Below are 111,610 nucleotides of genomic sequence, written 5' to 3'. Positions count from 1 at the left end.
ACGCCGCAGCGCGCCGACCCCGAAGCGGCGGGCGACACGACGCGGGCCGCCCCGCCCACCCCGGGCACGCCCGCGGAGATCGCGGCGCGCAGCACCGTGCCGGTGCTCTGCTACCACCAGGTCCGGGAGTACACCGCCGCCGACGGTGCCGGTGCCCGCCCACTGATCTGCCCGCCTGCGGTGCTTCAACGCCAGCTCGAGGGGATGCTGGCCGCGGGGATGCAGCCGGTGACGGGCGAGGCGCTCGTCGACCACCTGCAACTCGGCACACCGCTCGCCGACAAGGCCGTGCTCGTCTCCTTCGACGACGCCTCCGGCGGCCAGTACACGAACGCTCTGCCGATCCTGCAGCGGCTGGGGATCCCGGCCACGTTCTTCGTCATGACCGTCGTCCTGGACAGGCCGAACTGGCTCTCCCGCGACGACGTCCGCGCGCTCGACGCCGCCGGCATGACCATCGCCAGCCACACCTGGGACCACCATCCCGTCACCCGCTACGGGGAGAAGGACTGGTCGACCCAGCTGGCGAAGCCGCGTGAGCAGCTCGGGCAGGTCGTGGGGCACGACGTCGAGCTGTTCGCCTACCCCTACGGCCTGTGGAACCAGGCGGCGTTGCCGCACGTGCAGGCGGCCGGCTACCGCGCGGCGTTCCAGCTGACCGAGCAGCCTCAGGACGCCCGGCTGCCCCTGCTCACCGTTCGACGCGTGCTCACCCTGCCCACATGGGACGTCCCGACGCTGCTCGCGCGCATCTCGCCCGATCACCCCGCCGGGTGACGGCCGCCGGACGCGACAGCGTTACCGCTGGGCGTGCCGTCACGCACAGTGGGCAACCGCTCGCCGTCATCACCTGTTGGTGACCGTTCCCTGCCGTCCGGTCGGCGACGGGGATGGCGGAGTTGCTCGGCAAGGCATCACGGTCCGGTTACGGTCATCTCGCTGGTCGACGGCTGAGTCGACCGGCGCGCTCGAGCCGGCACCCCGCTCCCCGCCCGTCGGCAACTCCCCACGAGCGCCCCGACAGCAGCAGGGCGGAAGCATGCCCACCGCAGGTCGCGGTGCCGGCACGCCGGGGTCGTAAGGACCCGTTCATGCACCGAGCGAAGCATCGGGCCGCCGGCCGTGCCGGCGCCGACGTCCTCGTCACCACCCTCATCGAGCGGCTCGCGGTCGACGCAGGCGCCGCGGCGCCGCGTGGCGGCGTGGCCGTTCTCGATGCGGGGATGCCCGAGGACCGCGACCTCGGCGACGCCGGCCTCTACGGTGTGGCCCTGTTCGGAGCGACGACCCCGACCGACCCGTTCCTCGCGGTGCCCGACGACGAGCCCCCCGCTCGTGCTGCGGCTCCGCTGTTCCACGACGACGACGAGGCGGCCCGCTCGCCCTTCGGTGCGTGCCGGCACGCCGCTCCCCGGCCCGTGCGCCGGACGGCGCCGTCGGTGCCGGCCCAGAGGGTGCGTTCCCAGCCGGTCGGTACCGCGCTGACGGTGACGATCCTCGGCGCCGCGGCCGTCACCGCGGTGGTCAGCCCGCCCGTCCCGGTCGAGTCCACCGGCGAGCTGCCCCCCGTGCAGGGCGCCGCCCCCGCGCCCGCCCCCGAGGCGCTGGCCGCCCCCGCCGTGGCCGCCCCCGTGGCGCCGGAGCAGCCGACGATGCAGGTCGCCGAGCTCGTCGGTGGGGTCACCGCCGAGATGCAGAAGCTCACCCCGGCCGTCGAGAAGCAGTTCACGACCGTCGCCAACAAGACCGAGATGTCGGCCGCCGCGGCCCGTAAGGCCGCTGTGAGCAAGGCCCTGTCGAAGCTGGGCACGCCGTACCGCTGGGGTGCGATGGGCCCGAACGCGTTCGACTGCTCCGGCCTGGTCAAGTGGTCGTTCGGGCAGGCCGGCAAGTCGCTGCCGCGCACCTCCCGTGCACAGGCGTCGGCGGGAACCCCGGTCTCGAAGGCGAACCTGCAGCCCGGCGACCTCGTGTTCTTCTACAAGCCGATCAGCCACGTCGGGATCTACATCGGCAACGGCAAGATCGTCCACGCCTCGCGCAAGGGGCAGCCGGTCAAGGTCTCCGACATGGGCCGGATGAAGTTCACCAAGGCCGTCCGTCTCTGACAGCTCAGACGACAGGGTGCTTGCGCTCCTGCGTGGGCGGGTAGCTCACGCGGTGCCCCGGTGAACGCCGGGGGATCGACGGGAGGGCCGATGAACGGGCGACCGGTTGTCGTGGTTTCGGGCGCGAGCGCCGGCGTCGGACGCGCCGTCGCGCGGGCGTACGGCGAGCGCGGAGCGTCGGTGGCGCTGCTCGCGCGCGGCACCAAAGGGCTCGCCGGAGCCGCCGCGGACGTCCGCGCAGCCGGCGGCCGGGCCCTGGAACTGCCGACGGACGTCGCGGACCACGAGCAGGTCTACGCCGCGGCGGACCGCACCGAGGCCGAGTTCGGGCCGATCGACATCTGGGTGAACGTGGCCTTCAGCTCCGTGTTCGCCCGCGCCGTCGACGTCACCGCCGAGGAGTTCAAGCGGACCACCGACGTGACCTACCTCGGGTTCGTCTACGGCACCAAGGCCGCTCTGGAGCGGATGCTGTCGCGGAACCGGGGCACGATCGTCCAGGTCGGCTCGGCGCTGGCCTACCGCGGCATCCCGCTGCAGAGCGCGTACTGCGGGGCGAAGCACGCGATCCAGGGTTTCACCGAGTCCGTCCGCACGGAGTTGCTGCACGACAAGAGCGACGTGCACATCACGATGGTGCAGCTGCCTGCGGTGAACACCCCGCAGTTCGACTGGGTGCTGTCCAAGCTGCCGAGGCGGCCGCAGCCGGTGCCGCCGATCTACCAGCCCGAGGTCGTGGCGCGGGCGATCCTGCATGCGGGCGACCACCCGGAGCGCCGCGAGTACTGGGTGGGGGGCTCGACGGTCGGGACGCTGATCGGCGACAAGTTCGCGGGCGGCCTGCTCGACCGCTACCTGGGGCGTACCGGCATCGACTCCCAGCAGACCGACGAGCCGCAGCGCGCGGACGCGCCGACGAACCTCTGGGAGCCCGCCGACGGCCCGGATGGCCGCGACCACGGTGCCCACGGCCGGTTCGACGACCAGGCGACGTCGCGCAGCCCGCAACTCTGGGCCTCCCGCCACCACGGCCTGCTCGGTGCCGCGGCAGCAGGGCTGGTCGCGGTCGGCGCCGCGGCCGGAGGCGCAGCGGCCCTCCTCCGCCGCCGCTGACCCGCGAGTCGGCACGTTCGTCAGCGCGAGTCCGCCGGATCGTCAGCGCGAGTCGACACGTTCGTCAGCGCGAGTCGGCACGTTCTGCACTGCGAATGTGGTTTCTGGGTAGTGCTCCGAATCGCACATTCGCTCGCCCAAACGTGCCGACTCGCGCGTACGTCAGCGGTAGACCAGGTCGAGGGCGGCCGAGACGGCGCGGCGGCGTGCGAAGCCCAGCTTGCCGTGGTCGCCCAGCGCGGCGCGGGCGGCGAGGGCTCCGCAGATCCCGTGCACCCCGCCTCCGGGGTGGGCTGAGGAGCCGCCGAGGTAGAGGTTGCCGACCGGGGTCTCGGCACGCCCCAGTCCCGGCACCGGCCGGAACACCAGTTGCTGGAACAGCTGCGCCGTGCCGCCGTTCACCGCCCCGCCGACGAGGTTGGGGTCCGTCGCCGAGATGTCGCCGGGCCGTTGGACGTGGCGGTGCACGACCCGCCCGGCGAACCCCGGCGCGAACTCCTCGAGAACCGCGTCGACGCGACGGGCCACCTCGTCCGCCGACGCGTCGTCGTCGATCCCGCGCGGCAGGTGGGTATAGGCCCACGCGCTCTGCGTGCCAGCCGGCGAGCGGCTCGCGTCGGCGGTCGTCATCTGGCCGAACAACATGAACGGCGACGCGGGCAGCGTCCGCGACTCCAGGTCCGCCGACCACCGGACGAGCCCGAGCTCGTCCGCACCGAGGTGAACCGTCCCCGCGTCGGCGACGCCGTCCGCGCGCCAGGGGATCGGGCCGTCGAGCGCCCAGTTGACCTTGACGACGGGGGTGTCCCACTCGAACTTGTCCAGGTCGCGCAACAGGCGGGCCGGCACGGCGTCGGCAGGCAGCAGTTCCCGGTACAGCAGCGGCGCGTTGACGTCGGCGATCACGGCGCGGCGCGCCCGCACGGTCAGCCCACTCGAGGTGTGCACGGCGACGGCCCGGCCGCCGCGCACGTCGATCCGCTCCACGGGCTGTCCGCAGTGCACCGTCGCTCCGGCTGTCCGGGCGCGCCGCTCCAGTGCCGCGGACAGCTCGCCCGCGCCCCCCACTGGCACAGGGAACCCGTGCTTCTGGCCGAGCATCGCCAGCAGCCAGCCGAAGGCCCCGCTGACCGGTGCGTCGACCGGTGCGTCCGCGTGCGCGGCGTTGCCCGCGAGCAGCAAGCGGGCACCTTCGCCTGCGAACAGTTCCTCGCCCATCCGCTTCGCCGGCAGCAGGAGGAACCGGGCGAGGCGCAGCGCTTCGGCCGTGCCGATCGCCCGCAGCAGCGCCATCGGGCCACGAACCGGCGGGAACGTCGTGAAGAGCGTGCGCAACACCGCGTCGCCGACCGTGTCCCACTGCCGGCACAGCTCGAGCCACGCGTCGCCGTCGCGCGCGTGCTCCTCGGCCAGGCGCGCTGCCGTCGCCTCCCGGTCGCGGAACAGCAGGGCAGCGCGATCCCCGTCGGGTCGCGGGGGATGGGCGAGCACCACCGGGGCGTGCGACACGCGCAGCCCGTGCGCCCCCAGATCGAGCGCCTGCAGGACCGGCGACGCCGCGTAGAGGGGGTAGAACGCCGAGAAGAGATCCGCGGTGAAGCCCGGGTGCAGCTCCGCCGAGCGCACGGCGCCGCCGACCCCGTCCGTGGCCTCGAGCAGGCAGACGTCCCAACCGGCATCGGCGAGCAGGGCGGCGGCGACCAACCCGTGATGCCCGCCCCCGACGACGACGGCATCAGCGGTGACTACGGGCATGGCATGGTCTGTCCGCGCCGTCGTGCCGCGAAACCTCAGTCCGGCAGCATCGGCACCTCCATCCCCTGCCCGTGCCGCAGCAACACCCCGCGGGTGACCGCCGCCGAGCCGAACCGGTCGCGGACGCCGTCCAGTGCGGTGTCGAGCGCAGACTCCCGCGCCGGGTCGGGCTCGGGCCGGTGCGTGACCGCCCGCCGCTCGGCGAACGGAAGGATCAACTGCACACCGACCTCGTCGTCCAGCCCACCGACCGCGATCCCGACCAGCGTGATCCCCCGCTCGGCGATCAGGGGTGCCGTCGTCGCGAGCAGGCCCCGCGCAGCCTCGAGCACGACGTCCGTCCGGGCCGTGGACCGGGCCAGGGTGTGCGACCGGGTGGCCCGCGAGAAGTCGGCGAACCGCAGCCGGAGCACGACCGTCCGGCCGACACGGTGCGCCGCCCGCATTCGCCGCATGACGCGGTCGACCAGCCCGGCCAGCATCGCGTCGACCTCCGCGGGAGGACGGGGCCGGCTGCCCAGCGCGCGCTGCGCCCCCATGGACCGGCGCCGCTGTCCGCCCTGTACCGGCCGCGGGTCGCGGCCGACGGAGAGAGCGAAGAGATGGCGTCCGGCGGCCGGGCCGAGCAGCGACACCAGCGCCGGCTCGCCCAGCTCGGCGACCTCGGCGACGGTGCGCACCCCCAGCCTGTGCAGCTTCTCCGTGGTCACCTTCCCGACGCCCCACAGCATCCCGACGGGCAGCGGGTGCAGGAAGGCCTGCTCACCGTCGATCGGGACGACAAGCAGCCCGTCCGGCTTCGCGACGCGGCTGGCCACCTTCGCGAGGAACTTGGTGCGGGCGACGCCGACCGTGATCGGCAGTCCGACCCGTTCGGCCACGTCACGCCGCAACCGCGCGGCGATCTCCGGCGCGGAGCCCGCGATCCGTCGCAGGCCGGCCACGTCGAGGAACGCCTCGTCGATCGAGATGCCCTCGACGAGCGGCGAGGTGTCGCGGAACACCTCGAAGACGGCGCGGCTCGCCGCGGTGTACGCCGCGAACCGCGGCGGCACGACCACGGCGCGCGGACACATCCGGCGCGCCAGCCCCCCACCCATCGCCGTCCGCACCCCGTAGGCCTTCGCCTCGTAGCTGGCGGCGAGCACGACCCCGCCGCCGACGATGACCGGCCGCCCGCGCAGCCGCGCGTCGTCGCGCTGCTCGACCGACGCGTAGAACGAGTCGAGATCGGCGTGCAGGATGGCCGGCTCGGACACGAACATATGTTCGAACAGTCGAGCCTCGCCGTCAACTCCGTGTCGGGGCGGCGAAGTCGGGTAGACCGCGGTGGACCGGCACGCGGGGGTCGGCGCGAAAGGGTGTGCGATGTCCGAGACGGTGGGCGACCAGGTACTGGCGCGGCTGCGCGAGTGGGGGGTCGAGCAGGTCTTCGCCTACCCCGGCGACGGGATCAACGGGATCGTCGCGGCGTTCGGGAAGGCCGACGACTCGCCCGCGTTCATCCAGAGCCGGCACGAGGAGATGTCGGCGTTGCAGGCGGTCGGCTACGCCAAGTTCTCCGGGAAGGTCGGCGTCTGCATGGCGACGAGCGGGCCCGGCGCGATCCACCTCCTCAACGGTCTCTACGACGCCAAGCTGGACCACGTGCCCGTCGTCGCGATCGTCGGCCAGACCGAGCGCAGCGCGATGGGCGGCTCCTACCAGCAGGAGGTCGACCTGCAGGCGTTGTTCTCGAACGTCGCGAGCGAGTACCTCGTCGAGGTCAACGTCCCCGAACAGCTCCCGCTGGCGATCGACCGCGCCTTCCGCACGGCCATGACCCGGCGCGCACCCACCGCGATCATCATTCCGAGCGACCTGCAGGCCGAGGCGTACAGCCCGCCACAGCACGCGTTCAAGCAGGTGCCGTCGAGCCCGCCGCCGCTGCACGCGCCCACAGTGGTCCCGCACTCCGCCGAGATCGCCCGCGCTGCCGAGGTGCTCAACGCCGGGCAGCGGGTCGCGATCCTGGTCGGCCAGGGCGCGCGGGGCGCTGCGGACGAGGTGGCCCAGGTCGCCGACGTGCTCGGCGCGGGCGTCGCGAAGGCCCTGCTGGGCAAGGACGTGCTCAGCGACGAGCTGCCGTTCGTCACCGGCTCGATCGGCATCCTCGGCACCCGCCCGACCTACGAGATGATGCGCGACTGCGACACCCTGCTGATCGTCGGTTCGAACATGCCCTACAGCCAGTTCCTGCCCGAGTTCGGGAAGGCCCGGGCCGTCCAGATCGACCTCGACGGCACGTTGATCGGGATGCGCTACCCGATCGAGGTCAACCTCGTCGGCGACGCCGCCGCGACGCTCCGGGCGCTCCTGCCGCAACTGTCCGGCCCGGCGGACCGGGCGTGGCGCGAGAAGATCGAGGACGACGTCGTCGCCTGGTGGGGGACGATGGAGCGCCAGGCGATGCTGGACGCGAAGCCGGTCAACCCGATGCGGATCGTGTGGGAGCTCTCGGAGCGGCTGCCGCACAACGCGATCGTCGCGGCCGACTCGGGCTCCGTCGCCAACTGGTACGCCCGCTTCCTCAAGATGCGCGGCGACGTCCGGGGCTCGCTCTCCGGGACCCTCGCCACGATGGGTGCGGCCGTGCCGTACGCGATCGGTGCCAAGTTCGCCCACCCCGACCGCCCGGCGATCGCGCTCATCGGCGACGGCGCCATGCAGATGAACGGCATGGCCGAGCTGCTGACGATGAAGCGGTACGCCGACCGCTGGTCCGACCCGCGGCTGATCACCGCGATCCTGCACAACAACGACCTCAACCAGGTCACGTGGGAGCTGCGCGCCATGGGCGGCGCGCCGAAGTTCGAGGAGAGCCAGGTGCTCCCCGACGTCTCGTACGCCGACTTCGCGCGTGGCATCGGCCTGTTGGCGATCACGGTGAAATCGCCGGACGAGCTCGGGCCGGCCTGGGACGCGGCGCTGGCCGCCGACCGGCCGGCGGTGCTCGACGTGTACTGCGACCCCGAGGTGCCGCCGATCCCACCGCACGCCGAGTTCGCCGAGGTCAAGTCGATGATGCAGGCGATGGCGAAGGGCGACCCGGGCGGGCTGCACCTCGTGGCCCAGGGGATCAAGACCAAGATCCAGGAGGCGCTGCCGAACCGGGACTGAGCGGGTCCCGCCGCTACTCGTCGATGGCGGGACCCGCTCGCCTCAGGTGACGGGCAGCGTGATGCAGGCTGCGCGATCGCCCGCACTGCCCGCATGTCCCGCGTCGGTCGCGGTCGCCTCGGCCGCGTGGACGACGACCGATCGTGGCGACCGGTTGCCGGCGAACGTGAACGGGAGCTCGGCCTCGGCACGCCCGTCGCCGTTGGCGTCGGTCTGCTGGTCGAGCCAGACCTCGTTGTCCGCGTTCGCGTACGCGGGGTCGACGGACGGGCGATCCGGACCGGCCGCGGGGTCGACGGCGTGCTGGAAGTGCGGGCCGGCGTCGGCGCCCGTCGCGCCACACGGGTTCACGTGGGCGTGGGCGGCGTAGCCCCGGTTCGGGAGCAGGCCGTCGACCTCGAGGGCGACGACCGTCCCGTCCGCCGCCTGGCTGATGTTCACCGACATCTGCGCACCCGTGGGCACGACGGCGGGGTCGTAGGTCACAGCCTTCGACCCGCTGTCGGCGCCGAACACGGTGGCGCTGACGTTGTGGGAGCTGGCCGCGGCGGCGGGGACGGCAACCGCGAGGGCGAGCGCACAGGCACCGACGCCGGCGCTCGCGAGAAGAGGGATCCGCACGAGAAGAAGCTACTCTGTGTGCACACAGTAGCTACGTTGGGTAGCAGTAGCCCGATCGAGACCGGTCGAAGAAGTCCGTCGTGTCAGAGGGGTGTGGCGGCGCCCTTCAGCTGCGGATCGGGCGCCGGTTCGGGAACCGGCTGCGGCGGGCCGGGCGGAACCGGGACGGGTCCCGGCGCCGGGGGCAGCGGATCCGGCGGTGTGGGCAGCGGGCCCGGCGTGGGCTCGGGCATGGGCGACGGGCCGGGTGGACCGGGCGTGGGCAGTGGGCCCGGGTCGGGCGGACCCGGTGGGGGCAGGGGGCCCGGCGGTACCGGCTGCACAGCGTGGGGAACGAGTGTCGCGGTGCGCATGGTGATCCTCCTCGATGCGGGCGGAGTCGTACCCGGGGTTCGCGCTGACGAACGTGCCGACTCGCGAGGATCGGCAGCGGGGCGGATCAGGCGCGCGCCTTGGCCGTCGCCCGGTCGTTGGCCTTCTGGATCGCGTCCACGAGCTCCGACTTGTCCATCTTCGAGCGGCCCTTGACGTCGAGCTTGCGCGCGACCTCCTGCAGGTGCTTCTTGCTCGCGTTCGCGTCGACGCCGCCTGCGGTCGGTTTGTCCGAGTCGCGGTTGCCCGTGGCCGCCTGCTCGTCCGACGGGCCCTTCTTGCCCTTCTCCTTCGGCTCCCAGTGGTCGCCGACCTTCTCGTGGGTGTGCTTGAGCGCGGAGAACGCGGTGCGGTGCGCCCGCTCGCCCTCGCCGTAGCTGTCGACCGCGGAGTCGTGCGTCTTCGACCACGTCTCCTGCGCCTTCCTGCCCGAGCGCTGGATCGTGCTCGGGATGTCGCTGCCCTTGTCCGTCTTTTTCGGGGAAGAGGCCATGTGACCGGGATACCCGTTGCAGGAAACTGCTATCGGGGCATCCCGCCGCAAGACCTGCACCTACGGAGGACGACATGACCGATCGACCCCGGGTGGTGGTGGTCGGGGGCGGGTTCGCCGGCTTCCACGCCGCCCGCAACCTGACGAAGCGGCTGGGCGGCAACGCCGAGATCGTGCTGGTGAACAGCACCGACTACTTCCTGTACCTGCCCCTGCTCCCGGAGGTGGCCGCCGGCGTCCTCGAACCGCGGCGGATCGCGGTGCCGCTCGCGGCGAGCCTGCCGGGGGTGCGGGTCGTGCTCGGCGAGGTCGACGACATCGACCTGGCGCAGAAGCGCGTCGGCTGGTCGGACCCCGAGGGCGGGCGTGACGCCATCACCTACGACCGCCTGCTGCTGGCCGTCGGCAGCGTGAACAAGCTGCTGCCGATCCCCGGCGTCGCCGAACACGCCCACGGCTTCCGCGGGCTGCCCGAGGCGCTGTACCTGCGCGATCACATCGTCCGCCAGTTCGAGCTCGCCGCCGACACGGACGACGCCGACGAGCGGGCGGCGCGCCTCACGTTCGTCGTGGTCGGCGCGGGCTACACCGGCACGGAGGTGGCCGCCCAGGGGGTGCTGCTCACCGACAACCTGCGCAGAGCACACGCCGAGCTGCGCGACCAGCCGGTGCGCTGGATGCTCCTCGACACCGCGAAGCGGGTGCTGCCCGAGCTCGACGAGCGCCTGTCAGGCACGGCGGACCGGGTGCTGCGGGAGCGCGGCGTCGAGGTCCGGATGGGCGTGTCCGTCGAGGAGGCGGGGCACGACGCCGTCCGGCTCACCACCGGCGAGAACGTCGCGACCCGCAGCCTGATCTGGTGTGTCGGCGTCCGGGCCGACCCGCTCCTCGAGAGCCTGGGGTTGAAGACGGAGAAGGGTCGCGTCGTCGTCGACGAGTTCATGCGTGTGCCCGGCCACCCGGAGGTGTTCGCCAGTGGCGACGCGGCGGCCGTCCCCGACGTGACCCGCCCCGGCCAGTCGACGGCGATGACCGCCCAGCACGCCGAGCGGCAGGGCAGGCTCGTGGCCCGCAACGTCGCCGCCTCGTTGGGGCACGGCACCGCGCGCCGGTACAAGCACCACGACCTGGGGTTCGTCGTCGAACTGGGCGGCCGTGACGCCGCGGCGAACCCGCTGCACGTGCCGTTGGCGGGCCTGCCGGCGAAGGCGGTGACCCGCGGCTACCACCTGACGGCGATGCCGGGGAACCGGATCCGCACGCTGGCCGACTGGGCACTGGACGCGGTGTTGCCGCGCCAGACGGTGCAGCTGGGGCTGGTGCGGGCCGTCGACGTGCCGCTGGAGACCGCCACGCCGGAGCGCCCGCACCACTCCTGATCCCGCGCCGGCCAAGGATCACGTCGACGTCACATGGTGTCACGCGGAGGTAACCCGGTGGCCGTTTCCTCCGGGGAAGCTGCGTTTCATGGCGATCGACGGTGATCCGGCTGTCCGTCGGGTGTCGGGCACATGACCGCGAACGAGGACCGGGGCGTCGAGGGCCTGCTCGAGCGGGCCATCGCCGTGCAGGTGCGCCGGCACCGGCGGGCGCGCGGGATGACCGTCGGCGAGCTCGCGGTGCGTGCCGGTATCTCCAAGGCGATGCTCTCGAAGATCGAGAACAGCTTGACGTCGTCCAGCCTGACGACGCTCGCCCGGCTCGCCGCCGCGCTGGACGTGCCCGTGACCGCGCTGTTCCTGGGCGCGGACGTCGACGACCGCGAGGCGGTGTTCACCCCGGCCGACGGCGGGGCGCAGATCGTCGCGCGGGGCAGCCGGGTCGGCCACGAGTACACGCTGCTCGGCCAGCTGCGCGGCCCGCACAAGAGGATGGAGGCCCACCTCGTCACGCTCACCGAGCGCGCCGAGGTCTTCCCGCTGTTCCAGCACCCCGGCACGGAACTGCTGTTCATGCTCGAGGGCGAGATGGTCTACGGACACGGCGACGCCACGTACACCCTCGGCCCGGGTGACGCCCTGCAGCTCGACGGCGAGGGCCTGCACGGACCGCAGGAGCTGCTCGCGCTGCCGATCCGCTTCCTGTCGGTCGTGGCCTACGGCGAGGCGCAGGAGTAGCCGGCCTCTCGTCCTCATTCGTGCACGCAATGAACGAAACCCCGGTGCACGGTGCGGCGGCCCGCACTCTTCTCCTCGTAGGTCGTCGCCACCACCGGCGACAACCGCCGGAGTCGTCGGTCGTCGGGAGGACGTCTTGTCCCAGTCATCAGCGGTAGCCCCAGAGGGCGCAGCACAGCCACCTGTCAAGAAGAAGGACCGCACCCACTACCTCTACATCGCGGTCATCGTGGCCGTGTTCGCCGGGATCGTCGTGGGCCTCGTCGCCCCGGGTCTCGGCAAGGCGCTCAAGCCGCTGGGCACGGGCTTCGTCGACCTGATCAAGATGATGATCTCGCCGGTCATCTTCTGCACGATCGTGCTCGGCATCGGCTCGATCCGCCAGGCCGCGAAGGTCGGCAAGGTCGGCGGGCTCGCGCTGCTCTACTTCATCGCGATGTCGACCGTCGCGCTGATCATCGGCCTGGTCGTCGGCAACATCCTGCACCCGGGTCAGGGCCTCGTGATCAGCGAGGCGGGCCGGGCCGCCGCCGAGAAGGCCGCGAGCGGCGAGGCGCAGACCACCGCCGAGTTCCTGCTGGGGATCATCCCGACCACGCTCGTGTCGCCGCTGATCGGTGAGTCCGTGCTGTCGACGCTGTTCGTCGCGCTCTTCGTCGGGTTCGCCGTCCAGAGCCTCGGCAGCTCCGGGCAGGCCGTCCTGCGCGGGATCAAGCACTTCGAGCGCGTCGTCTTCCGGGTCCTTTCGATGATCATGTGGGCGGCCCCGATCGGCGCGTTCGGCGCGATCGCCGCGGTCGTCGGTGAGACCGGCTGGTCCGCCCTGGCGGCTCTCGGTCAGATCATGCTGGGCTTCTACATCACCTGCTTCCTGTTCGTGGTGCTCGTGCTCGGAACGCTGCTCCGCGTCGTGACCGGTCTGTCGATCTTCAAGTTGATGAAGTACCTGGGCCGGGAGTACCTGCTCATCGTCTCGACCTCCTCGTCCGAGTCGGCCCTGCCGCGGCTGATCGCCAAGCTCGAGCACATGGGTGTCTCGCGGCCCGTCGTCGGCATCACCGTGCCCACCGGCTACTCGTTCAACCTCGACGGCACCGCCATCTACCTGACGATGGCGTCGCTCTTCATCGCCTCCGCCATGGGCAGCCCGCTGTCGGTGGCCCAGCAGATCTCGCTGCTGCTGTTCATGATGATCGCCTCGAAGGGGGCCGCCGGCGTCACCGGCGCCGGCCTGGCGACCCTCGCAGGCGGACTGCAGGCGCACCGCCCCGACCTGGTCGACGGCGTCGGCCTGATCGTCGGGATCGACCGGTTCATGTCCGAGGCCCGCGCCCTGACCAACTTCTCGGGCAACGCCGTGGCCACGCTCCTGATCGGTCGGTGGGTCGGCGAGTTCGACCGCGACCGGGCCAAGCTGGTGCTCGACGGCGGCGACCCCTTCGACGAGGCCACCATGATCGACGACACCGAGGCGCCGACGCTGGCCGAGCGCCCCGTGGTGGGTCACGAGGGCACGGCGGAGCGGGTGGCCGAGCCGACACCGGTCGGCGCAGCGCGCTAGTCACGAACCCCGGGGCGGGGGGACCATCCGGCGGTGGTCCCCCCGCCCCGGCACCATTTCCGACAAGCCCCGGAACACACGCCCGAGAAGACGACTCGATGACGGAGAGCCCGCAGATGCCCGAGGGAAGCTACGAACTGGTCCGGACCGACGACGGCCGCTACACCGCGCGTATCTCGGCGCGCGGGGTGTCGGTGCTCGGGTCGCCGATGATCAACCGAGGGACGGCGTTCACCGAAGCCGAGCGCCGGGAGCTGGGGCTGACGGGGCTGCTGCCGTCGGGGGTGTCGACGCTCGACGGGCAGCTGCGGCGCACGTACGCCCAGTTCCGCCGCGCCGCGGACGATCTGGCGAAGTGGGTGTATCTGACCAACCTGCGCAACCGCAACGAGGTGCTGTTCTACAAGCTGCTCTCCGAGCACATCGAGGAGATGCTGCCGATCGTCTACACCCCGACGGTCGGCCTCGCGATCGAGCAGTTCTCCAACGAGTTCCGCCGTCCCCGTGGGGTGTACCTGTCGGTCGACCACCCGGAGGAGGTCGAGACCGCGCTGCGCAACACCGGGCTGGGCGCCGAGGACGTCGACCTGCTGGTGGCGACGGACTCCGAAGGCATCCTCGGGATCGGTGACCAGGGCGTGGGCGGGATCGAGATCTCCGTCGGCAAGCTCGCGGTGTACACGGCGGCGGCCGGCATCCATCCCAACCGGGTGCTGCCGGTGGTGCTCGACGTGGGCACCGACAACCTCAATCTGCTCAACGACGAGATGTACCTGGGGGAGCGGCACGCCCGGATCCGCGACGAGCGCTACGACCAGCTCATCGACGCCTACGTCACCGCGTGCCAGAAGCTGTTCCCGAACGCGATGCTGCACTGGGAGGACTTCGGCGCCTCGAACGCGCGGCGGATCCTCGATCGCTACGCGACGCAGGTCTGCACGTTCAACGACGACATGCAGGGCACCGCCGCCGTCGTGCTGGCTGCGGCGTTCTCCGCCGTGCGGGCGGCCGGGTCGCGGATGCGCGACCAGCGGGTCGTCATCCACGGCGCCGGTACGGCCGGGCTGGGGATCGCGGACATGATGCGCGACCAGATGGTCCGCGAGGGTCTCTCGCACGAGGAGGCGACGCGGCGGTTCTGGCCGCTGGGCCGGCACGGCATCCTCGGCGACGACCGGCGCGAGCACCTGCTGGACTTCCAGGTCCCGTACGCCCGCCCGTGGGACGAGATCAAGAGCTGGGGTTCTGCGGGGTCGCGGCCGGGCCTGGCCGACGTCGTGCGGCACGTGCAGCCCACGATGCTCATCGGGACGTCGACCCAGTCCGGGGCGTTCACCGAACAGATCGTCCGCGACATGGCCGCCCACACCGACCGGCCGATCATCATGCCGCTGTCCAACCCCACGTCGAAGGCCGAGGCGATGCCCGCCGACGTCCTCGCGTGGACCGGAGGCCGCGCACTGGTCGCCACCGGCAGCCCGTTCGCACCCGTCGAGCTCGACGGGGTCACCTACCGGATCGCCCAGGCCAACAACGCTCTCGTCTTCCCGGGCCTCGGGCTCGGCGTCACGGTCGCTCGCGCGTCACGGATCAGCGACGGCATGATCGCTGCCGCGGCCGACGCGGTCGCCCGGCTCTCGGACGCCGGTCGGCCGGGCGCACCGCTGCTCCCGCCGGTCTCCGACCTGCGCCCGGTGTCGGCCGCGGTCGCGATCGCCGTCGCCGAAGCCGCTGTGACCGAAGGCCTGGCCCAGGCCGAGCTCGGAAACGCGATCCAGCAGGTGCACGAGGCGATGTGGCGCCCGGACTACCCGCGCGTGGAGGCCAAGCCGCTGTGATCGGGCGGACCCGGGCGGGCCGGAACTGAGCGACCGCGGCGTTGGGTAGATCTGGCTTACCCGACGCCGCGTTCGCTCGGTACGGGGTCCGCGGCTTCACGCCACGACGTTGCGTTCCGACGTCCCGCCAGGCAGGGTCTGTGTCGGTGTCGACGCAGAACCAGCGCATTCGCGTCCTGATCGTGGAGGACGAACCCGCCGCAGCCGAGGCGCTGGCGCTGCACGTCGGCAGGGTGCCCGGGTTCGGCGTGGCGGGCCACGTCCGCACCGGCGGCGAGGCACTCAAGCGCACCGTCGCGGGCGGCGTGGACCTCGTGCTGCTCGACATCTACCTGCCCGACATGTCCGGGCTCGAGGTGCTCCGCCGGCTGCGGGCCGCCGGGCTGACCGTCGACGTCATCGCCACCACCCGGGCCCGCGACCTGTCCGTGGTGCAGGCCGCGGTGTCGTTCGGGGTCACGCAGTACCTGGTCAAACCCTTCACCTCGGCGGTGGTGCGACAGAAGCTCGACCGGTACGCCGCCTACCGCGCCTCGCTGGCCGAGCAGGACCTACCCGTCGCCCAGGGCGAGATCGACAACCTGTTCGGTGCGCTCCGGCAGACCACCGAGAACGCGGGCCTGCCGAAGGGGATCGGCCGCGAGTCGTTGCAGACGGTCGTCGCCTCCCTGCGCACGGCCCTGGAGCGGGACGCCCGGGGGGCTCACCCGGAGGCCGAGGAGGAGGTCGGCGCGCGGTCCGCCGCGGAGATCGCCCGGGAGCTGGGCATGTCGCGGGTGACGACGCGCCGCTACCTCGAGTACCTGGTCGACGCCGGCCTCGCCCGCCGGCAGGCGCGCTACGGCGGCGGCACCGGCCGTCCCGAGTTCGAGTACCGGTACCTGCCCGACCCGCATCACAACCGCCCGCCTGATCTGCGCTGATCCCGGGTGGTTCACCCAAAGTGGTGGTCGGTGCGGTAGATGTAGCCACAGCCACTTTTCGGTGCACCGAGGCCCGGGCAGGAGGCGAACGTGGACGACGACCTGCGAGGGCGTCCGGGAGCCGCCCGGCGCGACGCCCCCGCCGCGGTGGGCCGACGCCCCGGACACGCGCGTCTCCGGAGGCCCCGCACCTGGAGTCTCGCCACCCAGTTGTTCGCGTTCCAGGCCGCGGTGATCCTCGTCGTGCTGGTCGGCGCCGGGCTCGCCGCCTACTCCAACGCCTCCACCGCGAACTCCGACGCCGCGCAGGACGAGGTCCTCGGCGTCGCCCGCACCCTGGCCGCCGCGCCGGTCGTGGCGTGGGCGCTGTCGGCGCCCGACCCCACGTCCGTGCTGCAGCCGCTGGCCGAGCAGGTCCGCCGCGACACCGGTACCGATTTCGTCGTCGTCATGACGACGGAGGGCATCCGCTACAGCCACCCCGACGTCACGCAGATCGGCGGGCAGTTCCGGGGGACGATCGCGCCCGCCGCAGCCGGCGGGACCGTCGTCGAGACCTTCACCGGCACCCTCGGGCCGTCGGTCCGCGCCGTGGTCCCGATCGTCGTCGCGGGACGGATCGCCGGCCTCGTCGCGGTCGGCCGGACGATCAACCACGTCAGCGCCGAGATGACCCGCCAGCTGCCGGTGCTGGCGGGCACCACGGTGATTGCGCTGCTGACGGCCGGTACCGGTTCCTGGCTGGCCAGCCGTTGGCTACGGCGCACGACGCACGACCTGGGGCCGGCCGAGCTGAGCCGGATGTACGAGTACTACGACGCCGTGCTGCACGCGGTCCGCGAGGGCCTGCTGCTCCTCGACCGTGCGGGTCGGCTGCAGCTGTTCAACGAGGAGGCCCGCCGGCTGCTCGCGCTGCCCGACGACGCGATCGGCCGCCGCATCGACGAGCTCGGGTTCCCGTCGGCGCTGGGGACGGCGCTCGCGGCCGGGGGCGAGCGCGGCGACGAGATCTTCCTGACCGACCACCGCGTCGTCGTGGTCAACCAGGCGGCCGCCCGCTGGGCCGGGCAGGACCTGGGCACGGTGGTCACCCTGCGCGACCACACGGAGCTGCGCTCGCTGGTCAGCGAGTTGAAGACGATCCGCGGGTTCGCCGAGGCGCTCTCGGCCCAGGCGCACGAGGCGGCCAACCAGCTGCAGACGGTGATCTCGCTGATCGAGTTGGGCCGCGCCGACGAGGCGCTGCGGTTCGCCGCGACGGAGCTGGCCGTCGCGCAGCACCTCACGGACGTCGTCGTCGGTGCGATCGGGGAGCCCGAGCTGGCGGCGCTCGTGCTCGGCAAGGCCGCGGAGGCGAGCGAGCGCGGGGTCGAGCTGTGCGTCGACGACGACCTGGACATCCCGGCCGGCGTGGCCGATCCGCGCGACCTCGTGACGATCGTCGGCAACCTGATCGACAACGCCGTCGACGCCACCGCGGCCACGCCGGAGCCGCGCTGGGTCCGGCTGGAAGCCGGGACGCTGACCGTCGACGGGGTCGAGGAGCTGGAGATCGTCGTCGCGGACAGCGGCCCCGGGCTGGGCCCCGACGCCGCGGCGCACGCCTTCGAACGCGGTTGGACCACCAAACCGACGGACCGCCCGATGGGCCGCGGCGTCGGCCTGGCCCTGGTGGCACAGGCCGTCCACCGGCTCGGGGGTGCGATCTCGGTCGTGAACGAGGTGGGCGCGGTGTTCACCGTGCGCCTGCCCCGGCGCCGGGCGGCGCCTCCGCAGGATGCCCGCAGTGCCGCCGAGTCGGACGGTCACACGCGGGTGGCGGTCGACATCCCGGCCTGAGCCGATCGGGGGCGACCCTCACGTGGGCCTGAGGCGTCGCCCGGTCGGGGCCGGCCGGTTTGCCGCCCTGTGCATCGGGAAGATGGCCGGGTGCGCATCGCCATGGTGCAGGGCCGGGCCGACCCCGAACGGGACGGCGTCGCCGACTACGTCCGCCACCTCACCGCAGCCCTGCGCGACGCCGGCGAGAACGTCCTCCCGGTGCCGGTCCTCGGTCCGCGGGAGGCGGCCGAGCGGCTGAAGTCGCTCCGGCCCGACATCGTGCACGTCCAGTTCGCGCCGTCGGCGTTCGGCTTCTCGGCACGTCCCGGCCTGTTGCCCGACATGGCGCGGGGCCTGCCGTTCGTCACCACCCTCCACGAGTACGGCTGGTGGTCGTCGCCGCGCTGGCTGCCCGGTGCGATGTGGCGGCCGCTGGAGCGCGCCCGGCTGTGGGACCGCGAGACCTGGCGGTTCGTCCCGCGCAGCAGCGCCGTGCTCACCACGAACGCCGGCCACTCACGCGTGCTGCAGGAGCGGTTCGGTCGCACGGCTGTGCAGGTACCGCTGGCACCGAACGTCCCCGATCTGGGCCCCGCGGACCGCGACGAGACCCGCCGCCGCCTCGGTCTCCCCCTCGACGCCCAGGTCGTCGCCTTCTTCGGGTTCGTGCACCCGGTCAAGGGCCTGCGCTACCTCATCGAGGCGCTGGCCCGGCTGCGCGGCGCCGGCCGGAACCTGCACCTGCTGATCCTCGGCGGCTTCACCTCCCTCGCACTGCCCGAGCAGGAGGCCCGGGTCTTCCGCGAGGAGCTGACGGAGTGGACGCAGACGTGCGGTGTGGCCCGCCACGTCACGATCACCGGGCACCTGCCGGCCGCGGAGGTCTCGGCCGCGCTGCACGCGGCCGACATCGGCGCCTTCCCGTTCACCGCAGGCGCCACCACGAAGAGCGGGGCGCTGCTCTCCTCCTTCGCGCACGGCCTGCCGACCCTCGTCACCGCGGCGGACACGCCCGATCCCGACCTCGTCGACGGAACCTCCGTCGTGGTCGCTCCCCGCGTCCGTGACGCGCTGGTCCTGGTCGACGGCCTGGCCCGCCTGCTCGACGACGAGCCGCTGCGTCGTAAAGTGGCCGCGGGCGGAGCGGCCCTGATGGCCGGCCGCTCGTGGGAGGAGATCGCCGTCACCCACCGCGCGGTGTACTCCGAGGTGCTGCGTGGCCAGGAGCAACATGCCCGATAGAGACCGGATCCTCGTCGTCGACCTGCTGGGCGGGCTCGGCGACCTCGTCATGGTCCTGCCCGTCATCCACGCGCTGCATCGGCGGCACCCCGATGCCCAGCTGCGCGTGCTCACCCACCAGCCCGGCGACGCGCTGCTGCGCCACGACCCCGCAGTCACCGTGGTCGCCCACGCCGAGCGCGGCCGGGAGCGGGCTGCGGTGCTCGCCGAGCTGGACCGGTGGCGCCCGGATCTCGTCGTCACCACCACCCGCTACGACGGGATCGCCGACGCCATCGAGGAGCTCGCCCCGCAGTCGGTCACCAATCTCTGGCGCAGCCCCCCGCCCGACGAGCCGGTGAGCGCCCGCTACCTGCGGATCCTCGCGAGCGAGCACGTGATCCATCCGCACGACGTCGGCCTGCAGCCCCACATCGTGCTCACGGACGCGGAGTGCGTCGAGGGCGACCGCGTGCTCGACGACGAGGCCCGACCGGTCGTGCTGGTGCCGTCGGCCGGGATGGCGGTCAAGCAGTGGCCGCACTGGCGGGAGCTGGCTACGGCGCTGGCCGGGCGCGCGCTCGTCACCGGTGAGCCGGCGGTACTCGAGGCGTGGCGCGGCGGCCCCGCCCGGCTGCTGCCTCCGCTGTCGTTGCGCGAGCTGGCGTCGGTGTTCGCCGCGGTGGGCAGGCGCGGCGGGGTCGTCGTCGGCGGCGACACGGGCCCGATGCGGATGGCCGCGGCCGTCGGCGCGCGCACCGTCGGGATCTTCGGTCCGACCGCGGCCTCCCGGTACGGCCTGGGCCCGCTCGGCGTCGACCTGCAGGGCCTGCCCGACTGCCCGCACCGCCGGCCCACCTCGATCACCGAGCAGGTCTGCTGGTGGGAGGCGCAGTGTCCGCTCTCGCCGGTCGGCCCCGCCTGCATGGCCGACGTGACGCCGGGCCGGGTGCTGGACCTGGTCCCGGTTCCGGCGCTGAGGTAGCCCGCCGCCGCGTCGCGACCGCACGCAGATCGACGTCGCGGAGGTGCGCCGTCTTCGGCACGCTGACCCCTGACGGCGCCGAGGCACGCGCCGGTCTGCGGCGGAGGTGGCGCGGGATGAGGGTCGAGGACCTGCGGGCGCACGAAGACGTTCTGGGCTTCCGGCCGGAGGACTCCGTGCGCTGGCTGTCGCCGGGCGAACTGTGGCGGACCGCCATCAAGGTGGTGCTGTCGTCGGTCTTCGCCAGCTACGCCGACAAACGCGAGGTGCAGGAGGCGCTCCAGGCCACGCCCCTCGCGGTGCGGTCGCCGAACGGTGAGCTCTGGCTCGACTTCGTCGCCGACCTGGGCGACGGGTTCGACGCCACCCGCACCGTCGCCGGGCTGCTCGCGGCCGAGCAGCTCGAGCCCGAGCCGCCACCAGGCGGGGAGCAGGTCGGGGCGCTGCCCCGCGCCTCCGTGCTCGTCCTGGGCGGCGACGAGGTCTACCCCACGGCGTCGGCGCGCGAGTACGACAACCGCATGAAGGGCCCCTACCGGAGCGCCCTGCCGGACGCCGCAGTGGCGCCGTCGATGTTCGTGCTGCCGGGGAACCACGACTGGTACGACGGGCTCACGTCGTTCCTCCGGGTGTTCGCGCAGGGGCGCTCGATCGGCGGCTGGCGGACGCGGCAGACCCGCAGCTACTTCGCGGTCCAGCTGCCGCACCGGTGGTGGCTCGTCGGCCTCGACACCCAGTTCGGCAGCGAGGTCGACGCCCCGCAGCTGCGGTACTTCACGCGCTACCTGACCGCGGAGCTGCAGCCGGGTGACAGCGTGATCCTCTGCTGCGCGACCCCGACGTGGGTGGAGACGGCGGACGAGAAGCATCGCGACGCCTTCAACTCGCTGCACTGGTTCGACCGCAACTACATCCGCACCCGCCACGACGCCGAGGGGCTGATCGAGCAGACCGGCGCGTCCGTCCGGCTGTGGATCACCGGCGACAGCCACCACTACGCGCGCTTCGCCGAGCGCTGGCCGGGCGAGGACGCCACGCCGGTGAACGCCGCGCAGGAGACCGGAACCGAGCCCGTGCTGCCTCCCGACGCGCAGCGGCGGCAGATGGTCACCTGCGGCCTCGGCGGCGCCTACCTGTCGGCCACGCACGACCTGCCCGACCTGCTGCCGCTGCCGCCCGCGAGGTCACGGGTGCTGCAGAAGGGCGAGGAATCGTCGCGGTTCGCCCGGGCGGACGTGTGCTACCCGGACCGCGACACCTCCGCCCGCTGGTCGCGCCGGCTCGCCGCGCCGTGGTCGCGGTTCTGGCTGCCCCGGCGCAACCCCGGGTTCGGCATGATGGCCGCCGGAGTGCACGTCGTCGCGCTCCTGGCGCTGAGCAGCATGCTCGGCCTGGTCGTCGACCTGACACCGGTCGCCGCGGTCAAGAGCGCCACGGTCGGCCCGACGGTCGTCCTGGGCCTGCGCGTCACGATCATCGCCACCGCGGTGCTGCTCCTGCCGTGGGCGATCGGGCTGATCCGCACCCGCGGGCGGGGACCGCGCAAGCCGTCGACCGCCGTCGCCGCCATGCTCCTGCAGCTGCTGGTCGCCGAGGGTGCGCTGCTCGCGCTGGTGGCCGCCGACCTGTCCGGACTGGGGTCGGGCTGGATCGTGACCGTCGGGGCGATCTGGGCGGCGGCTGTCGGCTGGGTGTTCGGCAGCGAGGCGTTCGCGCTGTACGTGCTGCTCGCCCGGCACGGTCAGGCGTTCGGGTGGCAGATGTCGGGCCAAGCCGTCGAGGACTGCAAGGGTTTCGTCCGGATGCACCTCGCGCCCGACGGCACCTTGACCCTGCATCCCCTGGTCGTCGACGAGGTGTGCCACGACTGGGAGTTGGCGGACGACCCGACCCTCGGGACGCGGCCGGTCCCGGCAGCAGGGCTGCCCGTACCGCGGCTGCTGGAGGCGCCCGTCGTGATCGCCCCGACCCCACGGCCTGCGGTGTCCGCGCCGATCGTCGCCGAACCCGCCGGCGTGCAGGTGGGCGTCGTCGAGCAGGGCTCCGTCGAGCCGGTCGTCGTGGAGCCCATCGCGGCTGACCAGGCCGAGGTTCAGCCGACCGGCCAGAAGTAGGGCAGCTCCGGGTCCGCGTCGGGGAACAGGGAGCCGTAGAAGTCGGGATCCTTGCGGACGAGCGCCGACCGGTGGCTGGCGTGCACCCGCTCGTCGCCGATCCACTCGGGCAGTGCGCACACCCGTGTCAGCTCGTGCTGGGTGCGGGGGACGGACGGCAACCCCGCCGCGGCGAGGTCGACACCGATCGTGCCCGCCACGGTGTCGGCGCCACCCCGCGAGATCCACTCCCTGCACACGGCCACGCCGTAGGCGCCGACGCCCTCGGCGCACCCCGCCCACATCCGCACCGCCGGGTGCCGCTTCCAGCCGTAGGTCGGCCGGGTGAGTGCGCGCAGCACCTGCAGCGCCTCGACGCGCTGCTTGCCGAGCCGCTTCGAGTCGAGCGCGGCGGCGCTCTCGGCGAAGTCGGGGTAGGGCAGGAAGGTCTGCACGCGCTCAGCCTTCGCGGACGAGCGTCACGACCCGGACCAGCGACGGCGTCCGCGGCGTGGAGCCGAACCCGAACCGCACCGGCGGGTCCACCGGCGCGAGCCCACCCTGGTCGACGCCCTGCCAGACGATCCGGGCCCCGGTCAGGGCGTGCATGTCCAGCGCGGCGTAGTACTCGCGCCGACCCTGCCCGGCGCTGCCCCGGGTGCGGACGCCCGGCAGCACGCGGCGGGCGACGACGTCGACGGCGGTGATCCACGCCGGCGCGGTGGCCAGCGGTCGCGGGACGGTCCGCAGCAGGAGGCCCAGCGCGGTGCGGCGGCCGGTTGTGAACTCCAGCTCGAGCGGGTCGGCGTGGACCTGCCAGCGGTTCCCGGCGACGGTGGTGGTCACGGGGGTGCAGCGCACCTCGTCGAAGCTGTAGGTCTGGGCGACGAAGGCCGCGACCTGCTCGTCGGGCGCCAGCAGGATCCGGTGCCCGTCGGGCCGCTCGACCATGACGTCGGTGAAGGCCCCGAGCGGCGACCACGGCCAGTGGCCGACGACGACCCGCAGCCCGGCGGGGCTCCCGAGACCGGCGATGCACCCGTCGAAGCGATCGATCACGCAGGGGGGATGACCCCGGCGGCCGACCGGTCAAACTCCCGCGCTCTACTCCCAGCTGGCCCGCGTCTGACCCGCGAGTCGGCACGTTCGTCAGCGCGAGTCGGCACGAATTGGCGAGCGGATGTACGACTTGGGGCACTGGGCCAGTGCCTCAACCGCTACATTCGCGCGCCCTTCAGTGCCGACTCGCGGTTCGGACGGGTGCTGGCACCCCGGCGGCGCCGTCGCGCGCCTGCGTATCGTGCAAATCGAGACGAAGGACTCGATCGGACGGACGCAGGGTGGTGCGCGACATGGGCGGTGACGACCGCGGTGGTCCTCGGGGGCCGGCCGGGCCGTGTCGCCGTCCCGGGGGCCCCGCCCCGCAGCAGCGGCCGGCCGCGCCGCCGCTGCCGCCGTCCTGGCCGCCGGGCCCGACCCGGCCGGTGCGCCGCGGTACCGCCGCGCCCCCACCCCGGGCGAACCCGCCCCGGCCGACCGCGCTGATGCCGGCGGCCGAGCCGCCTCGTCAGCGCGTTGCCGACCGTCCGCCCGTCCAGCCGCCGCGCCGCCCACCCGCCGTCCGGGCTCCGCGGCGCCGCGGAGGTTGGGGCCGCAAGCTCCGTGTGCTGCTGCTCGTGCTGCTGCTGGCGATCGCTGGCTTCGGCGTGTGGGTCGACACCTCGCTCAACCGCGTCGACGCCCTGCCCGCGGAGAGCGCGGGCACCGGATCCGGCACGAACTGGCTCATCGTCGGTTCCGACAGCCGCGCCGGCCTGACCGCCGAACAGGAGAAGGACCTGGCCACCGGCGGCGACGTCGGCCAGCGCACCGACACGATCATGCTGCTGCACAGCGGGAGCAGCGGTCCCGTGCTGGTGAGCATCCCGCGCGACTCCTACGTCAGCATCGCCGGCCACAGCCGCAACAAGCTCAACTCCGCATACGCGTTCGGGGGCGCACCACTGCTCGTCAGCACCGTCGAGCAGGCCACCGGGCTGCGGATCGACCACTACGCCGAGATCGGGTTCGGCGGCTTCGTCGGCGCCGTGGACGCGGTCGGCGGCGTCGACATGTGCGTGCCCCAGGCGATCAAGGACCCCAAGGCGGCGCTGAACATCAAGGCCGGCTGCCAGGAGCTCGACGGCGCCACCGCGCTCGGCTACGTACGCACCCGGGCCACCGCCGGTTCGGACTTCGACCGGGTGGAGCGGCAGCGCGCGTTCCTGTCTGCCCTCGTCAAGAAGGCGACGTCGCCCGCGACGCTGGTGAACCCGTTCCGGGTCGTCCCGCTGACGTCCGCGGTGACCGCCGCGATCACGGTCGACGAGAGCGACCACGTCTGGAACCTGGCCGGTCTCGGCTTCGCGATGCGCGGGATCTCGTCAGGCGAGGGCGTCACGACGACCGTGCCCATCGGCGGCACGCCGACGATCGGCGGCCAGTCGGTGGTCCAGTGGGACAAGACCCGTGCCGCGGCGCTGTTCACCGCGCTCGAGAACGACCAGAAGCCGACCGGCCGGGCGCTCGGCCCCTGATCGCCCGGGATCAGGCCGGCTTGCGGGTCCGCTTGCGTGCCGCCGGCTTCTCGTCCTCGTCCGCCGCCTTCTTCTTCGTCGACGCCCGCCGCGCCGGTTTCGCCGGCGCCGGCTCCTCGGCGGCCGCCCCTCCCGGTTCAGCGCGGCCGGACGCCGCCTTCGCCGCCTCGACGCTGCGCTGCAGGACCGTGAGCAGGTCCGTCATGCTGTCGCCCGCGTCGTCCACGGGTGCGGGAGCCACCGGCGCCGGCCGGGCGTCGCCCGTGGTCTTCTTCCGCTCGATCAGGGCCACGACGGCGTCGCGGTACTCGTCGTGGAAGTCGCTGGCGTCGAAGTCGGCACCCAGGCTCTCCACCAGCGACGCGGCCATCTTCTGCTCCTGCGGCCGCAGGTCGACGTCGGCGTCGAGGATCTCGAAGTCGGGTTCGCGCACCTCGTCCGGCCACAGCATCGTCTGCAGCACGATCGCCTTGTCGCGCACCCGCAGCAGCGCCATCGTCTCGCGCTGGCGCAGCGCCACCTTGACCACGGCCATCCGGTCGGTCTGCACCAGCGCCTCGCGCAGCAGCGCGTACGGCTTCGCCGCCTTGGCGTCCGGCTCGAGGTAGTAGCTCTTGTCGAACAGCAGCGGGTCGATCTGGTCCGCCGGGACGAACTCCACGACGTCGATCTCGTGGCCGGTCGCGGTGGGCAGCGAGTCGAGGTCCTCCTCGGTGAGCGTGATCAGCTCACCCTCCTCGGTCTCGTAGCCCTTGACGATGTCGGCGTACTCGACCTCCTGCCCGTCGAGCGAACAGGTCCGCTTGTACTTGATCCGGCCGCCGTCGGACGAGTGCACCTGATGGAACCGGATGTCGTGGTTCGTCGTCGCTGCATACGCCTTGACGGGGACGCTCACCAGCCCGAACGACACCGCGCCGCTCCACATCGCGCGCATCCGGCTCGACCTCCCCAGTCGGGTGTTGTACGAAAAATGCTGTTCAGTGCCAGCATGACGGCGTGCAGCCCATGCTCGCCACCCCTGGGGACCTCCCGGTCGGCCCGGATTGGGTCTACGAGGTGGAGTGGGACGGGCTGCGCGTGCTCGCGGAGGTCGTCGACGGCGGGTTGCGGCTGGTCACGGCGGAGGATCAGGACGTCACCCCGTGCTTCCCCGAGCTGGCCGGCCTGACCCACCTGGTGCCGGACGTCGTGCTCGACGGCACGATCGTCATGCTGACCCGCGGGCTGCCCGACGCCGAGGCGCTCGCCGCCCGGTTGCGCGGCGCGCCGGCCGGGTCGCACGCGACGCTGATGCTGTCCGACATCCTCCGGCTCTACGGCGTCGAGCTCCGCGACCGGCCGCAGGACGAGCGGCGCGGGACTCTGGAGCGGCTCGATCTGGAGCGAACTCCGGGAGTGGCGCTCTCGCCGGTCTACAGCGACGGCCCGGCGCTGCAGGCGGCGACCGCGCAGCGCGGCCTGCCGTACGTGTTGGCCAAGCGCCGCGACGCCCCGTACCGGGCGGGACCGGCGACCGCGTGGGTGCGCGTCGGCAACGGGCGACCGAAGCGGGGTCGCTGACCGGACGGAGGTGTGCCGCGCGGTGTCCGGCGGGCAGGATTCGACCATGCAGATGCGACGGGGCGGGGTGCCGGCGTGACGAGGCTGATCACGTGGCAGGCCGACAACGGCCACGGCGTCGAGGGCACCCGCCTGCTGCTGAACGGCGGCGGGTGGCGGGCACTGGGCCGGATGGTGCGCGCAGGCACCGGGCCAGCGGATCCGCCGTTCACCGCCTCGTACCGGCTCGTCGCCGGCGACGACGGGCGCGTGCACCGGCTCGCCGTCACGAGCGCGACGGCCGGCCGCGAGCGGCATCTCACCCTGAACCGGACCGACGACGGGTTCTGGCTGCTCGACACCGGCTCCGGCGGCCGCCGTTCGGACTTCGACGGGGCCGTCGACATCGACCTGGCCTTCTCCCCGATGTTCAACACCCTGCCGATCCGCCGGCTGGGGCTGCACCGCGGCCCGGGCGACCACCTGCTGACCATGGTCTTCGTCGCGCTGCCGGAGCTGACGGTGGAGGTCGTCCAGCAGCGGTACCGCGCGCTGTCGCCCCTGGGCGAGGGGGAGCGGCCGGCGGAGGCGTCGGTGGCGTTCGCCTGGGACGCGTTCACGGCGGAACTGGTGGTGGACGCCGAGGCGGTCGTCGTGAGCTATCCGGGAGTGGCGTCGCGGATCCCGGACGTCGCTTCCGCCACCCCTGACGCGCCGAAGGTCAGGCCCAGCCGGTGACGACCTCGCCCCGTCGGCCGATGTCGCGCAGCTCCGCCAGCACTGCAGGGCCCGTCAGCGACACGTGGTGCTCCAGCGGTTCGCGCGTCGCCGACCACCGCATCCGGCCTGCGTACCCGGCCTTCACCGTCGCTGCCAGTCCGCCGGTCGACGCCAGCGCGCCGCGCATCACGCCCAACCGACCGAGCGCGTCGTCGACGGCGGCGAGCAGCGCGTCGCGGTTGCCCTCGCACATCGCGAGCACCAGCTCCGGGCGGGTGCCGGCGACCCGGGTGCCGTCCGCGAACGACGACGCGGCCAGGGCGAGCGGCAGGTCACCACCACCGAGAGCAGGGTCCACTTCGCCAGCCCCCACCGCCGCGAGGATGGCGGCAAGCAGGTGCGGCAGGTGCGAGACGCGGGCGACGGCCAGGTCGTGCTCGTCCGTCGCAGCCGGGACGACGCGCGCGCCGCACGCCCAGGCGAGGTCGGCGACGTCGCGCCAGACGTCGAGGTCGAGGCCGTCGTCCGCGGCGACCACCCACGCCGCTCCGGTGAACAGCTCCGCGTCGCCCGCCGCCCATCCCGACTCGGCCGTGCCGGCCATGGGGTGCGCGCCCACGTAGCGGGCCCGCGGGGCGTACCGGTCGACGGCGTCCGCGACCGCGACCTTGACGCTCACCGCGTCGGTCAGCCGGCAGGCCGGCGCGATGGCGTCGACCCGGCGCAGCACGTCCGGCACGGCCGGCAGCGGCACGGCCAGCACGACCAGCGCATCCGCCTCGGCGGCGCGGCGCAGCGCGGCGTCGGTGTTGATCGTGACGTCGAACCCGTCGGCGCAGGCCTGGGCGGCCGTGGCCTCCGAGGCGCTGGCGCCCCAGACCGTCCGTCCGGCCTTCTCCGCGGCCCGCAGCAGCGACCCGCCGATCAGCCCGGCCCCGACCACGCAGACCGCACGCTCCGCCACGAGCAGTGAGGCTACGCGCCGGTCGTCTGCTCGATCGCCGCGGCCACCCGGAGGATCCCGCGCTCCTCCAGCCCGACGCCGACGACCTGCACCCCGACCGGCAGCCCGCCGTCCGACGGGGGCATCGGCACCGATACCGCGGGCCAGCCCGTCATGTTGAACGGCGAGGTCAGCTCCAGCAGCGACGGCCGGACCGGTACCCCGTCGACCTCGGCCGCCCCGATGGGCGTGGCCCGCAACCGCGTGGTCGGCGTGAGCAGCACGTCCACCCCGGCCAGCGCGGCGCTCAGCTCCCGCGCCAGGAGGCGGCGGCCGCGCTGCGCCGCGACGTAATGGTGGGCGGGCCGGTCGGCGACGGCGAGCAGCCGCTCGCGCACGATCGGCTGGTACGCCTCCGGGCTTTCGGCGAGGAAGTGCCGGTGCGTCGTGTAGGCCTCGGCACCGACGATCTCCGGGTAGGACAGTGCCAGCTCCATGCACTGCGGCAGCCGCATGTCGACGATCTTCGCCCCGGCCCGCTCCAACGCCCGGACCGCGGCGTCCCACGCCTCGTCGATCACCGGGTCGGCGGTCTCCCAGTGCTCGTCGCTCGGCACGCACACCGTCAGCCCCTGCACGCCCGGTGCCTGGATGCCGCCGCCGGTGCCCTCGGCGCCCCGGTCGAGCACGTCCCAGGCCACCGCGGCCCCGTGCACGTCCGCGGTGAGCAGTCCGACGTGGTCCAGCGACTCGGCCAGCGGGAACACCCCGTCGACGGGGACGTGCCCGTACGCCGGCTTGAGCCCGACGACCCCGCAGTGCGCCGCGGGGGTACGCACGCTGCAGCCGGTGTCGGTGCCCAGCGCCAACGGCACGTACCCGGCCGCGACCGCGCCGGCGGATCCCGAGGACGACCCTCCGGTGATCCGGGTCGGGTCGTGTGGGTTGTGGGCGGGGCCCGACGCCGAGGCGTCGCCGGTCGGGCCGTGTGCGAACTCCTGGGTGTGCAGCTTGGCCACGACCACGGCCCCCGCGGCCCGCAGCCGGGCCACCGCTGCGGCGTCCTCGACGGCCGGGGCGGCGTCGGCGAACAGCGCCGAGCCGCAACGGGTGGGCAGCCCGGCGACGTCGAACAAGTCCTTCACGCCGAGCGCGACACCGTGCAGCGGCCCCCGCCACCGCCCCTGCGCGAGCTCCTCGGTGAGCGCGGCCGCCTGCGCGAGGGCCCGCTCGGCGTCGAGGGTGACGACGAGGTTGTAGGGGTCGGCGGCGAGCCGGTCGAGGACGTCCCTGACGTGCTGGGTGGGGGAGAGCTCGCCGGACCGGATGGCCATGCCGAGAGAGCGGAGGTCGTTCACGGGAGGTGTCTACCTGCGGAGGGCGTCGAGTGCCAGCGCGGCGTACAGCGCTGCGCCCGCTGCCATCGCGGACTCGTCGAACGCCACGCGGTTGCTGTGGTTCGGCGGCGCCGTTGCCGGGTCCACGTTCGGCGGGCACGCGCCCAGGAACGCCAGCGCCCCGGGCACCTTCTGCAGCACGTAGGAGAAGTCTTCGGCCCCCATGATCGGGCTCGACATCGTCACGACGCGGCTGCGGCCCAGCACCTCGCCCGCGACCCCGACCATGCGGCGGACGGCGGTCTCGTCGTTCACCGTGACCGGGTAGCCCGGCTCGATCTCGACGGCGGCGCTGCACCCGTGTGCGAGGGCGATGTGCCGGCACACCCGCCGGATCTCCTCGTGCAGCAGCGCGCGGACCGGCTCGGACAGCGTCCGCAGCGTCCCCTCCATGAGCGCCGACTCCGGGATCACGTTGTTCGTCGTCCCCGCGACGATCCGCGCGATCGTCAGCACGGCCGGGTGGTGGGCGTCGACGCGCCGGGTGAGCGCCGTCTGCAGCGCTCCGACCATGGCTGCGGCCGCCGGCACCGGATCCAGCGCGTCGTGGGGTGCGGATGCGTGCCCGCCGCGGCCGGTGACCCGCACCCGGATCGTGTCGGCCGCCGCCATCAACGAGCCGGCGCGGGTGTGCAGCTCACCGGCCGGGAGGGTCGCACTGACGTGCAGCGCGTACGCGGCCACCGGTCGCCCACCCGGACCGTGCCGGTCCAGCAGCCCTTCGTCGATCATCACGCGGGCGCCGTGACACCCCTCTTCGCCCGGCTGGAACATCAACAGCACCCGTCCGGTGAGCTGCTCGCGACGGCCGGCGAGCAGGCGGGCGGCGGTCGCGAGCATCGCGACGTGCGTGTCGTGACCGCAGGCGTGCATCGCGCCGTCGATCTGCGACCGGAACGGCAGGCCGGTGTCCTCCTGCAGGGGCAGGGCGTCCATGTCGGCGCGTAGCAGCACCGTCGAGCCGGGCCGCTTGCCCTCGAGGACCCCGACGACCGACGTCGTGGCCAGGCCATGGTGCAGCTGGAGCGGGAGATCCGCGAGCTCGGCGACGACCGCGTCGCGCGTGCGGGGCAGGGTCAGGCCCACCTCGGGATGGCGGTGCAGCGCCCTCCGGAGGGCCACGGTGCGCGGCTGCAACCGCCGCGCCTGCTCGCCGAGTCCGGCGAGCAGGGGGTCGGCCGAGCGCATTCCGCGATCCTGGCACCTCGCTCATTGCGGTGAACGAGCGACATCCTTCTGTGGCTTTGAGCACAGCCCCGCAGAGGCATACCGTATGCATATGGCCGTGCAGAGCGCGAAGGCGCCGCCCGGGGTGCGCGAAGACGCCCTGCCCGGCTTCGCCGTGGCCGCGATCCGCGAAGACGGCCAGTGGCGCTGCGCCCGCATGGACCCCGACTCGCTGGTCGACCTCGACGCCGCCATCACCGAGCTGCGCGGCCTGCGCTCCACCGGCGCCGTGCTCGGCCTGCTCGACGTCGACGACGAGTTCTTCGTGCTGCTGCGCCCGACCCCGGGCGGGGTGGCGCTCATGGTGTCCGACGCCGCCGCGGCGCTCGACTACGACGTCGCCGCGGACGTGCTGGACCTGCTGAGGATCGACCTGCCCCCGGACGACGACGCGCTGGACGACGTCTGGCCCGAGGGCGACCTGAACATCATCGCCGACCTCGGCCTGCCCGCCGACGAGCTCGAGGTGCTCGCGTCGCAGGTCGAGCTCTACCCGGACGAGCAGCTGGCCGCGATCGGCCGCCGCTGTGGATTCGCCGATGCGCTGGCCGAGGTCGTCGACGCTCCGTGATCGTGTGACCTACCGCGATGTGCAGGCCGCCGACGAGGCGCTCGTCCGGCGCGCGCTCGAACTGGCGGTGGTGGCTCCGCGGACCGGCGACGTCCCGGTCGGCGCCGTCGTCGTGGACGACACGGGGCGCGAGCTGGCCGCCGGCTGCAACGCCCGCGAGGCGCTCGGCGACCCGACGGCGCACGCCGAGGTGCTCGCGTTGCGCGCCGCGGCCGCTGCCCGCGGCGAGTGGCGGCTCGACGGCTGCACACTGGCCGTGACGGTCGAGCCGTGCACGATGTGCGCAGGGGCGATCGGGCTCGCCCGGGTGTCTCGGGTCGTGTTCGGAGCCTGGGAGCCGCGGACCGGCGCGGTCGGCTCGCTGTGGGACGTGCTGCGCGACCGGCGGCTCAATCACCGGCCCGAGGTGGTCGGCGGCGTGCTGGAGGCCGAGTGCGCCTCGCTGATGGAGTCGTTCTTCCTGCTGCACCGGGAGACGCCGTGAGTTCGCCGACCCCGACGCTGCGGGTCGGGGCGTACGCGGTGTGCGTGCGCGACGGCGCCGTTCTGCTCGCCCGGTGGATCGGCTCGGACCCGCCGCGCTGGACCCTTCCCGGCGGCGGCCTCGACCACGGCGAGGACCCGCGCGACGGTGCGGTCCGCGAGGTCGAGGAGGAGACCGGCTATCGGGTGGAGCTGCGGCAGTTGCTCACCGTCGAGTCCTTCCGGTGGCTGCTCGACCGGCCCGGTGGCCCGGTCGACCACCAGGCGATCTGCGTGATCTACACGGCGGAGGTCGTCGGCGGCGAGCTGCGCGACGAGATCGGGGGCAGCACGGACACCGCTGCCTGGATCCCGCTCGGCGAGGTGGCGGACCTGGAGCGCGGTGGCCTGGTGGACGTCGGGCTCGCGGTGGCGGGGCACCTCCCGGGACGGGGCGACGGGGCGGTCGGCTAAGCTTCTCGGCGGTAGCGTGTCCGAGCGGCCGAAGGAGCACGCCTCGAAAGCGTGTGAGGTGCAAGCCTCCGTGGGTTCAAATCCCACCGCTACCGCCAGCCTCACCAGGCAAAACGCCGGGACGGTCCTTCAGGATCGGCCCGGCGTTCGGCGTCTGGTCTCAGTTCTAGTCTCATTTGTCGTCCGTGGGCTCTCCGCTGGCCTGCCAGATCAGGTCGACTCATCGGGTCAGGCGTGGTCCTCCTCGCCGAGGCGGTGGACCCGGATGAGGTTCGTCGAGCCCGAGGTCCCGGGCGGCGAGCCTGCGACGATGACCACGACGTCGCCCGGCTTGAACCGGCCGATCGACAGGATCGCGTTGTCGACCTGCCGGACCATGGCGTCGGTGGAGGTCACGTAGTCGACGAGGAAGGTCTCCACACCCCAGCTCATCGCCAGCTGGCTACGCACCTCGGGCTTGGGCGTGAACGCCAGCAGCGGCAGCCGGGCGAGCCGGCGGACCGTGTCGCCGGAGACCGAGAACGCGACCAGCGCGCGGGCGGAGAGCCGCTCGCCGATGTCGCGGGCGGCGAACGACAGCACGCCGCGCTGGGTGCGCGGGACGTGGTTGAGCGGCGGCACCCCGGTCGGACCCGCCTCCACGGCCTCGATGATCTGCGCCATCGTCTGCACCGACTTGATCGGGTAGCGCCCGACGCTGGTCTCGCCCGACAGCATCACCGCGTCCGCCCCGTCGAGCACCGCGTTGGCGACGTCGCTGGCCTCCGCGCGGGTCGGCCGCGAGTTGGTGATCATCGAATCGAGCATCTGGGTGGCGACGATGACCGGCTTGGCGTTCTCCCGGGCGATCTGCACCGCCCGCTTCTGCACCAGCGGCACGTGCTCCAGGGGCAGCTCGACACCCAGGTCGCCACGGGCGACCATGATCCCGTCGAAGGCCAGCACGATCGCCTCGAGGTTGTCGACGGCCTCGGGCTTCTCCAGCTTCGCCACCACCGGCAGCCGCCCACCCGACTCGTCCATGATCTTGTGGACCGCGTCGATGTCGGCGGGGCTGCGCACGAACGACAGCGCCACGATGTCGACGCGCAGGCCCAGCGCGAACGCCAGGTCCGCGCAGTCCTTCTCCGACATCGCCGGCACGGACACGTTCATACCGGGCAGCGAGAGACCCTTGTTGTCGCTGACCGGGCCGCCCTCGGTGACCTCGCAGACCACGTCGTTGCCCTCGACGGTGACGACCCGCAGGCCGACCTTGCCGTCGTCGACCAGCAGCCGGTCGTCGGGCCGGGCGTCGGCGGCGAGGCCCTTGTACGTCGTCGACACCCGGTCGTGGGTGCCGGCCACGTCATCGACGGTGATCCGCACCTGCTCACCGGTGCGCCACTCCAGCGAGCCCGGCCCGGTCGCGAACCGGCCCAGCCGGATCTTCGGCCCCTGCAGGTCCGCCAGAATCCCAACGGCGTGGCCCTCGGCGTCCGCGGCATCGCGGATCATGTCGTAGACCCGCTTGTGGTCGTCCCGGTCGCCGTGGCTGAAGTTCAAGCGTGCCACGTCCATGCCCGCCTGGATCAGCTCCCGGATGCGCTCGGGCGTCGCCGTGGCCGGGCCAAGGGTACAGACGATCTTAGTGCGTCGACTCACGTTCAATCTCCACGTTGAAGAAGTGTCGGAAGACATCGTTGAACCATGACGTGCCATGCAGGCGAGCATGTGGCGCCGCCGCTTCTGTTCGTCCGGCCGCTGCGCGTGATGTTCGAGCTGGGCCGTGTTGGCCGCTCGGCTGACGGCGATGTCCGCATCTGTTCGGCTGGATGCCGGATCGACCGCTCGCGTATCTCATTTGACCGCGTGCAAGGGCCTCATGTTGCGAGCTGGTCACAGGTCACTGGCGGTGTTGTGCCGATGCGGGGCCGACCCGAGGGACGGCCCCGCATCAGCTTGTGCGGATCAGCGCTGGCCGGGCACCAACAGCACCTTCCCGGCGTCTCCGGTGAGAAGTTCGACTGCTTCGTCGACCCGGTCGAGTGGCATGCGGTGAGTGATCAGCCACTCGAGGTCGAGCCGCCCGGAGTCCAGCAGCAGCATGGTCTGCTCCCAGGTGTCCCAGAGGCGCCGGCCGAAGATGCCGCGCAGCGTGATGCCCTTCTTGTTGATGTAAGCGGCAATGTTGATCTCGGCAGGTTGGCTCGGGTGCCCGACGGTCACGAGCGTCGCCTCGCGACGGAGGGCCTCGAACAGTGACGGCAGAGCGGCTGGGGCGCCCGAGCATTCGAAGGCGACGTCGAATCCGCCGCGACGGCCGGTGAGTTCCCGGCATCGCTCGACGACCTCGTCGCCGGGGGGCATCGCGAGTGCACCGATGTGCTGGGCCTGCCCGCGGCGGTAGGGGTTCGGCTCGACGACGATGACGTGGGCGGCGCCCATCAGCTTGGCGAGATAGGCAACGACGAGACCGACCGGCCCTCCGCCGCTCACCAGCACCGCGCGCCCCGCCACCGCGTAGTCGGCCCGCTGGATCGCGTGGACGGCAACGCCGGCCGCCTCGAGGAGGGCGCCGACCTCCAGGGAAGCGTGATCGGGCAGCTTGACGCAGATGTCCTGTGGTGCGGCCATGTACTCGGCGAACACCCCGTCGATGTGCATGCCGATGATGCGGGTGCGTTCGCAGGTGTGCGCGTCGCCGGTCCGGCAGGGGAAGCACTGTCCGCAGATCAGGTGGCTCTCCAGCGCGACGCGGTCGCCGACCCGGAGCCCGGTCACGCCGGGTCCAACGTCGACGACGGTGCCGGCGCCTTCGTGCCCGAGGGCCACGGGGAGGTTCAGGTTGAACGCCTGGGCCGAGGGCGTCCACTCGTAGAGCTCCCGGTCGGTTCCGCAGAGCGACGCCGCAGCCACCTCGATGACGACCTGCCCGTCGGCGGGCTTGGGGTCCGGGTGGTCGGTCACGTACTCGACGCCGCGCTCGGCGGGCCGCTTGACTACTGCCTTCATGATTGTCTCTCTTCGTCGTTGAAGGTCGTCGATTTCAGCTGGGCTTGGTCAGTGGTGCGTTGCTTGGCCGGCGAAGCGGCGCAGGATGTCCGGCGGGCCGACCTGGCCGCCCTTGAGCAGCAGCCGGCAGCCGGCGACGGCGGCGCGGTCGTCGGTGCGGCAGATCGGTCCGGCGGTGACGAACTGGTTGGACACGCGCAGTTCCCGTACGCCCATCGCGATCAGGGCGTGGCTGGAGGTATCGCCGCCGAACACGGCCACGTCGCGGGTAAGCCCGGCCCTGGCCATCCGTCCGGCGAGAGCGCCGATCAGCGATCCGAGGTAGGCCGGGTCGACCGGGCCGGCCGCGGTGTAGCGGGGGTCGGACGTTCCGCGGGTGGCGTGGACGACCACGTCGTGCCCGGCGGACAGCGCCGCGGAGACCTGCTCGTCGAGCGCGGTCACCAGCGCGTCGTCGTGTGCGCGGAGGAGGTCGGTGGCGACCGGGACGTCGACCCAGCCGTGTTTGATCGCGTCCTCCAGCTGGTCCGCGGTGACGCTGGAGGCCGACGCACTGACGGCGAGGACCGGCCCCGATGCCCGCTGCGGTCCGGGGGTGCGGGACGGCTCGCCGGACGCGGTCCGAGCGAGGGCCGCCATGATGCCGCCTGATCCCACGACCAGCGCGGGCCGGGCATCGTTGCCGGGGTGGTGCAGGGCGCGGGCGATCGCGTCCATGTGCTGCTCGCCGACCGCGTCGACGACGAACGCGGCGAGATCCGGGTCGCTACGGCGGTCGGTCCACAGGTCGGTGAACGTGCCGGTGTCGTAGGCGGGCAGGTGGATGGAACCGACGGCCGCACCGCTAGTGAGCTGCGCCGTGAGCACGCGGCGCAGGTCGGCCTCGTGCATCGGGGTCGACGGGTGCTGCGACATCACGGGGTGGCGGTCCAGCCGGTGGATCTCACCGCCGAAGGTGGCGTAGTGGTCGCTGAACGCGGTGAAGCGGCCGAACCCGGGCTGGGCTGGTGCGACCGGGATGGGGCCGTGGTCGCCGAACTGCTCGTGCAGCAACTCGATCCCCCGGCCGATGCTGCCGAGCGTGGGTGAGCTGTCGAAGGTCGAGCAGACCTTGTACAGCAGCACGTCGAGATCGATCTCTGCGATGCGGGCCAGGTCCCGGCGCACCACGTCGTCGAACGCGGCGCCGCCGAGCGAGCGTGCGGGCCCTGCGATGCCGACGACGTCGACGTCAGTGGGCAGGGGCGCGTCGCCGATGACGAGGGCGGCCTCCAGCCCGTAGCGGTGGGCTTGGGCGAGGACGTCGCTCGCGCCGGTCAGGTCGTCGGCGACGAAACCGAAGGTGGCCATCACGCGCCGCCGAACTTCTGCACGGCGTGCAGGAGCGCACGGTTGCCGGCATCTGCCCGGCTGCGGGCGGCCTCGGCCAGTGGCACGCCCGCGACGGCCACGGCCCAGGCGTCGCGCAGGCTCTGCACGCCCGCGGTCGGCCCGTCCGGATGTCCGGCCACACCGCCGCCGGCCAACATGAGCAGGTCGGTCGACTGCACCGCGGCGTAGGTCGGGCCGGGTGTGGTGACGTTCTGTCCGGACGACAGGGTGGGCACCGGGGTGGTGGTCGAGCCGAGCGGTTCGAGCAGGCTCCGGACGTTCGCCGCGACCTCGTCGTCGGTTTCGTAGAACTTGCTGCCCAGGCCGCTGGCGTGCAGGTGGTCGGCACCGGCGAGTCGGGCGAGCTGCTGCCAGACGCGGTAGTCGACCCCCAGTCCCTTGGCCCGCATGGAGGCGGCGAGCCCGGCGCGGTGCCCGTGGATCGGAACAGCGGTGAACGAGCGCAGCCAGGCGACCGCCGGGATGCCCATCACCGGCACGTTGAGCATCACGCACCGCCCGCCGGCCTCGACGACCAGGTCGTGGCGTCGCCGCAGGCCCGCGAGATCGCCGGTGATGTTGAACGCGTACATCGTCGGGTGCCCGGTGATCTGCTCGGCTGCGCGGATCTCCTCGGTCGCGATCGCGACCCGCCGCTGTAGCGGCAGGTAGCCCGGGTCGGTCATGAGCTCGTCGTCCTTGATGAGGTCGATCGAGGCGCGGGCGAGTTCACGCACCACGTGGCGGAACTGGTCCTCGTGTAGGCCCACGTTGGGCTTGACGATCGTGCCGATCATGACGCCCTCGACGTCGTTGATCAGCCGTCGGGTGCCCGGGATCCCGAATGCGGGGCCGGGGTGTGCGGCCACGAACTCCTCGGGCAACCCGATGTCCTGCAGCCGGCAGGCGTAGAGCTGACCGAGCTCGAACAGGTTCCCGGCGACGGCGGTCTGCAGGGTCGCGAGGTCGGTACCGACGTTCTCCATCGGGAACTCGACCGTCACGAGCGCGGCCTGAACCTTCTCCGGGGTCGTCCGCGACGGCAGGGACGGCCGGCAGTCACCGAGCGGTTCGACACCCACCACCTGGGCGCCGTGGCGCTTGTGCAGCTCGGGTGACTCGCCGGGCACCGCGACGAAGGTGCCGCTGGACTGCTCGCCGGCCATGGCTGCGGCGGCCCGCTCGGGCTCGATCTCGGACTCGAGGTAGTAGGTGGCGCGGATGGTTCGCTGATCGCGCATGGTGTGTCGTCTCCTGCTTGTGGGTGATGGTCCGGGTGCGGCTCAGGCCGTGGCCTCGGTCTCGGCCACGGGGTCGTGGACGGTGAGCCCGCCGGAGCGCTTGAGCACCCAGGACGCGACGATCGGCGCCAGGATGGCGGTGACCAGGACCGCCGACGCGGTCTGGGCCGCGGCCGACGGGACGAACGGCAGGAACCGGGGGTCGGCAGCGGCGACCGCCGTGGGGACGGCCACGGCGTTGCCGGCGGTGGTGCCCGCAGCGAAGCCGATCCCGCTCTTCGGGCCGCGCCGCAGCACGAACCGGTAGCCCAGGTAGGTCAGGCCGCCGGTGAACACGACGACGCCGATGCCGAGGAACAGGCCCTGCACGCCGCCGGTCAGCACGGTGCCCAGGCTGATGCCGGCACCCACGGCGAAGGACATGAAGGGGATCGTGATGTTCGGCACGTGGTCGAGGACGTGGGTCCACTCGCGGTCGACGGCACCGACGATGAGGCCGAGGATGAACGGGACGACCGCGGCGACCAGGGCGAGGATCGGGATGTCGCCGAGGCCGGAGGCGCCCAGGAAGATCAGGGCGAGGAACGGGCCGTCGTCGAAGGCACTGGCGACGTAGGCGCCGGTGTCGCGTTCGTCGCCGTACTCGCCGGCGAAGGCCAGCCACAGCGCACCGTTGCTGTTCCCCATGATCGCGAGCAGGGCGAGGATCGAGACCCCGAGGAAGCCGTCGATCCCGACCAGCAGGCCCAGCGCGATGGCGACCGAGGCGGGGATCAGGGTCTTGCAGACCAGCACCACGCCCGTGGTGGCCGCGGCCGCCTTGCCGCTGTGGCTCCCGGTGATCTGCGCACCCGTGGCGAAGATCAGAAGGGCGATCAGGGCCAGCGCGCCGTCCTTGAACAACGCCTGGGTGAAACCGCCGATCTTCAGCGCCTCGGGGGCGAAGGAGTTGACCAGCACCCCGAGTGCCAGCGGGATCAGCATCAGGCCGGCGGGGACCCTCTGCATCATCTTGAACAGCGGAACTCGCGAGGGGCCCTGCCTCAACTGCGACTCTGCCATGGGGCACGCCTTCCGGTTGCGCGCCGCGACCCATTGGCATCGGCGCCAGTTGTACGTACGAGAAGTACGTACAAAGAGTGAGCGGTGGGAGAGATCACCTCAAGACCGCAGGCGTGTGACACCTGTCACGTCGACAAGCGAGACACAGCATGTGCCGAGGAGCCCCCCGCCGACGAACAGATGCCAGCGCGCCACGACGCTGTTTAAGGTGTCCCGTTGGAAGTCGACGCGGTCTAGGGGGAGTGCTGTGTCAACCGAGGGGCTGGAGGCTCGGGTCGACCGCAGCGACGCTCGTCCGCTGCACGTGCAGATCCGCGACATCCTGCATCAGCAGATCAAGGACCACATTCTCGTGCCCGGGGACGCGCTTCCCACCGAGGAGGAACTGCAGCAGCAGTTCGGGGTCGCGCGCAGCGTCGTGCGACAGGCCCTCGCAAGCCTCGCCGACCTCGGCTTGATCCATCGGCAGCGAGGCCGCGGCAGCGTCGTCGCAGCGGCGCCGGCCCTGCGCCGCTTCGTGAACCGAGCCGGCGGACTCGACGAGCAAGCCGCCGCCCGCGGACAGCACCTGCGAACACACGTCCTCCGGCTCGAGGCCACGATCACACCGGAGGAGGCCAGTGCCGCTCTCGGCACCGCCCGCACGTGGGAGATCGAGCGCGTTCGCTACCTCGAGCGGGTTCCGGTCATCTACGAGCGGCACTGGGTGCCGCGTGACCTGTTCCCCCACTTCACCGTGGATCTGCTCGAGGGTGCCTCACTTCTCGCCCTCATGCGCGACCACGGCTACGCCTCAGTGGGCGGCCCAAGACAGGTGCAGGCGGTGGCGGCCGAGCCGGACATCGCGCGGGCGCTCGACGTGAGCGTCGGGTCGCCGTTGCTCCTCCTCGAAGGAGTCACGCAGGATGTCCACGGCCGGGGCCTGGACCGGTTTCACGTCTGGCACCGCGCCAACACGGTGTTCGACGTCGACGCACGGGTGCAGGCCCCGACACCTGTTTCGCAGGAGCGCATCGTCCAGCTGCGGAAGCTGGTGAGCGATCTCGAATCTGCTCTCACGGAACTCGAGGTAGGGGAGAGTCGGTGACGCACCGACGACCTCGCGGTGCAATATGTGCGGCCACGGACGAGGACGGGTCGGGAGTAGCTCGCGACCTGCGTGTTCAGACTTTCCCTACTTGTTCAGCGGTCCAAGCCCGCAGCTATGGTCCGCTACAATTTCAGGCTTCTGTAGTTGAAATTCGGTCGAGAGTTGCACCAGTACGGAGGCAGTACGTGAGATTACGCGAGGTGCACCTGCAGAATTTTCGGCGGTTCACCGACCTCACGGTTACTGAGATACCTGAGTCCGCTCGACTGATCGTACTTGCCGGACGGAATGGCGTAGGTAGATCCTCTTTTTTCGATGGGCTACGAACTTGGTACGCCTTGAACGGCGCTCCGCCGGGCGCTGGGTATGAAGATACCTATCACCGAAAATTTGGCGGTCCGCCAACGTCGAAGTGGCCGGAGACTGTCAGAGTCGGATTTCACACGCAGCCTGCCCCTTCCGGAACTCCGGAATCGCGCAAGATAGTTAAACGCGCCCCTTAAGCTGGCTCCATGCCCCTACCCGTATTGATCGGGAGCATCGTTCGGAACGCGCCTGCCGTCCGGGTCGGCGGGATCGAGACGAGGTCGCGGCGACCGGCGAGCCATGGTGCCAATGGGGCGACGAGGGCAGGCTTCTGGGCGGTCAGCTCACGCGACAGGCACGCTGCTGCCACCCCTAATGGAGCTCGTACTGCGGGTCCGTCTTCCGCGACGTCGCGCAGTCTCAGCTCGATCGCGGCGACGACCGTTCCACCCGGTCCGAAGACCGGCGCCGCAATCCCGCACCATCCCTCGTCGAGCTCGCGATCGCATAGCGCGATTCGAGTCGCTCGTATAATCCGAAACGCCCACCGCAACCGTTCGGGCCTCGTGATCGTTGAGCGAGTGTACGGGCGAAGCCCGCGAGCGATGACGGCGTCGGCAACCCGGGTTGGTGAGAACGCCATCAGCGTCTTGCCGAGCGCGGTGGCGTGTGGCGGCAGTTGTGCCGCCGGACATGGCTGGGTCACCGGCGCGCGAGCCAATACCTTCTCCACATACGCCACCTCGAGTCCGGCGAGCCAGCCGCCACGCACCGGCGCGCCCGTTGCACGGAAAAGTTCCTCCATCACGGGGGCGATCCGGTTCCGGAGGCTTAACTCGTTTGCGGCCGTTAACTCATCAACATCGGGCCCTCGCAGTTGCGAGCCGAGCCGATAGCGACCCTCCTCGTCGCGATCCAAGAGCCCCCAAGCCGCGAGCTCTGTTGCCAGTCGGTGCACGGTGGACAGCGGCAACCCACACCATGTAGCGATCTCGGTCAGAGTGCGGCCGCGGCCATCGGTGGTGGCGAGCAGGATTGCACTGATCTTACTGATTACCGACCGGCCCGGTTCTTTCGAGTTACCCGCCACGTGGCTTTCTGCCCCTTTCCTCGATGTGGCGACCGGTTGCAGCCGGGCGGTGCCGGGAAGCTGAATCGGAGTCCTCCCGGCACTGCACCGTTCTGCATGACGGTCTGCCTGCTCTCGCCCGTCGTCAGCCGAGCGGGAGTCCGGTGTAGTTGTCGGCGAGGGTCTTCGCCGCGGTCGGTGAGCCGGTGACGAGCTCGAGCTCGGCGACCTGGCGACGCAGGTCGAAGTCGCTGGCGTCGGAGAACCGGTGCAGCATCGAGGTCATCCAGAACGAGAACCACTGCGCCCGACACACCCGGCGCAGCGCGGTGCCGGTGTAGGACTCCAGCAGCCCGGTGTCCTTGGTCTGGTAGTACGCCCCCAGCGCCCGGTCCAGCACGTGCACGTCGGCCATGGCCAGGTTCAGGCCCTTCGCCCCGGTGGGCGGCACCGTGTGCGCGGAGTCGCCAGCCAGGAACGACCGCCCGTACTGCATCGGCTCGCACACGAACGACCGGAACTGCAGCACGTCCTTCTTGAAAATGTTCCCGGTCGTCACGCTCGCCCCGGCCGGCGCGATCGCCTGGATCGCCAGGATGATCGGCGCGATCACCCCGGCCCCCCGGCGGGCAGCCGCCGCGCCATCGACAGCCGCGGCCGGTTCGACCGCAGCAGCTCCCCGTACGGGTGCGCGGCCAGCGCCGCCGCCTCGTTGCACTCCTCGGCCGCCACCCCGCGCGTCTGGAACTGCGCGAACGGCCGGATCGCGCCGGACTTCCGGATCAGCCAGTCGTGGATGTCGTCCTCGTGCTCGACGAACAGCTGCGCCGCCCGCCGCAGCACCTCCGCCCGCCGGTCGTAGGGCAGCGCGGCCCACTCCCGCTGCGCCTGCGCCACCGACTCCGCCGCCTTGTGCACGTCGTCCGCCGTGGCCGCCCCGACCCGGGCCAGCGTGTTCCCTGTGGCCGGCTCGACCGCGTCGTACTCCCCACCGGAACCGGCGACCCAGCCACCGGCGGTGAAGATCTCGCCCTCCCAGCGCGAACGCTCGAGAAAAGTCATCACATACGACTTTTTGCATTCCGCTCCGCAGGGTGAAGAACGATTTCTAGGGCATCATGAACGGACGCATACCCCGGGAGATGCCGGCTGCGGCGAGGCTGACCGCGGGTACCAGTGCCTGCAGGTCCCGCGAACCACTTGGCAACACCACGGAGATGGCCGCGATGACCTCTCCATCGGCCCCCCGCACCGGTGCGGCGACAGACGACGCCCCGTCCGTCATCTCGTCCCGGGACACGCCGTAGCCGGTCGTCCGGATACCGGCGAGCTCGCGGCGTAGGACGTTGGAATCGGTGATCGTCCGGCTGGCCTGCTTCGGCAGACCGGCGGCGATAACCTGCTCGACGAGCTCCGGCGGCGAGTAGGCGAGCAGGACCTTGCCGGACCCCGCGGCGTGCAGCGGAAGCCGGCGCGCGACCCGGGATTGCACCTGCACCTCCGGACGCGACATCAGCCGCTCGATGTAGAGAGCCTTGCCCTCGTCCATGACCACCAGGTGCACCACCTCGTGGGTCGCCTCGTACAAGTCCTGCAGGAACGGTAGCGCCACATCGCGGAGATCCCTCGCCTGCGGCGCGAGCGACCCCACCTGCCACAGCCGGATCCCAACCCGGTACCGGCCCCGACTGATGCGTTCGAGGGCGCCCCACTCGACGAGCTCGTTGGCCAGCCGGTACGCCGTCGCCGAAGCCAGACCGGTGGCCTGCTGGATCTCGCCGAGCGTCTGCTCGGGCCGGTCCTTCGAGAACGAGCCGAGAACGGCTAGTGCCCGGCTGACGACGGACCGTCCGCCATCGCTGGTGTTCCCGGCGATGGGAGTCCTCCTTTGCGCTGAACCGCACGCGACGCCATGTCGCAGCGGATCTCGTATGCCTACGCGTGCCTCCGCGAACAAGGATCATGGCTCGAACGTGGTCTCCGGGACGACCGCCCGGCGGTGGTGTGCAGGTTCACCAGGGCGGGCCGCTCCCGTGCCGTCGCATACTCGGTGGCGGCGCCTACCACCGAGCCCTCGTGCAGGGCCAGCACGAACCCGATGTCGTCGGGCAGGTCGGTCAGGAACGAGATCTCCGTCGAGCCGGGGTTCGCGAGATCGTCGTCAGCCCGTAGCGCCGGAAGACGTCGAACGTCGCGTCCCGGACGGTGCGCATGCTCAGTGCTCCGCCCGGCGGCTTGTGTGGTGCTCGCCGATGTGGTCGGCCTCGTCCTCGGTGACCGGCAGCGGCTCGTCGGGCGCCGGGTCCCGGTTCACCAACATGATCGACAGCGCGCCGATCGCCGCGACCACGGCGAAAATGTAGAAGCCCCACGGGTAGGCCAGCCCGGCGGTCAGCAACCAGCCACCAATCAGCGGGCCGGAGATGGCGCCGAGCCGGCCGAACCCGCTCGCCGCGCCCACCGCGGTCGCCCGGGCCGACGCCGGGTAGAGGTGGCTGATGTAGGCGTAGACGAGCACCTGGGCGCTGAACACGAACATCCCGGCCAGCAGCACCGAGAGGTACACGCCGAACCCCGGCAGCTTGACCGACAGCAGCGCCAGGAACAGCGCCGCCCCGGCAAACCACGCCACGGTGGAGCGGCGGTTGCCGATCCGGTCGGCCACCTTCCCCGCGGCCAGCAGCCCGATCACCGCGCCCACGTTGAGCACCAACAGCAGCGCCAGCGCCGCACCCAGCTCGTAGCCGGCCGCCCGCATGATCTGCGGCAGCCACGTGTTCAGGCCGTACACCAGCAGCAGACCCATGAACGACGTGATCCAGAACGCCACCGTCGACCGGGCCAGACCATGGTGGAACAGGATGCCGACCGGGTTCTTGCTCGGCTTCGCCGCGCCCGTCGCCGGGCCGGTCAACCCGGCGCGGGCGCGCAGGAACGCCTCGGACTCCGGCAGGTACTTCCACAGCAGCGGCACCAGCACCAGCGCCGGCAAGGCGCCAATGATGAACATCGACTCCCAGCCCCAACGCGTGATGAGCAGAATCCCCAGCAGCGCGGTGGCCACCGCGCCGACGTGGTAGCCGGTCATCAACGTGGTGGTCGCCTGTCCGCCGCGGCCGGTCCGGGCAAACTCGTTCACCAGCGCGATCGCGGTGGGCAGCACCCCGCCCAGCCCCAACCCCGCGAGGAACCGCAGCACCCCGAACACGAACGGGTTCGGCGCGAACGCACACGCCAACGTCAAGATCGAGAAGATGACCACGGTCCAGACCACCGTCTGGCGGCGGCCGATTACGTCGCTGATCGCGCCGACGAGCATCGCGCCGATCATCACGCCGACCAATCCGACCACTGAGACCAGCGACGCCGTGTTCGGCGTCAGCCCCCAGGTCGGCTCCTGCAGCAGCGAGGGCAGCACCACGCCCAGCACTACTAGATCGAAACCCTCCAGCGCCACCGCCGTCCAGCACAGCGGTCCTACCCACCCCGCGTACCCCGCGCGGGGATCCACTGCCGCATCCCTGGTCATCAGCTCACCTTCGAGACATGTGATCTCTGGCATACCTGGCGGCACTCTGCCCTGTACTGAAGGCGAGAAGAAGCCGGTTCTTCGCCCAGTGAAGAGCTGGGTCTGAACTTCGCCCGACCGGGCGCACGGAGCTCGTGGACTATGCGCGGGCGCGAACCGGGGACTCGCAGCTCTACCGCAGGTCAAGCTTATTTTGACAGCGCTCTGTAGTGTCGCTCCCTCGGCCGGGCACCGTTCACGCCACGCCGGCCGCGACGAGCTGAACGGCCAGTACGAGGGAGCTGGCGACGGGAATGGTCCGGGAGAGCCCGCGGATGTCGGCTGGAGGTGTGACGGCCCAGGCCGAGACGTCAGCGATCGTGGCCGAACGGTCATCGGCAGACCTCGAAAGCGTGTGAGTGCAAGCCTCCGTGGGTTCAAATCCCACCGCTACCGCCAGCCTGACCAGGCACAACGCCGGGCCTCCGATCACGGAGCGCCCGGCGTTCGCTATTTGGTCTCGGTTCTTGCTTCTCCGGCGAAGCGACGCGAGGTGAACACCACGGCTGTTGGATCTTCGACACTCCGCCATGACGTGCATCTCACGCGCGGACAGCGCCGAAGGCCTTTCTCTTGGTACCCCCCGGGGGTATGCTGCAAGCGAGGAGGTCGACATGTCTTCAGAGACGAATCACGGGCACCACACGGAGCCGACCGGGTACGCGTCGGTGCCCTGGTCGGTCGCCGCATCGGCGACGCTGCACTGCCTGACCGGGTGTGCGATCGGTGAGGTGCTGGGCATGGTGATCGGCACCGCCGCCGGGCTGCACAACGCTGCGACGGTCGTCCTGTCGATCGTGCTCGCGTTCGTGTTCGGCTACGCCCTGACGATGCGCGGCGTGCTGCGTGCGGGCGTCCGGTTCGGGGACGCGCTCAAGATCGCACTGGCTGCGGACACGGTGTCCATCGCGGTGATGGAGATCATCGACAACGCGATCATGCTCAGCGTTCCAGGAGCCATGGACGCCGGTCTGACGAGCTGGCAGTTCTGGGCGGCGCTGGCGTTCGCCCTGGCTGTGGCGTTCGTGGTCACGGTGCCGGTGAACCGGTGGATGATCGGTCGCGGCAGAGGCCACGCCGTCGTGCACGCCTACCACCACTGACCGCGCCCGTGCCGCGTGTGGACCGCGGTGTCGCTGTGACGTAGCTTCCACTGAAGTGGGGATCGATTTTCCACTTGGGGACGTTCTCCCCGGTAGCAAAAAGATCTCCAGTGGGAAGGGCGTCGCCTTCGATGACCCAGCACGTCGACGACGTACGTCCGGTCGGCACCGTCTCACGGCCCGTCCCACACGTTGCTGGCAACGGCGTGCCGGTCCGTCCGGCGCCGCCGAAGCCCGCCCCGCCGCGGCGAGCCGCGCCCCCGACGCCCGACGTCACGAAGCAGCAGCCGGCCGGGTCGGCGTCGTGGCTGCCCGCCCTGGGCGTGCTCATCGTGGGGATGTTCATGTCGATCCTCGACACGAGCATCGTCAACGTCGCCCTGCCGACGATCCAGCTCGAGCTGGGCATCAGCGCGACGGACGGCCAGTGGGTGAGCACCGCCTACAGCCTGACCGAAGGCATCATGGTCCCGATCAGCGCGTGGCTGGGCTACCGCTACGGGTCCAAGAGGATCTACGTGCTGTGCCTGGCCGGGTTCACCGTCGCGTCCGTCCTGTGCGGCCTGGCCGGCGGTCTGGGCTCGCTGGTCGTCTTCCGGATCCTGCAGGCCGTCCCGGGCGGGATCATCCCGGTCACCTGCATGATCATGCTGCGCCGGATGGTGCCGCCGGAGCGCCTCGGTGCCGCGATGGGCCTCTACGGGCTGGGCGTGATCGTCGCCCCCGCGATCGGCCCGTCGCTAGGCGGCCTGCTGGTGGAGTACACCGACTGGCGGTTCATCTTCTTCATCAACGTCCCGGTCGGCATCCTGGGCGTCATCGGGGCCGCCATCGTGCTCAAGAAGGACCAGGGCCACCGCGACCGCCCGCTGGACATCCTGGGCTTCGCCACCATCGCCGCCGGGCTGTTCGCGCTGCTGCTGGCTCTGGAGGAAGGCAAGGACTGGGGCTGGACGAGCTACCCGATCATGATCCTGTTCACCGTCGCCGCGCTCTGCGTCGCCCTGTTCGTCGTCATCGAGCTCGAGGTCGACCGACCCCTGCTGGACCTGCGGGTGTTCACCCACTTCCAGTTCGTGCTGCCGCTGCTGCTGGTCTCGGTGATCTCGATGGGGATGTTCGCGTCGGCCTTCTTCATCCCGCAGTTCCTGCAGGGCCCCTCCCGCGGGCTGACCCCGGTCAACACGGGTCTGATGCTGATCCCTCAGGCGCTGGTGCTGGCGGTGCTCCTGCCGATGTCCGGCCTGCTGTACGACCGGATCGGGGCCCGCTGGCTCGCGGTGTCCGGGCTGCTGGTCGCCGGTATCGGCCTGCTGACGCTCTCGGAGATCAACGTGGACATCCCCAACGGCTCGCTGGTCCTGGGGATGTGCATCCTGGCCGGCGGGGTCGGACTGGCCATGATGCCGATCATGTCCAGCGGTCTGGGCGTGGTGCCCCCGGAGTCGGCCGAGTCGGCGAGCTCGTTCAACACGCTGGCCCAACGGGTCAGTCAGGCGTTCGGGCTCGGCCTGCTCAACGCCTTCCTCACCGTCGCCGGGGCGCAGGGCCTGGCCGACCGGTCCGGGCTGCTGACCCAGTCCGACCCGCAGGTCGCCGCAATGAGCCAGAACCAGGCGGAGATGCTGGTCTTCTACCAGCGCACCTCCGGCATCGCGCAGGCCGACGCCTACAGCCAGGCGTTCGTCGTGATCGGCCTCCTCTGCCTCGCCGGAGCCGTTCTCGCGCTGTTCATGCGCGGTGGAAAGCCCACGGCGGGGTCGGCTCCCGCGATGGCGCACTGAGCTGAGCCTGCACCCCACGATCGAGTGCTCAGGGCCGTCGGCCACGGCCTCTCGTGCCTCCCGGGCTCTACGCTCGGCCTCCGCCGCCCGGAGGAGGACCTGCACCGTTGACTCGGCCGACATCGCCCTGGCGGTACCTCGGACTGGCGTTCGTCGTCCTCGGCGTGGGGGTCCTCGCCGTCCTCGCCGTCCAGGCGATCCCCCGCCCGGCCGAGGTGCCGGGCGCTGCACCGACCGCGGCTCCGGCGCCGTCATCGCCGTCGTCGCCGCCGGTGGCGACCGCTGCGCTGTACGTTGATCCCCGCGGTTCCGACACGGACGACGGCACGGCGGCCGCACCGCTGGCCACGATCCAGGCGGCGCTCGACAAGGCCACCCCGGGAACGGTGATCAACCTCGCTCCCGGCGTGTACCGGGAGACGCTGGCCACCGTCCGCGACGGAGCGCCCGGTGCACCGATCACGATCAAGGGGCCCGAGTCCGGGAAGGACCGCGCCGGGCGCTACCGGGCGGTGGTGTTCGGCACGGGCCGCGTCGTCAGCGTGAACCACAGCTACTACACCTTCGCCGGGTTCACCATCGACGGCCAGGAGAAACTGGCCGGCACGGCCTACCCGACCGATCTCGCCGCGGTGACCGCGTTCAAGAACCGGGTGCAGCCCCAGGTCGCGGACGGTCGGCTGATCTACATCGGCGCGGCGGACGACACCCGCGACCTCACCGGCATCACGATCCACAACATGTTCCTCAACGGGGCCGGCGGGGAGTGCGTCCGGCTCCGGAACAACGCGCACGACAACGCGATCACGGACTCGGTCATCCAGTACTGCGGCATGTTCGGCAAGGGTGACGACGACGAGCGGGCGAAGTACCACAACGGCGAAGGCGTCTACATCGGCACCAGCCCCAACTCCGACAGTCAGCCGATGCACGCCAACGACGGCAGCTCGCGGAACCTCGTCGCCCGCAACACCATCCGCACGTTCGGCTCCGAATGCTTCAACGTCAAGGAGAACGCGCACGACAACGTCCTCGAGGACAACGTCTGTTCGGACAACACCGAATTCGCGGAGTTCGACGGCAGCAACATCGAACTGCGCGGCCACTCGAACGTCGTCCGGAACAACGAGATCTCCGACAGCGCAGGCGTGAACATCAAGATCCGTTCCGACAGCAAGAAGTTCGACCGCGGCGGCAACGTCGTCGAGAACAACCGGATCTCGGGCGGAGCGGCCGTGTTCATGCTGGACTCCGCCGTTCCCCAGGGGCGGATGTGCGGGAACCGGGTGACGACGCAGACGTTGACCCTCGACGACGACGGTGAGCCCGTCGGCGACATCACGGCGCCGTGTTAGCCCGGGCGGACTCCGCCCGCTCCGACAACGCGTCCAGCACGGCCACATGCTGCTCGGGCACCCGGACCAGCACGTCGGTTCCTGAATGGGTCGCGCGCACGTCGAACGAGAAGAACGAGCAGCAGGCGGTCTCCCGGGCGACGAGGTCCCGGATGGTCGACACCGCGTCTGCAGGCAGGTGCACCAGCAGCGTCGTCGGACCAGTCCGCTCCGCCGGCCGCACCGCGGTCGCGAACAGCACGTCGAACTCGGCGACGCGCAGCGGTTGTTCCGCCGTCGGCAGCGTGCATGCCGTCGGCACCCACGTCTCCCCGGTCATCGTGACGCTCCTGCGCAGCAGGGCGCGGTACACCCGGGTGCGCACCCGCACGCGTCGTCGAGGCGGGTCGGGGTGCAACAGACCTCGCCGCGGAGCGCGTTGCGCCCCTCCCGCACGGCGACCACCGCGAGGCCGAGGGCGACCAGCGGGTCGGCCCACCACCAGCCCAGCAGGGCGTTGAGGACCAGTCCGACCAGCACGCCGGCGGACAGGTAGGTGCACAGCAGGGTCTGCCGGGAGTCGGCGACGGCGCTGGCCGAGCCGAGCTCGCGGCCGGCGCGGCGCTGGGCCCACGACAGGAACGGCATCACCACCACGCTCACCGCCACCAGCACGATCCCGACCGTCGACCGGTCCGGCTCGTCGCCGGTCGTCACGGTGCGGACCGCCTCGACGGTCACGAAGGCGGCCAGCGCGAAGAACGAGCCGGCCACGATCCGCAGCGCGGTCCGCTCCCGGCGCTCCGGATCTGCGGCGGCGAACTGCCACGCGATCGCGGCGGCTGAAGTCACCTCGATCACCGAGTCCAACCCGAACCCGATCAGCGCCACGGACCCGGCGACCGTCCCCGCGGCGATCGCCACGACCGCCTCGATCACGTTGTAGGTGATGGTGGCCGTGACCAGGAGCCGGATCCGCCGCCGCAACACCACCCGGCGATCGACCTCACCACCCGCGGTCACGACGCCGACTCCGCTACGTCCGCCGGCTCGCCGTAGATCGGGCACAGTGCCACCGCCGCTCCGGTCTCGGCGAGCACGAGTTCCGCGCTGCGCAGCAGGTCGATCAACTCCGGACGGGCCAACGAGTAGAACGACTGCCGCCCCTGCACCCGGTAGTCGACCAGCCCGCAACCTCGCAGGCACGCCAGGTGTTTCGACACCGTCGACTGGGCCAGCCCCAGCGCGCGGGTCAGGTCCACCACGCGCGCCTCGCCTTCGGTCAGCCGCTGGACCAGCGCCAACCGGGCCGGGTCCGCCAACGACCGGAACAGGGCGACCGCGGGGCCGACATCGCCGCAACGATCCATCGCCACGGAGCGATGTTAGCGCCGTATCGAGATGGGAGAAAGGCCGCTACTCGTCGACCGACGTCGATCGGTCGAGCCTGGGCGTCAGCGCCGCAGGGCCAGCAACTCGCCCTTGCCCACGCCGACGGTCGTCGTGGTCAACCGCGGATCATGCTCGACGAGGTCGCGGAGGGCTTCGATCTCCTCCGGATGCGACAGGGCGTTGTCGGCGACGAGCACGCCGCCGGGGCGCAGGACGCGGGCCGGGTGCGGCCACCACGACGGGTACTCGGTGCGCTCGGCATCGAGGAACAGCAGGTCGACCGCTCCGTCGGCGAGGTCGGCGAGAGTGGCACCCCCGTCCGCGACGCGAAAGGTCACGCGGTCGGCGAGACCCGCCGCGACCAGACTGCGCCGCGCGTCGTCCTGGGCCGCGGCGTCGGTGTCCAGGGACAGGACGTGGCCGCCGGTGGCCGCCGCGGCGTCGGCGAGCCAGAGCGTCGACACGCCCCGCGACGTGCCCACCTCGACGATCGACCGGGCCTGGGTGGCCTGGACCAGGAACCACAGGAGCCGGCCCGCGTCGGGCTCCAACACGCGCCACCGGTCGAGGCGGTTCTCCTGACCGGCGTCGTGCTGTTCCGCGGCCGACACCAGATCGTCGATGACCTTCCGCGCCGTCGCGTCCATGGGCAGATCCTGGCATCGGTGGGCGTCGCGGGGAGGCTGTTTTCAGGCCGGGCTCACGGCCCGCTGGTGGGGGCGTCGGAGCAGACGCCGGACCGCCGCTCGGGACAGCATCAGAACGACGATCAGGAAGGTGACGGAGAAGAAGCCGCCGAGGCTGACCCGGGCGCCGAAGACCAGGGCGACGGCCTCGAGCACGAGGAACTTGCTGCCGAACAGCACCGCCCAGAGCATGAAGGCGGCCATCACCTTGCCCGCCGGTGACGACGCCTGCCGAAACCGTGCCTTCACCCGGTTCTTGGCCACGAGGACGACCTCGAGAACGCCCTTCAGCAGGACGGCCGTGAGCAGGGAGATCGTGAAGGTTTCGGTAAGTATCTGCGGGACGTACTCCACGAAGAGGTTCAGCAAGACCACGTAGACGAAGACGTCGACGACCGCGGCCGCCATGTCGGGTTCCACGGGCGGGGCGGCGTCCGGGTCGCGATCAGACATGATCACCGTGGCCATCGTCGCGGGGGATGAGGATCAGGGCCACCGTAGCGCTGTCGCGCAGCGGCGAGCGCCGCTCGCGGAAGTGAGATGCACGCTGCACTCGCTGGAGATGACTGCGGTCCGCATCTAGCGTCGCCGCAGACCCCAGCGTTGTGATCGGAGTGTCATGTCGAGCGTCGCTCTCACCCCTTCCCGCCGCGTCCTGGCCGACGTCGTGCCCGGCGGCGCCGTCCGTGACGTCGTGCTCGTCGCCGGCTCGGCGGCCTTCGTCGGGCTGGCGGCGCAGATCGCGATCCCGCTGCCGTTCACGCCCGTACCGCTGAGCGGGCAGACGTTCGCCGTGCTCCTGTCGGTGGCGGCCCTCGGCCCGGCCCGGGGTGCGTTGGGCATGCTGCTCTACGCGGTCGCCGGCATCGCCGGTCTGCCGTGGTTCGCCGGGCACCAGTCCGGCTGGGCGATTCCGTCGCTCGGCTACGTGCTGGGCTTCGTCCTCGCGGCCGTGGTCGTGGGCGACCTGGCCCGGCGCGGTGCGGACCGGACCGTCGCGCGGACGGTGGGGCTCATGGTCGTCGGCAACCTGTGCATCTACGCGATCGGCGTGCCGTGGTTGATGGCGAGTGTGGACGTGGGCCTCGGACGCGCCCTGGTGCTCGGCGTCGTGCCCTTCCTCATCGGCGACGTCGTCAAGATCCTGCTCGCGAGCCTGCTGCTTCCCACGGCGTGGCGGTTCGTGCGCTCCTGATCCACACGCGCAAGAACCGGCGGTGCGGAAAGTCGGTCGGCGGTGCGTTGGCCGGGCGCTAGCGTCCCGGTGCCATGGGGACCGACGCCGTGCCGCCGTGGCTCGAGCGACGGGCCGCGCTTCTCGGCGCGGATGGTCACGCCTGGCTCACCGCCATCCCCGACGTCGTGGTCGCCCTGCAGCGGCGCTGGGCGGTCACCGTCGAGGAGGAGTTGAGCGGCGGAACGAGCGCGTGGGTCGCCCGGGTCCGGCGTAGCGACGGGACACCGGCCGTCCTCAAGATCGCGATGTCCGACGAGGCCTGCGAGCGTGAGGTGGCCCTGCTCCAGGCGGCCGGCGGCCGTGGCTACGCCCGCCTGCTTGCCGCGGAACCGGAGCACCGCGCCGTGCTGCTGGAGGCGCTCGGCCCTGCGCTGGAACGATCGGGGCTCGCTCCCGAGCGGCAGATCGAGATCCTGTGCGCTGCGCTGCGGGACGCCTGGCAGGTTCCGGCACCGGACGCCGCTCCCGAGGCCAAGGCCGAGGCGCTGGCCGATCTGGTCGGCCGGCTGTGGGACGAGTTGGACCGCCCGTGCTCCGCGCGGGTCGTCGAGCTGGCGCTGGAGTACGCACGACGCCGCGCTGACGCGAGCGGTCGCCTGGTCGTCGTCCACGGCGATCCGCATCCGGGGAACGCACTTCGACGGCCGGACGGCACGTACGTGTTCGTTGATCCGGACGGTTTCGTCGCAGACCCCGCCTACGACCTGGGTGTGGTTCTCCGCGACTGGTGCCCGGAGTTGCTGGCGGGCGACGCATCCGAACTGGCTGGGCGCTACTGCCGGTTGCTGGCGGCCCGCACGGGGATCGATGGCACCGCGATCGACGAGTGGGGCTTCCTCGAGCGGGTCTCGAGCGGGCTGCACATTCTGGAGCTCGGGATGAGCGACCTTGCCCGCCCGTTCCTGGAGACGGCCGAGCAACTGGCCGCGGCGCGACGGTGAGCCGTCAGAGCGGACGCCACGTCGTCGACGCCCGCGGCAGGGCGGGGTCGTCGTACGTCACGAGTGAGAGGTCGTCGAACGACAGGGTCACGTCGACGCCACCGCGAGCCAGATCGTGTCGGACGGCCGCCACGTGCTCGGTGAGAACGCCCGCCGCCTCGCCGACGACGAGGTAGACGTCGGGATCGTCGCCGTAGCGATGGGTGACGCCGAGGTCTGCGCAGCTCAGCCGGGCGTCGGCGAGGGTTCGCCGCGGTGCACCCCCGTCGACGGGCCAGCCGACGAGCACCACCTTGTCGCCGTACACGCCGAACGTCCGGTCGTGCAGCGACAACCCGCGGCTCAGCAGTCGCCGATCGCCCGGCGGGAAGCCGCCGAACCGGATCGTCCATGGCGCGACAGCGCCGCGCGCAGGTGCGCCGCCAGCGGCGACAGGTCGAACGGGGCGGGCGCACGTTCGAGCCCGATCATCGTGGCGTGCACCTGTGCCGGGTCTCGCGCCGTGAACGCCCCGCCGAGGAGCCGGCCTGCACTCGCCTGCACCTGCTCGACCAGCAGGGCGAGGTCGTCGGGCAGCGTGTCGTACCAGGCGACGACGGTGCTGCGGGACGGGTCGTCGATCATGTCCGGGTGCCGACGACGGCCGTCGCGTCCAGCTCTTCGGACCGCTCCATCCGCGGCACCAGGCCGGCGTCGGCCATCGCGGTTGCGGTCAGCGGGGCCTGCCGCTCGCTGGTCTCGATCAGCAGGCTCCCGCCCGGGGCCAACCAGCGCAGCGAGGCGGTGACGACACGGCGCTGGACGTCGAGCCCGTCCGGGCCGCCGTCGAGGGCCACCGACGGTTCGTGGTCGCGGGCCTCGGGCGGCATGAGTGCGATGGCGTCGGTCGGCACGTACGGCGCGTTCGCGACCACTACGGCGACGTTCCCCTGCAGCGACGAGGGGAGCGGCGCGTCGAGATCGCCCTGGTACACCTGCCCCGCCACGAGATTGCGCCGCGCGCACGCCACCGCCGCGGGCTCGATGTCGACCGCGTGGAGCGCGAGCCCGGGCACTGTCGCGGCGAGGGCCGTGGCGATCGCAGCGGCACCGCAGCACAGCTCGACCACGACGTCGCCCGGCCGCAGGAGCGGGGCGGCGAGCCGGACGAGGAGTTCGGTGCGCCGGCGCGGGACGAAGACGCCGGGCCCGACGGCGACGCGCAGGCCGCAGAACTCCGCCCAGCCCAGCAGGTGCTCCAACGGCTCACCGGCGACGCGACGTGCGGCGAGGGAGGTCAGTTCGGTGGGGGAGCTGGCGGCCTCGACGAGCAGGCGCGCCTCGTCCTCGGCGAAGACACAGCCCGCAGCGCGGAGCGCGGCGACGACGTCGGCGGGCGGGAGGGTCGGCAAGGGACCGACGGTACCGCGCAGGCAGGTAGCGTCGCGCCCGTGCTCGACGCGCACCGTCAGGCCGGGTCCGCACTGCGGTTGGAATGGGGTCCCACCGGCGCTGCCGCCATCGGCCGGGGCTGCGACGTCGCGGTGGTCGTCGACGTCCTGAGCTTCACCACCACGGCGACGGTCGCGGCGGATCGGGGGGTGAGCGTGCTGCCCTACCGGTGGGGCGACGACGGGGCCCGGGCCATCGCCGCGGCGCACGGCGCCACGCTTGCCGTCGGCCGGTCGCGTGCGCGGCCCGGGGAGGTGAGCCTCTCGCCGGGCAGTGTGCGGGAGGCACGCGACCTGCACCGGCTGGTGCTGCCCTCGCCGAACGGCTCGACGATCAGCGCCGAGCTCGCCGGGGAGGTGCCGGCCGTCGTCGCGGTGAGTCTGCGCAACCGACGTGCGGTGGCGGCGTGGCTGCTCGAGCGGAGCGACCTGCGCGTGGCCGTCGTGTGCTCGGGCGAGCGCTGGCCCGACGGATCACTGCGCCCCGCGGTCGAGGACCTGTGGGGCGGCGGCGCCCTCGTCGACCTGCTGATGCAGGGCGGATGGCGCGACGTCACCCCGGAGGCCGCGGCGGCTGCGGCCGCCTTCCGCAGCGTCGAGCCCGACGTCGGCGCGGCGCTGCGGGCCTGCGCGAGCGGACGCGAGCTGATGGACGCCGGCTACCCCGTCGACGTGGAGATCGCGGCCGAGCTGGATCGCAGTCGGTCCGTGCCCGTGCTGCGTGAAGGAGCGTTCGTCGCCAAGTGACGGCGGCTACGCTGCCGATCATGCGGGACGGCGGCGAGACGGGGACGGCGGAGCAGCTCAACGCGCTGAGCGACGGCCACTTCCCGGGGCTGATCGGCTTCACCGTCGTCGAGGTCCACGACGACGGCGTGTCGGCACGCCTTGCGGTCCGTCCCGACCTGCTGGCTCCCAACGGATACCTGCACGCCGCCAGCGTGATCGGGCTGGCCGACACGGCCTGCGGCTACGGCTGCCGGCTGGTGCTGCCCGAGGGGGCGACGGGGTTCACGACGATCGAGCTCAAGTCGAACTTCCTCGGCACGGTGCGCGACGGCGCGATCGCGTGCCGGGCCCGGCTCGTGCACGGGGGCCGGACGACGCAGGTGTGGGACGCGACGGTGACGGCCGAGGAGACCGGCAAGACACTGGCGCTCTTCCGCTGCACCCAGGCCATCCTCTGGCCCCGCTGAACCCCGCCGGGATGTAGCGAAAGCGGCTTTGGGTGCACTGAACGCACCGAAAGCCGCTTTCGCTACAGCGGCGCCGGCGCCTCAGAACGCCTGCACCCGGCGCACGTCCAGGTCGTGGAACACGGCCTCGCCGTCACACAGGGCCATGAGCTGCTCCGCGAAGCGCCCTGTCACGGGGTGCTTCGAGTTGGCCATCGCCGCCTCGTAGTCCGGGAAACCCACGACCTGGAGGTACCGGTCCGGTGCGTTGCGGTCCGCGCCGGTGAGCGCCCAGCGCGCGGTCCGATCGGCGCCGATCTCGTCCCGCCAGCGGTCCTCGATCTCCTGGAACTCGGCGAGGCGGGTCGTGCTGAACTCGATCACCTGCACGAACGCGCCCTCCCCGAGCGTGACGGCCGCGACCTCCGGGACGAGCGACGCGCGCAGGGCCGCGCGCAGCTCCTCGCCGTCCGTGTGGCCGTGGACATCGACGGCGTGGGCGGTGGCGGCGCGCATCACCTCGTCCTCCTCGCCGGCAATGCTCAGGCTGCAGCCCGACTCACTGGGTACGGAGCGGCAGTCGATCGTCATCCGGGACATGGCGCCTCCTCCGGGGACGGTGTCCGGCTCGGAGTGACGCGGCCGCGGCCGCGTTCCGGCCAGCAGGACATTGGACCGCCGACCGGAGGGTGTGTCCAGACCGTTCAGCCCCCTGAGATGCAGCGAAAGCGGCTTCCGGTGCGTTCAGTGCACCCAAAGCCGCTTTCGCTACGTCCGCCCCGGCCCGTCGGTCGCGATCAGCCCTGCAGGTCGTAGACCGTCTGACCGCCCACCGTCTCAGCACGGCGGCCGGGGTCACGGCCAGCGCCACGCCGGCCAGCAGGCCCGCCCCGGGTCCGGCCCACCGGCGGACGGCCGCGCGCAGCAGCGCGACGGACGCGACACCCATCAGCGCCTGCGGAACCAGGAGGCTCCAGGAGGTGAAGCCGAAGATGCGCGCGCTGAGCACCATCACCCAGAGCGACGCTGGAGGTTTGTCGACCGTGATCGCGTTGCCGGAGTCGAGAGAGCCGAACAGCCACGCCTTCCACGACTGCGTGCCGGCCTGCACGGCCGCCGCGTAGAAGTCGTTGGCGTAGCCCGACGCCGACAGGTTCCACAGGTAGAGCACCGCCGTACCGGCCAGCAGCGCGAGCAGCGCAGGGCGCTCCCAGCGCGCCTGCGGGCGGAGCGGGGGCGGCGGTGCGGGTGGCCGGTGACGGCCGGGGGCCGGTCGGCGGGACAGGGTCGGGGTTGCCACGGGTTCTCCCGAGGTCGGGGTTCCCCATCACGATGAGCTCCGCCGCTACGGCGACCCTGTGCCGTCGCTGTGTGAACGCTGTGCGGACAAACGACGAGGCCGGGCACCCTATGGGGTGCCCGGCCTCGGGTACGCGAGAGCCGTCAGAGAGTGCGACGACCGCGAACGCCACGCCGCGCGTAGAGGTTGGCCGCGATCACCACGCCGATGGCGGCGACGACGACCTGCACGAGCAGCTCGAGCCAGTCGACGCCCGACGTGTTCGTCGAGATACCCAGTGCACCCGCGAGCCAGGTGCCGATGAACGCGGCCACGATACCCACGATGATCGTCAGCCAGATCGGAATCGGCTGGCGTCCCGGAACGACCAGTCGGCCCAGCGCGCCGATGATCGCACCGATGATGATCGCCGTGATGATGCCCGTGACGGTCATTGTTCCTCCGTCTGTTGTGGGGCCTTCCTGTGCACGGCCCGTATGAACGGTGGATGCCCGAAGCGGGAGCGTTCAATGCACAGGAGAGCGCTATGTCACTGATCGTGACCTTTTCGTGCTCAGCCGATGACACTCGACGCGGGTCGGCGGGCCGCCACCAGCAACGCGGTGAGCACAGCCATGACCAGCGCTGTGAGGTGGATCGGCGCCGGGGTGAACGACGTCGCGACGACGAGCGCCGCAGCCGTCGGGAAGGCCGCCGAGACCCGCCGCATCCGCTCGTGGTCGAGGTGCAGCAGCCACACCACCAGCACGAACACCGCCACCGGGACCGTGGTGGCCAGCGCTGCGGGCAGCCCGCCGACGTGGGCGATGTGCAGGTCGTAGTCGACCGCGACCGCCAGCCCGGCGCCCGTCGCCGCCGCGGAGGCGAACACGAAGTAGTGCCCGTAGCCCCAGCGCAGCGCGGCCTTGAGCGTCGTGAGCCGTTCGTGCGCGGGCTGTTCGAAATAGATCCACCACATCGAGAAGAGGATCACCAGCCCGGCGACGCCGAGGGCGATCAGCCCGATCGGGTGGTCGGTCTCGGTGAACGCGGCTTCCAGGGCGATGGTCGCCGACAGCACCGACTCGCCGAGCACGATCAGCGTGAAGAGCCCGTAGCGCTCCGCGATGTGCTCCGGGTGCCAGACGGGCTGTCCCCGGCGTTCGGCGAGAGCGGGCACCGCGAGCTCGGCGACGACCAGCACGAGGAACGCCGGAAGCAGCAGGCCCTCGGGCAGCAGCAGGCGCAGCAGCCAGCCGAGCTGGACCACGGTGATCCCCACGGCGTACGCGAGTGCGGTCGCCCGGTGCTCCGGGTCGCTGCGGGCCGCGCGCAACCACTGGGCCACCATCGCCAGCCGCATGATCACGTAGCCGAAGGTGATGACCGTGAAGTCGCCGCGCTCGAAGGCGGACGACACGCCGGCCGCCAGCACGAGCCCGCCGGCGATCTGCACCAGCGTCGTGAGGCGGTAGGGGACGTCGTCGGTGTCGAAGGCCGTGGCGAACCAGGTGAAGTTCATCCACGCCCACCAGATCGCGAAGAACACGGTCAGATAGCCGATGAGGCCGGTGCCCAGGTGGTTCTCCGCGATCGCGTGATGCAGCTCCACCGCGGCCTGCGCGACGGCCACCACGAAACACAGGTCGAACAGCAGTTCCAGCGGTGTCGAGGCGCGGTGGTGCTCGTCCGGGCGCCGCGCCCGCATGGACCGGTACCACGGCGAGGCCGTCTCGGTCGGCTCGGTCATCGGCGTACTCCTCCGTCGCTCGGGACGGACGATAGAGCACGAATCGCCCCGTCAACCCCGGGTTCAGCAGTGATCGCTCTCAGGTCAACCGGCCCGCCTCCACGAGGTGGGTGAGGAACCGCCGGGTGCGCTCGTGGACGGGGTCGCCGAGTACCCGTGCGGGCGGGCCGGACTCCAGAACCCGGCCGCCGTCGAGGAAGCAGACCGTGTCGGCCACCTGCTTGGCGAAGCCCATCTCGTGAGTGGCCATGAGGATCGTCATGCCGCCCGCGGCCAGCTCGCGGACGATCGCGAGCACCTCGCCCACCAGCTCCGGGTCGAGGGCCGAGGTGATCTCGTCGAGCAGCAGCAGCCGTGGCCGCACCGCCAGCGCCCGGGCGATCGCCACCCGCTGCTGCTGCCCGCCGGAGAGCCGGTCCGGGTGCGCCTCGGCGAACGCCTCCAGCCCGACCCGGCGGAGCAGCTCGCGGGCCCGCTCGTCGGCCTCGGCGGCGGCGACACCGTGCACCACGCGCGGGGCGAGCGTGACGTTCTGCAGCACGGTCATGTGCGGGAAGAGGTTGAACGCCTGGAAGACGATCCCCATCCGGCGCTGTGCCGCGGCCACGTCCGCGCGCGGATCCGAGACGTCGACGCCGTCGAGGAACACCTGCCCGTCGTCGATCTCCTCCAGGAGGTCGACACAGCGCAGCAGCGTCGACTTCCCCGACCCCGACGAGCCGATGAGCGCGACGACCCGGTGCTCCTCGACGGCTAGGTCGACGCCGCGCAGCACGGGCGTCGCGCCGTAGTTCTTGACGAGCCCCCTCACCTCGAGCACGGCGGTCATACGAGCCCCTGCCGACGAGCCGCGCGGGCGGCCACGGCGTCGGCGATCCGCCCGGTCGGCACCGCGAGCAGGATGAACAGCACCGCCGCGACCACGTACGGAGTGAAGTTGAACGTCCGGGCCGACACGATCTGCGCGGCCCGGATCGCGTCGACCGCGCCGAGCACGGAGATCAACCCGACGTCCTTCTGCAGCGCGACGAAGTCGTTGAGCAGCGGCGGCAGCACCCGGCGGACGGCCTGGGGGAGGATCACCAGCCGCATCGACTGGCGATGGTTGAGTCCGAGCGAGCGGGCTGCCGCGCGCTGCGAGGGATGGATCGACTCGATCCCGGCGCGGAAGACCTCGGCGACGTAGGCGGAGTAGATGAGGATCAGCGTGATCGTGCCGAGCACGGCGGTGCTGGTCGGGACGCCCTGCAGCCGCAGCGCGGGCACCCCGAAGCCGATCAGGTAGAGCGCGATCAGGAGGGGCACGCCGCGGAAGAGGTCGACGTAGCCGGTCGCGAGCGCGCGCAGCGGGAAGAACACCGGGCCGCGCAGGGTGCGCAGCACCGCGATCAGCAACCCCAGCGCCAGCACGCCGATCTCGGTGACGACCAGCACCCGGACGTTGAGCCACAGCCCTTCGAGGATCAGAGGGAGCGACGACCAGGCGATCGCGGGGTTGAGGAACGTCACCTGGACCCGCGGCCAGCCCGGAGTGCTCGTCACACCGACGACCACGGCCGCTGCGAACACGACGGTGGAGACGAGCGCGACGAGGGTCGACCGCCGGGCGCGCGAGCGGCGGTAGGCCAGTCGCTCCTGCGCGAGCGGACTGAGCTCCGGGATCACGTCAGCTCGGGGGCGCTGCCCGCCGACGTCAGCCACTGCTGCTCCAGCGCCGCCAGCGTCCCCGCCGACCGCAGCGCCTCCACCGCCTCCGACACGCACGACGTCAGCGGGCTGCCCTTGTCCAGCACCGCGCCGAACTGCTCCGGCGTCCCGGTGCCCGCGGGCAGCTGCCCGACGATCTTCGCGTTCTGCAGCTCCGCGGAGGTGATGAAGAACGCGGTCGGCAGGTCGACGACGATCGCGTCCACCTGACGGTTGGAGAGCGCCAGCTTCGCGTCGTCGTTGGTGTTGAACACCGCCGCAGGTGAGTTCGGCTTGATCACGTCGTTGATGGCGTCGTAGCTCGTGGTACCGACCTGGGCACCCAGCCGCGCGCCCGCGAGCCCGGCGACGGTGGTGGTGCCCGCGAACGCATTGTCCGAGAGCGCGACGACGGCCTGCTTCACGTCGTAGTAGGGCGCCGAGAAGTCGACGGCCTGCTTGCGCTCGTCGGTGATCGAGAACTCGGTGAGGTTGAGGTCGAAGGACTTCGGGCCGGGCGAGATCGCCGCGTTGAACGGCACGCGGGTCCAGGCGACCTTGTCCTTCGGGTAGCCGAGCTGGTCGGCGACGGCGTAGGCGACCGCGCTCTCGAAGCCCTGTCCGTTCTCCGGCGCGTCGTCGACGTACCAGGGCTGATAGACGGGCTGGTCCGTGCCGACCGTGAGCGTGTCCGGGACGAGGGTCGACAGGCCGCCCTTCGGGCATGCCGCGCCGGCCGCGGACGACGGCGCCGCGGACGGCCCGGTCGTGCTCGGCGCGTCGGCGGGCGCGCAGGCGGCCGCGAGGACGGTGGCGGCGAGGAGCAGGCCGGCTCGGGTCACGATCGTCACGCGGGGATTGTGCAGTGTGCGACCGCCCGCCGCGGGCAACGATGGGATGAAGATCGCTCCCTCACGACGTGTGCGTGGCGAACCAGCGGACCCACCGGCGCTGGCCGGGCGTCTCCACCGCGCGGCGCCGGTAGCTCCGGCGCGTCCACGCCACGGCGTCGTCGGCCGGATGGCCGGCGAGTACGGCCATGCAGGCGATGACGGTGCCGGTGCGTCCGACGCCACCACCGCAGGCGACCTCGACACGTCGCCCTGCGCGCGCCTGCTCGTAGGCGCCGACGATGCTGGCAGCGGCCTGCTCCGGGTCGCGGGGGAGGCGGAAGTCCGGCCAGTCCAGCCACTCGGCGGGCCACTCGGGCTGCCAGCGGCCGGGCTTGCCGAGGTAGAGCCCGAACTCCGGCAGCGGCCCCGGCGGCAGCGGCCCGCGTCGCCCGCGGCCACGTACTGGCGTGCCGTCCGGCAGGGCGATCGCGGCGACGAGTCCGGTCACGGCGACAGCGTGCCGCACGAGGGCTGTCAGGCGGCCAGCCGGTGTCGCAGAAAGGGCACGCCGTCGCCCTCGAGGTCGGCCAACGCCACGGGCCGGCCGGTCATCGCGAGCGCCAGCGCCTCGCCCGGGCCGGTCACCTCGGCTCCGTCGCCCGACCGCCAGTCGAGGTCGGTCGCGTGGAAGCGGAGCCCGTCCAGCCGCCCCTTGGGGACGAACCCGCGGCGGGCGGTGGGGGAGACAAGGAAGTCGAGCACCATCCGCCAGTCGTCGGGCGGGGGCGTCACGTCGAGCCCGAGCGGGCGGCCGCGTCGCGCAGGTGGATGCAGCTGTCGGCCATCGGTCCCATCGCGCCGACGCCGGGTGGACGACCCGGGAGTCCGCCTTCTCCCGCAGGGTCGTCACCATCGCGTCCGGTCCCCGCCGGGCCAGGTTCCGGCTGGTCATGTCGACGGCCCGGTCCGCCGACCCGCGGGCCCGCACCAGCGTCAGGAGGAATCCGGGGATGCTCGCCTCCATCGGCATGATCAGGTGGCCTGCGAGCTCGCGCACCGTCCACGCGGCGCACAGGGTCGGTGTGCTCCACTGCTCCGGGGTGAGGCCGGCGAGCAGGTCGGCGGAGCGGCGGCGGTTGGCCGCGGTACGTCGGAAGAGATCGTCGTTGTCCATCGCCGCCGACGGTAGCGATCTCAGCGCAGGAAGCCGACGGTGCGGTCGCTCCAGGTCCGGAGCTCGTGCGGCGTCCGGGCGACGTGCAGCGTGGAGCCGGGAATCAGCTCGTGCAGCCGCTCGGCGGTGGCGACGGGGTGCCCCGGGTCGCCGTCCCACGACAGGATCAGCGTCGGCTTGCGAATCTCGCTGATCGCCTCGGGTGGCGGGAGGTCCGACGACGCGGCTCCGCGCATGACCGTGGGGAGCAGCGCCTCGTCGATGTCGACCGGACCTTCCGGCGTCTCGGCGAGGACCGGCGGCCGGGGCTGCACCCGCATCCCGCGCAGGAACGCCTCCTTGCCGTTGCGCTCGACGAACAGCGCCCCGGCCCGGTAGACGCCGGCCTGCGCGGCGCGGCTCGCCCACGCCGTCGGCGGGCAGGTGAGCACGAGCCGGTCGAAGCGGTCGGGGGCGAGCGTCACCCCGTGCAGGAGCGTGGCCGTCCCCATCGACGCGCCGACGCCGCTGACCGGCTCCTCGACCCCCAGCTCGTCGAGAAGCGCGAGCAGGTCGAGAGCGAGGTTCGGCCAGGCATAGTCGCTCTCGACCTTCTCCCCGCCGGACCGCCCGTGCCCGCGTGCGTCGAAGCGGACCACCCGCCGCCCGGCCCGGACGAGGCGCTCGGCATCGAAGGCCCCGGTGGCGTCGTCGCCGGCGCGGCTGCCGGTGAGGCCGTGGAGGCGGACGACGACGGGCCCCGTTCCCTCGTCGTCGTAGGCGATCCGCACACCGCGGACGAGGGTGTCCATGGCGCCCATTCTGCAGGGCACACGGGCGACGGTGGTCCGGCCGGCGGGCACGAAAAAGTCGCCCTGCGCTCCCTGGCGCGATAAAGTCGCCCGACTATCACGCGCCATATCGCGCCGAAACGTATCGGAGTATGACGATGGCCTACGCCGTGTTGCCAGCGGGAGAGACGAAGAAGGTGAGAACTCCGGATGGCCGCGATCTCGCGTATCTGGAGTTCGGGCAACCCGGTTCGCCTCTCGTCATCCACAACCACGGTGGGCCGAGCAGTCGACTCGAGGGGACGTTGTTGGCGAGTGGCGCGATCAGTCACGGTTTGCGCCTGGTGAGCGTCGATCGACCGGGGAACGGTCGATCCAGCCCGCAGAAGGACCGCACGTACAAGGGCTGGGCCGACGACCTCATGACCGTGGCCGATGCTCTCGGGTATCAGCAGTTCGGCGTGTCCGGCTGGTCGGAGGGTGGGCCTTGGGCGCTGGCCGCCGCCGCCTACATCGACCCGAGCCGGCTGCGCCACGTCTCCTACATCGCCGGTGCGGCGTATGGGGCATTCGGCGACAACTCGGCAGCGCAGTACCTGGACAAGGTCGACGCACTGGGTGGGCAGCTCGCGCTCCACCACAGGATGGCTTTCCACCTCATGTACGAACTCCTCGAGCTGGATGCTGTTCATTTCCGCAAGTCGTACATCAAGACGCTGATCAAGATGGTCAACGAGCGCGATGCGAAGTTGTTGGAGGATCCGACCATTGCCGAGGCCTTCGCGGACTCGTCCGCCGAGTGCTTCGCGCAGGGTTCCACGGCACTGGTGCAGGATGCCGAGCTCATCTACCGCAGATGGCCTTTTGATGTGACGAAGATCGAGCGCTCTGTCCACATGTGGCAAGGAATGGAAGACCATCTGGTGCCCTACCGTATCAATCAGGAGGTTTCGCAACGTATGCCGGGAGCCGTCTGGCATCCGGTCGAAGGGGAAGACCACTTCATGCCGATTCCCGCAAGCGCCGACGTATTCGCCGTCGCAGCCCGAGAGCTCGGCGTCTAGTTCGAGCCGCAGCTGTCCGACCAGTCCGGTGCGGGCGTATGGCTGGAGCTGCCACCCTGTTGAACATGACCCGGAGGGATCCGAAGGAAGACCTGCACGACTATCTGCGCGACGCCCGGAGGGCCGTTCTCTGGAAGTCGGAGGGACTCAGCGAGTACGACGTCCGTCGACCGATGGTGCCCACCGGCACGAACCTCCTCGGTCTGGTCAAGCACCTCGCGACCGTCGAGTGGGGCCACTTCGGCGCCGCGTTCGGCCGGCCCTTCGAGGAGTCGCTGCCCTGGGTGAACGACGAGGCGGAACCGAACGCCGACATGTGGGCCACCGCCGACGAGTCGCGCGACCACATCGTCGGGCTGTACCGACGAATCGCGGCGCACTCCGACGCCGTCATCGATGCCCTGCCGCTGGACGCCGTCGGCCACGTGCCGTGGTGGCCGCCGGAGTTCAGCGAGGTGACGCTGAACCGGATCCTGGTGCACACGATCGCCGAAACTCATCGGCACGCCGGCCACGCGGACATCGTCCGCGAACTCGTCGACGGGTCGGTCGGGTTCCTCGACGGCATCGACGTCATGCCGAGCGGTGACGGGGCTTGGTGGGCGCGCTATCGCGATCGCGTGGAGCAGGCCGCGCGGGAGGCCGGTCCGGCGTGAGAACCCGGACGCGCAGTTCAGAATGGTTCTGACGGGTCGAGCAAGGCGTTGTGGACCTGGTGAGGGACACGCACGCGGTCGTCGTCGCGGTAGGTCTGGCGCAACTGGTCGAACGACGCGTCAGGCTCACGGATCAACAGCGCGAGCTGGGTCGAAGAAGGCGAGTCGGTCGGCGTCGAGTTGCTGGTCGGGGCCGGGTTGGGCGCCCCAGACGTCCCACGACAGCATCTCCGTCTTGTTCAGGGCCGCGAGGAACTGATCGCGCGGAACGTCGAGCACGTCGAAGCCGATGCCGAGACGCTGGCACCACACCTCGTCGAGCTGGGCGTCCACGAGTTGCCAGCGTTCCTCGGAAGCGTTCCAGTACTCACAGACGATGTGGTCCTCGTAGTGCCCGGCGTTGACGTAGGCCGCGAAGCCGTAGCGGGCCCGGGCAGGTATCCCTTTCGCGCGCAACGGACCGAGCAGGAGCAGGGTGAAGTTGCGGCACCGGCAGGCGAGCCGCTGGTCCGGCGGACGGGCCTCGGCCAGACCGTGTCCGTCGCCCGTCAACTCGTCGAGCATCTCCGCATACCGGCGGGTATGAATCTTCGCATGGCGATCGCCCCCGGCTCGGCGTAGAAGGCACGGACAGCCTCGTGATCAGTCACGATCAGCCCTCCTCGACTGAGCCCGAACGCAGACGCCGGGCGAGCCCCTGGCGGGGCTGCCCGGCGTTCGTGCTGGTCCAGCTGGCGGAGGATGCGGGATTCGAACCCGCGAGGGCGTGAACCCAACACGCTTTCCAAGCGTGCGCCATAGGCCACTAGGCGAATCCTCCGCGTCGGAGCTTAGCCTCCCCGCTGCGGCCGCCGGCGACCGGCTATGCTCGTCCCCGGGTCCACGTGACGTGCATCCTGTGAACTCCCCCAGGGCCGGAAGGCAGCAAGGGTCAACAGGCTCTGACGGGTGCGTGGGCCCGCTTTCTTCTCCGGGTACCGCCCCACCGCAGGCCCGGCGGTCGGTAGCCTCGCTGCGTGGCGCTGGCTCTGTACCGGAAGTACCGTCCGGCGCGGTTCGCCGACGTCGTCGGTCAGGAGCACGTCACCGGGCCGTTGCGCATCGCGCTCGAGGCCGGTCGGATCAACCACGCGTACCTGTTCTCCGGGCCCCGCGGCTGCGGCAAGACGTCGTCGGCCCGCATCCTCGCCCGCTCGCTGAACTGCGTGAACGGGCCGACGCCGGATCCGTGTGGGGTCTGCTCGTCGTGCGTCGCGCTCGCGCCCGAGGGGCCGGGGAACATCGACGTCGTCGAGCTGGACGCCGCGTCGCACGGTGGGGTCGACGACGCCCGCGAGCTGCGCGACCGCGCCTTCTACGCACCGGCCGAGTCGCGGTACCGGGTGTTCATCGTCGACGAGGCGCACATGGTCACCACGCAGGGCTTCAACGCCCTGCTCAAGATCGTCGAGGAGCCGCCGGACCACCTCGTCTTCGTCTTCGCGACCACCGAGCCGGAGAAGGTGCTGCCGACGATCCGGTCGCGCACGCACCACTACCCGTTCCGGTTGATCCCGCCGAGCACGCTGCGGGCCCTGTTGGAGCGGATCTGCGCCGAGGAGGGCGCCGTCGTCGCTCCGGCGGTGTTCCCGCTGGTCCTGCGGGCGGGTGGGGGATCGGCGCGCGACACGTTGTCGATACTCGATCAACTCCTGGCCGGTGCGGGGCCGGAGGGGGTCACCTACGAGCGGGCGGTGGCGCTGCTCGGCGTCACGGACGTCGCGCTGATCGACGACGTCGTGGACGCGCTGGCGGCCGGCGACCGGGCGGCGGTGTTCGAGGGCGTCGACCGGCTCGTCGAGGCCGGCCTGGACCCGCGCCGCTTCGCCGCGGACCTGCTCCAGCGCCTGCGCGACCTCACGCTCGTGCAGGCGATCCCGGACGCGGCTCAGCGCGGCCTCGTGGACGTCGCCGCCGACGAGGTCGAGCGCATGGTGGAGCAATCGGAGCGGCTGGGACCCGCGACGCTCGTCCGCTACGGCGAGATCCTGCACGCCGGCCTGATCGAGATGCGGGGGGCGACCGCGCCGCGTCTGCTGCTGGAGCTGCTGTGCGCGCGCATGCTGCTCCCGGCAGCGACGGCGTCGGAACCCTCGTTGCTGGAGCGGCTGGAGCGGATCGAGCTCCGCGCGTCGATCGCGGCGGCGCCGGTGCCGCACGGGGAGACCGCGGCGGCACCGCCCCCGGAGCCCGGTGACACGCAGTCGGCCGCGGCGCGACGCACCTTCACGCGGCGCCGGGCAGTGGCCGGCTCACCGGGCGAACAGGATCGGCCGGAGGTCGCGACCGGCCCCGCTGCCAGGGAGTCCGCGGTCCCTGTGCCGACGGCGGCCCCTGAGGCGCCTTCCACCACCCCTGCGCCGGAGCGGCAGGGTGCGGACGAGGTGGAGCGCACCGAGCCCGCGCCCGTCACCGCTGAGCCGGCCGACGGCGTCGCGCCGCGGCCGCAGGCGATCCCGGAGGAGCCCGCCCCGGAGCAGGCGGCCGAGCAGCCCACCCCGGCTCAGCCGGATCCGGCTGCAGCACGTGCCGGCGGGGCACCTGTCTCCGCGGACGACCACGGCACGCCTGCTCGCGACGACCGCCGCGCTCCGCAGCAGCCCGTCGACGTTCCCCCCGCCGCACCGGCGTCGATCGACGCCGCGGCCGTCCGGCGGGTCTGGTCGGAGATCCTCGCCGCCGCCAAGCAGCGCAGCCGCAGCACCGGTGCGCTGCTGGTCAACGCGACCGTCCGCGCCATCGAGGGCGACGTCATCGTGCTGGCGATCGGCTCGGAGCCACTGGCCCGCCGCCTGTCGGAGCAGCGCAACACCGACGTGATCGCCGACGCACTACACGCCGTGCTCGGGGTCCGGTGGCGGGTGCGCTGCGATCACGGCGATGCCCCTCCGGCCGCCTCGGCGCGCCCCGCGGCGTCGCGCGCCCCCGCTCCGCCTCAGCGACCGTCGCGCCCGGCTCCGGCGCGGCCGGCTCCGACCCGCCGCTCAGCGCCGGAAGAGGCTGAGCCGCTGCCCCCGGAGCCGCCGGACGAAGACGCCCCGCCGGACGACGAAGAGGCGATGATGGCCGAGGCCGCCGCCGACTCCGCGTCTCCGGCGGTCCGCCGCGACCCCGAGGAGGTCGCGATCGAGCTGTTGAGCGCCCAGCTCGGTGCAACGGCCATGGACCGCCGCTGATCTTCGTGAGCGTCGCCCACGGCTGTGCCTGCAGCCCTGGCGCGACGCTCACGTCGATCACGAGTCCAGGAACCGCAGGATCCCGTCCGCGATCGCCGCGGCGTAGCGGTCGCGGCCGGCCGCCGACGACACGAGCGCCGCCTCCGCGGCGTTGCGCATGTTCGCGCACTCGACCAGAGCCGTAGGCCGCGTGGACAGGTTCAGCCCGGCGAGGTCGGTGCGCGGGGAGAGGCCGTCGCGGCCGGTGTAGGTCGAGCGGGGGAAGCCGGCGGCCGCCAGGCCGTCACGCAGGTCGGCGGCCAACGTGCGGGCCGGCCCGCGCTGCGCCGCGTTGAGCGGCGGGTCGGAGTACGCCACGTGGAAGCCCTTGCCCGACGGGGCCGCGCCGTCGGCGTGGATGGAGACGACGGCGTCGGCACCGGCCCGTTCCCCGGCACTGCCGCGTTCGTCGACGCACGGGCCGACGCCGTCGTCGTCGGTGCGGGTCAGCTCCACGCGGACGCCACTGGCGACCAGGCGCTTCTCCACGCGCTGCGCGACGTCGAGCGTGAAGGCGTGCTCGGCGTAACCGGCGTCCGTCGACGTTCCCGTGGTGTTGCAGGCCTTGGTGCCGCCGCGGCCGTCCGGCACCTGCCGGTTGATCGCCGCGGGGGCGCCGGCGTTGCCCCCGTTGTGGCCGGGGTCGAGGACGACGACGCGGGGCCGGGGGGACGTCGTCGCGGCTGCGGGTGCGGCGGAGACGGTCGCGCTGGTCGGCGGCGTGCCTACCGTGGCCGGTGCGGTGGGAGAAGCCGGAGCCGGTGCTGCCGGTGGCGACGAACACGCCGCCAGGACGAGCACGGCGACGACCGTGCCGGACCGGAAGACGGAGCGCAGCAGGGCGGGCACGCCGCGAAGCCTGCCACGACTACGCTCGACAGCAGCTGACCCGCGCGGAGGCGGGCGACGACGCGAGGAGACCGCGAGTGCAACCGGGCCAGCCCGACCTGCAGATGATCATGCAGCAGGCGCAGAAGATGCAGGAGCAGCTCATCGCGGCGCAGGCCGAGCTCGCCTCGGCCGAGGTGACCGGTCAGGCCGGCAACGGCCTCGTGCAGGTGACCATGACCGCCGCCGGTGAGGTGCTCGCGGTGCGGATCGACCCGCAGGTCGTCGATCCTGACGACGTCGACACCCTCCAGGACCTCGTGGTCGGCGCGTTGCAGGACGCGGCGCGGGCCGCCCAGCAGCTGCAGGCGGAGAAGATGGGCCCGCTGGCCGGCGGCCTGGGCGGCGAAGCGGGCGGCCTCGGCCTGCCGGGTTTCTAGGCAGTAGATGTTCGAGGGGCCGGTCCAGGACCTGATCGACGAGCTCGGGCGGCTACCCGGGGTCGGTCCGAAGAGCGCCCAGCGCATCGCGTTCCACCTGCTGGCGGCGGAGCCTGCCGACGTGTCGCGGCTGCAGGACGTGCTGCAGAAGGTCAAGCAGGGCGTGCAGTTCTGCGAGGTGTGCGGCAACGTCGCGGCCGCCCGGCGCTGCCGCTACTGCTCCGACGCCCGGCGCGATCCGACGATCGTGTGCGTCGTGGAGGAGCCGAAGGACGTCCTCGCCGTGGAGCGCACCCGCGAGTTCAAGGGCCGCTACCACGTGCTGGGCGGCGCGCTCGACCCGCTGGCCGGCGTCGGGCCCGACTCGCTGCGGATCCGTGAGCTGCTCACCCGCCTCGGCGGCACCGGGCCCGCGGCGGACGAGACCGACATCACCGAGGTCATCATCGCCACCGACCCCAACACCGAGGGGGAGGCGACGGCGACCTATCTCGTGCGCCTGCTGCGCGACTTCCCGGGCCTCAGCGTCACCCGCCCGGCCTCCGGGTTGCCGATGGGTGGCGACCTCGAGTTCGCCGACGAGCTGACGCTGGGTCGTGCCCTCTCCGGCCGCCGGGCGTTGTAAGACCTGCCCGGCGGCCGGGGGCTCGCGGTGTTGATCAGATGCCGGGGAAACGGTCCCGGCCCGCGCCCAGGCGCTCGGCGCGCCTGCGCTGTTCCCAGTCGGCCCGGCGCTCCCGCGCGATCTCGCGCCAGGTCCCGGCCTGGGCCGCGTCGACGATGCCGACGACGGTGGCCAGGACGATCAGTCCGACGAGGCCGATGGCCAGAACCGCGATCACGGTGACCACCCCCGTCTGTCGAATCGGCTACCGATGAATGCTGTCGTCTTCATCCGCGTTCCCCTCGCCGTGCTCTCCTGCCCCGGCTGGTTGCCGGGAGGTCGCGCTGCCCGAAAGGTGACGGGCGGAGGGCTGGACCCAGGCGGCCCGGGTTGCGGGCGCGGGTCCGGTGGCGAAGAGGGAGGAGTGCAGGTGACGGGGACTCACGACTGCCTCCTCTCGGGAGCCGGGACGGAGGGGGAGCTCCGTCCGCTTCAAGCATCGCCTACTCCACGCAGCTATGCAATTGCATTCTGGTGAGATTGCAGTAGAACGGACGACGACGTCCAGTGGATGAGACGGAGGGATGTGGCGTGGTCGCTTCCGGACCGGCGGGTCCGCGTCGCCGACTGGGCGCCGAACTCCGCAGGCTGCGCACGGGCAAGGGCCTGCACCTGGACGCCGTGGCCCATCAGCTGCGGTGCTCCGCCTCGAAGATCTCGCGGCTGGAGACCGGGAAGGGCATTCCGAAACCGGCCGACGTCCGGGCGCTCATCCGGCTGTACGACGTCACCGGCGACGCGGAGCGCGAGATGCTCCTGCGGCTGGTGCGGGAGAGCCGCACCGAGGGGTGGTGGCAGACATACACCGAGGGCGTCGCGCCGGAGCGGTTCTTCCTCGACGCTCCTGGGCGCTACGCGGCATTGGAAACCGATGCCGTTGGCCTGCGATCGTTCGACCTGAGCATCTTGAACGGCGTCCTGCAGACCGAGGATTACGCCCGTGCGGTCATGACCGCTCAACTGCCACGACGATCGTCGGAGGAGATCGATCAGCTCGTCGAGATGCGGATGCGTCGCCAGGAGGCGCTTCACCGACCGGTACCGCTACGGCTCGACATGATCGTCGACGAATCTGCTCTGGCGAGAGTTGTCGGTTCGCGGTCCGTGATGGCGGCGCAAGTGCGCTGGCTGCTCGACCTCATGGACCTGCCCACCGTGTCGATCCGGCTCGTGGCGTTCGACGCGGGGATCCACCGCGCGCACATGGGACACTTCGTGATACTCGAAATCCCCGATGATCTAGGCTCAGACGTCGTCTACTTCGAAGGCCACGCCGGGGAGTCTTTCCTCGACGGGCCATCCGAAGTGGACGCGTACGACGACGTCTTCGCCGAGGTCAGCGGGCTCGCTCTGGATGCCCGAGCATCGCGTGCGGCCGTCCGTCGTTACCTCGACGACTACGCTCCCCGCGGAAAGGCCCAACCCTATGATCGAGTTCAAGATCAGTAGCTACTGCAACTTCGGCGGATGCGTCGAGGTCGGTCGGTCTCCTGAGGGCAGGGTCGTGGTGCGCGACACGAAGAACCGCGCGCAGGAGGCGCTGACCTTCACCGACGAGGAGTGGGTCGCGTTCGTGGCCGGCGTGAAGGCCGGGGAGTTCGACTTCGCCTGATCAGCCGGGGGTGCGCGCTGTCGCTACCCGCGACAGCAGCGCGCCGATGGCGAGGGCGATCGGCAACGCGAGCAGCGCGCCCGTGAGCGGGTTGTGGGTGACGGCGCCGCCGGCGTAGCCGAGCAGCACGAACATCGCCGACCACAGCGCCGCGCCGACCGTCGACGACACGATCACCGGCCCCAGCCGCATCCGCAGCGCGCCACACAGCAGCGTCGCGGCGACCACGCCGAACGGCACGAAGTACGACGGGACGATCACGGCCGGGCCGATCCGCCGGGCGCGGGACTCGATCCACTCGACGGCCCGCGCCCCGGACTCGCGGCGGCTCAGCCGTTCCAGCATCGCCGGACCGGCGGCGCGGCCGATCGCGTACTTGGCCAGGTCGCTGGCCAGCGAACCGGTCGCGGCCGCGGCGATGACGAACGGCAGGTGCAGCGCACCGATCGCGGCGTAGGACCCGGCGCCGACCAGCACCGGCTCGGCGGGCGCGAACGGGATGCTGGCCCACCCCAGTACGAGCAGGTAGGCGGCGATCGGGGTCACCGGGAGTCGCACTCACCCGACGGTACCGGGTACCCGTCACCCGTCCGGCCGCGCCACCCGCCCCGGCGGCCGACGGTCGTCACGCAGCGCCCACCACGAACCTCGCAGAGACTGCGCCCTCCTCGCAGAGGCAATCGACTCTGCGAGGACGCGCCCCACTCTGTGAGGACGAGACGTGCGGCGCGGCCGGCGCCTGCAGCACCCCCCGGAACTGCTGCAGGCACCGGCCGGACCGATGTGGGCGTCGAGCACCACCGCGCGAGGCTAAGAGGCCGTCGATTCATCGGGAAGGTCCAATTCCGGGCGGGTTGGCCGGGCCATTCGGCCGTTACCCTTCGTCCGATGGACCTGCACGTCAGCCTGGACGGCCCGGGCGACCTGACCGGGAAGGTCTACGGGCAGATCCGGACGGCGATCGTCGACGGCAGGCTGTCCGCGGGTGAGCGGTTGCCGTCGAGCCGCGAGCTCGCGGACCGACTGGCGGTGTCCCGCAACACGGTGGGGGTCGCGTACGACAGGCTCGCCGCGGAGGGATTCGTGCGGGCCCAGGTCGGTGCGGGCACCTTCGTGACCGACGAGCGTCCGCACCCGGCCGTCGACCGGCGGCCCGACTCCCCGCTGCGGCCGCGTGCGGTGTGGGACCGGATCGGTGAGCCACCGGCGATGGCGGACGCCGCAGTCGAGTTCGACTTCCGGGCCGGCATCCCGGACGCGACCCGGTTCCCCTACTCCACGTGGCGGGCGATGCTCGCGGAGGAGCTGCGACCGACGGCGGTCGGCACGGGGACGCACATCGACCCGGCGGGCCTTCCCGCGCTGCGGGCTGCGATCGCCCAACACATCGGCGTGTCGCGGGCCGTCCGTGCCGTGCCGGACGAGGTGTTCGTGACGAGCGGCAGCCAGCAGGCCGTCGACCTCGTCACGCGGGTCCTGATCGAACCCGGGGACACCGTCGCCATGGAGGACCCGGGTTATCTGCCGGTCCGGCGCGCCTTCGTGGCGCACGGTGCGAAGGTGGCCGACGTGCCCGTCGACGCGGAGGGCTTGGTCGTGGAGGCCCTGCCGGACCACGCGCGCCTCGTGTACGTCACTCCCTCGCACCAGTACCCGCTGGGCACGGCGATGTCCCTGCGCAGGCGCCTGGCGTTGCTGCGCTGGGCGGAGCGCACCGGAGCCGCTGTCCTCGAGGACGACTACGACAGCGAGTACCGCTACGGCGGCCGCCCGCTGGAACCGCTGCACAGCCTCGACCACACCGGCCGGGTGCTGTACGTGGGGTCGTTCTCGAAGGTGCTGCTGCCGACGCTGCGGCTGGGCTTCCTCGTCGCCCCGCCTCCACTGCGCAGCGCGCTGCGCAAGGCCAAGCACGTGACGGACTGGCACACCGAGGTCCCGGTGCAGGCCGTCGCCGCGCGCTTTCTCGCCGACGGGCACCTGAGCCGGCACGTCCGCCGCATGCGGGCGGTCTACGCCACCCGCCACCACCTGATCCGATCGCGGCTCGCCCGGTCCTTCGCGGGCAGGCTCGACGCGATCCCGTCGGTCGCGGGTCTGCACATCGCGGCATATCTGCCGACCGGGACGGACGACATGGACGTCGCCGTCAGAGCCTTCGCCGCCGGTGTCGTCCTGCAGCCGCTGTCGCGCTACCGCCAGGCGGTGTCCACGTCGCCCGGGCTGATCCTGGGCTACGGGGCGATCCCGACCGAGCGGATCGAAGAAGGGCTGCGACGCCTCGGCCGCGTCCTCGACGATCCGCCCGGTCGGTGAGCGACCGCTACCGCATCGCGCGGTTGACCGCCGACACCACGGCCTTCAGCGACGCACTCACGATCGAGCCGTTGACGCCCACGCCCCAGTACACGGTGTCCTCCACCGCGCACTCGACGTACGCCGCCGCCCGGGCGTCGTCGCCCGCCGACATCGCGTGCTCGTGGTAGTCGAGCACCCGGACGTCGAACCCGATCCCGGCCAGCGCGTCGACGAACGCCGCGATGGGGCCGTTGCCGCTGCCGGTGATCTCGTGGACGTCGGTCTCCACCCGCACCGTCGCCACGATCTCGGTGGTGCCCTCGCCGTCGGACGACAGCCGGTGGCGGATCAGCTTCAGCGGGGTGACGCGCTCGAGGAACTCCGTGTCGAAGACGTCGCGCATCTCCTTCGGCGAGACCTCGCCGCCCTCGGAGTCGGTGACCTGCTGGATCACCTTCGAGAACTCGACCTGCAGCCGGCGCGGCAGGTCCATCTGGTGCTCGGTCTTCATGACGTAGGCGACGCCGCCCTTGCCGGACTGGCTGTTCACCCGGATCACGGCCTCGTACGTGCGGCCGATGTCCTTGGGGTCGACCGGCAGGTACGGGACCTCCCACGGGTGGTCGTCGACGTCGTGCCCGGCCTCGGCGGCGGCGACGCGCATCGCGTCGAAGCCCTTGTTGATCGCGTCCTGGTGGCTGCCGGAGAACGCCGTGTAGACCAGGTCGCCGCCCCACGCGTGGCGCTCGTGCACGGGCAGCTGGTTGCAGTACTCGACGGTGCGGCGGATCTCGTCGATGTCCGAGAAGTCGATCTGCGGGTCGATGCCCTGGGTGAACAGGTTCATGCCCAGGGTCACGAGATCGACGTTGCCGGTGCGCTCGCCGTTGCCGAACAGGCACCCCTCGATCCGGTCCGCGCCGGCCTGGTAACCCAGCTCGGCCGCTGCGACACCGGTACCGCGGTCGTTGTGCGGGTGCAGCGAGAGCACGATCCCGTCGCGGCGCTCCAGGTGGCGGTGCATCCACTCGATCGAGTCGGCGTAGACGTTCGGCGTGGCCATCTCGACCGTGGCCGGCAGGTTGACGATCATCGGCGACTCGGCGGTCGGCTGCCAGATCGCGGAGACGGCGTTGCAGACCTCGACGGCGTACTCCAGCTCCGTGCCGGTGTACGACTCGGGGGAGTACTGGAAGCGCCAGTCGGTGGACGGGTACTTCTCGCTGAAGCGCAGCACGTCTTCGGCGCCGTTGGTGGCGATCTTGCGGATGCCCGGCCGGTCCGACCGGAAGACGACGCGGCGCTGCAGGATCGACGTCGAGTTGTAGAGGTGGACGATCGCCCGCGGGGCGCCCTCGCAGGCCTCGTACGTGCGCTCGATCAGCTCGGGGCGGGCCTGGGTCAACACCTGGATCGTGACGTCGTCCGGGATCGAGTCGCTGGTGATGATCTCGCGGACGAAGTCGAAGTCGGTCTGGCTCGCCGACGGGAAGCCGACCTCGATCTCCTTGTAGCCCATGCGGACGAGCAGCTCGAACATGCGGCGCTTGCGCGCGGGGCTCATGGGGTCGATCAGGGCCTGGTTGCCGTCGCGCAGGTCCACCGCGCACCACAGCGGCGCCTTGGTGATCCGTACGTCCGGCCAGGTGCGGTCGGGCAGCGAGACGGGCTCGATCAGCTCGTGGAAGGGCTTGTAGCGGTGGACGGGCATCTGCGAGGCGCGCTGGGTGTTCCAGGCGGGCTGACCCTCGGGGACCGGGCCTGCGGGGGTGCGCACGCGGCTCGGGGCGGGAACGGGATGACTCACGGCTCTTGACTCCAGTGGGTGTGCCGGATCAGGACGAGACCGGCGCACGCGCCACTACCCGCGACGAGGGGCCGGTCGGTCAGACCCCGCCGCGGCGGCGAAGGAGCAGTCGCACCACGCCGCCGAGGGTAGACCCCACCCCGGGGGCGCGGGCAACCCGGGAGCGACGCGCATCTCACCCGGCCGGGTCGCGATCTGGAAGGATGAACGCGGCAACCGAGACCGGGAGGTTCACGCGTGGCGGGAGCGGCGGCCCGGGTCGGCGACACGCTGGCCCGTGTGCTGCGGACGATCGGCTACACCATCGTGGCGATCGTGGTGCTGCACATCGTGCTGACCCTGCTGCAGGCCAATCCGGCCAACGCCGTCGCGGCGCTGATCGCGCGGCTGGCCGAGACCTTCGACCTGGGGTTGTCGAACCTCTTCCTGGTGCCCGACCCGATGCTCGCCGTGGCACTCAACTACGGCGCAGCCGCGCTCGCCTGGTTGCTGATCACGGCGGTCGTGGTCCGGCTCGCCTCGCGGATCGGCTGAACACCCCAGGTACAGTGGCCTACCGACCGGGCTCCCCTGTGGAGCTTCGACAACGTGTTCACCCGGGGAGGTCGGCGGTGGCCCTCGTCGTGCAGAAGTACGGCGGATCATCGGTCCAGGACGCGGACCGCATCAAGCGGGTCGCCGAGCGGATCGTCCGTACGCACAAAGAGGGCAACGACGTCGTCGTGGTCGTCTCCGCGATGGGTGACACGACCGACGAGCTGCTCGACCTCGCCGAGCAGGTGAGCCCCGCGCCCCCGCCGCGCGAGATGGACATGCTGCTCACGGCGGGCGAGCGGATCAGCAACGCGCTCGTCGCGATGGCGATCTCCGCGCTCGGCGCCAACGCGATCTCGTTCACCGGCTCCCAGGCCGGCATGATCACCACCGCGAAGCACGGCGACGCGCGGATCGTGCAGGTCACGCCGCACCGCCTGCGGAAGGCGCTGGACGAGGGCAACATCGTCCTCGTCGCGGGCTTCCAGGGCGTCAGCCAGGACAGCAAGGACATCACCACGCTCGGGCGCGGTGGCAGCGACACCACCGCCGTCGCGCTCGCCGCCGCGCTCGAGGCCGATGTCTGCGAGATCTACACCGACGTCGACGGGATCTTCTCGGCCGACCCGCGGATCGTGGCCGACGCGCGCCTGGTCTCGGACATCACCTACGAGGAGATGCTCGAGATGGCCGCCAGCGGCGCCAAGGTGCTGCACCTGCGCGCCGTCGAGTACGCGCGCCGCTACCAGGTCCCGCTGCGCGTGCGCAGCTCGTACAACGAGAAGCCGGGCAGCCTCGTCACCGGCTCCATCGAGGAGATCCCCGTGGAAGACGCGATCATCACCGGCGTGGCGCACGACCGGTCCGAGGCCAAGATCACGGTCGTCGGCGTGCCGGACACCCCCGGCATGGCGGCGCGGATCTTCCGCACGGTCGCCGACGCCGAGATCAATATCGACATGGTGCTGCAGAACGTCAGCCGCTCGGGCGAGGGGCAGACCGACATCACCTTCACGCTGCCCCGCACGGACGCCCCGCGGGCCGTCGCCGCGCTCCGTTCCGGGCAGGCCGAGATCGGCTTCGGCGACCTGCTGGCCGACGGCAACGTCGGCAAGGTCTCGCTGGTCGGCGCGGGGATGCGGAACCACCCGGGCGTCACGGCGACCTTCTGCGAGGCGCTGTCGGCGGTCGGGATCAACATCGAGACGATGAACACCTCCGAGATCCGGATCTCGGTGATCTGCCGCGAGGAGCAGCTCGACGACGCCGTGCGCGCGCTGCACGCGGCATTCGAACTGGGCGGCGACGAGCTGGCCGTGGTGCACGCGGGAACGGGGCGCTAGATGGGTAACAACGGACCGGTCGTCGCGATCGTCGGGGCCACGGGCGCCGTCGGCACCACGATGATCGACATCATCGACGCCCGCGAGAGCGTGCCGTGGAGCGAGATCCGCCTCATCGCCTCGCCGCGCTCCGCCGGCAAGGTGCTGCGGGTACGCGGGCAGGACATCACCGTGCAGGCGCTCGCCCCCGAGGTCTTCGACGGCGTGGACGTCGCGCTGTTCGACGTGCCGGACGAGGTCAGCGCGCAGTGGGCGCCGATCGCCGCCGAGCGCGGCGCCGTGGCCGTCGACAACTCCGGCGCCTTCCGGATGGACCCGGACGTGCCGCTGGTCGTTCCCGAAGTCAACGCTGCGAACGCGTCCGAAAGGCCCAAGGGGATCATCGCGAACCCCAACTGCACCACGCTGTCGATGATGGCCGTGATGGGCGCGCTGCACCGCGAGTACACGCTCGAGGCGCTGGTCGTCGCGTCCTACCAGGCCGCATCGGGCGCCGGCCAGCCCGGGATCGACCGCCTGCAGGCCGAGATCGCCGCGGTGGCGGGCAAGGACGTCGGTGTGCGCAGCGGCGACGTCGCGGCCGCGCTCGCCGAGGCGGGCCTGCCGGCGGAGTCGCCGTTCCCCGCGCCGCTCGCCCTGAACGTCGTGCCGTGGGCCGGATCGGTGAAGGACGACGGCTGGTCGTCGGAGGAGCTCAAGGTCCGCAACGAGTCGCGCAAGATCCTCGGGATCCCGGACCTCAAGGTCTCGGCGACCTGCGTCCGCGTCCCGGTCGTCACCACGCACTCGCTGGTGGTGCACGCGACGTTCGCGAGCGAGGTGTCCGTGGACGCCGCGCGCAAGGTGCTCGCCGAGCAGCCGAGCGTGGTGCTGCGCGACGACGCGGCGGCCGGTGAGTTCCCGACTCCGGCGGACGTCGTCGGCGGCGACCCCACCTACGTCGGCCGGATCAGGCAGGCGCTCGACTTCCCGAACACCCTCGAGCTGTTCGTCTGCGGCGACAACCTGCGCAAGGGTGCTGCACTCAACACCTACGAGATCGCCGAGACGGTCGCCGCCGGGTTGTAAGCCGGGTTGTAATCGGGGGCGTCAGCAAGCACGCGACCAGGGCGGGTCGCCGCGGCTCATCCAGCGCGACGGCCCGCCCTGGTCGTCGTCGGGGACGAGGAGACGAGTTGTCGATCGAGGAGCTCATCCGGCGGTACGAGGCCGGAGGCGGTCACCTGGCCAAGACGAGCGCCGAGGGCCTGGCGGTCCCGCCCGCCCTGCACACCGTGGTGCTCACCTGCATGGACTCCAGGCTGGACGTGTTCGCGCTGTTCGGCCTGCAGATGGGCGAGGTGCACGTGCTGCGCAACGCCGGCGGCGTCGTCACCGACGACGTCATCCGCTCGCTGACGATCAGCCAGCGCAAGCTGCAGACCCGCGAGATCCTGCTCATGCAGCACGCCGGGTGCGGGCTCGGCACGTTCACCGACGAGGACTTCTCGGAGGAGCTCGCGAACGAGGTCGGCATGCGGCCCCCGTGGCGGACCCACGCCTTCCGCGACCCCCGGGTGAGCGTCCGCCGCGACATGACCCAGCTGCGCCACGACCCGTTCCTGCTGCCCGGTACCCGGATCCGTGGCTTCGTCGTCGACATCGTGACCTTCGACCTGGAGGAGGTCTTCGTCGAGGCGGGGGCGCCGTCGGTCGTGCGGACGCCCGCGCTGGGCACCCCGGAGATCAGTTCGGCAGCCGCAAACGGGTGACCACCGCGCGGTGGTCGCTGCCGGGGATGTCGTGCACGGACAGCGTCTCCGCGGTGATCCCGCCGGTGATCAGCACGTGGTCGATCTGCGGGCCCAGCCAGCGCGGGAGCGAGCTCGGCCACGTGCCCACCAGACCGTCGCCGGTCCGCTCCGCCGCGTCGGTGCACCCGGTCATCGCCGAGCGGAACACCGAGTGGTCGAGGGTGGCGTTGAAGTCGCCCGCGACGATCACCTGGCCGGCCTGCCGGTCGGCACACCAGCGGTCCAGCGTCGACAGGTCGCTGCTCCACTCCGGGATCTCGCCGGGTGTCGGCGCGATCGAGTGGAAGGCGACGAAGCGCAGGTCGCCGAGGCCGGCGCCCGACACCTCGACGGACGGGAACCCCGTCCTGCGGTCGACCTGTGCCGCGACGTCTCCGAGGTCGGCACGCACGCCCGCCGTGACGCCCTGGACGTCGCGGCCACGCTCGTCGGACGGGATGAACCGGTAGTCCGGGACGAGGGGGGCGAGCCGGTCCCGGTAGCGGGCCGCCGACTCCGGCAGCGCGACGAGGTCCGGTCGGCTCGACCGGATGAGCGCGGCGACGGCGTCGACGTCCCCCTGGCCCTCGTAGGTGTTGAACGACAGCACCGTCAGCGTGCGGACGGCGGGCGCGTCCGGCTCGGGGACGTCCGGCGCGGGTAGCGCACGGGGCAGCACCATCGCGCCACCCACGGCCGCCACCGCGAGCAGGCCGGCCGGGAGTGTCCAGCCCCGCTTGCGGATCACGGCGACGACCATCGCGACGACGGCGAGCACCAGCAGGCCGGCGACCAGGGCCGGGCGGAACGACACGAGCTGGGCGAAGGGGCCGCGATGGTCCAGGCCCAGCAGGTCCGGCAGCAGGACCAGAGCCGCGACGACCACGATCACCAGTGTGAGCGCGAGGCGGACGGGGCGGACGGGGGGCCGCGTGCGGCCGGGCAGCTCGTCGGGAGGCGCGCTCATCGCGGACCAGTCTGCCGGACGCGAGCTGAACCGCGGCTGAGACGCCGCCCGGCCCGGTGGCTCGGATGTCAGGAAGGCCACCTTCCTGACGCCTGGCGCCAGCAAGGTGGCCTTCCTGACACCGGGACGTGCCCCGTCGGAGGGAACCGCGCGCGTCACCGTGCACAACGGGTGCTCACGCGCCTACGGTTTGAACGTGGGGGCAATGCGGGGGCGTGTTCGGGGTGGGCGTGGACCGGGCTGGCGGACACGGGTGGGGGTCGCGCTGATGGCGTGCGGCGCCGTCCTGGCCGGCTGCACGGCGAAGGAGGCGGCCCGGGAGACGATCGCGGCGTCGCCCCGGCTCGAGGCACCCACCGATCCGGCGACCGTCCTCGCCCCCACCGCTCCCGTGCCGCTCGCGGTGGCGGCCAGCGCCGCGCTCTACACCGGCGCTCCCGTCGTCGTCCTGGCTGCCGACGGCGACGCCGGCGGCCAGGCGGGGGCGGCCTCGGCCGCGGTCGCCCTCGGTGCGCCGATGCTCCTCACGCCCGCCGCGTCCGCCGATCCCGCCGACGCGACGGCGGTCACCGACGAGGTCGCTCGGCTGGCTCCGCAGGCGGTCCTCGCCGTGGGGCAGGGCGCCCAGGACTGGGCCGCGCAGAAGGCGGGCGGGACGCGCGTCGTTCCTGCGGCTCCCGAGTCGCTCGCCGGACTGGTCAAGGTGGACGAGCGCGACGCTCGTGTCGTCGACCCGACCACCCTCACCGACGCCGTGGCCGGGCTGGATCGCGGAAGCCCCGCGCTGCTGACGGTGGCTGCCCCGGCTCCGGCCGCCGCCGGAACCGCGGCGCCGCCCGTCGGACCGATCGCCGAAGACGTCCCGGACCTTCCGGTGACCGGCCCGCCGACGGCCCTGACCGGGCTGACCGTGCTCGCCCGGTCGGGCAACGACCAGGTCGCGGCGGTCGCGACCGCCCGAGCCGCAGGCGTGCCGGTGCACGTGCTGCGCACTCCCGACCCGCGCGGCAGCGGCGAGCTCGTCACCGCACTGTCGTCCGCCCCGCAGGAGAAGGTGCTGGCCCTGGGCGGCGCGTTCGGCAGCGTCGACCAGCTGCAGCAGCGGCTCGCGGTCGTCCGCACCGGCGTCCAGCTGCCGGGCGGCGGGCAGCTCGCGTTCCCGGGGCGGCGGATGGTCGCGCTCTACGGCACGCCGGGCACCGCCGCGCTCGGCTCACTCGGTGAGCAGGACCTCGACGCGTCGATCGCCCGGGTCAAGGACCTCGTCGGCCAGTACCAGCCGCACTCCGACCTCCCGGTCGTCCCGGCCTTCGAGATCATCACGACGGTCGCGGCCGGGCAGGCCGGCGCCGACGGCGACTACTCGAACGAGGTCGAGATCGCGAAGATCCGGCCCTACGTCGACGCCGCGAAGGCCGCGGGCGTCTACGTGATGCTCGATCTGCAGCCCGGGCGCAGCGACTTCCTGACCCAGGCGAAGCGCTACGAGGAGCTGCTGGCCGAGCCGCACGTCGGCCTGGCGCTCGATCCGGAGTGGCGGCTGCAGCCGGGGCAGGTGCACCGGGTGCAGATCGGGTCGGTGAACGTCGACGAGATCAACCAGGTGGGCGACTGGCTCGCGGGCGTGGTCCGCGAGCGCAACCTCCCGCAGAAGGTGCTGATGGTGCACCAGTTCCGCACGTCGATGATCGTCGGGCGGGAGCGGCTGAACACGGCGCACGACGAGCTCGCGACGCTCATCCACGCCGACGGCTTCGGCACCCAGGACATGAAGCGGGGCACCTGGGACGCGATGCGGCAGAACTCGCCGAACGTGTACTGGGGCTGGAAGAACTTCATCGACGAGGACCGGCCGATGCTCGACCCGGCTCAGACGATGCAGATGAGCCCGGACATCGTCTTCGTGTCGTACCAGTAGGCCGCCGTCAGAGGTTGCTGTGCAGGGCGGCGGCGCCGCCCACGCGCTCGCCGGTCTCCGGGTCGAAGACGTGCTCCTCGCTCTCGCGGATCCGCAGGTGGATCGTCTCGCCCTTCGACGGAGGGCGGCGGGCGTCGACGCGGGCGATGAACATCGTGTCGGCGGGCACGCCCGCGTCGGCCCCGAGGCGGAGGTTGCCGTAGGCGTAGGCGTCGGAGCCCAACTCCTCGACCACGACGACCTCGAACGGGAAGCCCTCGTCCGTGCCGACGACCTCGACCGACTCCGGCCGGAAGCCGAGCGTGGCGGTCCTGGCGCCCTGCTTGCCCAGCTCGGTGCGCGCTTCGCGGGAGATCGGCACGACGTGGCCGCCCACGCGGGCACCCTGCTCGGTCAGGTCGACGTCGAGGAGATTCATCGCGGGGGAGCCGATGAACCCGGCGACGAAGATGTTGGCCGGGTTGTCGTAGAGGTTGCGCGGGGTGTCGACCTGCTGCAGGAGCCCGTCCTTGAGCAGCGCGACCCGGTCGCCCATGGTCATGGCCTCGACCTGGTCGTGGGTGACGTAGACGGTGGTGGTGCCGAGCCGGCGTTGCAGGGCGGCGATCTGGGTGCGGGTCTGCACGCGCAGCTTGGCGTCGAGGTTGGACAACGGCTCGTCCATGAGGAAGCACTGCGGCTGGCGCACGATCGCCCGGCCCATCGCGACGCGCTGGCGCTGTCCGCCGGACAGCGCCTTGGGCTTGCGGGCGAGGTAGTCGGTGAGGTCGAGGATCTTGGCGGCCTCCTCGACGCGGGTGCGGATCTCGGCCTTGTCCACACCGGCGATCTTTAGCGCGAAGCCCATGTTGTCCGCGACGGTCATGTGCGGGTAGAGGGCGTAGTTCTGGAAGACCATCGCGATGTCGCGGTCCTTCGGCGGGATGTGGGTGACGTCCCGGTCGCCGATGCGGATCGTGCCGGAGTTCACCTCCTCGAGGCCGGCGAGCATTCGCAGGCTGGTCGACTTCCCGCATCCGGAGGGGCCGACCAGGACGAGGAACTCGCCGTCGGCGATGTCGAGTTCCAGAGCGTCGACGGCCGGGCGGGAGGCACCGGGATAGCGGCGCGTGGCGTGGTCGAACGTGATCGGTGCCATGCGGGTCCTTCGGGTCGGGTGCGCTACGAGGACCCTGACACGAAGATCCCCGGTTGTGCCACGCTGGCCCCCGCACCAGACCCGGGAGGATCGACGATGACCGATGCGCCGTGGTGGCGTTCCGCTGTGGTCTACCAGATCTACCCGCGCAGCTTCGCCGACTCCGACGGCGACGGCATCGGCGACCTCCGCGGCATCATCGACCGGGTCGACCATCTCGCCCGGCTCGGTGTGGACGTCGTCTGGCTCTCGCCGATCTACCCTTCGCCGCAGGACGACGCCGGGTACGACATCAGCGACTACGAGAACGTCGACCCCACCTTCGGCACGCTCGCCGACCTCGACGAGCTGATCGCGACGCTGCACGACCGCGGGATCAAGCTGGTCATGGACCTCGTGGTCAACCACACCAGCGACGAGCACCCGTGGTTCGTCGAGTCACGCTCGGATCCGCAGAGCGCGAAGCGCGACTGGTACTTCTGGCGGCCGCCGCGTGCGGGCATGGAACCGGGGCAGCCGGGCGCGGAGCCGACGAACTGGGTGTCGTTCTTCTCCGGGCCCGCCTGGACGCTCGACCCGGCGACCGGCGAGTACTACCTGCACCTCTTCGCCCGCAAGCAGCCCGACCTGAACTGGGAGAACCCGCAGGTCCGGTCCGCGGTGTACCGGATGATGCGCGGCTGGGTGCAGCGTGGCGTCGACGGCTTCCGGATGGACGTCGTCAACTTCATCTCGAAGGCCGTGGGCCCCGACGGCTCGTTGCCGGATGGCGTCGTGCAGCCCGGGACCGCGCCCTACGGCGACGGCTCGGCCGGGTACATCTGCGGGCCGCGCATCCACGAGTTCCTCGCCGAGATGAACCGTGAGGTGTTTGCGGGACTGTCCACCGTGCCGATCACGGTCGGGGAGATGCCCGGGGTGACCGTCGAAGACGCGGTGCTCTTCACCGACCCGGCGCGCGCCGAGGTCGACATGGTCTTCCAGTTCGAGCACGTGTCCCTGGACCAGGGCGCGACGAAGTGGGACGTCCATCCGTTCCGGCTGCGCGACCTCAAGGCGTCGTTCGGCCGCTGGCAGGCGGGTCTGGCGAAGACCGGCTGGAACAGCCTCTACTGGAACAACCACGACCAGCCACGGATCGTGTCGCGGTGGGGCGACGACGGCGCGTACCGGGTGCAGTCGGCGACGATGCTCGCGACGGTGCTGCACCTGCACCGCGGCACGCCGTACGTCTACCAGGGCGAGGAGCTCGGCATGCGCAACATGCCGTTCGCCTCGATCGCCGACTTCCGCGACATCGAGTCGCTCAACCACTACGCCGTCGCCGTGGAGCGCGGGGAGGACCCGGAGCAGGTGCTCGCCGCGCTGCGGGTGATGGGCCGCGACAACGCCCGCACGCCGGTGCAGTGGGACGCCTCGCCCCACGCCGGGTTCACCACGGGAACGCCCTGGATCGGGGTGAACCCCGACTACCCGGAGGTGAACGCCGCGGCCCAGGTCGACGACCCCGGCTCGGTGTTTTCCCACTACCGCCGGGTGATCGCGCTGCGCCACGACGAACCGGCGGTGGCGCACGGCGACTTCACGATGCTGCTCCCCGACGACGACGCCGTGTACGCGTTCACACGGGCGTACACGGACGACCGGGGCACGGTCGAGCTGCTGGTGCTGGGCAACTTCACCGGCGACGAGGTGCGTGCCGAGGTCGACGGATGGAACGGGGCGGAGCTCCTGCTGGGCAACTACCCGGACGCACCCGACGGCGTGGAGCAGTTGCGTCCGTGGGAGGCGCGCGTGTACCGGCGGACGTTCAGCTCGTGAACGGGGGGCCGGTCACGCCATCGCGGCGGGCGTCTCCAGCGGCACGTTGAGGCGCAACGTCCCGTCGGCGAGCACCGCCGTCGGGCGCAGGCCTGCGCGGCGCAGCAGTCGAGTGATCCGGACCTCGTCCGCGGGGACGGTCCCGGTGAGCTCGCTCATCCCGAGCTCTTCGGCCGTCTCCGCGACGCGCCGCACCAACGCCGTGCCCAGGCCGCGGTGCTGCCAGGCGTCTTCGACGAGCACACCGAAGGTCGCGCTCGGGGTCGCCGACGAGGGGTCGACGAGGCGCAGATCGGCCAGGCCGACGGCGCTGCCGCCGTCGCGGGTCAGCGCGAGCACTGCCCGACCGCCCGCGGGGTCGACGAGCGAGCGCAGCTGGTCCGGGTCGAGGCGCGGGATCGGGCTGAGGAACCGGGCGTGCCGGGACGTCGGCGAGCAGCGCGCGTGCAGCGCGTCCACCAGCGGCACGTCCGACGGCACGGCCTCGCGCAGCAGGACCTCGGAGCCGTCGCGCAGCAGCAGCCTCGTGTCGAGGCTCGGCGGCTCCGAGGCCGGCGCGGCGAGTGCCAGCTGGGTGGCCAGTTCGAGCAGCGCGGCGGCGCGCGAGAGCTCCGTGGCGGTAAACGGCCAGGCCCGGCCGAGCAGCAGGTGCTGCGCACCGACCCGTAGCGGGTGCGTGTGCAGGTCCGGCAGTCGCGCGGCGGTGGGGTCGACGAGCCGCGCGTGCAGCAACGTCGCGACCGCCCGGGGCGCGCTGCCCGGATCCGCGGCCACCATCCGGGCCAGGGCGAGTGCCGTGGTGACCGGATCGGACAGCTCGGTCGCGTCGGCGGGGACGTGCAGCGTGCACGGCGCCTTCACCCGGGCCGCCGCCATGATCAGAACGGACGGGTCGATGCCCTCGGGAACCCGGACCAGCAGCTCGTCGGTGACCGAGCCGCGGTCCGACGGCTCACCCACGACGTGCACCGAGAGGATGTTGCACCCGGTGGCACCGACGGCAGCGGCCAGCTCACCGAGCCGGCCCGGTCGGTCCTCCAGCTCCACGTGAACGCGCCACAGCGCCACGACGCCACCTCCTCGGGGACGACTCCATCGTCGTCGTCGTGCGTTACGAACTCGCTAACACAGCATGACGCACACGTTTGTGGACCGTGCTGAGAGTCACGAGCCGTGCCCGAAGGAGTGACCCTCCGCATCCACCGATCGGCGGGCGAACGCGACCTCGGTGGCCGCGTGCCGCATCGCCTCGTCGACCACCAGCGAGCCGTGGCCCGCGTCGAACCGGCTGACCTCGTAGGCCGCCTTCCGCGCCGCCAGCGCCTCGAGGTAGTTGTCGATCTGCCGGATCGGGCAGCGCGGGTCGTTCTCCCCGGCGAGGACGAGCACCGGCGCGGTGACCTCGTCGACGTAGGTCAGCGGCGACGAGGCCCGGTAGACCTCGGGCCGCTGCTCGGGGGAACCGCCGAACAACGCCCGGTCGAACGCGCGCAACTGCTCCATCTCGTCGGCGTAGGCGGCGAGGTAGTCGGCCACGGGCACCCCGGCCGACGCTCCGGCCCACCGCGCGGGCTGCGTCCCCGCCGCCAGCAGCGCGAGGTAGCCGCCCCACGACCAGCCCTCCACCACCAACCGGGCCGGGTCGACGATGCCCTGAGCGACGCACGCGTCGACGACGGCGGCGACGTCCTCCAGCTCGGTCAGGCCCGGTCGGCCCTCGATCGCGTCGCGCCAGGTGCTGCCGTAGCCCGTGGAGCCGCGATAGTTGATCTCGACGACCGTGAACCCGGCGTCGATCCACAGAGCGCGGACCGCCGAGAAGCGGTCTTCGTCGGCGGCGTGCGGCCCGCCGTGCAGGCTGACGACGGCTGGCCCCGCGGTGCCGCCGTCCGGTCGGGCGACGAGTGCGTGCACCGGCCCGCCCGGGCCGTCCACCCACAGGTCCTCGACCGGCACCGACCCCGGGGGCCGATCGCCCGGTGGCGTGATCAGCACGCGATCCGTGCCGTCGGTGTGCAGGGCGCGGACGGTCGGGGGCTCCGCGGCGGACGAGCAGGAGTACTCGACCGTGCCGTCCGGGCGGACGTCGGCCGATGCCACGCAGCCCGGCGCGGTGGGCAGGGCGGTCAGGGCGCCGGTCGCGATGTCGTAGCGGAACAGCCGCGTGCGGGCGGCGTGCGTGTGCGAGACGAGCAGCGCCCGGGCGTCCGGGGTGAAGTCGGCGCCGAGCTCGCCGGGCAGGTCGATCGCGAGTTCGGTCTCGGTGTCCGCGGCGACGTCCCAGATCAGCAGCTCCTCGCGGCCGCGGCGCTCGTGCAGGAGCAGCAGCCGCTGGTCGCCGGGGACCGGGGCGAACGCGAGCGGGGTCAGGCCGCGGCCGGGGCCGTCGGACTTCTCGGCGACGGCACTGCCGTCGGCGGTGCGGATCACCCGGACCGCCGGGTGCCGCGAGTCGCCGTGCTCGGAGTGGGAGATGGCCAGCAGCGTCTCGTCGTCGGAGAGCGCGCCGACCCCGGCGTCCTCGGGGTGGGCGTAGACGACGTGCGCGGGCGTGTCGGACGTGCGGTCCCACAGCCAGATGCGGGTGCCGTCGTCCGTGGACGTGCCGGCGGTGACGAGCCGGCGGCCGATGTCGAGCCCGGCCGGGTACCCGTCCTCGACGCCCGGCAGGGCCGGAACCGGATCTGCGCCGAGCGCCCGGTTCGTCGACCCAGCGCTTCCCCGTTCCCGGCCGGCAAACGGCTCCGTGACCCAGTGCCCGAACTCGTCGCCGTCGGTGTCGGCGAACCACCACACGGTCTCCCCGTCCGGTGGGAGCGTGGCGATGTGCGTGCCCGCGCGCCGGTCGGTGACCTGCCGGTGGGTGTTGGTGGCCCGGTCCCAGGCGTAGACCTCGATCGTGCCGGTGGCGTTGGACGTGTAGACGTTGCGGTCCGGTGCGTCGCGGGCCCAGTCGGGCCGCGACATGCGGGTAGCGGTGAACCGCGCCCGCCAGCGCTGCTCGCGCGCGTCGTCGGCGAAGAGCCGGTCGGGGACGGTGGCGACCGGATGCAGGGGTGCGCTCACCTGCTCGATCTTGCCGCACTTCTAGGGTGGCGGGGTGGGCGCCCGGCCGGTCCTGTGTGCTGCGAGCGCAGCGGTGTTGCGAGCGGGCGTGCTCGCGGCGGTCGTCGCGCTTCTGCTGCCTGCTGCCGCCGCTCCTGCGCTCGCGCACGCCGGTGGCCTCACCTCGGCCCCGAGCGAGGCCCGCGTGCTCGCGGTCGAGCCGCCCGTTCCCGGGCTCGACGTGCAGGCCGTCGAGTTCGGGGCCCGGCTGCGGCTCGTCAACGGCACGGCGGTGGCGGTGGTCGTCGAGCCGCTGCCCGGTTCGGCGCTCTCGGGGTTGCCGACCGTCGCACCCGGCGAGCGGGCCTGGTGGTCGGACCCGAGGATCACCGCCGCCGCGGCCCGGGACCGGCCGGCAGGCGACCGGCTCGGCTGGGCGGTGCCGCTGCAGGTCGGCGACGAGACGGTGACGATCCACGGCGAGCAGTACTGGCCACCGCCACCGCCGGCGGGGCTGTGGTGGTCGGTCGCGCTGGCGGCGCTGGCCGGCCCCGCACTGGCCGGGGTGCTGGGCGCGGGCCGCAGGTGGGGTGCGGTCGGCCTCGCCGTCTCGGCCGGCGTGGTCGCGGTCGCACACCTGCTGCACGTCGTCGGCTCGGCGCTGGTCCCGGAAGACCGCGGGTTCGCTGCGATGCTGCTCAGCGCCGCCGGGTACGCGCTGCTGGGCTGGCCACTGGCCGCCGCGGGCGCCTGGCTGACGTTGCGCGGGCGACCGGCCGGACCGCTGCTGTGTTGCGCCGCGGGTGGCCTGTTCGCGATCGTCATCGCCCCGGTCGACGCGTTCACGTTGAGCGACGCCGTGGTCCCGTTCGCGTGGGGCGCGACGTTCGACCGGGTGCTGGTGGCGGCGGCACTCGGCGGTGGTTTCGGCGTCGCCGCGGCCGGCGTGGCGGTGCTGCGCCGCACCCGGCGCCCGGTCCGGCGGGGGAGTAGCCCATGATCGTTCTGGCCCACGGCGTCGGCGAGGTCCGCGGCCTCCCGCTGCCCGGCGAGCTCGTCCTGCAGACCGGCGGGGTCGTCGTGCTGGCCTCGTTCCTGGCCGTCGCCCTGCTCTGGCGCGAACCCCGCTTCGCGGCCGTCGCCCCCGGCCGCCCGCCCCCACCCGCGTCCGCCCCCGCCCTCGCCCCGGTTTCCCGCGAGTCCGCGACTTCGTCAGCGCGAGTCGGCACGTTCGACAGCGCGAGTGCGCGATTCGGGCAGGCCGCGATGCTACTGCTCGCCACCGCCGTGGTCGTCTTCGGCTTCCTCGGCCCGCAGGAGGACGAGGCCAACCCGGCGCCACGGGTGCTCTACGTGCTGCTGTGGGTGGGCGTCGTCCCGGCGTCGCTGCTGCTCGGACCGGTCTGGCGGGCCGTCAACCCGCTGCGCGCGCTGCACCGCCTGCTGGCCCCGCTGCGCCGCCGCCCACCCGCGCCGCTGCCCGATCGGGGATACGGGCCCGCCGCCGTCGGGCTCGGGGCCTTCGTCTGGCTGGAGCTTGTCGCTCCCGCCCGCGACGTTCCCGCCGTGGTGGCGACGTTCCTGCTGCTCTACGCCGTGATCCACACGGCGGCGGCGTTGCGGCACGGCCCGACCTGGTTCGACCGGGGCGACACGTTCGAGGCGTACTCGAGCCTCGTCGGCGCGCTGGCCCCGGTGGAGTGGCACGGCGGCCCGCGGCTGCGGAACCCGTTGCGGGGCCTCGCGGCGGTGCCGCCCGCGCGCGGGCTCGTCGCGTTCGTGGCCGTGTGGTGGGGCTCGACCGTGTTCGACGGGTTGAGCGGCTGGCCCGGCTGGGCGACTGTCCGCGCCGCCCTGCCGGTGCCGGGCGTCGTCGTCGGCACGCTGGTGCTCGTCGCCCTGGTCGGCGTGGTGGCACTGCTCTACCGGCTCGCCACCGGCCGGCTCGCCGCGGCACTCGCGCCGACGCTCGTCCCGATCGCCGCCGGCTACACGATCGCGCACTACCTCACGTTGCTGCTGGTGGAGGGCCCGCGCGGGCTCGCCCAGCTCGTGGCGCCGCTGCACGGGCTCGGGGAGCCGACCGCGGTACCGGACGTCGTGCTCGTCGCCGCCGTCCAGATCGCGGCGGTGCTGGTGGGCCACGTCGTCGCGGTCGTGGTCGCGCACGACCGCTGCGTCGCGCTGCTGCCCCCGCATCGGCGCCTCGCCGACCAGATCCCGCTCGTGCTGCTGATGGTGGCCTACACGATGGTCGGGTTGTTCCTGCTCGTGATCTCGTAGAGCACATGCTCGTGCTCCGCTCCGTCGCCCTGTTCCTGCTCGCCGCGCTGGCCGAGATCGGCGGCGCATGGCTGGTGTGGCAGGGGGTGCGCGAGCAGCGCGGGCTGGTGTGGATCGGCGCCGGGATCCTCGCGCTCGGGGCGTACGGCTTCGTCGCGACGCTGCAGCCCGACGCCCACTTCGGCCGGATCCTCGCGGCGTACGGGGGCGTGTTCGTGGCCGGATCGCTGGCCTGGGGGATGGTCGTCGACGGGTTCCGCCCCGACCGATTCGACTACCTCGGCGCCGCGGTGTGCCTGCTGGGCGTCGGCCTGATCATGTACGCGCCCCGCTGAACTACCAGCTGAGCTCGGCGCAGTGCGTGTGCGCCCCCGGCGGCTCGACCTGCACGGTGAAGTGCGGCAGCCCGTGTCCGTCGGCCAGCAGGTGGCGCGCCGCCGACAGCACGGTGCCCGGGTCCGTGTCCGCGCCGATCGACAGGTGCGCCGTGCCCACCTCCATGCCGGAGGTCAGCGTCCAGACGTGCACGTCGTGGACGTCGTGCACCCCGGGAAGCGCCGCGAGCTCGAGACGCATCCGCTGCACGTCGACGTGCGCCGGCGCGGCCTGCACGAGGATCCGCACGGCCTGGCGGCCCAGCCCGAACGCCCGGGGCACCACGAAGAGGCCGATCGCAATGGCGACCAGCGGGTCGGCGTACGCCCAGCCGAAGGCCAGCGTCACGGCGCCGGCGAGCAGCACGCCGATCGACCCGAGCATGTCGGCGACGACCTCGAGGTAGGCCCCGCGCAGGTTGAGGCTCTCCTTCGCGACGGCGCGCAGCAGCAGGAAGACCACCACGTTCGCCGCGAGTCCGGCGGCGGCGGTGAGCATCAGCGGCAACCCGGGGATCGCGGGCGGGGCGCTGAACCGACGCACGGCCTCGATGACCACCCAGATCGCGACGCCGCACAGCAGCACCGCGTTCGCGAGCGCGGCCAGCACCTCGGCGCGGTAGAGACCGAACGTCCGGCGGTCCGACGTGCCGGCCCCGCGCGCGGCGGCGATCGCGGCCAGGGCCATCCCGACGCCCAGGACGTCGGTGAACATGTGGCCCGCGTCGGAGAGCAGGGCCAGCGACGACGTCGCGAACCCGACGACGACCTCGACCGCCAGGAAGGCCAGCAGGACGCCGAGCGAGATCCACAAGCGGCGGACGTGTCGCCCGCCCGCGCTGGCCTCGGTCGTGCGGCCGTGCCCGTGTCCTGCACCCACCAGCGCACTATATATGCGTATTCCTGCATAGGTGACCGACGTGCCATCATCGTCCGGGTGAGCGAGGCGACACCGGGCGTACCCGCCGAGAACATGCGGGTCTCCGACGCCGAGCGGGCGCAGGTGCAGGACCGGTTGCGCCGGGCGCACGACCTGGGCCAGCTCGACCTCACCGAGTTCGACGAGCGGGTGCGCACGGTCTGGGCCGCACGTACCCGCGGCGACCTCGCCGGCATCACCGCGGATCTGCCCGTGCCGCCGCCCGACCCGGCGAGGCCCGGGGTGTTCAGCCCGACGCCCGGCGGGATGGCGATGCGGGTGCTGACGCTGGTGTGGCTCAGCACCGTGGTCGTCAACCTGACGGTGTGGGGGATCGTCGCGCTGACCGTCGACGAGTCGGTCTACCCCTGGTGGTTGTGGGCGGCGGGGCCACCCGGTGCCGTGCTCGCGGTGCTGTACGCGACCGGCATCGGGCGAAACCCGCCGCTGACGCTCAGGCGGTGGTGCGCCCGGTGAGCTTGTCGCGCACGCGGTCCATCAGCCCCACGCCCGGACCGACGAGCTTGTGGAACACCTCGTTGTTCGGCGAGCCCGGGTGCGGGCGGGTCGGTGCCAGCTTCTTCGCCTTCTCTACCTGCTCCCGCATCTCCACGAGCTTCTCGCGCGACACGTAGGTCCGCAGCCGCGGGAACTGCTCGTCCTCCTCGTCCGTCGCGTGGTGGTGCAGCTGCTCGCGCAGCCGGCCGACCACCTCGGTGAAGCTCGCGTCGGTGGCGTCGAGGCTCTCGAGCTCCTTCATCGTGCGCTCGAGCTCCTTGTGCTCCTCGATGTCGTGCTCCACGACCTTCTTGCCGTCGGGGAAGGTCTCCTCGATCACCGGGTAGACGTACATCTCCTCGGCGACGGAGTGGCGGACCAGCTCGGTGATCACGGTGTCGGCCATGTCGCGGCGAGTCTGCGGGTCGGACATGGTCAGAATCTTGTCCAGCAGCTCGGTCGCCTCGCGGTGGTCGGCGGTGAGCTCGTCCACGACGTCGGCGCCTCGTGTCGCCTGGGTCACGGTTGCCTCCTGGTGTGGTGGGTGGTGGTCGTTCGGGAGTTGCGGAACTACCCGAAGTCGCGGCGGTCATGCTTCGCGTGCCGTCGTCACCCATCCGAACGGGTCACACCGACGAACCCCCTCCGCGTCTCCCGACGTGAAGCGGAAGGCTGGTTCCCATGACCGACCCGGACCTCGGTCCACGACGACCCGAGGCGGCCCCGGCCGTCGTCCGACCCGAGCGGGTCGAGATCGACGACCTGCTGCGCGCCGTCGCCCGTGGTGACGACTCGGCCTTCGCCCGGCTCTACGACCTGCTCGCGCCGCGCGTGTTCGGGCTGGCGCGCCGCGTGCTGCGGGACCCGGCACAGGCGGAGGAGATGGCCCAGGAGGTGCTCGTCGAGGTCTGGCGCACCGCGAGCCGCTTCGACTCCCAGCGGGGCAGCGGGCTCTCGTGGGTGCTCACCATCGCGCACCGCCGTACCGTCGACCGTGTGCGGTCCGAGCAGGCCTCGGCGGACCGGATGCAGAAGGTCGCGGCGGCGTCGGTGCACGTGCCCTACGACGAGGTCGCCGACCAGGTCGGTACGCGGCTGGAGCGCCAGCAGGTGCGCCACTGCCTCGACGGCCTCACCGAGCTCCAGCGGCAGGCGATCACGCTCGCGTACTACGGGGGCCACACGTACCGGGAGGTGGCGACGCTGCTCGACGCCGCCCTGCCCACCGTCAAGACCCGGATGCGGGACGGACTGATCCGCCTGCGCGACTGCCTGAGCGTCGAGGTGACCTCATGACGAGCCCGGACATCCACGCCCTCGGGGGCGCGTACGCGCTCGACGCGGTGGACGATCTCGAGCGCGCCGCGTTCGACCGGCACCTCGCCGAGTGCGAGGCCTGCACGATCGAGGTCGCGGAGTACCGCGAGACCGCGACCCGGCTCGCCGAGGGCTCCTGGTCCGTCCCGCCCCGGCGGATGCGGGAAGAGGTCCTCGCCCGCGCGGCCGCGACCGCACAGCTTCCCCCGAGCGGTCATCGGCGCGGTCTCGCGTCGCCGGTCGCCCGGTGGCGCCGGCTCGCCGCCGCGGCCTCGGTCGTCGGCGTGCTCGGCATCGGCGCGGCCGCGACCACCTACGCGGTGCAGGAGCAGCGGCTCGACGACCAGCGGACCACGGTCGCGCTCGCCCAGGAGCGGGCAGACCGGATCCAGGCGGTGCTGGCCGCACCGGACGCGGCGCTGCACGGCGGTGAGCTCGCGGGTGGCGGCCGGGTGACCGTGGTCGTGTCCGACACCGAGGACGCCGGAGTCGTCGTGCTGGCCGACGCCCCCGCCCCGGGACCGGACCGCGCCTACCAGCTGTGGCTCGTCCCCGACGACAGCGTCGCCCCGATCTCGGCCGGCGTGCTGCCGGCCGGCCAGGTGCAGGCGACGCAACTGATCGAGGGAGTGCGCGGCCGCGCCGCCTTCGCCGTGTCCCTGGAGCCGGCCGGTGGTTCGCCGGTGCCGTCGACCACCCCATTGGTGGGAATCTCTCTCTGATCTAGACCCATCCACCCGGCACGGCCGCTCCGAACACCTATCACGGCACCCGGACAGGGTGGACCTGAATCCGAAACGGAAACGGATCCGATCCGGCGCTCGAGTTGCGTCGTCGGAACGTGCTCCGTCCGCTCTCTCCTTTCTAGAAAGGCTTTTCCATGCGCACCATGAGGTTTGCCGTGGCCACTGCCGCAGCGATCTGCACCGTCTCGCTCTCGGCCTGCGGCGGCGGTACCGCTCCGGCGGCCGCGCCCGCCCCGGCGGCGTCCGCCGCGGCACCGATGGCGGCGCCGTCGATGGCGCCGATGTCCGGCTCGGCAATGGCTGCGGGCGACCAGTTCGGCGCCGGCTGCGCGGCCGTCCCGACCGACGCCTCGAATCCCGGCAGCTTCGCGGCGATGGCCAAGGTGCCCGTCGCGACCGCCGCCTCCGGTAACCCGGTGCTGTCCACGCTGGTCACCGCGGTGAAGAAGGCCAACCTGGTTGACTCTCTGAACAGCGCGCAGGGCATCACGGTCTTCGCGCCGGCGAACAGCGCGTTCGAGAAGATCCCCAGCAACACCCTCGACGGGGTTCTCGCCGACAACGACCAGCTGACCAAGGTCCTCACCTACCACGTGGTGGCCGGCCGGCTCTCGCCCGACCAGCTCGCGGGCACGCACAAGACGCTCGAAGGCCAGGACCTGACGGTCGCCGGTAGCGGCACCGACTTCACGGTCAACGGAAACTCGTCGGTCGTGTGCGGCAACGTGCAGACCGAGAACGCGGCCGTCTACATCGTCGACACCGTGCTGATGCCCAAGAGCTGACAATCGAGCGACTGACCCACTCGAGCCTCGGGCCCGCCGCGGAATGCGGCGGGCCCGAGGTGTGTCAGGGGAGGAAAGGCATGAAAAGAACCGCGTTTCCCGCGTTTCCCGCACTGGCGGGGGTGCTCGCGGTCGCGTCGGGCGCCGCGGTGGCCGAGCTCGTGGCGGCGCTGCTCGGGCGGCCGCAGGCCGGCACGGTGGTCGTCGTCGGGTCGGTGCTGGTGGACGCCGCACCGACGCCGGTGAAGGAGTTCGCGGTCGCCACGCTGGGCACCGCGGACAAACCCGTGCTGCTCGGCGCCATCGGCGTCGTACTGGCGGTGCTGGCGGCAGGGCTGGGGATCGCCGCCTGGCGCAACCGCGCCGTCGGGCCGGCCGGGGCGGCCGTGCTGGGTCTCGTGGGCACGGCCGCGGCACTGACCCGCCCGGCCGCGCAGATCGTCGACGCACTGCCGTCGCTGGTCGGGATGCTGGTGATCGCGGGTGCGCTGCTGCCGCTCCTGCGTGCCCTGCGTCCCGTCGTCACCGAGCGAACGCGGCGTTCGGTCAGCCTGACTTACCCAAAGCCGCGTTCGCTCACCGAGACGGGGGACGACGAGCACGACGAGGGCCCGGGCGCGGGCGTGGACCGGCGCGCCTTCCTCGGCGCCGCCGCACTCGTCGGCGCGGGCGCCGCGGCAGTCGGGGGGATAGCCGCCCTGCTCGGCCGGTCGTCGGGGGCCGCCCAGGTGCGCGAGTCGGTGCGATTGCCCGCGGCGGCCGAGCCCGCACCGCCGTTGCCTTCCGGGATCGATCCCGGCTTCGTGACCGCCAATTCCGACTTCTACCGCGTCGACACCGCGCTGACCGTGCCGCGCGTCGACCTCGCCTCGTGGCGGCTCACGATCGGCGGCCTCGTCGACTCGCCCGTGGAGCTGTCGTTCGCCGACCTGCTCGACCGCCCGCTCGTGGAGCGCGTCGTCACCCTGAACTGCGTGTCCAACGAGGTCGGCGGCCCGTACATCGGCACCGCCCGGTGGCTCGGCGTCCCGCTCGCACCGCTGCTGCGCGAGGTGGGTGTGCGCCAGGGCGCCGACGAACTGCTCGCCCGCTCCGTCGACGGCATGACGGTCGGAGCGCCGATGGCGGCGCTGCTCGACGGGCGCGAGCCCCTGCTCTGCGTCGGCATGAACGGCGAGCCGCTCCCGCTGGAGCACGGCTTCCCCGTGCGCATGCTCACTCCGGGCCTCCTCGGTTACGTCGGCGCCTGCAAGTGGGTCACCGAGCTGGAGGCGACCACCTTCGATGCCGTCGACGCCTACTGGGTGGAACGCGGTTGGGCGCCGCAGGGCACGATCAAGACCGCCTCGCGCATCGACCGGCCCGCCCCGTTCGCCCCGCTCGCCGGCGGCACCGCGACGGTGGCCGGGGTGGCCTGGGCGCAGGGGCGGGGGATCCGGGCCGTCGAGGTCCGGGTCGACGACGGACCGTGGCAGCCGGCGACGCTGCTTCCCGTGCCGTCCGTCGACACGTGGGTGCAGTGGCGCTACGACTGGGCCGCCACCGCCGGCTCGCACACACTCGCGGTGCGGGCGACGGACGGCACCGGCGCGGTCCAGCCGGAGGAGCGCGTGACGCCCTTCCCGGACGGCGCCACCGGCTGGCACACGATCACCGTGTCCGTCAGCTGACGGTCACCCGCGCGAGCGGTCAGGTGGCGCCGTGGTGCCGCGGACCACCAGGCGCGGCGGTACCACCTGCTCCCGCTCGCCCACCACGGTGCCGTCGAGGCGGGCGACGGCCCGGGCCACGGCCAGCTCCGTCATCGTCGTGGCGTCCTGCGCGACGGTGGTCAGGTCGACGTGCGACAGGCGCGCCAGGCGGCTGTCGTCGAACCCCACCACGCTCATGTCCCTCGGCACGGCCACCCCCGCGCCGCGCAGGACGTCGAGAACGCCCGTGGCGCACCGGTCGTTGAACACGGTGACGGCGGTCGGCGCGCGGGGATCGGACAGCTCGAGCAGGCTGCGGGCCGCGTCGGCGCCGTCGTCTTCGGTCAGGCCACCCGGCAGCATCAGCGCGTTGCGCCCCAGCCCGTGCCGCTGCAGCGCGCCGGTGTAGCCGCGGCGGCGTTCGGCGGCCCCGGGTGCCCGCCCGCCGTCGATGTGAGCGATGCGCCGGTGCCCGAGCTCCACGAGATGGTCGACGGCCTGCTCGAGCCCTGCCGCGTCGTCCGTCCGGACGACGTCCACCGCCCGGTGCCGCACTGCCCGGGCGACGACGACCACCGGCATCCGCGCGGCCAGCCCCGCGAGGTAGGCGGTGGGGGCCTGGGGGCCGAGCAGCACCAACGCCTCGCAGCGGTCCTGCAGGAGGCCGGCCACGGCGCGCTGCTCGTCGCGCTCGGGCGTGACCGCGCTCAGCGCCAGCTCGTAGCCCACCCGCTCCGCGGCGGTGTACAGCCCGCCCACCAGGTCGCCGTGGAAGGCGTGCTGGACGCCGAACACCACGCCGATCAGCCGGCTGCGGCTGCGGCGCAGGAGCTGCGCGCGGATGTCCGGCCGGTAGCCCAGCTCGTCCGCGACGGCCAGCACCCGCTCGCGTGTGGTGGCACTCGCCCCGGGCGCCTCCCGCATGACGATCGAGACGAGTGCCGTCGAGACGCCCGCCTGCACGGCGACGTCGGCCAGGGTGGGGCGCCGGTCCATGTTCGTCACACTACTAGAACGTTCTATTGACGAACCAGAAGCGCGTCGTGCATCGTCGACCTCTAACGTTCTAGAGGAGGACGACGTGGCGGACGTGCGGGTGGCCCTGATCGGGTCGGGACGGATGGGTGCCTTCCACGGCGAGACGCTCGCCCGGCGGATCCCGGGGGTGCGGCTCGCCGCGGTGGCGGACCCGGCTCCGGGGGCGGCCGAGCGGCTGGCGGCGGAGCTGGGGGCGGTCGCGGCGTTCACGGACGCGGCCGAGGCGTTCGCGAGCCCGGAGGTCGACGCCGTGGTGATCGCCGCGCCGGCCCGGTTCCACGCCGACCTGGTGGCCGGCGCTGCAGCGGCCGGCAAGGGAGTGTTCTGCGAGAAGCCGATGGGGCTGGCGTTGGCGGACGTGGACCGGGCGATCGACGCCGCGCGCGCCGCCGGCGTCGTGCTGCAAGTCGGCTTCAACCGGCGCTTCGCCGCCGACTGGCGCGCGGCGCGTGCCCTGCTGGACGACGGCACGCTCGGCACGCCGCGGATCGTCCGGTCGGTGACCCGCGACCCGGGTGGTTTCGACCCGTCCCGCGTCGCCCCGGACACGATCTTCAACGAGACGCTGATCCACGACTTCGACGCGCTGCGGTTCCTCAACCCCGGCGCCGAGGCCGTCGAGGTGTACGCCACTGCGGACGCGCTGGTCGAGCCGGAGTGGCGCGACAGGGGCCTGCTCGACACGGCGCTGGTCGTCGTGAAGTTCGACAACGGCGCCACGGGCGTGGCCGAGGCCTGCTTCGAGGCGGCGTACGGCTACGACGTGCGGGGCGAGGTGTTCGGCTCGGGCGGCATGGCGACGATGGGCGACGGCCGCCGCACCGGCATGGTGTTCTCCGGCGGCGCGGGGCGGCTCGTCGACACCGTGCGCAGCGATCAGGACCTGCTGCCCGACGCGTACGTCGCCGAGCTGGCGGCCTTCGCCGACGCGGTGCGCACCGGCGCTCCCGCCCTGGTGACGGGCGACGACGCCCGGGCGGCGCTCGCGATCGCGCTCGCCGCGGCCGAGTCCGTGCGGGCCGGGCGTCCGGTCCGGATCGACGAGGTGGCCAAATGAGTTTCCGGCTGGCCGTCTCGGCCGAGATGGTGTTCGTCGACCTGCCCTTCCTCGAGCGGGTCCGCCGGATCGCGGACGCCGGATTCGAGGTCGAGATCTGGGACTGGACGAAGAAGGACGTCGATGCCCTCGCCCGCACCGGCGCCACGTTCTCGTCGATGACCGGTTACGTCACCGGCACGCTCGCCGACCCGGACGGGGCCGAGGAGCTGCTGCGCACGGCCGAGGAGTCGCTCAAGGTCGCGGAGCAGCTCGACTGCCCGCGGCTCAACGTGCACGGCACGGGGCTCGACCCGCAGGGGCTTCCGGTGCTCCCGACCGACGTCGTGACCCCCGCGATGTGGCTGCAGGCGCTGAAGACGCTGACGCGGCTCGCCGAGCTGGGCGAGCGGGCAGGGCGCGTGTTCACACTGGAGAACCTGAACACCGCCGTCGACCACCCCGGCACGCCGTTCGCGAAGGCGGCGGACACGCTGGCGCTGGTGGAGGCCGTCGACAGCCCGCACCTGAAGCTGAACCTCGACCTGTACCACGCCCAGATCGGCGAGGGGAATCTCGTGGCGCTGGTCGAGCGCGCGCTGCCGGCGATCGGCGAGATCCAGGTCGCCGACGTCCCCGGGCGCTGCGAGCCGGGCACCGGCGAGATCCACTACCCGGCGGTCGCGGCGGCGCTGCACCGCCTCGGCTACGACGGCGTCGTCGGGCTCGAGGGCTGGGCGTCGGGCGACCCGGACGTGGCGCTGGAGCGGTTCCGGACCGCGTTCACGATCTGACGCGTCACGGAGCGGGGTAGTAGTACAAGTACGCCTCCGGCGGCAGCGGGATCGAGGTCGCCAGCTCGAGCAGGAGGACCACGAAGCCGATCCACCCCGTCGCGAGGCCGACGACGGAGGCGTCGCGGTTGGTCGCACCGCCCTGGGCGTAGCGGACGTAGCCGGTCCCGCCGAGCACGACGGCGGCGACGACGAGGATCCACGCCACGGCGTGGCACCTCTCACCACTCTGTCGAGGAGCCGAGCAACACTTCATTGATACGTCATGGGACGCCTGTCGTCGTCGTGATCTCCGCGGCGAACGGCGCAACGGCGCGGTGACGGTCGGATCGGCCGGCGAGCCCTGTCGATACGGTGCGCAGCGATGGCAATCGCGACCGGGGTCCTGGACCCGCCCACCGGACCCCCGGCCCGACAGCGTCGTCGCCTGCGGGTGGACCTGCTGCTGCTCCTGCTGCTGGTCGGATCGGTCGTCGCCCGGCTGCCCGCGCTCGTCAACGCGCGCGGGGTGAACTCCGACGCGGCCGTCGTCGGGCTGCAGGCGATGCACATCCTGCACGGCGAGTGGTCGTGGTTCCTGTGGGGAGCGGGCTATCAGGCGTCGTTCGACGCGGCGCTGGTCGCGGCCGGGTTCGCCGTCACCGGGCCGTCCGCGCTGACGCTGATGGCGGTGCCGCTGATCGGGCACCTGATCCTCGTCGGGCTGGTGTACGACGTGCTCCGCCGGGTCGTCGGCCGGGGAAGCGCGGCCGTCGCGTGCCTGCCGCTGGTGCTCGCTCCGCAGTCGATCAACGGCGTCGCGCTCTACGCCCCCCGGCAGTGGAGCATCACCGTCGCCGTGCTGGCCGTGTGGCTCGCCGCGCGGGCCGGCGGGCGCAGCGCGCCGCTCTGGCTGATGGGCAGCGGGTTCGTTGCCGGGTTCGCGGTCTACCTCGACCTGTTCACGCTGCAGATGATGCCCGCGATCGGGGTGTTCGCCCTGTGGTGCGCGGTCGGCGTGCCGCGGCGGGTGTGGGCGGTCGGCGCGCTCCTGCTCGGCGCGGCGGCGGGCGTCGCCGTGATCGCCTGGTCGCGGGCGCAGCCGGTGGCCGACGGGGCGAAGGCCGGCCTGACGCTGGAGCGGATCGGCGGCAACTGGACGCTGATGGTCGACCAGTGCCTGCCCTACCTGTTCGGCGTCAAGGTGTTCGTCCAGGACCCGGTGACCCTCGCGCACGTGCCGTGGCCCGCGCCGTGGCCGGTGCAGGTGATCCAGGGCGCTGCGGCGTTGGGCTTCCTGGCGGCCGTCTGCTGGGCGACGGTCGCGGTCGTGCGGCGGATCGGACCCGCGCCCGTCCGCCGGCTCGGTGCCCTGGGCCTGCTCGGCAGCGCGGCGTCGATCGGCGGATTCCTCGTCTCGACCATGCCTGCGGACCTGCTGTCGGCCCGCTACCTCGCCCCGATCATCTGGCTGGCCCCGTTCACGCTGGTGCCCGCGGCGTACGCGGTGGGCACGCGCCGGTTCGCCGTTGCGATCGCGCCGTTCGTCGTCGCGGTCGCGATCGGCGGCTGGTACGCCTACGCCCCGTACGTGCACGACGGCGTGCCGGTGCGCGACCCGCGCGGCGTCGCCCAGGACGAGGTCGTGCTGGCCGACGCGCTGCGGGCCGAGGGCGTCCACTACGCCGCGGCCCAGTACTGGCTGGCCTACCGGCTCACGTTCCTGTTCGACGAAGACCCGGTGGTCATCCCCCTCGCCGAGGCCGACGACCGGTACCGGCCCTACCGCGACGGGTTCGCCGCGGCGCCCGTCGTCGCCTACGTCTTCCACCCGTCGGAGCCGCGCGCGCAGTGGGAGACCGAGGCGGCCCGGCTCGACGCCGAGGGCACCGCCTACCGCCGCGAGGAGATCGCCGGCTTCACGGTGTTGGTCGTGCGGCGCTGACCGAGTCGTCGGGATCAGGCGGCTCCGGCTCCGGCTCCGAATTCGACTCCGCGGCGGCGGTCCTCGTTTCGTCCTTGGCGCGTCGGCCCGTGGCCCACGGCTCGGCTGCCGGTCGGCTCGCCGCCGGCTGTTGCGTCGCGGCGACCGCCACGCACAGCGCACCGATCACGAAGAAGTAGTAGTTGGCGAACGCCTGCTTGTTCAGCACGAAGAACGCCAGGAACACCGCCGACACGCCCAGCGCGAACCCGGCCGGCGTGCGCGCCGCTCGCCACAGCGCCAGGCCCATGACCGCCGCGGCCACCGCGAACGCCACCCCGGTCCCGAACGGCGGCTGCAGGTCCGGCCCGGCCAGCAGGCCCAGATAGCTCAGGGCCTCGGGCCGGAACGGCTGGTAGAACTGCAGTTCGACGACGGCCCGCAGGAACCCGGTGGGCTCCCAGAGGGCCAGCGGCAGCGTGACGAGGGCGGCGACTGCGACCGCCGGCACGACCGTCCGGCGGAGCCCCGCGAGCGACATGGGCGGCCGGGCGATGAGCAGCGCCAACGGCAGCGCGAGCACCGCGTACTGCTTCACGGCCAGGAACAGTCCCAGCACGTACGGGGCGACGCGCGGGTGCCGGGCCGCGCACCAGACCGTCGCCGCCAGGAACAGCACCACGAACGGCTCGGTCCAGCTCTGCTCCAGCACGAACAGGTTGCGCGGTGTGAACAGGAACAGCGCGGCCGCGAGCCCGCCGAGCCGTCCGCGTCGCGTGTAGGCCATGAAGGCGGCCGCCAGCGTCATCGCACCGAGCTGCGCGTACCGGACGTCGCCGCCCGCCCACTCGCCCAGCACCGACAGGAACACGCTCAACGGCGGGTAGACGAACCCGAACATGAGCCGGCCGTCGACCACCATGCCCGGGCCGTAGTAGGCCCCCGTCGTGTACGGGTTGGGGAAGGTGATCGCGTACGGGTCGACCCCGGCGAGCAGCGCGGCGACCGAGTCGCGCTGGAACATGTAGACGTCGATCATCGGCCACGGCTGCGGCTGGACCCGGATCGTCCAGATTCCCAGCGCCAGGTGCGTCGCGAGCAGGGCGAGGATCGCGAGATGCCGCACGACGCCGCGCCCCACGGCGATCCCGCACGCTGCGACGACGACCACCACCGCGGCGAGCAGGAACGTCGGTCGCCAGCTCGGCACGGCGTCGAACGGCCGGGCGGGCGTCCGCTGCAGCATCGCCCAGAGCTGCCCGACCAGCGCCACCACCAGGACCGGAGGCAGCATCCGGCCGAGCACGGCCTCGAGGGTGCGGTGGCTGGGCAGCACGACCGCCAGCAGCACGGCGGCGACCGCGACCGTCAGCCAGACGAACGCCGCGGGCCTGCCGTAGCCGTCCGCGATCTGCACCGCCGCGCCCACCGCGACGGCACCGAGCGCGGCCAGGAAGGACGTGAGCCGCGTGTCGGCTCTCACTCGCGCGGGGCCTCGCTCCGCGAACGGGAGTCTTCGAGCACGAAGCGGACGTTCGGCGTGCAGTCGGCCACCACGAAGATCTGGTAGGAGAACAGCGTCCGGCTCAGCCGGATGAGCAGCTCGTTGACCCGCACCGCGACCCGGCCCAGGCTGCCGTCGCCGAGGACCTTGGGCCACGGCGCCGGGACGCCGCGCACCTCACGCAGGCGGAAGCCGGAGTCGACGAGCAGCCGCTTCAGGCTGCGGAAGGTGAACAGCCGGGTGTGCGTGCGGTCCAGGATTCCCGCGTTGCCGTAGTTGAACTGGCCGAACAGCAGCATCAGCCGCTGGGTGGCGAAGCCGACGTTCGGGGTGGTGAGCACCAGCGTCCGGGGACCGTAGTCGAACTGGTCGACGAGCTGCTCCAGGAACCCCTCGGGGTCCTTGAGGTGCTCGATCACGTCGAGCATGAGCAGGTGGTCGTACTTGCGGGCGTCGAAGACCGGTGGCTCGTCGAGGTTCTGCTGGATGACCTCGACGTCGCCGGGCGCGTCGGGCGCCGGGAACTGGTCGACGACGGTGACCTCGCACCCCTTGGCCACCAGCTCCTGCGCCATCCGGCCGGGCCCCGCGCCGATGTCGAGCACCCTGCTGCCCGCGGGTACGGCGTCGAGCGCGAACTGGTGGCTGCTCGGGTAGCCGAGCTTGACGTCGTAGTGGCTGTTCGCGTGCCCGTCGTCGTCGAGGGGCTCGAAGCGGCGCTGGTTGAACACCCCGACGCCGTGGGCGACCATCTGGAACGTCGTCAGGGTGACGTCCTTGGCGTACCGGACGCCGTCGACGTAGCAGATCTCGTCGCCGTAGTGGGTGGGGATCGGCACCTCGACGATCCGCTGCCCGGCGTTGAGCAGCTGGATGATGATCTCGGTGTCGAAGTGGAAGTCGTTCGAGTTCAGCGGGAACCGGATGCGCCGCAGGGCCGGCACCGAGTAGGCCCGGTAGCCGCTGTGGAACTCGCTGAGGCGGGTGCGCAGCAGCGCGTTCTGCATCGTCGTGAGCATCCGGTTGCCGACGTACTTGTACAGCGGCATGCCGCCGCGCAACGCACCGAAGGCCGTCATCATCCGGCTGCCGAACACCGCGTCGGCCCGGCGGTCGCGCAGCGGGGTGAGCAGCCGCGGCATCTCCTCCGGCGCGTACTGGCCGTCGCCGTGCAGCAGGACCACGATGTCGAACCCGCGCTCGACCGCGAACGTGTAGCCGATCTTCTGGTTGCCGCCGTAGCCCTGGTTGAGCTCGTTGCGGAGCACCGTCATCCGGATCTCGGAGTGCGCGCGCTGGTACTCGCGCCCGAGTGCGTAGGTGCGGTCTTCCGACGCGTCGTCGACGACGAGGATCTCGCAGTCGTAGTCGTCGCGGACCTGTGCCGGGATGCGCTCCAGCACGGACGTCAACGTGGACTCGGCGTAGTACGCGACGATGAAGACAAGCAGCCGAGGCCGTGCGTCCGACATGGGTTCGAGGGTAACTGGTGGTTCCGGCGGTCCCGCCGGGCGCAATGGACTTCGAGGTAACGATCGGGCGTTGACGCGGGCTCCGCCGGATCCTGAACTCAGTGCTTGCGGACGACGTGCTCGGAGGCGCCGTCCCTCCAGACCGTCACGTCCATGTGCCCGCCGCCGACCTCGACCGCGGCCGCGCCGACGAGGTGCGTGGCGAAGAAGTGGTCGAATTCCCGTCCACGCAGGTCGAAGCCGGTCTCCTCGTACAGGTTCCTCGCGTAGCGCTGGTGCAGCTCCGCGTCGTGGACGTCTTCGACGGTGCCCCACACCTTCGCGTCGCCGTCGGTGACCTGGGTGTCGACCGTGGCGGTGTGCAGCGAGAACCGCGGGTTCGCCAGGAGGTCGCGGAACTTCGCCGTGCCCGGCATCCCGCCGATCCACAGCGTGCCCTCGAAGAACCGCGGCTCCATCGGGCTGATCCGCGGGAACCCGTCCGGCCGCAGGGTCGCGAGCATGCACAGGTTCCCGGCGGCGGCGTGGCGGCGGACGAAGATCTCGGCGATCCGCGGGGCGGCCGCGGCGAACTCCTCCCAGGTGGCCACGGCGGTGAACGCTAGCGACGTCGGCCGGCGGGTGCACTACTCCTTCTCCCTGCGTTAGCGTCGGCCTCGTGCTGCTCACCGCCGCGGGTGCCGTGCTGCTGCTCGTCGACTTCCAGCAACGGCTGGTGCCGGCGATCCACGACGGTGGGACGGTGGTCGCACGGGCCGTCCGGCTCGCCGAGGCCGCACAGGTGCTCGACGTGCCCATCTGCGCGACCGAGCAGTACCCGACTGGGCTCGGGCCGACGGTGCCCGAGCTGGCCGCCTACCCGCAGAACGTCGTCGAGAAGACGAGGTTCTCGGGCGTGGCCGACCCGACGCTGCTGCCTCCGGGCGCGCGGGAGATCGTGGTCGCGGGGGCCGAGGCGCACGTCTGCGTGCTGCAGACGGTGGCGGAGCTGCTGGCGGGCGACCACCGCGTCGTGGTGGTGGCGGACGCCGTCGGTTCGCGTGATCCCGCGGACCGCGACGCCGGGCTGGAGCGGATGCGGGCGCACGGGGCCGAGGTCGTGACGTCGGAGATGGTGCTGTTCGAGTGGCTGCGCGACTCGATGCACCCGCGGTTCCGCGAGGTGCAGAAACTGCTGCGCTGACCCAATCCTTGCAGTGGCCCGGCGCCGAACCACCGAGCATGCTGGATGAACTCGGCTTCCCCCCGAGACGACCGACATGTCACGGGGGGAAGACCGTGTGGATGAACCGTGGCCGGCGTGCCCGCCGCGCCGATGCCGACGTCCTGCGCAGTGCCGCCGTGCGGTTGCGCGACGACCCCGACCTCGCCCGGCACGTGGGCCTCGCAGGCCCCGACGACGCCGCGGCGCTCGCCGCCCTGCTCGACCTGCTGGCAGCCGAGCTCCCACACGTCGATTCCACGATCCGCCGGTCGGCCGTCGAGTCGTGCGGGCGTCTGCTCGGCGGACGTCGAGGTTGACGGCACGAGCCGGTCGCCGCAATAGTTAGGCTCGTGCCTAACCATGGGGCCGGCGTCGTGGACGTCGACGGCGTGTTCCGCGCGTTGTCCGATCCCACGCGCCGCCAGGTCGTCGAGCGCCTCGCCCGGGGCCCCGCGACGACCAGCGAACTCGCGCGCCCCTTCGCCATGGCACTGCCGTCGTTCACCCAGCATCTCGGTGTCCTCGAACGCCTCGGGATGGTGACGTCGGAGAAGGCCGGACGGGTGCGGACCTACCGGCTCGCACCCGAGCCGCTCGAGGAGGTCGGCAGCTGGCTCGATGCGCAGCGGGCGCTGTGGAGCCGGCGGCTCGACCAGCTCGACGTGCTACTCCACGAACTCAAGGAGCAACAGAAGTGACGACATTCGCCCCGAACCCGGACCTCGATCTCGTCCTCGAGCGCAGCGTCGCCGTCGCGCCCGGGCTCGTCTGGAAGGCCTGGACGACCCCCGAGCTGGTCGCCCGGTGGTTCGCCCCGCGGCCGTGGTCGGTCGCGGCCTGCGAGATCGACCTCCAGCCCGGTGGCGCGTTCCACACCGTCATGCGTTCGCCCGAGGGCGACGAGTACCCGAACACCGGATGCATCCTCGTCGTCGAGGAGAGCCGCACGCTAGCGTTCACCTCGGCGCTCGGCCCGGGCTTCCGCCCGCAGGGTGGGGACGGCGGCGTCGCCTTCACCGCGGTGATCCGCATCGAGCCGGACGGCGACGGCACCCGCTACACGGCGACCGCCATCCACGGTGATGCCGCCACTCGCAAGCAGCACGAGGAGATGGGCTTCGGCGAAGGCTGGAGCGCGGCGCTGGACCAGCTGGTGGAGCTCGCCGAATCGCTCTGATCCCGCTCCGCCGTGCGTAGGCTCGCTCGGCGTGGGACACCTGCCCGAGATCGACGTCCACGGCCGGCCTGTCTCGGCGTCGCCGGACCGTGCCTGGCGAGCACTCGTCGCTGTGCTCGCCGGCACGTTCCGGGACGTTCCGCAGCCGTTGGCCGTGGCCTGGGGCCTCGAACCCCGCACACGCACCGACGACTGGGACCACCCGCAGGTCGGCAGCACGATCCCCGGGTTTGCGGTCGCGGAGATCGATCCACCGCGGATGTTGACGTTGCGCGGGGGGCATCGGTTCTCGCGCTACGAGTTCCGGTTCGCGTTGGACGACGCCGGGCCGGGTCGGGTCGAGCTGCACGCTCACACCTCGGCGGCCTTCCCGGGGCCGCACGGGCGCATCTACCGAGCGTTCGTGATCGGAACCGGCGGGCATGCCGCCGCCGTCCGCCGGTTACTGGAGAACGTCGCCCGACGCGCCGAGCGCCCTGCCTGAGCCCACGGCTCCGGTCACGTCATGAAGGCGGTCGGGGTCCACGCCGGATCGCGGCCGATGAAGCCGAGCATCTTGGCCTGGACGTCGGCGTCGTCCGGTACCGCAACCTTCGGGCCATATTGGCCCGACTGGCGGAGCAACTCGTCGATCGGCTCCATGCCGGCCAGCAGATCCGCGCAGAGCGCCGGGTCGAGCCGGTCGTCCTGGCCCGTGGCGCGGGCCAGGTCCCAGGTGTGCATGAACACGTCGGAGATGTAGAAGCGGTCGATGGCCTGGTCCAGCGGGACCTCGCCGATGTGCGGGTTGGACAGCATGCGGCCCGCGGTGGCCGGGTCGTCGAGCACCGCCTGCACCGCATCGACCTGGTGCTGCCAGGCGGCCACCGGGTCGTCGTCGACCGACGGACCGGGCGGGAGCCGGACATCGCTACCGGAGGCGAGGAAGGCAGGGAACCACTCGACGAGGTGGCGCACGACGTCGCGCGCGGTCCAGCCGGCCACCGGGGCCGGCACCGTCCAGTCGCGGGTGCCACGCACACGCTCGGAGAAGGCGCCGGCGTACCGGCGGTGCCGGTCAGCGGGGGTGTCATCCGCCATGGGGTCAGACACTGCCATCGGTGATCATCCGATCCAGCTTCGCGTAGCCCTCGTTGACGCCGACCTCCATGCCGCTCCGCAGCCAGGCGTCGCGGCCCTCGATGCTGTCGACCAGCGACTGGGCGTGCAGCCGGGTGCGGCCGTCACCGAGGTCCTCGAACGTCAGGGTCTCCAGCGAGACGCCTTCCGGCATGCCCTCCCAGGTGAAGGTCTGCACGATGCGGTTCGGGCCGACCTCGTGGAAGCTCCCGTGGAAGCCGTACTCCTGGCCGTCGTGGATGTTCAGGAAGCGCCAGCTGCCCCCGGTGCGCGCGTCCCAGTAGTCGATGGTGGTGCTCACCGAGTTCGGGCCCACCCACTGCCGGTAGATCTCGGGGTCGGTGTGCGCGCGGAGCAGCTGCGCGGGGGTGGCGGCGAAGTCCCTGGTGATCCGGATGATCGGCAGGGTCGGGTCGGCCTCGATGGTGGCCTCGGCGGTGGTGTTCATGATGCGGTTCCTTCCTCGGGTCGGGCTTCTGCGGTCTCGTCGTCCTGCATGGCGGCCAGCACGGCGTCCAGCCGCCGGTAGCGCTGTTCCGCCTCGCGGCGGTAGCGCTCGATCCACTTCGTCATGAGGTCGAACACCTCGGCTTCCAGGTGCACCGGACGCCGCTGCGCGTCGCGGCTGCGGGTGACCAGGCCGGCCTCCTGGAGCACCTTGAGGTGCTTGGAGACCGCCTGCATGCTCACGTCGTACGGAGCGGCCAGCTCGCCGACCGTCGCGTCCTCGGTGGCGAGGCGGGCGACGATGTCGCGGCGGATGGGATCGCCGAGGGCCGCGAAGACCTTGGAGAGTCGGTCGTCCACTTCAGTCCCCCTTTCGCCCTCAACTTGCTGGTTGAACAACCATAGGATTGGAGACAAGCCGTTGTCAACCGTGAAGTTGAGAACACGAGGGGGCAGCACTGCGGCGGTCAGGTGTCTGGACGCGGGAGCGTGGGCCACCGGTCAGAAGCCCACGCCGGCCAACTCTCGAACGGTGTCGGAGGCGGAGGAAGCGAGCAGCCTTGGAGCTCGTCGGGCATGGGCGGTGTGAACAGGGCGCGGAACCGATCATGATCTTCGATGGCCATCTCGAAGATCTCATCCGGAGACTCGCGCCACCGCGCATCTGCGCGCTGCCTGCGCTCATCTTCGGGAAGAGTCAGGTAGTGCAACTCGAAGTCGGCACCGGCGCGGTTGGCGATCGCGCGGAGGGCGTACCGCTCCTCCGGGGACCAGCAGCCGAAGCCGATGATCACCGACACGCCCGCTCGCAACACCTGGTGGCCGACCCAGATGAGTCGGCCATCCAGAACGTCGCGCTTCCCACCGAAGTCGGCCCAACGGAGCCCGAACAGCGGCGCCATCCATTCGTCGGGTGTAAGCCCCCGTTCCCTAGCTGGGGCCACGCAACCACTCATGCTCGGGATCCGGCGATCATGCGCACCCGCGTGCTGCCTCGGACCTGCCCGTCAACGACGAACGGCCTGGTCGTCGGGCTCGTATTGAGCCGCTGACCAGGCCGTTTGATTTGGTCGGGGTGACAGGATTTGAACCTGCGACCTCTTCGTCCCGAACGAAGCGCGCTACCAAGCTGCGCCACACCCCGATGGCCCGCACTCTTCTGCGGGCCGCGATCGAGTCTAGCCGACGTCCGCCGACGTCTTCGCTGGGGTATCCGCCGCTGCGTGCGGGTCGGCGGGGCGGGCGACGAGGGTCAGCAGGCTGGCTTCGGGCGGGCAGCAGAACCGGGCGGGGGCGAACGGTGAGGTCCCGAGCCCGGCGGATACGTTCAGCCGCATGTGGCTGCCCCACCGGGAGGCGCCGCGGGCACGGGAGCGGTCGATGCCGCAGTTGGTGACGATCGCGCCGTACAGGGGCAGGCGGAGCTGACCGCCGTGGGTGTGACCGGCGAGGACGAGGTCGTAGCCGTCGGCGGCGAAGGCGTCGAGGACGCGGGGCTCGGGGGAGTGGGTCAGGCCGAGCTTGAGGGTGGCGTCGGCGTCGGGCGGCCCGGCGATCATGTCGTATCGGTCGTGCTTGATGTGCGGGTCGTCGACGCCCGCGACCGCGATCTTCACGCCCGCGACGTCGACCGTGAAGCGGGTGTGGGTCGCGTCCTGCCAGCCGCGCTCGATCAGCGCCGCCCGGAGGTCGCGCCACGGCAGGGCCTCGCCGTGCACACGCTTCTGCCAGGAGGGGACGAGGTAGCGGGCGGGGTTCTTGAACGTCGGACCGAAGTAGTCGTTGCTGCCCCAGACGAAGAGCCCGGGCCGCGACAGCAGCGGCTCAAGAGCGGCGAGGACGGCGGGCACGGCGCGGGGATGGGCGAGGTTGTCGCCGGTGTCGACGACGAGGTCCGGCTCCAGCTCGGCGAGCGCCGCCACCCAACGCTGCTTGGAGCGCTGGTTGGGCGTCATGTGCAGGTCCGAGAGATGGAGGACCTTGATGTCGCGCGTTCCGGGAGGGAGCACCGGGAGGGTCGCCTGGCGGAGGGTCCAGTGCCGGCGCTCGATACCGGCTGCGTAGGCGACCGTGGCCGCCCCTGCGGCGACGACTCCGGTGGCGGCCCGCACCCAGCTGTTCACCGCTGCAGGGTACGTGTGGGCTAGCGTCGCAGATTGTGAGCACCCTCAAGGAGCGTCTTCGCGCGGACCTCACCGCGGCGATGAAGGCGCGCGACGAGCTGGTCAAGTCCACCCTGCGCATGACGCTGACGGCGGTCCACAACGTCGAGGTCGCAGGCACGGAGGCACGGGAGATCGACGACGCCGAGGTCCTCCAGGTGATCACCAAGGAGGCCAAGAAGCGCGCGGAGTCGGCCGAGGCGTTCGCCGCTGCGGGCCGCGACGAGCTGGCGGCGCAGGAGCGGGCGGAGGGCGAGATTCTCGCGCGCTACCTGCCGCAGCAGCTCGGCGACGACGAGCTAGCCGTGCTGGCGCGCGACGCCGTGGCCGCCGTCGAGGCCGAGACGGGGCAGGCGCCCGGCCCGCGGCAGATGGGGCAGGTCATGAAGAAGGCCCAGGCAGCCGCGGCGGGGCGGGCGGACGGCAAGCGGGTGTCGGCGGCCGTGAAAGCGCTGCTGGTCGCGCCCCAATAAGCCGCTCGCACACAGGGTGGATTCAACCGATCCTCGCAACACCTCGATCATGGAGGTGTCAGGTGGGGCGGCAGCCAGGATGGATGGTCACGATCACGGGACGACCGGCGATGCGGTCGCCGGGCCGCCCGCCGATCCGC

At 72.1% G+C, this 111,610-nt stretch carries 119 protein-coding genes, 3 tRNA genes, 1 other RNA gene and 2 pseudogenes (1 of these 125 cut by a window edge); 60 read left to right on the top strand and 65 right to left on the bottom strand.

Features of this window, described 5'->3' with window-relative positions; translation table 11 throughout:
• The 3 genes from RM445_RS23980 to RM445_RS23970 form a co-directional block, all read left to right on the top strand.
• Window positions 1-777 carry the 3' portion of a polysaccharide deacetylase family protein gene (locus tag RM445_RS23980; protein WP_311559090.1) on the top strand. Its footprint begins 81 nt before the window's first position, so the window shows 777 of its 858 coding nt (coding positions 82-858); its start codon lies off the left edge, out of view; the stop codon is at window positions 775-777.
• A gap of 314 nt (window positions 778-1,091) precedes the next feature.
• Window positions 1,092-2,108, top strand: a complete 1,017-nt coding sequence (locus RM445_RS23975; RefSeq protein ID WP_311559089.1) for a C40 family peptidase — start codon at window positions 1,092-1,094, stop codon at window positions 2,106-2,108.
• A 90-nt stretch (window positions 2,109-2,198) separates the two neighbouring features.
• The gene (locus tag RM445_RS23970) at window positions 2,199-3,221 is read left to right on the top strand and encodes an SDR family oxidoreductase (protein WP_311559088.1); all 1,023 of its coding nucleotides are present in this window, start codon (window positions 2,199-2,201) and stop codon (window positions 3,219-3,221) included.
• 162 nt (window positions 3,222-3,383) lie between these two features.
• Here RM445_RS23970 and RM445_RS23965 read toward each other — a convergent pair whose 3' ends face one another.
• Entirely contained in the window at window positions 3,384-4,976 is a 1,593-nt protein-coding gene (locus tag RM445_RS23965; protein WP_311559087.1) for a phytoene desaturase family protein, read from the bottom strand.
• A gap of 35 nt (window positions 4,977-5,011) precedes the next feature.
• Complete coding sequence (dinB, locus tag RM445_RS23960) at window positions 5,012-6,241, bottom strand: DNA polymerase IV (RefSeq protein ID WP_311559086.1); 1,230 nt, start codon at window positions 6,239-6,241, stop codon at window positions 5,012-5,014.
• Window positions 6,242-6,344: 103 nt separating this feature from the next.
• Here dinB and RM445_RS23955 point away from each other — a divergent pair, with 103 nt between their 5' ends.
• Entirely contained in the window at window positions 6,345-8,135 is a 1,791-nt protein-coding gene (locus tag RM445_RS23955; protein WP_311559085.1) for a thiamine pyrophosphate-requiring protein, read from the top strand.
• A gap of 42 nt (window positions 8,136-8,177) precedes the next feature.
• On the opposite strand, the gene RM445_RS23950 is transcribed toward RM445_RS23955, so the two are convergent.
• The 3 genes from RM445_RS23950 to RM445_RS23940 form a co-directional block, all read right to left on the bottom strand.
• Complete coding sequence (locus tag RM445_RS23950) at window positions 8,178-8,756, bottom strand: superoxide dismutase family protein (protein WP_311559084.1); 579 nt, start codon at window positions 8,754-8,756, stop codon at window positions 8,178-8,180.
• Between the two features lie 83 nt (window positions 8,757-8,839).
• Window positions 8,840-9,109, bottom strand: coding sequence for a hypothetical protein (locus RM445_RS23945; protein ID WP_311559083.1), 270 nt, complete (start codon window positions 9,107-9,109; stop codon window positions 8,840-8,842).
• A gap of 86 nt (window positions 9,110-9,195) precedes the next feature.
• Entirely contained in the window at window positions 9,196-9,621 is a 426-nt protein-coding gene (locus tag RM445_RS23940) for a ChaB family protein (RefSeq protein ID WP_311559082.1), read from the bottom strand.
• Window positions 9,622-9,695: 74 nt separating this feature from the next.
• On the opposite strand from RM445_RS23940, the gene RM445_RS23935 reads away from it, so the two are divergent.
• The 9 genes from RM445_RS23935 (at window position 9,696) to RM445_RS23895 (ending at window position 22,201) form a co-directional block, all read left to right on the top strand.
• Entirely contained in the window at window positions 9,696-11,000 is a 1,305-nt protein-coding gene (locus RM445_RS23935) for an NAD(P)/FAD-dependent oxidoreductase (protein ID WP_311559081.1), read from the top strand.
• 132 nt (window positions 11,001-11,132) lie between these two features.
• Window positions 11,133-11,738 (top strand): helix-turn-helix domain-containing protein, encoded by a 606-nt coding sequence (locus tag RM445_RS23930; RefSeq protein ID WP_311559080.1) that lies wholly within the window; start codon window positions 11,133-11,135, stop codon window positions 11,736-11,738.
• 136 nt (window positions 11,739-11,874) lie between these two features.
• Complete coding sequence (locus tag RM445_RS23925; RefSeq protein WP_311559079.1) at window positions 11,875-13,299, top strand: cation:dicarboxylate symporter family transporter; 1,425 nt, start codon at window positions 11,875-11,877, stop codon at window positions 13,297-13,299.
• A gap of 116 nt (window positions 13,300-13,415) precedes the next feature.
• Complete coding sequence (locus RM445_RS23920; protein ID WP_311559078.1) at window positions 13,416-15,137, top strand: NAD-dependent malic enzyme; 1,722 nt, start codon at window positions 13,416-13,418, stop codon at window positions 15,135-15,137.
• 146 nt (window positions 15,138-15,283) lie between these two features.
• Entirely contained in the window at window positions 15,284-16,060 is a 777-nt protein-coding gene (locus RM445_RS23915) for a response regulator (protein WP_311559077.1), read from the top strand.
• Window positions 16,061-16,150: 90 nt separating this feature from the next.
• A complete protein-coding gene (locus RM445_RS23910; protein WP_311559076.1) occupies window positions 16,151-17,899 on the top strand; it encodes a sensor histidine kinase in 1,749 nt (582 codons plus the stop codon).
• A 90-nt stretch (window positions 17,900-17,989) separates the two neighbouring features.
• Entirely contained in the window at window positions 17,990-19,123 is a 1,134-nt protein-coding gene (locus RM445_RS23905) for a glycosyltransferase (protein ID WP_311559075.1), read from the top strand.
• A complete protein-coding gene (locus RM445_RS23900; protein WP_311559074.1) occupies window positions 19,113-20,087 on the top strand; it encodes a glycosyltransferase family 9 protein in 975 nt (324 codons plus the stop codon). Before RM445_RS23905 ends, RM445_RS23900 begins: the two co-directional genes overlap by 11 nt.
• A gap of 116 nt (window positions 20,088-20,203) precedes the next feature.
• Window positions 20,204-22,201, top strand: a complete 1,998-nt coding sequence (locus RM445_RS23895) for a metallophosphoesterase (RefSeq protein ID WP_311559073.1) — start codon at window positions 20,204-20,206, stop codon at window positions 22,199-22,201.
• Here RM445_RS23895 and RM445_RS23890 read toward each other — a convergent pair.
• Together RM445_RS23890 and RM445_RS23885 are read right to left on the bottom strand one after the other, a co-directional pair.
• On the bottom strand, window positions 22,180-22,635 hold the full coding sequence (locus RM445_RS23890) for an MSMEG_6728 family protein (protein WP_311559072.1): 456 nt from the start codon (window positions 22,633-22,635) through the stop codon (window positions 22,180-22,182). The genes RM445_RS23895 and RM445_RS23890 overlap by 22 nt on opposite strands.
• Before the next feature lie 4 nt (window positions 22,636-22,639).
• Complete coding sequence (locus tag RM445_RS23885) at window positions 22,640-23,239, bottom strand: hypothetical protein (RefSeq protein ID WP_311559071.1); 600 nt, start codon at window positions 23,237-23,239, stop codon at window positions 22,640-22,642.
• Between the two features lie 293 nt (window positions 23,240-23,532).
• Between RM445_RS23885 and RM445_RS23880 the strand changes: the two genes are divergently transcribed.
• Window positions 23,533-24,756 (top strand): LCP family protein, encoded by a 1,224-nt coding sequence (locus RM445_RS23880; protein ID WP_311559070.1) that lies wholly within the window; start codon window positions 23,533-23,535, stop codon window positions 24,754-24,756.
• 10 nt (window positions 24,757-24,766) lie between these two features.
• On the opposite strand, the gene ku is transcribed toward RM445_RS23880, so the two are convergent.
• The gene (gene ku, locus RM445_RS23875; protein WP_311559069.1) at window positions 24,767-25,693 is read right to left on the bottom strand and encodes a non-homologous end joining protein Ku; all 927 of its coding nucleotides are present in this window, start codon (window positions 25,691-25,693) and stop codon (window positions 24,767-24,769) included.
• A gap of 62 nt (window positions 25,694-25,755) precedes the next feature.
• Between ku and RM445_RS23870 the strand changes: the two genes are divergently transcribed.
• The gene (locus tag RM445_RS23870; RefSeq protein ID WP_311559068.1) at window positions 25,756-26,319 is read left to right on the top strand and encodes a DNA ligase-like domain-containing protein; all 564 of its coding nucleotides are present in this window, start codon (window positions 25,756-25,758) and stop codon (window positions 26,317-26,319) included.
• A 75-nt stretch (window positions 26,320-26,394) separates the two neighbouring features.
• On the top strand, window positions 26,395-27,036 hold the full coding sequence (locus tag RM445_RS23865) for a putative glycolipid-binding domain-containing protein (RefSeq protein ID WP_311559067.1): 642 nt from the start codon (window positions 26,395-26,397) through the stop codon (window positions 27,034-27,036).
• On the opposite strand, the gene RM445_RS23860 is transcribed toward RM445_RS23865, so the two are convergent.
• Genes RM445_RS23860 through RM445_RS23850 form a run of 3 tightly spaced genes read right to left on the bottom strand, consistent with a single transcriptional unit; the run spans window position 27,020 to window position 30,546 of the window.
• Window positions 27,020-27,982, bottom strand: coding sequence for a prephenate dehydrogenase (locus RM445_RS23860; RefSeq protein WP_311559066.1), 963 nt, complete (start codon window positions 27,980-27,982; stop codon window positions 27,020-27,022). The genes RM445_RS23865 and RM445_RS23860 overlap by 17 nt on opposite strands.
• Before the next feature lie 11 nt (window positions 27,983-27,993).
• Window positions 27,994-29,319, bottom strand: a complete 1,326-nt coding sequence (locus RM445_RS23855) for an amidase (RefSeq protein ID WP_311559065.1) — start codon at window positions 29,317-29,319, stop codon at window positions 27,994-27,996.
• A gap of 9 nt (window positions 29,320-29,328) precedes the next feature.
• A complete protein-coding gene (locus RM445_RS23850; protein ID WP_311559064.1) occupies window positions 29,329-30,546 on the bottom strand; it encodes a M20 metallopeptidase family protein in 1,218 nt (405 codons plus the stop codon).
• Between the two features lie 91 nt (window positions 30,547-30,637).
• Here RM445_RS23850 and RM445_RS23845 point away from each other — a divergent pair, with 91 nt between their 5' ends.
• The 4 genes from RM445_RS23845 to RM445_RS23830 all read left to right on the top strand — a co-directional run bounded on the left by RM445_RS23845 (window position 30,638) and on the right by RM445_RS23830 (window position 32,190).
• Window positions 30,638-31,156, top strand: coding sequence for a tRNA adenosine deaminase-associated protein (locus RM445_RS23845; protein ID WP_311559063.1), 519 nt, complete (start codon window positions 30,638-30,640; stop codon window positions 31,154-31,156).
• Window positions 31,157-31,160: 4 nt separating this feature from the next.
• Complete coding sequence (locus RM445_RS23840) at window positions 31,161-31,640, top strand: nucleoside deaminase (protein ID WP_311559062.1); 480 nt, start codon at window positions 31,161-31,163, stop codon at window positions 31,638-31,640.
• Entirely contained in the window at window positions 31,637-32,092 is a 456-nt protein-coding gene (locus RM445_RS23835) for an NUDIX hydrolase (RefSeq protein WP_311559061.1), read from the top strand. The genes RM445_RS23840 and RM445_RS23835 overlap by 4 nt, the downstream gene beginning before the upstream one ends.
• Window positions 32,093-32,102: 10 nt before the next feature.
• Window positions 32,103-32,190, top strand: a tRNA-Ser gene (locus RM445_RS23830).
• A 130-nt stretch (window positions 32,191-32,320) separates the two neighbouring features.
• Here the strand turns inward: RM445_RS23830 and pyk are convergent.
• From pyk to RM445_RS23805, 5 genes are all read right to left on the bottom strand, one after another.
• A complete protein-coding gene (gene pyk, locus RM445_RS23825; protein ID WP_311559060.1) occupies window positions 32,321-33,736 on the bottom strand; it encodes a pyruvate kinase in 1,416 nt (471 codons plus the stop codon).
• A gap of 306 nt (window positions 33,737-34,042) precedes the next feature.
• Window positions 34,043-35,086, bottom strand: a complete 1,044-nt coding sequence (locus tag RM445_RS23820; protein ID WP_311559059.1) for a zinc-dependent alcohol dehydrogenase — start codon at window positions 35,084-35,086, stop codon at window positions 34,043-34,045.
• Between the two features lie 48 nt (window positions 35,087-35,134).
• Window positions 35,135-36,436 carry a four-carbon acid sugar kinase family protein gene (locus RM445_RS23815; RefSeq protein WP_311559114.1) on the bottom strand — a complete coding sequence of 434 codons (1,302 nt, stop codon included), beginning with the start codon at window positions 36,434-36,436 and terminating at the stop codon, window positions 35,135-35,137.
• Window positions 36,436-37,698: a RuBisCO large subunit C-terminal-like domain-containing protein gene (locus RM445_RS23810; RefSeq protein WP_311559058.1), complete on the bottom strand. Its 1,263-nt coding sequence runs from the start codon at window positions 37,696-37,698 to the stop codon at window positions 36,436-36,438. Before RM445_RS23810 ends, RM445_RS23815 begins: the two co-directional genes overlap by 1 nt.
• A 42-nt stretch (window positions 37,699-37,740) precedes the next feature.
• The gene (locus RM445_RS23805; RefSeq protein ID WP_311559057.1) at window positions 37,741-38,709 is read right to left on the bottom strand and encodes a 2-keto-3-deoxygluconate permease; all 969 of its coding nucleotides are present in this window, start codon (window positions 38,707-38,709) and stop codon (window positions 37,741-37,743) included.
• 298 nt (window positions 38,710-39,007) lie between these two features.
• Here RM445_RS23805 and RM445_RS23800 point away from each other — a divergent pair, with 298 nt between their 5' ends.
• Complete coding sequence (locus RM445_RS23800; RefSeq protein WP_311559056.1) at window positions 39,008-39,847, top strand: GntR family transcriptional regulator; 840 nt, start codon at window positions 39,008-39,010, stop codon at window positions 39,845-39,847.
• A gap of 502 nt (window positions 39,848-40,349) precedes the next feature.
• On the opposite strand, the gene RM445_RS23795 is transcribed toward RM445_RS23800, so the two are convergent.
• From RM445_RS23795 to RM445_RS23765, 6 genes are all read right to left on the bottom strand, one after another.
• A complete protein-coding gene (locus RM445_RS23795) occupies window positions 40,350-41,246 on the bottom strand; it encodes an IclR family transcriptional regulator (protein ID WP_311559055.1) in 897 nt (298 codons plus the stop codon).
• 124 nt (window positions 41,247-41,370) lie between these two features.
• Complete coding sequence (locus tag RM445_RS23790) at window positions 41,371-41,838, bottom strand: FAD-dependent monooxygenase (RefSeq protein WP_311559054.1); 468 nt, start codon at window positions 41,836-41,838, stop codon at window positions 41,371-41,373.
• A complete protein-coding gene (locus tag RM445_RS23785; RefSeq protein ID WP_311559053.1) occupies window positions 41,835-42,287 on the bottom strand; it encodes an aldehyde dehydrogenase family protein in 453 nt (150 codons plus the stop codon). The genes RM445_RS23790 and RM445_RS23785 overlap by 4 nt, the downstream gene beginning before the upstream one ends.
• A gap of 46 nt (window positions 42,288-42,333) precedes the next feature.
• Complete coding sequence (locus RM445_RS32770; RefSeq protein WP_449619190.1) at window positions 42,334-43,182, bottom strand: IclR family transcriptional regulator; 849 nt, start codon at window positions 43,180-43,182, stop codon at window positions 42,334-42,336.
• Window positions 43,161-43,346, bottom strand: a complete 186-nt coding sequence (locus RM445_RS32470) for a hypothetical protein (protein WP_397469389.1) — start codon at window positions 43,344-43,346, stop codon at window positions 43,161-43,163. Before RM445_RS32470 ends, RM445_RS32770 begins: the two co-directional genes overlap by 22 nt.
• A 94-nt stretch (window positions 43,347-43,440) precedes the next feature.
• Window positions 43,441-44,754, bottom strand: coding sequence for an MFS transporter (locus RM445_RS23765; RefSeq protein ID WP_311559052.1), 1,314 nt, complete (start codon window positions 44,752-44,754; stop codon window positions 43,441-43,443).
• 653 nt (window positions 44,755-45,407) lie between these two features.
• On the opposite strand from RM445_RS23765, the gene RM445_RS23760 reads away from it, so the two are divergent.
• From RM445_RS23760 to RM445_RS23750, 3 genes are all read left to right on the top strand, one after another.
• The gene (locus tag RM445_RS23760; RefSeq protein WP_311559051.1) at window positions 45,408-45,896 is read left to right on the top strand and encodes a DUF4396 domain-containing protein; all 489 of its coding nucleotides are present in this window, start codon (window positions 45,408-45,410) and stop codon (window positions 45,894-45,896) included.
• 131 nt (window positions 45,897-46,027) lie between these two features.
• Entirely contained in the window at window positions 46,028-47,680 is a 1,653-nt protein-coding gene (locus RM445_RS23755) for an MDR family MFS transporter (RefSeq protein ID WP_311559050.1), read from the top strand.
• A 107-nt stretch (window positions 47,681-47,787) separates the two neighbouring features.
• Window positions 47,788-49,035 carry a right-handed parallel beta-helix repeat-containing protein gene (locus RM445_RS23750; protein WP_311559049.1) on the top strand — a complete coding sequence of 416 codons (1,248 nt, stop codon included), beginning with the start codon at window positions 47,788-47,790 and terminating at the stop codon, window positions 49,033-49,035.
• Here the strand turns inward: RM445_RS23750 and RM445_RS23745 are convergent.
• The 5 genes from RM445_RS23745 to RM445_RS23725 form a co-directional block, all read right to left on the bottom strand.
• Window positions 49,019-49,354: a hypothetical protein gene (locus tag RM445_RS23745; RefSeq protein WP_311559048.1), complete on the bottom strand. Its 336-nt coding sequence runs from the start codon at window positions 49,352-49,354 to the stop codon at window positions 49,019-49,021. The genes RM445_RS23750 and RM445_RS23745 overlap by 17 nt on opposite strands.
• Window positions 49,351-50,037, bottom strand: a complete 687-nt coding sequence (locus tag RM445_RS23740) for a cation transporter (protein ID WP_311559047.1) — start codon at window positions 50,035-50,037, stop codon at window positions 49,351-49,353. The genes RM445_RS23745 and RM445_RS23740 overlap by 4 nt, the downstream gene beginning before the upstream one ends.
• Complete coding sequence (locus tag RM445_RS23735; RefSeq protein ID WP_311559112.1) at window positions 50,034-50,384, bottom strand: ArsR/SmtB family transcription factor; 351 nt, start codon at window positions 50,382-50,384, stop codon at window positions 50,034-50,036. Before RM445_RS23735 ends, RM445_RS23740 begins: the two co-directional genes overlap by 4 nt.
• 84 nt (window positions 50,385-50,468) lie before the next feature.
• The gene (locus RM445_RS23730; protein ID WP_311559046.1) at window positions 50,469-51,053 is read right to left on the bottom strand and encodes an O-methyltransferase; all 585 of its coding nucleotides are present in this window, start codon (window positions 51,051-51,053) and stop codon (window positions 50,469-50,471) included.
• 42 nt (window positions 51,054-51,095) lie between these two features.
• Window positions 51,096-51,545 carry a hypothetical protein gene (locus RM445_RS23725; protein ID WP_311559111.1) on the bottom strand — a complete coding sequence of 150 codons (450 nt, stop codon included), beginning with the start codon at window positions 51,543-51,545 and terminating at the stop codon, window positions 51,096-51,098.
• 166 nt (window positions 51,546-51,711) lie between these two features.
• On the opposite strand from RM445_RS23725, the gene RM445_RS23720 reads away from it, so the two are divergent.
• The gene (locus tag RM445_RS23720; protein ID WP_311559045.1) at window positions 51,712-52,287 is read left to right on the top strand and encodes a biotin transporter BioY; all 576 of its coding nucleotides are present in this window, start codon (window positions 51,712-51,714) and stop codon (window positions 52,285-52,287) included.
• 74 nt (window positions 52,288-52,361) lie between these two features.
• The gene (locus RM445_RS23715) at window positions 52,362-53,270 is read left to right on the top strand and encodes an aminoglycoside phosphotransferase family protein (protein ID WP_311559044.1); all 909 of its coding nucleotides are present in this window, start codon (window positions 52,362-52,364) and stop codon (window positions 53,268-53,270) included.
• Between the two features lie 4 nt (window positions 53,271-53,274).
• Here RM445_RS23715 and RM445_RS23710 read toward each other — a convergent pair whose 3' ends face one another.
• Genes RM445_RS23710 through RM445_RS23700 form a run of 3 tightly spaced genes read right to left on the bottom strand, consistent with a single transcriptional unit; the run spans window position 53,275 to window position 54,661 of the window.
• A complete protein-coding gene (locus RM445_RS23710) occupies window positions 53,275-53,604 on the bottom strand; it encodes a hypothetical protein (protein ID WP_311559043.1) in 330 nt (109 codons plus the stop codon).
• Window positions 53,605-53,612: 8 nt separating this feature from the next.
• Entirely contained in the window at window positions 53,613-53,894 is a 282-nt protein-coding gene (locus tag RM445_RS23705; RefSeq protein WP_311559042.1) for a hypothetical protein, read from the bottom strand.
• Window positions 53,891-54,661 (bottom strand): putative protein N(5)-glutamine methyltransferase, encoded by a 771-nt coding sequence (locus RM445_RS23700; protein ID WP_311559041.1) that lies wholly within the window; start codon window positions 54,659-54,661, stop codon window positions 53,891-53,893. Before RM445_RS23700 ends, RM445_RS23705 begins: the two co-directional genes overlap by 4 nt.
• Before the next feature lie 39 nt (window positions 54,662-54,700).
• Here RM445_RS23700 and RM445_RS23695 point away from each other — a divergent pair, with 39 nt between their 5' ends.
• Together RM445_RS23695 and RM445_RS23690 are read left to right on the top strand one after the other, a co-directional pair.
• Window positions 54,701-55,447, top strand: coding sequence for a 2-phosphosulfolactate phosphatase (locus RM445_RS23695; protein WP_311559040.1), 747 nt, complete (start codon window positions 54,701-54,703; stop codon window positions 55,445-55,447).
• 20 nt (window positions 55,448-55,467) lie between these two features.
• Window positions 55,468-55,896 (top strand): PaaI family thioesterase, encoded by a 429-nt coding sequence (locus RM445_RS23690; protein ID WP_311559039.1) that lies wholly within the window; start codon window positions 55,468-55,470, stop codon window positions 55,894-55,896.
• Between the two features lie 81 nt (window positions 55,897-55,977).
• Here RM445_RS23690 and RM445_RS23685 read toward each other — a convergent pair whose 3' ends face one another.
• The 11 genes and pseudogenes from RM445_RS23685 to RM445_RS23640 all read right to left on the bottom strand — a co-directional run bounded on the left by RM445_RS23685 (window position 55,978) and on the right by RM445_RS23640 (window position 63,388).
• Window positions 55,978-56,475 (bottom strand): DUF1059 domain-containing protein, encoded by a 498-nt coding sequence (locus tag RM445_RS23685; protein ID WP_311559038.1) that lies wholly within the window; start codon window positions 56,473-56,475, stop codon window positions 55,978-55,980.
• A gap of 238 nt (window positions 56,476-56,713) precedes the next feature.
• Window positions 56,714-57,175: pseudogene (locus RM445_RS23680) on the bottom strand (ArnT family glycosyltransferase); the annotation flags it as partial.
• Window positions 57,176-57,318: 143 nt separating this feature from the next.
• Window positions 57,319-57,609, bottom strand: a complete 291-nt coding sequence (locus RM445_RS23675; RefSeq protein ID WP_311559037.1) for a GlsB/YeaQ/YmgE family stress response membrane protein — start codon at window positions 57,607-57,609, stop codon at window positions 57,319-57,321.
• Between the two features lie 119 nt (window positions 57,610-57,728).
• Window positions 57,729-58,904 (bottom strand): low temperature requirement protein A, encoded by a 1,176-nt coding sequence (locus tag RM445_RS23670; RefSeq protein ID WP_311559036.1) that lies wholly within the window; start codon window positions 58,902-58,904, stop codon window positions 57,729-57,731.
• 79 nt (window positions 58,905-58,983) lie between these two features.
• Window positions 58,984-59,733, bottom strand: coding sequence for an amino acid ABC transporter ATP-binding protein (locus tag RM445_RS23665; protein WP_311559035.1), 750 nt, complete (start codon window positions 59,731-59,733; stop codon window positions 58,984-58,986).
• Window positions 59,730-60,605 (bottom strand): amino acid ABC transporter permease, encoded by an 876-nt coding sequence (locus RM445_RS23660; protein WP_311559034.1) that lies wholly within the window; start codon window positions 60,603-60,605, stop codon window positions 59,730-59,732. The genes RM445_RS23665 and RM445_RS23660 overlap by 4 nt, the downstream gene beginning before the upstream one ends.
• Window positions 60,566-61,441 (bottom strand): ABC transporter substrate-binding protein, encoded by an 876-nt coding sequence (locus tag RM445_RS23655; protein ID WP_311559033.1) that lies wholly within the window; start codon window positions 61,439-61,441, stop codon window positions 60,566-60,568. Before RM445_RS23655 ends, RM445_RS23660 begins: the two co-directional genes overlap by 40 nt.
• A gap of 61 nt (window positions 61,442-61,502) precedes the next feature.
• On the bottom strand, window positions 61,503-61,931 hold the full coding sequence (locus tag RM445_RS23650) for a phosphatase domain-containing protein (protein ID WP_311559032.1): 429 nt from the start codon (window positions 61,929-61,931) through the stop codon (window positions 61,503-61,505).
• Between the two features lie 26 nt (window positions 61,932-61,957).
• A complete protein-coding gene (locus tag RM445_RS23645; RefSeq protein ID WP_311559031.1) occupies window positions 61,958-62,215 on the bottom strand; it encodes a hypothetical protein in 258 nt (85 codons plus the stop codon).
• Between the two features lie 25 nt (window positions 62,216-62,240).
• Window positions 62,241-62,597: pseudogene (locus RM445_RS32465) on the bottom strand (maleylpyruvate isomerase family mycothiol-dependent enzyme); the annotation flags it as partial.
• 20 nt (window positions 62,598-62,617) lie between these two features.
• The gene (locus RM445_RS23640; protein WP_311559030.1) at window positions 62,618-63,388 is read right to left on the bottom strand and encodes an alpha/beta fold hydrolase; all 771 of its coding nucleotides are present in this window, start codon (window positions 63,386-63,388) and stop codon (window positions 62,618-62,620) included.
• A gap of 137 nt (window positions 63,389-63,525) precedes the next feature.
• On the opposite strand from RM445_RS23640, the gene RM445_RS23635 reads away from it, so the two are divergent.
• Window positions 63,526-64,431 (top strand): alpha/beta fold hydrolase, encoded by a 906-nt coding sequence (locus RM445_RS23635; RefSeq protein WP_311559029.1) that lies wholly within the window; start codon window positions 63,526-63,528, stop codon window positions 64,429-64,431.
• A 65-nt stretch (window positions 64,432-64,496) separates the two neighbouring features.
• Window positions 64,497-65,087: a DinB family protein gene (locus RM445_RS23630; RefSeq protein ID WP_311559028.1), complete on the top strand. Its 591-nt coding sequence runs from the start codon at window positions 64,497-64,499 to the stop codon at window positions 65,085-65,087.
• Window positions 65,088-65,213: 126 nt separating this feature from the next.
• Here RM445_RS23630 and RM445_RS23625 read toward each other — a convergent pair whose 3' ends face one another.
• Both RM445_RS23625 and RM445_RS23620 read right to left on the bottom strand, forming a co-directional pair.
• Entirely contained in the window at window positions 65,214-65,651 is a 438-nt protein-coding gene (locus RM445_RS23625) for a transglutaminase domain-containing protein (protein ID WP_311559027.1), read from the bottom strand.
• Between the two features lie 168 nt (window positions 65,652-65,819).
• Window positions 65,820-65,907: transfer RNA gene (locus tag RM445_RS23620), tRNA-Ser, on the bottom strand.
• 52 nt (window positions 65,908-65,959) lie between these two features.
• Between RM445_RS23620 and ffs the strand changes: the two genes are divergently transcribed.
• Window positions 65,960-66,054: signal recognition particle sRNA small type (gene ffs, locus RM445_RS23615), an RNA gene on the top strand.
• Between the two features lie 49 nt (window positions 66,055-66,103).
• Entirely contained in the window at window positions 66,104-68,302 is a 2,199-nt protein-coding gene (locus tag RM445_RS23610; protein WP_311559026.1) for a DNA polymerase III subunit gamma and tau, read from the top strand.
• Between the two features lie 57 nt (window positions 68,303-68,359).
• Here RM445_RS23610 and RM445_RS23605 read toward each other — a convergent pair whose 3' ends face one another.
• Window positions 68,360-69,190 (bottom strand): N-acetylmuramoyl-L-alanine amidase, encoded by an 831-nt coding sequence (locus RM445_RS23605; protein WP_311559025.1) that lies wholly within the window; start codon window positions 69,188-69,190, stop codon window positions 68,360-68,362.
• Window positions 69,191-69,267: 77 nt separating this feature from the next.
• On the opposite strand from RM445_RS23605, the gene RM445_RS23600 reads away from it, so the two are divergent.
• Entirely contained in the window at window positions 69,268-69,609 is a 342-nt protein-coding gene (locus RM445_RS23600) for a YbaB/EbfC family nucleoid-associated protein (protein ID WP_311559024.1), read from the top strand.
• A 7-nt stretch (window positions 69,610-69,616) separates the two neighbouring features.
• Window positions 69,617-70,234: a recombination mediator RecR gene (gene recR / locus RM445_RS23595; protein ID WP_311559023.1), complete on the top strand. Its 618-nt coding sequence runs from the start codon at window positions 69,617-69,619 to the stop codon at window positions 70,232-70,234.
• 34 nt (window positions 70,235-70,268) lie between these two features.
• Here the strand turns inward: recR and RM445_RS23590 are convergent, their stop codons facing one another.
• Entirely contained in the window at window positions 70,269-70,451 is a 183-nt protein-coding gene (locus RM445_RS23590) for a hypothetical protein (protein ID WP_311559022.1), read from the bottom strand.
• A gap of 353 nt (window positions 70,452-70,804) precedes the next feature.
• Here RM445_RS23590 and RM445_RS23585 point away from each other — a divergent pair, with 353 nt between their 5' ends.
• A complete protein-coding gene (locus RM445_RS23585) occupies window positions 70,805-71,722 on the top strand; it encodes a helix-turn-helix domain-containing protein (RefSeq protein ID WP_311559021.1) in 918 nt (305 codons plus the stop codon).
• Complete coding sequence (locus RM445_RS23580; protein WP_311559020.1) at window positions 71,700-71,885, top strand: DUF397 domain-containing protein; 186 nt, start codon at window positions 71,700-71,702, stop codon at window positions 71,883-71,885. Before RM445_RS23585 ends, RM445_RS23580 begins: the two co-directional genes overlap by 23 nt.
• Here RM445_RS23580 and RM445_RS23575 read toward each other — a convergent pair whose 3' ends face one another.
• A complete protein-coding gene (locus RM445_RS23575) occupies window positions 71,886-72,443 on the bottom strand; it encodes a DedA family protein (RefSeq protein WP_311559019.1) in 558 nt (185 codons plus the stop codon).
• Between the two features lie 330 nt (window positions 72,444-72,773).
• On the opposite strand from RM445_RS23575, the gene pdxR reads away from it, so the two are divergent.
• Window positions 72,774-74,201, top strand: coding sequence for a MocR-like pyridoxine biosynthesis transcription factor PdxR (gene pdxR, locus RM445_RS23570; protein WP_311559018.1), 1,428 nt, complete (start codon window positions 72,774-72,776; stop codon window positions 74,199-74,201).
• A gap of 7 nt (window positions 74,202-74,208) precedes the next feature.
• Here pdxR and leuA read toward each other — a convergent pair whose 3' ends face one another.
• Window positions 74,209-75,990, bottom strand: a complete 1,782-nt coding sequence (leuA, locus tag RM445_RS23565) for a 2-isopropylmalate synthase (RefSeq protein WP_311559017.1) — start codon at window positions 75,988-75,990, stop codon at window positions 74,209-74,211.
• Window positions 75,991-76,227: 237 nt separating this feature from the next.
• Between leuA and RM445_RS23560 the strand changes: the two genes are divergently transcribed.
• The 4 genes from RM445_RS23560 (at window position 76,228) to RM445_RS23545 (ending at window position 79,618) form a co-directional block, all read left to right on the top strand.
• Window positions 76,228-76,524, top strand: coding sequence for a hypothetical protein (locus RM445_RS23560; protein WP_311559016.1), 297 nt, complete (start codon window positions 76,228-76,230; stop codon window positions 76,522-76,524).
• A 77-nt stretch (window positions 76,525-76,601) separates the two neighbouring features.
• On the top strand, window positions 76,602-77,867 hold the full coding sequence (locus RM445_RS23555) for an aspartate kinase (RefSeq protein WP_311559015.1): 1,266 nt from the start codon (window positions 76,602-76,604) through the stop codon (window positions 77,865-77,867).
• On the top strand, window positions 77,868-78,935 hold the full coding sequence (locus RM445_RS23550; RefSeq protein WP_311559014.1) for an aspartate-semialdehyde dehydrogenase: 1,068 nt from the start codon (window positions 77,868-77,870) through the stop codon (window positions 78,933-78,935).
• A gap of 107 nt (window positions 78,936-79,042) precedes the next feature.
• Window positions 79,043-79,618, top strand: a complete 576-nt coding sequence (locus RM445_RS23545) for a beta-class carbonic anhydrase (protein ID WP_311559013.1) — start codon at window positions 79,043-79,045, stop codon at window positions 79,616-79,618.
• Here the strand turns inward: RM445_RS23545 and RM445_RS23540 are convergent.
• Complete coding sequence (locus RM445_RS23540; protein WP_311559012.1) at window positions 79,593-80,606, bottom strand: endonuclease/exonuclease/phosphatase family protein; 1,014 nt, start codon at window positions 80,604-80,606, stop codon at window positions 79,593-79,595. The genes RM445_RS23545 and RM445_RS23540 overlap by 26 nt on opposite strands.
• A gap of 253 nt (window positions 80,607-80,859) precedes the next feature.
• Here RM445_RS23540 and RM445_RS23535 point away from each other — a divergent pair, with 253 nt between their 5' ends.
• Entirely contained in the window at window positions 80,860-82,524 is a 1,665-nt protein-coding gene (locus tag RM445_RS23535) for a hypothetical protein (protein ID WP_311559011.1), read from the top strand.
• 7 nt (window positions 82,525-82,531) lie between these two features.
• Here RM445_RS23535 and RM445_RS23530 read toward each other — a convergent pair whose 3' ends face one another.
• Window positions 82,532-83,662, bottom strand: coding sequence for an ABC transporter ATP-binding protein (locus RM445_RS23530; RefSeq protein ID WP_311559010.1), 1,131 nt, complete (start codon window positions 83,660-83,662; stop codon window positions 82,532-82,534).
• A 96-nt stretch (window positions 83,663-83,758) separates the two neighbouring features.
• On the opposite strand from RM445_RS23530, the gene RM445_RS23525 reads away from it, so the two are divergent.
• Window positions 83,759-85,483 carry a glycoside hydrolase family 13 protein gene (locus RM445_RS23525; protein ID WP_311559009.1) on the top strand — a complete coding sequence of 575 codons (1,725 nt, stop codon included), beginning with the start codon at window positions 83,759-83,761 and terminating at the stop codon, window positions 85,481-85,483.
• Window positions 85,484-85,495: 12 nt separating this feature from the next.
• On the opposite strand, the gene RM445_RS23520 is transcribed toward RM445_RS23525, so the two are convergent.
• A complete protein-coding gene (locus RM445_RS23520) occupies window positions 85,496-86,551 on the bottom strand; it encodes a GNAT family N-acetyltransferase (protein WP_311559008.1) in 1,056 nt (351 codons plus the stop codon).
• 96 nt (window positions 86,552-86,647) lie between these two features.
• Window positions 86,648-88,549 (bottom strand): S9 family peptidase, encoded by a 1,902-nt coding sequence (locus RM445_RS23515; RefSeq protein WP_311559007.1) that lies wholly within the window; start codon window positions 88,547-88,549, stop codon window positions 86,648-86,650.
• Window positions 88,550-88,583: 34 nt separating this feature from the next.
• Here RM445_RS23515 and RM445_RS23510 point away from each other — a divergent pair, with 34 nt between their 5' ends.
• From RM445_RS23510 to RM445_RS23500, 3 genes are read left to right on the top strand one after another with little or no spacing between them, the layout of a single operon-like run.
• Window positions 88,584-89,528 (top strand): hypothetical protein, encoded by a 945-nt coding sequence (locus RM445_RS23510; protein WP_311559006.1) that lies wholly within the window; start codon window positions 88,584-88,586, stop codon window positions 89,526-89,528.
• Window positions 89,525-90,811 (top strand): hypothetical protein, encoded by a 1,287-nt coding sequence (locus tag RM445_RS23505; protein ID WP_311559005.1) that lies wholly within the window; start codon window positions 89,525-89,527, stop codon window positions 90,809-90,811. Before RM445_RS23510 ends, RM445_RS23505 begins: the two co-directional genes overlap by 4 nt.
• 5 nt (window positions 90,812-90,816) lie before the next feature.
• A complete protein-coding gene (locus RM445_RS23500) occupies window positions 90,817-91,146 on the top strand; it encodes a YnfA family protein (protein WP_311559004.1) in 330 nt (109 codons plus the stop codon).
• 1 nt (window position 91,147) lies between these two features.
• Here RM445_RS23500 and RM445_RS23495 read toward each other — a convergent pair whose 3' ends face one another.
• Window positions 91,148-92,065 carry a cation diffusion facilitator family transporter gene (locus tag RM445_RS23495; protein ID WP_311559003.1) on the bottom strand — a complete coding sequence of 306 codons (918 nt, stop codon included), beginning with the start codon at window positions 92,063-92,065 and terminating at the stop codon, window positions 91,148-91,150.
• Between the two features lie 57 nt (window positions 92,066-92,122).
• On the opposite strand from RM445_RS23495, the gene RM445_RS23490 reads away from it, so the two are divergent.
• Window positions 92,123-92,581, top strand: a complete 459-nt coding sequence (locus RM445_RS23490) for a DUF1707 SHOCT-like domain-containing protein (RefSeq protein ID WP_311559002.1) — start codon at window positions 92,123-92,125, stop codon at window positions 92,579-92,581.
• On the opposite strand, the gene RM445_RS23485 is transcribed toward RM445_RS23490, so the two are convergent.
• Window positions 92,559-93,125, bottom strand: a complete 567-nt coding sequence (locus RM445_RS23485) for a hemerythrin domain-containing protein (RefSeq protein ID WP_311559001.1) — start codon at window positions 93,123-93,125, stop codon at window positions 92,559-92,561. The two genes, RM445_RS23490 and RM445_RS23485, sit on opposite strands and share 23 nt — an antisense overlap.
• 158 nt (window positions 93,126-93,283) lie before the next feature.
• On the opposite strand from RM445_RS23485, the gene sigK reads away from it, so the two are divergent.
• The gene (gene sigK, locus RM445_RS23480) at window positions 93,284-93,898 is read left to right on the top strand and encodes an ECF RNA polymerase sigma factor SigK (RefSeq protein ID WP_311559000.1); all 615 of its coding nucleotides are present in this window, start codon (window positions 93,284-93,286) and stop codon (window positions 93,896-93,898) included.
• Window positions 93,895-94,641 (top strand): anti-sigma factor, encoded by a 747-nt coding sequence (locus tag RM445_RS23475; protein WP_311558999.1) that lies wholly within the window; start codon window positions 93,895-93,897, stop codon window positions 94,639-94,641. The genes sigK and RM445_RS23475 overlap by 4 nt, the downstream gene beginning before the upstream one ends.
• Window positions 94,642-94,783: 142 nt before the next feature.
• On the opposite strand, the gene RM445_RS23470 is transcribed toward RM445_RS23475, so the two are convergent.
• Window positions 94,784-95,092 (bottom strand): hypothetical protein, encoded by a 309-nt coding sequence (locus RM445_RS23470; RefSeq protein ID WP_311558998.1) that lies wholly within the window; start codon window positions 95,090-95,092, stop codon window positions 94,784-94,786.
• On the opposite strand from RM445_RS23470, the gene RM445_RS23465 reads away from it, so the two are divergent.
• Window positions 95,082-95,450, top strand: coding sequence for a fasciclin domain-containing protein (locus tag RM445_RS23465; RefSeq protein WP_311558997.1), 369 nt, complete (start codon window positions 95,082-95,084; stop codon window positions 95,448-95,450). The two genes, RM445_RS23470 and RM445_RS23465, sit on opposite strands and share 11 nt — an antisense overlap.
• Window positions 95,451-95,530: 80 nt before the next feature.
• Complete coding sequence (locus RM445_RS23460; RefSeq protein ID WP_311558996.1) at window positions 95,531-97,120, top strand: molybdopterin-dependent oxidoreductase; 1,590 nt, start codon at window positions 95,531-95,533, stop codon at window positions 97,118-97,120.
• A gap of 3 nt (window positions 97,121-97,123) precedes the next feature.
• Here the strand turns inward: RM445_RS23460 and RM445_RS23455 are convergent, their stop codons facing one another.
• Entirely contained in the window at window positions 97,124-98,137 is a 1,014-nt protein-coding gene (locus tag RM445_RS23455) for a LacI family DNA-binding transcriptional regulator (RefSeq protein ID WP_311558995.1), read from the bottom strand.
• An 85-nt stretch (window positions 98,138-98,222) separates the two neighbouring features.
• On the opposite strand from RM445_RS23455, the gene RM445_RS23450 reads away from it, so the two are divergent.
• Together RM445_RS23450 and RM445_RS23445 are read left to right on the top strand one after the other, a co-directional pair.
• The gene (locus RM445_RS23450; RefSeq protein ID WP_311558994.1) at window positions 98,223-99,236 is read left to right on the top strand and encodes a Gfo/Idh/MocA family oxidoreductase; all 1,014 of its coding nucleotides are present in this window, start codon (window positions 98,223-98,225) and stop codon (window positions 99,234-99,236) included.
• Complete coding sequence (locus RM445_RS23445; RefSeq protein WP_311558993.1) at window positions 99,233-100,009, top strand: TIM barrel protein; 777 nt, start codon at window positions 99,233-99,235, stop codon at window positions 100,007-100,009. Before RM445_RS23450 ends, RM445_RS23445 begins: the two co-directional genes overlap by 4 nt.
• 4 nt (window positions 100,010-100,013) lie before the next feature.
• On the opposite strand, the gene RM445_RS23440 is transcribed toward RM445_RS23445, so the two are convergent.
• Window positions 100,014-100,217, bottom strand: a complete 204-nt coding sequence (locus tag RM445_RS23440; protein ID WP_311558992.1) for a hypothetical protein — start codon at window positions 100,215-100,217, stop codon at window positions 100,014-100,016.
• A gap of 156 nt (window positions 100,218-100,373) precedes the next feature.
• On the opposite strand from RM445_RS23440, the gene RM445_RS23435 reads away from it, so the two are divergent.
• Complete coding sequence (locus RM445_RS23435; RefSeq protein ID WP_311558991.1) at window positions 100,374-101,933, top strand: glycosyltransferase family 39 protein; 1,560 nt, start codon at window positions 100,374-100,376, stop codon at window positions 101,931-101,933.
• Here the strand turns inward: RM445_RS23435 and RM445_RS23430 are convergent.
• The 3 genes from RM445_RS23430 to RM445_RS23420 all read right to left on the bottom strand — a co-directional run bounded on the left by RM445_RS23430 (window position 101,908) and on the right by RM445_RS23420 (window position 105,478).
• On the bottom strand, window positions 101,908-103,395 hold the full coding sequence (locus tag RM445_RS23430; protein WP_311558990.1) for a hypothetical protein: 1,488 nt from the start codon (window positions 103,393-103,395) through the stop codon (window positions 101,908-101,910). The two genes, RM445_RS23435 and RM445_RS23430, sit on opposite strands and share 26 nt — an antisense overlap.
• Window positions 103,392-104,888, bottom strand: coding sequence for a bifunctional glycosyltransferase/class I SAM-dependent methyltransferase (locus RM445_RS23425; RefSeq protein ID WP_311558989.1), 1,497 nt, complete (start codon window positions 104,886-104,888; stop codon window positions 103,392-103,394). The genes RM445_RS23430 and RM445_RS23425 overlap by 4 nt, the downstream gene beginning before the upstream one ends.
• A 98-nt stretch (window positions 104,889-104,986) precedes the next feature.
• A complete protein-coding gene (locus RM445_RS23420; protein ID WP_311558988.1) occupies window positions 104,987-105,478 on the bottom strand; it encodes a pyridoxamine 5'-phosphate oxidase family protein in 492 nt (163 codons plus the stop codon).
• A gap of 68 nt (window positions 105,479-105,546) precedes the next feature.
• Between RM445_RS23420 and RM445_RS23415 the strand changes: the two genes are divergently transcribed.
• The 5 genes from RM445_RS23415 (at window position 105,547) to RM445_RS23395 (ending at window position 107,753) form a co-directional block, all read left to right on the top strand.
• Window positions 105,547-106,071 carry an isochorismatase family protein gene (locus RM445_RS23415; RefSeq protein WP_311558987.1) on the top strand — a complete coding sequence of 175 codons (525 nt, stop codon included), beginning with the start codon at window positions 105,547-105,549 and terminating at the stop codon, window positions 106,069-106,071.
• Window positions 106,072-106,172: 101 nt separating this feature from the next.
• Window positions 106,173-106,409: a hypothetical protein gene (locus tag RM445_RS23410; RefSeq protein WP_311558986.1), complete on the top strand. Its 237-nt coding sequence runs from the start codon at window positions 106,173-106,175 to the stop codon at window positions 106,407-106,409.
• 33 nt (window positions 106,410-106,442) lie between these two features.
• Entirely contained in the window at window positions 106,443-106,790 is a 348-nt protein-coding gene (locus tag RM445_RS23405) for an ArsR/SmtB family transcription factor (RefSeq protein WP_311558985.1), read from the top strand.
• The gene (locus tag RM445_RS23400; RefSeq protein ID WP_311558984.1) at window positions 106,787-107,269 is read left to right on the top strand and encodes an SRPBCC family protein; all 483 of its coding nucleotides are present in this window, start codon (window positions 106,787-106,789) and stop codon (window positions 107,267-107,269) included. The genes RM445_RS23405 and RM445_RS23400 overlap by 4 nt, the downstream gene beginning before the upstream one ends.
• 31 nt (window positions 107,270-107,300) lie before the next feature.
• Window positions 107,301-107,753: a hypothetical protein gene (locus RM445_RS23395; protein ID WP_311558983.1), complete on the top strand. Its 453-nt coding sequence runs from the start codon at window positions 107,301-107,303 to the stop codon at window positions 107,751-107,753.
• Between the two features lie 14 nt (window positions 107,754-107,767).
• On the opposite strand, the gene RM445_RS23390 is transcribed toward RM445_RS23395, so the two are convergent.
• The 6 genes from RM445_RS23390 to RM445_RS23365 all read right to left on the bottom strand — a co-directional run bounded on the left by RM445_RS23390 (window position 107,768) and on the right by RM445_RS23365 (window position 110,958).
• Window positions 107,768-108,349, bottom strand: coding sequence for a TIGR03086 family metal-binding protein (locus RM445_RS23390; RefSeq protein WP_311558982.1), 582 nt, complete (start codon window positions 108,347-108,349; stop codon window positions 107,768-107,770).
• A gap of 4 nt (window positions 108,350-108,353) precedes the next feature.
• Entirely contained in the window at window positions 108,354-108,836 is a 483-nt protein-coding gene (locus RM445_RS23385; protein ID WP_311558981.1) for an SRPBCC family protein, read from the bottom strand.
• Complete coding sequence (locus RM445_RS23380) at window positions 108,833-109,195, bottom strand: ArsR/SmtB family transcription factor (RefSeq protein WP_311558980.1); 363 nt, start codon at window positions 109,193-109,195, stop codon at window positions 108,833-108,835. Before RM445_RS23380 ends, RM445_RS23385 begins: the two co-directional genes overlap by 4 nt.
• Before the next feature lie 107 nt (window positions 109,196-109,302).
• Entirely contained in the window at window positions 109,303-109,791 is a 489-nt protein-coding gene (locus tag RM445_RS23375) for an AAA family ATPase (protein WP_397469388.1), read from the bottom strand.
• A gap of 111 nt (window positions 109,792-109,902) precedes the next feature.
• Window positions 109,903-109,979 (bottom strand) — tRNA-Pro (locus tag RM445_RS23370).
• A gap of 34 nt (window positions 109,980-110,013) precedes the next feature.
• Window positions 110,014-110,958: a metallophosphoesterase gene (locus RM445_RS23365; RefSeq protein ID WP_311558978.1), complete on the bottom strand. Its 945-nt coding sequence runs from the start codon at window positions 110,956-110,958 to the stop codon at window positions 110,014-110,016.
• Window positions 110,959-110,993: 35 nt separating this feature from the next.
• On the opposite strand from RM445_RS23365, the gene RM445_RS23360 reads away from it, so the two are divergent.
• Window positions 110,994-111,470 carry a GatB/YqeY domain-containing protein gene (locus tag RM445_RS23360; protein ID WP_311558977.1) on the top strand — a complete coding sequence of 159 codons (477 nt, stop codon included), beginning with the start codon at window positions 110,994-110,996 and terminating at the stop codon, window positions 111,468-111,470.
• Window positions 111,471-111,610 lie beyond the last annotated feature (140 nt).

The organism is Pseudonocardia charpentierae (genome assembly GCF_031845345.1).
Classification (GTDB): Bacteria; Actinomycetota; Actinomycetes; order Mycobacteriales; family Pseudonocardiaceae; genus Pseudonocardia; species Pseudonocardia charpentierae.
The sequence above is the reverse complement of the archived record's forward strand: the minus strand, read 5'-3'. Positions and strand labels throughout refer to the sequence as shown.

What these genes read in the sequence shown, in the direction of transcription:
- RM445_RS23975 (WP_311559089.1), top strand. Translation starts at nt 1,092, where the DNA reads ATGCACCGAGCGAAGCATCGGGCCGCCGGCCGTGCCGGCGCCGACGTC.
- RM445_RS23970 (WP_311559088.1), top strand. Translation starts at nt 2,199, where the DNA reads ATGAACGGGCGACCGGTTGTCGTGGTTTCGGGCGCGAGCGCCGGCGTC.
- RM445_RS23965 (WP_311559087.1), bottom strand. Translation starts at nt 4,976, where the DNA reads ATGCCCGTAGTCACCGCTGATGCCGTCGTCGTCGGGGGCGGGCATCAC.
- dinB (WP_311559086.1), bottom strand. Translation starts at nt 6,241, where the DNA reads ATGTTCGTGTCCGAGCCGGCCATCCTGCACGCCGATCTCGACTCGTTC.
- RM445_RS23955 (WP_311559085.1), top strand. Translation starts at nt 6,345, where the DNA reads ATGTCCGAGACGGTGGGCGACCAGGTACTGGCGCGGCTGCGCGAGTGG.
- RM445_RS23945 (WP_311559083.1), bottom strand. Translation starts at nt 9,109, where the DNA reads ATGCGCACCGCGACACTCGTTCCCCACGCTGTGCAGCCGGTACCGCCG.
- RM445_RS23940 (WP_311559082.1), bottom strand. Translation starts at nt 9,621, where the DNA reads ATGGCCTCTTCCCCGAAAAAGACGGACAAGGGCAGCGACATCCCGAGC.
- RM445_RS23935 (WP_311559081.1), top strand. Translation starts at nt 9,696, where the DNA reads ATGACCGATCGACCCCGGGTGGTGGTGGTCGGGGGCGGGTTCGCCGGC.
- RM445_RS23930 (WP_311559080.1), top strand. Translation starts at nt 11,133, where the DNA reads ATGACCGCGAACGAGGACCGGGGCGTCGAGGGCCTGCTCGAGCGGGCC.
- RM445_RS23920 (WP_311559078.1), top strand. Translation starts at nt 13,416, where the DNA reads ATGCCCGAGGGAAGCTACGAACTGGTCCGGACCGACGACGGCCGCTAC.
- RM445_RS23900 (WP_311559074.1), top strand. Translation starts at nt 19,113, where the DNA reads ATGCCCGATAGAGACCGGATCCTCGTCGTCGACCTGCTGGGCGGGCTC.
- RM445_RS23895 (WP_311559073.1), top strand. Translation starts at nt 20,204, where the DNA reads ATGAGGGTCGAGGACCTGCGGGCGCACGAAGACGTTCTGGGCTTCCGG.
- RM445_RS23880 (WP_311559070.1), top strand. Translation starts at nt 23,533, where the DNA reads ATGGGCGGTGACGACCGCGGTGGTCCTCGGGGGCCGGCCGGGCCGTGT.
- ku (WP_311559069.1), bottom strand. Translation starts at nt 25,693, where the DNA reads ATGCGCGCGATGTGGAGCGGCGCGGTGTCGTTCGGGCTGGTGAGCGTC.
- RM445_RS23850 (WP_311559064.1), bottom strand. Translation starts at nt 30,546, where the DNA reads ATGCGCTCGGCCGACCCCCTGCTCGCCGGACTCGGCGAGCAGGCGCGG.
- RM445_RS23845 (WP_311559063.1), top strand. Translation starts at nt 30,638, where the DNA reads ATGGCCGTGCAGAGCGCGAAGGCGCCGCCCGGGGTGCGCGAAGACGCC.
- RM445_RS23820 (WP_311559059.1), bottom strand. Translation starts at nt 35,086, where the DNA reads ATGAAGGCAGTAGTCAAGCGGCCCGCCGAGCGCGGCGTCGAGTACGTG.
- RM445_RS23815 (WP_311559114.1), bottom strand. Translation starts at nt 36,436, where the DNA reads ATGGCCACCTTCGGTTTCGTCGCCGACGACCTGACCGGCGCGAGCGAC.
- RM445_RS23810 (WP_311559058.1), bottom strand. Translation starts at nt 37,698, where the DNA reads ATGCGCGATCAGCGAACCATCCGCGCCACCTACTACCTCGAGTCCGAG.
- RM445_RS23805 (WP_311559057.1), bottom strand. Translation starts at nt 38,709, where the DNA reads ATGATGCAGAGGGTCCCCGCCGGCCTGATGCTGATCCCGCTGGCACTC.
- RM445_RS23785 (WP_311559053.1), bottom strand. Translation starts at nt 42,287, where the DNA reads ATGACTTTTCTCGAGCGTTCGCGCTGGGAGGGCGAGATCTTCACCGCC.
- RM445_RS23765 (WP_311559052.1), bottom strand. Translation starts at nt 44,754, where the DNA reads ATGACCAGGGATGCGGCAGTGGATCCCCGCGCGGGGTACGCGGGGTGG.
- RM445_RS23760 (WP_311559051.1), top strand. Translation starts at nt 45,408, where the DNA reads ATGTCTTCAGAGACGAATCACGGGCACCACACGGAGCCGACCGGGTAC.
- RM445_RS23755 (WP_311559050.1), top strand. Translation starts at nt 46,028, where the DNA reads ATGACCCAGCACGTCGACGACGTACGTCCGGTCGGCACCGTCTCACGG.
- RM445_RS23745 (WP_311559048.1), bottom strand. Translation starts at nt 49,354, where the DNA reads ATGACCGGGGAGACGTGGGTGCCGACGGCATGCACGCTGCCGACGGCG.
- RM445_RS23735 (WP_311559112.1), bottom strand. Translation starts at nt 50,384, where the DNA reads ATGGATCGTTGCGGCGATGTCGGCCCCGCGGTCGCCCTGTTCCGGTCG.
- RM445_RS23730 (WP_311559046.1), bottom strand. Translation starts at nt 51,053, where the DNA reads ATGGACGCGACGGCGCGGAAGGTCATCGACGATCTGGTGTCGGCCGCG.
- RM445_RS23725 (WP_311559111.1), bottom strand. Translation starts at nt 51,545, where the DNA reads ATGTCTGATCGCGACCCGGACGCCGCCCCGCCCGTGGAACCCGACATG.
- RM445_RS23720 (WP_311559045.1), top strand. Translation starts at nt 51,712, where the DNA reads ATGTCGAGCGTCGCTCTCACCCCTTCCCGCCGCGTCCTGGCCGACGTC.
- RM445_RS23715 (WP_311559044.1), top strand. Translation starts at nt 52,362, where the DNA reads ATGGGGACCGACGCCGTGCCGCCGTGGCTCGAGCGACGGGCCGCGCTT.
- RM445_RS23705 (WP_311559042.1), bottom strand. Translation starts at nt 53,894, where the DNA reads ATGATCGACGACCCGTCCCGCAGCACCGTCGTCGCCTGGTACGACACG.
- RM445_RS23690 (WP_311559039.1), top strand. Translation starts at nt 55,468, where the DNA reads ATGCGGGACGGCGGCGAGACGGGGACGGCGGAGCAGCTCAACGCGCTG.
- RM445_RS23685 (WP_311559038.1), bottom strand. Translation starts at nt 56,475, where the DNA reads ATGTCCCGGATGACGATCGACTGCCGCTCCGTACCCAGTGAGTCGGGC.
- RM445_RS23675 (WP_311559037.1), bottom strand. Translation starts at nt 57,609, where the DNA reads ATGACCGTCACGGGCATCATCACGGCGATCATCATCGGTGCGATCATC.
- RM445_RS23670 (WP_311559036.1), bottom strand. Translation starts at nt 58,904, where the DNA reads ATGACCGAGCCGACCGAGACGGCCTCGCCGTGGTACCGGTCCATGCGG.
- RM445_RS23665 (WP_311559035.1), bottom strand. Translation starts at nt 59,733, where the DNA reads ATGACCGCCGTGCTCGAGGTGAGGGGGCTCGTCAAGAACTACGGCGCG.
- RM445_RS23640 (WP_311559030.1), bottom strand. Translation starts at nt 63,388, where the DNA reads ATGGACACCCTCGTCCGCGGTGTGCGGATCGCCTACGACGACGAGGGA.
- RM445_RS23635 (WP_311559029.1), top strand. Translation starts at nt 63,526, where the DNA reads ATGGCCTACGCCGTGTTGCCAGCGGGAGAGACGAAGAAGGTGAGAACT.
- RM445_RS23630 (WP_311559028.1), top strand. Translation starts at nt 64,497, where the DNA reads ATGACCCGGAGGGATCCGAAGGAAGACCTGCACGACTATCTGCGCGAC.
- RM445_RS23625 (WP_311559027.1), bottom strand. Translation starts at nt 65,651, where the DNA reads ATGCTCGACGAGTTGACGGGCGACGGACACGGTCTGGCCGAGGCCCGT.
- recR (WP_311559023.1), top strand. Translation starts at nt 69,617, where the DNA reads ATGTTCGAGGGGCCGGTCCAGGACCTGATCGACGAGCTCGGGCGGCTA.
- RM445_RS23580 (WP_311559020.1), top strand. Translation starts at nt 71,700, where the DNA reads ATGATCGAGTTCAAGATCAGTAGCTACTGCAACTTCGGCGGATGCGTC.
- pdxR (WP_311559018.1), top strand. Translation starts at nt 72,774, where the DNA reads ATGGACCTGCACGTCAGCCTGGACGGCCCGGGCGACCTGACCGGGAAG.
- RM445_RS23550 (WP_311559014.1), top strand. Translation starts at nt 77,868, where the DNA reads ATGGGTAACAACGGACCGGTCGTCGCGATCGTCGGGGCCACGGGCGCC.
- RM445_RS23540 (WP_311559012.1), bottom strand. Translation starts at nt 80,606, where the DNA reads ATGAGCGCGCCTCCCGACGAGCTGCCCGGCCGCACGCGGCCCCCCGTC.
- RM445_RS23530 (WP_311559010.1), bottom strand. Translation starts at nt 83,662, where the DNA reads ATGGCACCGATCACGTTCGACCACGCCACGCGCCGCTATCCCGGTGCC.
- RM445_RS23525 (WP_311559009.1), top strand. Translation starts at nt 83,759, where the DNA reads ATGACCGATGCGCCGTGGTGGCGTTCCGCTGTGGTCTACCAGATCTAC.
- RM445_RS23505 (WP_311559005.1), top strand. Translation starts at nt 89,525, where the DNA reads ATGATCGTTCTGGCCCACGGCGTCGGCGAGGTCCGCGGCCTCCCGCTG.
- RM445_RS23500 (WP_311559004.1), top strand. Translation starts at nt 90,817, where the DNA reads ATGCTCGTGCTCCGCTCCGTCGCCCTGTTCCTGCTCGCCGCGCTGGCC.
- sigK (WP_311559000.1), top strand. Translation starts at nt 93,284, where the DNA reads ATGACCGACCCGGACCTCGGTCCACGACGACCCGAGGCGGCCCCGGCC.
- RM445_RS23475 (WP_311558999.1), top strand. Translation starts at nt 93,895, where the DNA reads ATGACGAGCCCGGACATCCACGCCCTCGGGGGCGCGTACGCGCTCGAC.
- RM445_RS23460 (WP_311558996.1), top strand. Translation starts at nt 95,531, where the DNA reads ATGAAAAGAACCGCGTTTCCCGCGTTTCCCGCACTGGCGGGGGTGCTC.
- RM445_RS23455 (WP_311558995.1), bottom strand. Translation starts at nt 98,137, where the DNA reads ATGGACCGGCGCCCCACCCTGGCCGACGTCGCCGTGCAGGCGGGCGTC.
- RM445_RS23445 (WP_311558993.1), top strand. Translation starts at nt 99,233, where the DNA reads ATGAGTTTCCGGCTGGCCGTCTCGGCCGAGATGGTGTTCGTCGACCTG.
- RM445_RS23435 (WP_311558991.1), top strand. Translation starts at nt 100,374, where the DNA reads ATGGCAATCGCGACCGGGGTCCTGGACCCGCCCACCGGACCCCCGGCC.
- RM445_RS23425 (WP_311558989.1), bottom strand. Translation starts at nt 104,888, where the DNA reads ATGTCGGACGCACGGCCTCGGCTGCTTGTCTTCATCGTCGCGTACTAC.
- RM445_RS23410 (WP_311558986.1), top strand. Translation starts at nt 106,173, where the DNA reads ATGAACCGTGGCCGGCGTGCCCGCCGCGCCGATGCCGACGTCCTGCGC.
- RM445_RS23390 (WP_311558982.1), bottom strand. Translation starts at nt 108,349, where the DNA reads ATGGCGGATGACACCCCCGCTGACCGGCACCGCCGGTACGCCGGCGCC.
- RM445_RS23385 (WP_311558981.1), bottom strand. Translation starts at nt 108,836, where the DNA reads ATGAACACCACCGCCGAGGCCACCATCGAGGCCGACCCGACCCTGCCG.
- RM445_RS23375 (WP_397469388.1), bottom strand. Translation starts at nt 109,791, where the DNA reads ATGAGTGGTTGCGTGGCCCCAGCTAGGGAACGGGGGCTTACACCCGAC.